Here is a 115070-nt window from a genome sequence, read left to right as displayed (position 1 = left end):
GTTTGCCGTTCCGGTGGTCGGATCGGCCTGGCGAACTGGACGCCGCAGGGTTTCGTCGGTCAGATGTTCAAGACCCTCGGGCGGCACGTTCCACCACCTGCCGGGGCATTGCCGCCCTCACGCTGGGGAGACGAGGAACAACTGCGGGAACTGTTTGGCAGTGCGATCGGGCAGATGCAGGTCACCCGCCAACACTTCAACTTCCGCTATCGCTCGGCGGCGCATTTCATCGATGTGTTCCGCACCTGGTACGGGCCGGTGCACAAGGCGTTTGCGTCTTTGCAGCCTGAAGCCGCCAATGCGCTGGAGAGCGACCTCACCGCGCTGTTGAATGAAAGCAACATAGGCGGCGGGGCCTCGCTGGTGGTGCCCAGCGAGTACCTTGAGGTGGTGATCATGCGGCGTTGAATGGGCTACCCATCGTGGTCAGAGGCTGCCGCCTAGTTCTTGCACTTGGCCATCACCACCTGGCAAGTCTTGGGCGTCCCCCCCGATCGGCCCGCATAGCGAACGCAGTTGTTCAGCGACTTCTGCCGGGCAATGCTCAACGTATTGCCCCAGGCCAGGCCGCCTTCGCCGGTGCTGGGCAAGGCTTTGGCGAAGCAGTTGGACCCAACGGTCGAGGCCGCATAGCGGGCCTTGCTGGTTTTGCTGGAGCAGCCGGCGCTCAGCCCCAGGCCGAGAATGAGCAGCGTGTTCATTGCCCAGAGCGCCCATGGACGCTCCCCGATTTTGCTCATGCCGATTTCCTTGTCCGAATTGTCCGAATAATGCCGAAGCGCTCAAGGCGGGTGCATCAAGCGCTGCGCTGCATGTTGTCAGGATATTTCATTCAAGCGAAACGGAGAACCATCCGTCACCGGATTACGGGTACACGCAGCGGTTGCCCATGCATCAGCGCAAGGGCAACCGCCAGACGGGGCGATCAGAAGCGGTAGTTGAGGCTGGCTTCCAGGGTGCGCGGTGCGCCTGGGGTGATCAGGTCCACCGAGCCGTGTGCCGAGGCATAGTAGTCGCGGTCGAAGACGTTCTTCAGGCGCAAGGCCGCATCCCACTGCGGCACGCTGTAGAGCAGCGCAGCGTCGAAGGTGGTGTAGCCCGGCATCACCACCACGTTGTCGAGCGCGGTGTAGCGGTCGTCGACATAGTTGGCGCCGGCAGCCACGCGCCATTGCGGGGTGAGGGTGCGGACCAGCCAGACGTTGGCGCTGTTACGCGGCGTGAGCGTTGGGGTCTGGCCTTCGTTGGCCACGCCATTGGTCTTGCTGTTGGACTTGGTGATCTCGGCGTCCAGGTAGGCGTAGCCCGCGTAGATCTGCCATTTGTCCGTGAGCTGCCCGCTGAGGGTGGCTTCGAAGCCATCGGTTCGCTGCTCGCCGGCCAGCACGGTCAGGTTCGGGTTGGCCGGGTCGGCGGTTTTCATGTTGGTGCGTTCGAGGCGGAACACCGCTGCGGTGACCGACAGGCGGTTGTCGAGCAGGTCCCACTTGGCGCCCAACTCGTAGTTGGTGGTTTCTTCGGGCTCCAGGTGCTGGTTGCTCGGGCTGACCGCGAACACTTCGCCCGAGGGCTGGTAGCTGCGGCTGACCGAGACGTAGTAGGACTGCATGGCGTCCGGCTGGAACACCAGGCCGGCGCGCGGGCTCCAGGTCTTGTCGGTGCGGTCGAGGTCGACGTTTTGCACGCGGTCGTCGTCATATTCCTGGCCGAAGATGTCGTAGCGCACACCCACAAGCGCCTTCCACTGGGCATTCAGCTCGATCAGGTCTTGCACGTACAGGCCTGTGGTCTGCTGGGCGTTGGTGCCCTTTGACGAGAGATTGGCGGCGTGGTCCGGCACCGGTACCAGCGCGTCGCGGTACACCGGCACCTGCGCCACGTTGTTCTGGCTCAGCACCCGTTGGTACTTGTCCTGGAAGCCGACTTCGACGCCATACAGCAGGTTGTGCTGCATGCCGGCCAGTTGCGCCTGCTGCTTGAGTTCGGTCTGGTTGAACAGGCCGTACTCGTCGCGCGCCACGTTGCCGCGGTTGAGCTTGACCAGCAACTCGCCGTTGGGCGCGGTGACGAAACGTGTCGGGCTGCTGTCGGCCAGGGTGTTGTTGCGGTCCAGGTCGTAGCGGTAGTAACGGCTGGTATTAGTCAGGGTGAAGTCGTCGTTGATGCGGTAGTCGAGGCTCGCGGTCAGCGAGAATACTTCGCTGCGGGCGTAGTCCTGGTCGGCATCGCCGGAGCCAAAGCGCTTGTCGCGGTCCACATTCACGGGCCGGTTGCCCAGGGCGGGGATGCCGAAGTCGATCAGGCGCTTGTCGTACAGGTAGGTGGCGCCCAGGTTCAGCTCCAGGTCATCGGACAGCCTGAAGTAGGCCGACGGTGCAATGGCCTTGCGGTCGATGTAGCCATCGTCGCGGAAGGTGTCGCTGTCTTCGAAGGCCCCGGTCACACGGTAGGCCTGGTTGCCCTGCGGGTCTGCCCAGCCGGTGTCGAACTGGGTGCGGCGCTTGCCTTCGCTGTCGAAGTTCACGCCCACCTCGCGCTTGGGTGCGAAACCGGGCTTCTTGCTGATGCTGTTGATCAGGCCACCCGACGATCCGCGGCCATAGAGCACGGCAGCGGGGCCTTTGATGACCTCGACGCGCTCGATGTTGGACAGGTCGCGAAAGTACAGGGCGTCGTCACGCACGCCGTCGATGTACATGTCGCCAATGGCACTGAAGCCGCGGATGGTCACTTGGTCGCGCTGGCCGTCGCCGTTGGAAAGGCCGATGCCAGGGACGTTTTTCAGCACGTCTTCCATGGACTGGGCGCCCTGGTCCTTGATCACGCTCTCCGGCACGACGTTGACTGTCTGCGGAATATCGCGAAGGGGCGCATCGATTTTCAGTGCGCTACGGCTGTCACTGGCCTTGTAGCTTTGCTGCTCGTAAGCGCTGGTAACGGCAGTGGCGGGCAGGGCGAGGGTGTTTTGGGTTTCAGCATGAACAGCAGGGACCACCAGAAGGCCCAGCATGGATAGCGATGCCGGGGCAACAGACTTTTTTGCCATTACAGGTGACTCTTTGTTGTTTTGGGTGCGCGAATAGTAATGATTTGTAAATGTAAAGCAAGTGTAAAGAAATCTCATTTGCTAATGCAAGCCACAAGGCGGACGAAATGTGACGCAGGCATGGGCGGGGGAGCAGGACACCTGACAATGGCTATGCTTGTGGGCGCGTGAACATTTCACGCGCCCACCCGGAAACGATCACAGGGAAGCAGGCCTATGAAACCCATTAGTTCTCTCGCTCGCGCTGTCGCACTCGCCTCGCTGGTCTTCGCTGGCAGCTTCACGGCCCAGGCCGCTGATGTGCCGATTGGCAGTGAAGCGCTGGAAAGCCATGTCACCACCCAGGTGCTGGCCATCGATCTGGCCAGCCGCCAGGTCACGGTGCAGGGCGCCAACGACAAGCCTGTGACCTTCCAGTTGACGGAAAAGGCCAAGGCCCTGCCCAACCTCAAGGTCGGCGACACGGTCGACATCTACGTGACCCGCGCCGTGGCCTATGTGCTCAATACCGATGTGGGCGGTGCGCCCAAGGTGAGTGATGAGTCCGGCACCATCCGTGCCACCAAAGACAACCCCAACCCGGGCGGCGAAGCGTTCCGCCAGGTCAGGGTCACGTCGCAGATCAAGAAGATCGACCTGAAGCAGCATGAAGTGAGCCTGCTGCCACCGGAGGGCAAGCTGCAGGTGGTCAAGGTCGAGAACCCCGACCTGCAGGCGCGGATGAAAAACCTCAAGGTTGGCCAGACGGTCGATGCCATCTATACCGAAGTGCTGAGGGTCGAGACGTCACGCTGACGGCGGCCGCTCACCCCTGATTCAGCGGGCCAGGCTGCGTGTGGCCCGTTGCTGGATGCGGCGTGAGGCCTTGCACGCCGGTGGGTAGCGCTCGAACAGGTCGAGCACCCAGTCCGGGCGGGTTTTGCTGGCGTCATTGAGCCAGTTGGCGACCGAGTCCTGGGCGTACTTTTCGGCTTCGGCCAGGTGGGGCACCAGCAACGCTTCGGCGGCCTCCGGCGCCTGCTTGAGGGCCGCTATGTGTTCGCACCAGACGCCGCGTGGGCGCAGGACTTCGATGCAAAATCGGCGAACCAGCGGATCGTCGCTGCTGGCATGCACACCCAGCAGCTCAAGGGCCGAAGGGAGGTCCACGCTCAGCCGTGGGCGCAAGGCGATCCATGCCCACTCGCGGACACCAAAGTGGGTGTCCTTGGCGAAGCGCAATTGGGCCAACAGGGCAGACTGCAGGTCAAGGCCACGCGTGAGGTGAGCCTGTGCGAAGGCCGCCCAGCTACGCACCGTATCTGAAGGGTGGGTATAGCAGCATTCGAAGGCCTGCTGTCGCGTTTGCAGGGGGGCCTGATCCAGCCATTGGCCAAGCGCCAGGCCGATGCCGGCGACTTTTTTCGAAAGCCCCAGGGCTTGTGTTTCTGCGGCTGTTTGCATCAGGCATGCGCCCAGTGCGGTCGGCAGTTGTTGGGCGACGGCCGTTGCGAGGGTGAGTGAGTTGACCGCCAGGCATTCAGCAAGGTTGCGGGTCGGCAACAGGCCGTGGTCCAGCTGGGTCTTGCGTTCTTCGCTCATCGAATGTGTTCCATCACAAAGGGGAAAGGCGTGCTGCGTCCGACAGCCTGTGGACGCGCAAGGCGAGCATCCTAGCTCAACGGATGGGGTCTGGGGTTGCCCAGTGTCAGCGGCCAGTGTCCAGCCATGCATCGCGCGAATAGTCCGCGTGCATATTTTCGATTTCCATCGTGTAGGCAAATGTATCGATCATGGCCAACGTCACTATTCAGTTGAGGCCGGCCATGTTCAGCAAAGCCCTGTTTTTCGTTGTTCTCCCCGTTGCCATGGCCCTGCTCGCCGGTGCGCTGCTGCCTTTTCAGGCCGCAGGCAACGCCGCTGTCGGCCGGGCCATGGGGCATTGGTTGTGGGGGGCATTCACTTCGCTGGCAGTGAGCTCGGTGGTGGTGATTGCCGCGCTGTTGATCCTCAGGGTACCCGCGCCAGACATGGGCAAGGCGCTTCAGGGGCCTTGGTGGCTGTGGGCTGGCGGCGTACTGGGCGCCTTGTATGTTGCTGGCGCGGCGGCGCTTACGCCGAAACTGGGCGCTGCGGGTTTTCTTGCATTGGTGGTGGCAGGGCAGATCGTGACGGCGGTAGCCGCTGATCATTTCGGATTGATGGGGTTGGCAGGCAAGCCGATCAGCCTGGCCAAGCTGGCTGGGGTGGTGCTGATTCTGTGCGGGGTGTTTTTGGTGCAGGGCAACTGGGCGACGAGCGCTGCGGCCAAGCCGACTGTGCTCAATCAGTCAGAAGGCTGACCAAGTGGCTGGCTGCATGCCCACACGGCTTCGCGCAGCCAGCGGTGCCCAGGGTCGCTGTCCTTGCGGCTATGCCAGGCTTGTTGATAGGCAAAGGAGGGAATGGCCAGTGGCGGTTCAAACTGTCGCAACGCCTTGTGCTGCTGCAATGAGCCTACCGCGCGGCTGGCCACGGTGAGAATCAGGTCGGTGCCGGCAAGCACCTCGACCGCCGCGCTCCAGTGCGGCAATGCCAGGGCAATTCGCCGGTGCAGGCCGTGGGCAGCCAGTACGCGTTCGATTTCATCGTGGGCATCCGGGCGCATGGCCATCAATACATGGGGGCGAGCCAGCCAGTCGGCCAATGCCAGGCCCCCGGAGGTGGGCAGTACCTGGCGGTCGGCGACGCTGATGAAGCTTTCCTGGAACAGTGCTTGGGCGGTGATGTCCTGCGGCAGTTCGGGGAATATGCCCAGGGCCAGGTCGAGCTCGCCGTCGAGCAGTTGAGCCAACATGGTTTCGCGGCTGGCCTGGCTGATCGCCAGATCCACGCCTGGGGCCACCTGGCGCACGTGGCGGACCAAGGGTGGAAGGATGATGCGCGAGGAATAGTCGGACAACGACAAGCGGAAACGGCGCTGCGCCTTGGCAGGATCGAACAGCGGGGCGGCCAGCAGGGCATTGAGGCTGCCCAAGGCATCTTGCAGCGGCTTGGCCAGTGACTGCGCCCGCGCGGTCAGGGCCATGCGGCCGTTCTGGCGGATCAGCAAGGGGTCGTCGAAGTGCCTGCGCAACTGCGCCAGTGCGTGGCTCACTGCCGGCTGGCTGCGATGCAGGCGAAGGGCGGCGCGAGTGACGTGCTTCTCGCTCAACAGCGCGTGCAGGGCCAGGAGCAGGTTGAGGTCGATCTTGCGCAGTTCATCCATGGGGCGAATAGTCGAGGCTGGCTGGGAGGGCATTGATCAGCCTAACAGATCTCCCGGCCCTGCTGCGGGCGCGATGCGATAGGCAGGCATTGCTGCACGCTTTGCAGAAATCATCTGCAATGCCCCTTATTGTTCAACTTATCCTGCCTAATTAGCCTGTATCGAACCCCTCAACCTTGCAGGAATCGATCATGGCCAGCCGCATCATACTCAACGCCACCGGCACTGCCGACGTCATGCACGTGCAACATACACAACCACAAGCTCCAGGGCCCGGCCAGGTCTGGCTGGAGCAGACCGCCATGGGCGTCAACCCACTGGATGTGCTGCAGCGCAAGGGCGGGGCGCCCCTGGCATTGCCATCTGGCCTGGGGCTTGAAGGCGCCGGGCGGGTGAGCGCGGTGGGTGAAGGGGTGGACAATGTCCGCGTGGGAGATCGGGTGGCGTATGCGATGGGCCCGGTAGGCGGTTATGCCAGCGGGCGGTTGTTCCCTGCCGAGCGCCTGGTCAAACTGCCGGGCTTGCTGGGTGAGGAAGCCGCAGCAGCCGTGTTGTTCAAGGGCATCACCGCGCAGTACCTGCTAAAGAGCACCTACGCCGTGGGGCCGGGCACCCAGGTGTTGCTGTACGGCGCGGGCGGGGCACTGGGGCAGCTCATGGCGTCCTGGGCCAGGCACCTGGGGGCGACGGTGATCGGCGTGGTTTCGCGACCGCAGAGCGTGGAACGGGCGCGGGCGGCGGGCTGCCATCACGTGCTGGTCTTTGACGCCGCCACCTTGGCCCGCCAGGTGCGCGAGCTGGCTCAGGGCGAGGGCGTGGACGTGGTGTACGACTGTGTCGGCAAGGTGTCTCTGGAGGCGTCGTTGGACAGCCTGCGCCCGCGCGGCTTGCTGGTGTCGTTCGGTGGAACCTCCGGCGCGCCGGCGGCCATTGGAGTAGCAACGCTCAATGCCAAGGGCTCGCTGTACCTGACACGGCCGTCGCTGGCAGCACACACGCGTACCGTCGCGGAGTACCAGCAGCGCGCTGGCGACGTGCTGGCGGCGGTCGCCGAGGGTATCATCCAGCCTCGGGTTTGGCGCCGCTACCCGTTGGCCGAAGCGGCCAGGGCTCACACAGACCTGGAGCAGGGGTTGTCGGAAGGGGCGTTGATCCTGACCGCCTGACTTCCCTACTTTCTGCCGAGCCTTGCCATGGATGCCTTCGACAGCCGCCGCGCCGATGAACTTGCCACGTTGCTGGCCTTGCACGAACAGGGGTCGTTCGCGGCTGCCGGACGGCAGTTGGAGCGCCATCCCACGGTGCTGTCCAAGCGCCTGAGTGCATTGGAGGCACGCCTTGGCATCCGTCTGGTGGAGCGCAGCACGCGGCAGCTGCGCTTCACTGATGAGGGCGAGCGCCTGGTGGCGCGTGTTCGCGAGGCCAGCCGGCTGATTGCCGAAGCCGAACAGGAGGCCACTGAAGGTGCGGTAACCGTAAGAGGGCGCCTGCGCCTGGCCTTGCCGGCCGCCATGGGGCGGCGTTGGTTGAGTGGCATGCTGGCGGATTTCGTGCTGGCTTATCCGCAGGTGACGGTAGAGGCCGAGTACGCCGACCGCTTCGTTGACCTGATCGGCGAAGGCTTCGATGCGGCCATCCGCATCGGCGAGCTGGCCGACAACCGCCTGGTGGCCAAAAGGCTGTGCGACCACCTGCGTATTCTTTGTGCATCGCCCGACTACCTCGCCCGGCACGGCACGCCGCTACAGCCCGAGCAGCTGGCCGGGCACAACTGCCTGGGTTTCAGTGGTTTGCGATCGTTTCCCGAATGGCGCCTGACCCGGCAAGCGCAGCAAGTCAGCGTCAAGGTCGGTGGTTCGTTGCGTAGTAATGACAATGAAGCCTTGCTCGAAGCTGCCCGTCGGGGCGTTGGCATCCTTGCGGGGGGCGACTGGCTGATGGGCGACGACCTGGCCAGTGGACGCCTGGTGCGCGTGCTGCCGCAATGGCAGCTCGATGTGGCGGCGGGGATCTACCTGGTACGCCCGACAGCACGGCTGAACACGGCTGCAATGGGGGTTTTCAGGGCGTGGGTGGATGAGCGATTCAGTACGGGAGCGCCCTGGCGGCACCAGGGCGAGCGTATTTAGGATTGGCTTTAATATCTACCTGCAATTTATTGAAAAACAACGATAAAAATTAATTTTAGCTCATTGATTTATTGCTAATGTTTAGTGATAGATATGTCGTTTAACATTTTGATAAATATAGATTTATCGTCTGGCAACGGCATGCTGCACGCATTGCTCATAGTAGGTCTGCTTGATCGCGGCTGGCTTCAATCGCGAACGGCTGTTGTAGGTCTGCTCGGTAATGCCAAAAGCAGTCATGCGCATCCAAGGTTTGGCGAACCTGCGCGTCTGTAGCTTGTTGCGCGTGGCATACAGGGTCACACCGGATAGCTTGGCCTGCTGAGCCTCTGCAGCGATTTGCGCGCCCCAGCCGCAGGTATGGCGATCGTTCTGGCTCAGCGCCTTGGCTTGGGCGCTGAAGGCGGCCGTGGCCAGCAGGCAGCCAGCCATCGTTGCTAGAAGTACTCGCATGTTGCTGTCCTAAGCATCTGAAGGAGAAGGGAGTTTGCCTTCGCTTCAAGCCGCTGGGGGCCAGCAATTTGCCGTCAGACCGTGGCCATGCGCAGCGGCCTTGTGGCGGGAGCGCGCAAGCTGGCCCAGGCCAGGGCCGCCACCCAGATCACCGACACGCCGTAGTTCAGGCGCTGGTACAGGCCGAACAGATGGCCACTTTGAGCGGCCTGCCCCATCAACGCGACCGTCACGATCGCCAGCACCACACACGCCAGGGAGAACAGCGCCAACGTCCGCGAGTCGGCAACCCGGTTGCCCAGCCACGCCCACAAGGCAGTGGCCAGGGTCAACGAAAGAAACATCAGCAGGCCCGAGAGGTTGTGCAACTGCTGGGAAAACGAGGGTTCTACAGGTGCACAGCCCTGGTCGCAGGGGAACCAGCCAGTGCCCAGGCTGCCCAAGCCATGCAGCAGCACCAGCGCGGCGCTGGCCCGTGCCAGGGCAGACCCCTGCCAGCGACGGGCCAAGCCTCAGGCAAACAGGGCGAACAGCGCGGCCAAGGGGAAGTTGTTGACCCATGGCGACCAGCGCCCGGTCGGTGCACCCACGGCGCCGAGTTGGCTCATGGCCTGTTGCAGGTGGTTAAAGCCTGGGTAGGCCTGGCCAGTCAGCCAGACGCCGGCCAACAGCCAGACGGGGATCAGCAGGCCACAGGCCAGCAGAAGACGGTCGAGGGGTTTCATGCTGCCGTTTCCTTCCATGGATAAGTAAGCGCAAAGGCGCACAGTACAGCCTTGCACAGGGCGTAGGCCAGCGCGTGAGCGACGTTTTTTGTGGGGTGAGTGGCGCAGACACAACGTGAAATACCGCATTGGGTGTATGTGATCGTACAACTGCTTGCGCTATCATGGGCGCTGTCTTTCAAGGTGAAATACAGGGCATGACAGAGCAGCAGGTACAGGCAAGGACCCGGCGCAAGCCGCGCAGTCTGGCCCAAGAGTTGGTCACGGTGCTGACCGAGCGCATTCGCAGCGGCCAGCTCAAGCGCGGCGACAAGCTGCCGACCGAATCACAGATCATGGCCGAAGAGGGCGTCAGCCGCACGGTGGTGCGTGAGGCCATCTCGCGGCTGCAGGCTGCAGGCCAGGTCGAGACCCGGCATGGCATCGGCACGTTCGTGCTGGATGCACCGGCCACGGGCGGTTTCCGTATCGACCCGGCGACCGTGGTGACCCTGCGCGAAGTGCTGGCGGTACTGGAGTTGCGTATTGCCCTGGAAATCGAGTCGGCGGGGCTGGCGGCGCAACGGCGCAGTGACGAACAGCTGGTCGGCATGCGTGCAGCGCTGGACGAGCTCAACGAAGGCGCGGCCCATGCGACCGATGCCGTGTCGGCGGATTTCCAGTTCCACCTGCGCATCGCCCAGGCCAGCGGCAACCACTACTTTGCCGACATCATCAACCACCTGGGGACCAGCATCATCCCGCGTACCCGGCTCAATTCGGCGCGCCTGGCCCATGATGACCAGGCGCACTACATGAGCCGGTTGATGCATGAGCACGAGGCCATCTATGAAGCGATTGCCCGTCGTGACAGCGAAGGGGCGAAGATGGCCATGCGCATGCACCTGAGCAACAGCCGCGAGCGGCTGCGCCAGGCGCATGAAGAAGCCGAGGCGCAGGGGGGCTGAGGCCTCTGGCGCCTGGGCTGGCCTCTTCGCGGGTACAGACAAACGAAAAAGCCCCGCCATGTGCGGGGCTTTTTCCATTCTAAAGACGATCAGATCGCCCCTTCACTCCACTGCCCATTCACCAGGCGCCGCAGCCCCAGCGGGTTGCCATCGCGCAGCGCCTCGGGCAGCAACGCCTGCGGGTAATTCTGGTAGCACACCGGGCGCAGGAAGCGGTCGATGGCCAAGGTGCCGACCGACGTGCCGCGCGCATCAGAGGTTGCCGGGTACGGCCCGCCGTGAACCATCGCATCGCACACCTCGACGCCAGTCGGGTAGCCGTTGACCAGAATCCGGCCGACTTTTTCTTCCAGCAGCGGCACCAGCCAGGCGAACGCTTCGAAATCCTCCGGCTCGCCGATCAGGGTTGCGGTCAGTTGGCCGCGCAGGCCGAGCAGTGCGGCGCGCAGTTGTTCGTTGTCCTGAGCTTCGACGGCCACAGTGGTCGGGCCAAATACTTCTTCTTGCAGCAGCGGGGCGGCGTCAACCAGCAGGCGGGCGTCAGCCTTGAACAGCTGGGCGCGGGCCTGGTTGCCTTCCTGTACCTGGCCGGCCAGGTGCTCGATGCCGGCATGGGCGTGCAAGTGTTCCAACCCCGCGACGTAGCTGCGCAGGCCGCCGGCGTTGAGCAGGGTTTGACCGGCCTGTTGGTCGAGGTGCTGGCCGAGGTCGGCGAGCAGCTGGTTGAAGTGTGCTGATTGCAGGCCGATGACCAGGCCAGGGTTGGTGCAGAACTGGCCGGCACCCAGGCACACCGAGCCCGCCAGTTCGCGGGCGATGGCGTCGCCACGCTTGGCCAGGGCGCCTGGCAAGATGATCACCGGGTTGATGCTGGACATCTCGGCGAACACCGGAATTGGCTGCGGGCGCTCGGCGGCCATGCGGCACAGGGCATCGCCACCCTTGAGCGAGCCGGTAAAGCCGACCGCCTGGATCGCCGGGTGCTTGACCAGCCATTCGCCGACACCGCCACCAAAGACCATGTTGAACACGCCCTTGGGCATGCCGGTGCGCTCGGCGGCGCGCTGGATGGCACACCCGACCAGGTCGGCAGTGGCCATGTGGCCGCTGTGCGCCTTGAACACCACGGGGCAACCTGCGGCCAGGGCGGCGGCGGTGTCGCCACCGGCAGTCGAGAAGGCCAGTGGGAAGTTGCTGGCACCGAACACGGCGACCGGGCCTACGCCAATGCGCATCTGGCGCAGGTCGACGCGAGGCAGCGGTTGGCGATCCGGCAGGGCCAGGTCGATGCGTGCACCGAGGTAGTCACCGCGGCGCAGGACGTGCGCGAACAGGCGCATCTGGCCACTGGTACGCCCGCGCTCGCCTTGGATACGCGCCATAGGCAGTGCGGTTTCGCGGCAGACGATGGCGACGAAGGCGTCGTCCAGTTCATCCAGCTCGGCGGCGATGGCATCAAGGAACTCGGCGCGGCGCGCCGGGGCCAGTTGGCGGAACTCGACGAAGGCCGCAGCGGCTGCCTGGGCCGCCTGGTCCACCTCGGTCTCGGTGGCTTGGGCAAAGCTGTAGGGCAGGGCCTCGCCAGTGGTGGCGTCCAGGCTCTGCAAGCGTCGCGAGCCAGCGGCGCTGCGCTGGCCGGCGATGAAGTTGTGGCCGAGGATCTCAGGCATGGGGTGCTCCTTTGATGAAATGAAAGGCTGAAGGACGGCACGGTACGTGTGGGAGCGGGCTTGCCCGCGAACACCGGCAAAGCCGGTGCCATGCATTGCGTTGGCTGCTTCGCGGGCCAGCCCGCTCCCACAGCGTCCACGCCAAACCGCTACATCAGGTGATTGGCGCCGGGTTGAACAGGGTGATGTCGTTGTGCAGCCTGTGCTGTTCGGCCCAGGTCTGTTTGCGGCCGCTGGCCACGTCCAGGTAGTAGTGGAACAGCTCCCAACCCAGTTCCTCGATGCTTGCGCGGCCTGTGGCGATGCGCCCTGCATCGATGTCGATAAGGTCAGGCCAGCGCTGGGCCAGCTCGGTGCGGGTGCACACCTTGACCACCGGCGCCATGGCCAGGCCGTAGGGGGTGCCGCGGCCGGTGGTGAAGACATGCAGGTTCATGCCGGCGGCCAGTTGCAAGGTGCCGCAGACAAAGTCGCTGGCCGGGGTGGCGCAGAAGATCAGGCCTTTACGTGCAACCCGCTCGCCTGGGCCGAGCACGCCCTGAATAGCGCCGCTGCCGGACTTCACGATCGAGCCCAAGGACTTTTCGACGATGTTGGACAGGCCGCCTTTCTTGTTGCCCGGCGTGGTGTTGGCGCTGCGGTCGGCCGCACCTTGTTGCAGGTAGCGGTCGTACCAGTCCATCTCACGCACCAGCGCCTCGGCCACGTCCTGGTTCTCGGCGCGGGAGGTCAGCATGTAGATGGCGTCACGCACCTCGGTCACTTCCGAGAACAGCACGGTTGCGCCGGCGCGCACCAGCAGGTCAGAGGCATAGCCCAGCGCCGGGTTGGCGGTGATGCCAGAGAATGCATCGCTGCCGCCACACTGCATACCCAGGATCAGCTCGCTGGCGGGCACCGTTTCGCGACGGCGCTGGTCGAGCTTCTTCAAGCGGGTCTCAGCCAGGGCCATGATCTGCTCGATCATTTCGCCGAAGCCCAGGCTGGCATCCTGCAGGCGGTACAGCCACGGGTCGCTGAGGTCCACCGACGGGTCGTTGTCATGCATCACCTGGCCGGCCTGCAGTTTTTCGCAGCCCAGGCTGATGACCAGCGCTTCGCCCCCAAGGTTAGGGTTGCGCGCCAGGTTGCGCACGGTGCGGATCGGGATGTACGCATCGCGGGCGTTGATCGCCACGCCGCAGCCGTAACTGTGGGTGATGGCGACCACGTCATCGACGTTGGGGTAATGGGGCAGCAGCTCTTGGCGAATGCGCTTGACCGCATGCTCCAGCACGCCGGTCACGCATTGCACGGTGGTGGTGATGCCAAGGATGTTGCGGGTGCCGACGGTGCCGTCGGCATTGCGGTAGCCCTCGAAGGTAAAGCCGTCGAGCGGCGGCAGGGCGTCGGGGATGGCATCGCAGCGCGGCAGGCTGTCCAGCGCCGGGGCTTCAGGCATGGCCAGCTGGCTTTCCTGGACCCAGCTGCCCTGGCGCAAGTCTTCCAGGGCGTAACCGATGATCTGCCCATAGCGGCGCACGGGCTCGCCTTTGGCGATCAGCACGGTGGCGACCTTGTGGCTCTGCGGCACGCCTTCGACCAGGGTCAGGCCATCGGCGAAGCGGGCGCCTTCGCCCAGGCCGCCGTCGTTGACCACCACCACGACATTGTCGTCGTCGTGCAGGCGGACGTAGCGGGGCGAGTCGGAGTGTTCGATCAACTGCATGTTCGGGGCCCTTCTTGTGATTGCTCAGGCTTTTTACATCTGCCCGCGCTCGGCAGGTGCCGGCGCGGGCGTGTTCACTCAGTGTCGGGCGCTGGCCAAGTCGCCATTGGCGGCGACGTCGGCTTCAGCCTTTGGGGCTTCATGCAGCTCGATGCGCTTGATCGGGCCGACGATCACCAGGTAGCTGAACACCGCGACCAGGGCGTTGGCACCCACATACACCAGGGCCCATTTGAACGAGCCAGTGGCGCTGATGATGTAGCCGATGACGATGGGCGTGGTGATCGACGCGATGTTGCCGAAGGTGTTGAACAGGCCGCCCGAGAGGCCGGCTATCTGCTTGGGCGAGGTGTCGGCGACCACGGCCCAGCCCAGGGCGCCAATGCCCTTGCCGAAGAAGGCCAGGGTCATGAAGCCGACCACCATCCACTCCGCATCGACGTAGTTGCAGAAGACCATGGTGGTCGACAGCAACAGGCCGCAGACAATCGGCAGCTTGCGCGAGAAGGTCAGCGAGTTGCCACGGCGCAGCAGCCAATCCGACAGCACCCCGCCCAGCACGCCGCCGATGAAGCCGCAAATGGCCGGCAGCGAGGCGATGATGCCGGCCTTGAGGATGGTCATCTCACGCTCCTGCACCAGGTACACCGGGAACCAGGTCAGGAAGAAGTAGGTGATGGCGTTGATGCAGTACTGGCCCAGGTAAACGCCCAGCAGCATGCGGCTGGTCAGCAACTGCTTGATGTAGCCCCATTTCGGGCCGTCGCTGCCGCGTTTCTGGTCCATGTCCACCAGGCCGCCGTTTTGCTCGATGTGTTCAAGCTCGCTTTGGCTGATGCGTGGGTGCTGCTTGGGGTTGTGAATGGTCTTCATCCACACGTAGGAGAACAGGATGCCGAGGCCGCCCATCACCACGAATACGTGTTCCCAGCCGAAGCTGAACACAATCCAGCCCATGATCGGGGCGAACAGTGCGGTGGCGAAGTACTGTGCCGAGTTGAAGATGGCCGACGCCGTGCCGCGTTCTGCGGTGGGGAACCAGGCCGCGACGATACGGGCGTTGCCCGGGAACGACGGGGCTTCGGCGAAACCGACCAGAAAGCGCAGGGTGAACAACGTGACCACTGCCCACGCCACCGGAAGGCCACCGACAAACCCTTGCAGCAGGGTGAACAGCGACCAGGTAAAGATGCTGAAGGCGTAGACATTCTTGGAGCCGAAACGGTCGAGCAGCCAGCCACCAGGTATCTGGCCAGCCACGTAAGCCCATCCAAAGGCGGAGAAGATATAACCGAGGGTGACGGCGTCAATGCCGAGGTCTTTCTGCAGGCTGGAGCCTGCGATTGCAATGGTGGCGCGGTCGGCATAGTTGATCGTGGTCACCAGAAACAGCATGAACAGGATCAGGTAGCGCACATGCGTCTTTTTAGTCGCTTGCATGCTGGTAATACTCCCACTAGTTATTTTTGTACGGGCTCACGCGTTGTAGCCGGAGTGGGGGCTTCCCACTCCGGGTGCGGCAGGGGCAGGCCGCAGGGGCTCGCTTATTGCGGACCCATCTTGTCCATCAGGGCTGCGAGCATTTCGTATTCTTCAGCGGTCAGGTCGGTCAGCGGCGTGCGCACCGGGCCGGCGTCGTACCCGGCGAGCTTGGCGCCGGCCTTGACGATGCTGACCGCGTAACCGGCCTTGCGGTTACGGATGTCCAGGTACGGCAGGAAGAAATCGTCGATCAGCTTGCCCACGGTGGCGTGGTCCTCGCGGGCAATCGCGTGGTAGAAGTCCATCGCGGTCTTCGGCACAAAGTTGAACACGGCGGAGGAGTAGACCGGCACGCCCAGGGCCTTGTAGGCCGCAGCATACACCTCAGCGGTCGGCAGACCACCCAGGTAGCTGAAACGATCGCCCAGACGGCGACGGATCGACACCATCAGCTCGATGTCACCCAGGCCGTCCTTGTAGCCGATCAGGTTCGGGCAGCGCTCGGCGAGCTTTTCCAGCAGGTCGGCATTCAACCGGCAGACGTTACGGTTGTAGACCACCACACCAATCTTCACCGATTTGCACACGGCCTCGACGTGGGCGGCGACGCCTTCCTGGCTGGCTTCGGTCAGGTAGTGGGGCAGCAGCAGCAGGCCCTTGGCACCCAGGCGCTCGGCTTCTTGCGCGTATTCGATGGCCTGGCGGGTCGAGCCACCGACACCGGCGAGGATCGGCACCGAGGTGGCGCAGGTATCGACAGCGGTCTTGATCACCTGGCTGTACTCGCTGGCAGCCAGGGAGAAGAACTCACCGGTCCCCCCGGCGGCGAACAGGGCGCTGGCGCCGTAGGGGGCGAGCCATTCCAGACGCTTGATGTAGCCCGCCTGGTTGAAATCACCCTGGGCGTTGAAGTCGGTGACTGGGAAAGACAGCAGGCCGTGGGAGAGGATGGATTTCAGTTCTTGTGGATTCATTGTTATGGGCATCCTGTGGCGCTTGGGTGAGGGTGTGTAGAAGCGATAGAGGTAAGTTATCGTACAACATGTGCGATGACTAGTCCCTCTTTGCATTTTTTTCCCTGGCGGTGGATGGGCGGTGCGCCGGCCTCTTCGCGGGCAAGCCCGCTCCCACAGGATTTGCTGGGCCTTGGAACCCTGTGGGAGCGGGCTTGCCCCGCGAAGAGGCCGGATGAGGCTACGGCCGATCACGCATGAACCCTGACAGCCAGGTTCCTAGCAATCAGTCATCGTATCTCTAGAGGGGAAGGGAAAAAACGATCGCGGAGACAGGCACAAGCCCGCCGCCCGCATCCACGGGAAGAGTTCTGGGACCAGCAGAGGGTGACCGGGGAAGCGGGGGCGGCCTTGCGCCGCCCCGCGATCAAAGCTAACGAAGCTTTGTGTCAGGCAGCTTGATGGTGCTTGACTTGGGCCTTGCGAACCTGGGCGCGGCAAGCGTCGCCGAAGGCCTGGAAGATCTTGATCGAATCAGGGTTTTTCGCGGCTTGCCACTCCGGGTGCCACTGCACCGCGAACAGGAAGGGCGAAATGCTCGGGGCATGGATTGCCTCGACCAGGCCGTCTTCGGCGAGGGCGATTGGCTCGAGGCCTTTACCCAGGTTGCGCAGGCCTTGGCCATGCAGCGAGTTCACACGGATCTCGTCGCAGCCCAGGGTGTCGCGCAGCCAGCTGCCCGGCTTGATCTTCACGCCATGCACCTGAGCGTACTGCACCTCGACCGGGTCTTCGGGGTTTTCCCGGTGGTCGTTGAAGCCGGGCTCGGCGTACACCTTCTGGTAGATGTCGCCACCCAGGGCTACGTTGATTTCCTGCATGCCACGGCAGATGCCGAAGATCGGCAGGCCACGCTTGATGGCCGCCTTGACCAGCGGGATGTCGAACAGGTCGCGTGCCTTGTCCTGGCCTTTGCCTGGGGTTTCGTTTTCCTGGCCATACAGGGCCGGGTCGATGTTGCTGCCGGCACCGGTCAGGTAGACGCCGTCGGCCATGTCCAGATAGGTCTCGAGGTCTTCGGTGCCACAGCAGGTGGGTACCAGGACCGGGACGCAATCGGCGAATTCGACCAGCGGAGTGATGTATTTGTGGGTCATGACCTGATAGTCATGGCCTTTGCGCTCTTGGCTGCCCATGGTCATCAGGACGACGGGTTTGCGCAGGGAGGGTTTCTTGTTGCCAATGTTGCTGTTGGACATATGTCACCTTGGGACAGGTTCGACCTGTCGTTGTTGTGCAGGCGCACGGCCGGGGCCTTGAGTACGACCTGAAGCCCCGAGCACTGCCGGCTCGTCAGAGGCGACGATTCCGGTCGGGACTTGTTGATAGCTTGCCAGAGCCGTTCGATATGTCAAACGACTGGTAGAGGCTTTGGAGCGGGGAATGCGCCGAATTCAGGGGGGTTAAACCGGTGCAGGCCTGTAGCGGCAAGGGTTTGGCAGGGGGTGAGGTCAATTATATTTAACGACGCAGTTGGTTCATTGCAGCGGTGCAATGAAAGGGCCTGGACTGGCCTCTTCGCGGGCAAACCCGCGAAGAAGCAGTACAGGCCAGCAAGTGCTTCAGTGCAGAATCTGCGCCAGGAACCCTTTGGCCCGCTCTGTCTTGGGCTGATTGAAGAACACCTGCGGCGGGCTGTCCTCGATGATCTGCCCGCCCTCAAGAAACAGCACCCGCTCGGCTACCTGCCGGGCAAAGCCCATTTCATGGGTGACACACAGCATCGTCATGCCCGTACCAGCCAGTTGCACCAGCACATCCAGCACCTCGGCAACCATCTCCGGGTCCAGTGCCGAGGTCGGCTCATCGAACAGCATGATGCGCGGCTTCATGCACAGGGCGCGGGCAATGGCCACGCGCTGTTGCTGGCCGCCGGAAAGCTGGCTGGGGTATTTGTGCGCCTGGCATTCGATACCGACCTTGCACAGGTACATCCGCGCCCGCTCTTCGGCGTCCTTGCGCGACAGGCCGCGCACGCTGGTGGGCGCCAGCAGGCAGTTGTCGAGCACGCTCATGTGCGGGAACAGGTTGAAGTGTTGGAACACCATACCGATCTCGCTGCGGATCTGGCTGGCCTGACGCGTGGTGGCGGCCAGGTCGGTGCCATCCACCTTGACGCTGCCTTGTTCGGCCACTTCCAGGCGGTTGATGCAGCGGATCAGGGTCGACTTGCCCGAACCGGAGGGGCCGCACAGCACGATGCGCTCGCCTTCGCGCACCTGCAGGTTGATGTCGCGCAACACATGGTACGCACCATAGTGCTTGTTCAGGCCCTCGATGCGGATCAGCACGGGGCGTGGGTCGGGTTCTGGTGCGAGGCTGGCAAGGCTCAAAGGGGCGGTCATATTGTTGTTCTCCGCAGGGTTCAGTCGAAACGGGTCGCGCTGTAGGGCGCAGGATCGGTAAAGGGGTGCTCGCCGGTCAGCAGCTCTGCCAGCAGCCGGCCACTGACCGGGCCAAGGGTGAGGCCATGGTGGGCGTGCCCGAAGTTGAACCACAGGCCTGGGTGCCGAGGGGCAGGGCCAATCACCGGGCGCATGTCCGGCAGGCACGGGCGACGGCCAAGCCAAGGGGTGTCGTCGAGGCGTTCGCCGAGCGCCGGGAACAAGCGCCGGGCCAAGGCCTCGCAGCGGCGCAGCTGGATTTCGTTGCCTGGCGCGTCGCTGGCAGCAAACTCGATGCCGGTGGTCAGGCGCACGCCTCGGGCCATGGGCGCCAGCACGTAGCCGCCTTGGGTATCGCAGACCGAGTGTTCAAGTTGCGCACCGTCACGGGTGGTGTAGTGCATGTGGTAGCCGCGCTTGATTGCCAGCGGGATCTGGTAGCCAAGGCCTTCGTAGAGGTCCGCCGACTGTGGGCCGAGGCAAGCGACCACTTCGTCTGCGGTGATGGCGCCGCGCTGGCTGTCGACCTGCCATTGCCCTTGGACCTGGCGTAGGCTGCGCGCATCGCCATGCAGGAACTGCCCGCCACGCTGGACGAACAGCGCGGCATAGCCGCGGGTGAGGCCGCCGGGGTTGTTCACGGTCTTCGGGTCGAGCCAATGAATGCCGCCGACCACGGTGCTGTCCAACTGATGCTCGCGGGCCTGCAATTGCCCGCATTCGAGAATCTCGTATTGCAGCCCGTAGCGGCTCAGGCCTTTGACCTCGTCCTTGGCCTGTTTGAACAGGGCCGGGTCGCGGAACACCTCGATCCAGCCCTTGGCCTGTACCAGCCCTTCAAGGCCGGCGGCCTCGATCAGGGCGTCATGTTCCTCGACGCAGCGCTGTACCAGCGGCAGCATGTCGGCGGCGGCACCCGCCAGGCGCCCCGGCGCCGACTGGCGCCAGTAGCGCCACAGCCAGGGTGCGGCCTTGGGCAAGTGCAACAGGCTGTAGCGCACATCTGGCTGGCGGTTCAGGCCGTAACGCAGCAGCGCACCCGCTTGCCGTGGGAAGGCATACGGGATGACGCTGGAGCGCTCGATCAGCCCGGCGTTGCCATGGCTGGTACCGCTGCCGGGTTCATCGCGGTCGATCAGAATCACCTGGCGCCCACGCGCCTGCAGGTGCAGCGCGGTGCTGACGCCGACAATGCCGGCGCCGAGGACGAGAGTCTGGCAATGCATGGAACGTATCCTTCGGTCAGTTCAGGTGGCGGCCCAGGCGGGCTTCCAGGTGTTTCAGGAGGCGCCGCACCAGCTCGACGATCACCAGGTAAAGCACGGCGGCCCACAGGTAGATCTGGAAGTCGAAACTGCGCGAGAACGCCAGTTTGGTCACGCCCATCAGGTCGTAGATGGTCACCAGCGAAGCAATGGCGCTGGCCTTGATCATCAGGATCAGTTCATTGCCCAGTGGGCCGATGGCCACCAGCAATGACTGCGGCAGGATCACCTTGAAGAAGGTGGTCGTACGGCTCAGGTTCAGCGCCCGCGCTGCCTCGTACTGCCCAGGCGCGACCGCCATCAGGCTGCCGCGGAAAATCTCGGCCTGATAGGCGGCGGTGTTCAGGGTGAATGCCAGCAACGTGCAGAACCACGCTTCGCGGAAGAACCACCACAGGCCGACGTCCTGCCAAAAACCTTTCAACGAGCCGAGGCCGTAATAAAGCAGGAACAACTGGGCCAGCAGCGGCGAGCCGCGGAAGAAGTACACATACCCGGCTGAAATGCGCTGCAGCACTTGGCTGCGCGACAAGCGTGCCAGCGCCAGCAACAGGCCGAGCACGGCACCGAGGGTAAAGGAGATTGCCACCAGTTTGGCCGTCACCAGCAGGCCATCGACGAAGCGTGGGCCGTAGCGTTCCAGCAGGTCGGGGTCGAGGACTACCGCCAGCCATTGTTCGAAGTTCATGCCCGGGCTCCTTGCAGGTGACGGCTGCTACGCCGCTCGATGAAGGCAAAGACCCGGCCCGAGACCGCCGAGAACAGCAGGTAGCCCAGGCAGGCAACGCCATAGAAGAACATCGGTTCCTTGGTCACGCTGACTGCCAGATTGGTTTGGCGCATCAGATCGACCAGCGAGATGGTCGACACCAGCGAGGTGTCCTTGAGCAACGACAGCCAGTTGTTGGACAGGCCAGGCAGCGCGATGCGTGTCAGTTGTGGCAGCACCACCTTGAAGAAGCCTGTGCGTTTGCTCAGGCCCAGCGCCGTGCACGCTTCAAGCTGCCCTTTGGGCAGGGTCTTGAACGCCGCCAGCCAGATTTCGCTGGAGAACGCGGCAAACACCAGGCTGAACGCGATCATGGCGGCGAGGAACGTGTTGATCAGGAACTCGCCTTGGTAACCCATGGCGGCCAGCACTTTCTGCGCCGCGATCTGGCAGCCGTAATAGATGATCAGCAAGGTCAGCAGTTCGGGCAGGCCGCGGAACACGGTAGAAAAGGTCGTGGCCCAGGCCCGTGGCAGGCGTTTGCGCGAGCGCGCCGCAAGTGCCACGACCAAGCCCAGCGGCAGGCCGATGGGTAGGCAGGCGAGGGCCAGCGAAACGGTGACCAGGGCGCCGGCCAGCAACGCTTGGCCCCAGCCTCCGCTGGCGAAGGACAGCAAGGACAATTGATCGAGCATGACAAACCCCTAAGGTGGGCAACGGGTTCTCTTTGTAGGAGCGGCCTTGTGTCGCGAAAGGGCTGCGGAGCAGCCCCAGGGTGTATGCCGCGGCACAGATTGCAGGGGGCCGCTTTGTGGCCCTTTCGCGACGCAAGGCCGCTCCTACAGATCAGTTGTAGATATCGAAAGCGAAGTACTTGCTGGCGATCTTCTGGTAGGTACCGTTGGCAACGATCTGTTGCAGCGCGGTATTCAGGCGCTGGCGCAGCGCTTCGTCGTCCTTGCGCACGGCAATGGCCGCGTCGGCCTTGGTGTCGGCGACGTCGCCGAGGATCTTGCAGCAGTCCTGGCCGTTCTTGTTCATCCACTCGTGCAGGGGGAACTTGTCGGCGATCACACCGTCCAGGCGGCCCGCAGCCAGGTCGGCGTTGGCCTCGTCCATGGTCGGGTACAGTTTCACGTCGGCACCCGCTTTGCCGTAAACGTCTTCGGCATAGATGGCCTGGGTCGACGAGGACTGGGCGCCAACGGTGTAGCCGACGAAGTTGTTCTGGGCGTCGCTGATCTTGCTGTCCTTGGCCACGGCCACGGTCAGCGGAGTGCGGTAGTAATGGTCGGTGAAGGCGATTTTCTTGCGGCGCTCTTCGGTGTCGATCATTGATGCGACCACCGCGTCATACTTGCGTGCCATCAGGGCCGGGATGATGCCTTCCCAATCCTGGGCCACCAGCGTGCACTCGACTTTCATCTGTTCGCACAAGGCGTGGGTAATGTCGATGTCGAAGCCGTGCAGCTGGTTATTGGCGTCGACATAGTTGAAGGGCGGGTAGGCGCCCTCGGTGGCGAAGCGCAGGGTTTCGGCACTGGCGGCGCCCGTCAGCAGCAGGGCACACGCACCCACCATAGCCATGGTCTTGTTCATCTCGCACCTCTTGCACTCTTGCTATTGTTGTTTTGCCGACGGCCACGAGGTGTAGCCGACGAATTCGTTATGTAGAGCGGCAGTCGCTTCCAAGCGTTTTTCAACATCCGGCCCGAGCTTCTTGCAGACCTCGTTGACCATCAGGTGCACCCACGACAGCATGGTCGCGGTGGATTCCCAGAACAGATTGAACTCGGTGGGGATGCGGAACACCTCGTCGGCGTTGGCATCGGCCCAGTCACAGAAGGTGTCGGTCACCAGGGTGACCGCAATGCCAGCCTCGCGCGCCTTCTGGCACAGCTGCAGGGCGTGGCGTGAATAGCGGCGGGCCTCGAACACCACCAGGGCGCTGTCTGCGGCGCGGCCCAGCAGCACGTCACCGAAATGCCCGGCGCTGATGTCGACCAGCTGTACGCCATCGCGCAGGTATTGCAGCAGGTGGCTCATGCACATGGCGACGCCGCGTTCGGTCTGAAAGCCGGCGACAAATACCCGCGGTTTGCTCGCCAGGCGTTGCGCCGCGCGGTGCCATGGCTCGCTCTGGCGGTACTCGTGCACACGTACCAGGGCGGCGATTTCCAGCTCCAGGCTGCCGGCGTTGTCGCGGGCATCATGATTCTGGCGGTAGTCTTGCAAGCGGTCACCCACCAGCCATGGGCCATCGCCCAGGTCGCTCTGCAGGTCTTGCTTGAGCGCCTTGAGGTGGGCATAACCTAACGAGCGGCAGAAACGGCCGACACTGGATTCGCTGACGCCGAGCTTGGCGGCAATGCTGGCCGAGGTCTGGAAGGGCAGTTCATGCAGGTTGGCGAGCATGTAGCTGGCGATCGTGCGGCCTGAGGCGGCAGCCCCTTGCAGGCTGTTTTCCAGGCGTTGCTTGATCAGTTGGCTCATGCTGTCTCTCCGGGGGTGAGGCTTGCGATAGAAAATGAATGTTTTCTGTCATCAAGTCAATATTTGACAGATAGCTGTCACATGCAGGAAAGTTTTTGTCGTTGCAACGCTGTAGCCATTCCAATTCCAACAAGGAGCTTCAGATGTCCGCACCTTCCACCGGCACCGTCGTGCGCGTGCCTTTTACCGAGCTGCAGAACCTGTTGCAGGCGATCTTCCAGCGTCATGGCTGCAGTGCAACCGTGGCCCAGGTACTGGCCCACAACTGCGCCAGTGCCCAGCGCGATGGCGCTCACAGCCATGGCGTGTTCCGTATGCCGGGCTATGTCTCGACCCTGGCCAGTGGCTGGGTCGATGGCCAAGCCAGGCCGAAGGTCAGCGATGTGGCGGCTGGCTATGTAGGCGTCGATGCAGCGGGCGGTTTTGCTCAGCCGGCGCTGGCAGCGGCCCGTGAGCTGTTGGTGGCCAAGGCACGCAACGCTGGCATTGCTGTGCTGGCGATTCACAACTCGCACCACTTCGCGGCACTGTGGCCGGATGTAGAGCCGTTCGCCGAAGAGGGCCTGGTGGCCCTGAGCGTGGTCAACAGCATGACCTGCGTGGTGCCGCACGGTGCACGCAAACCCTTGTTCGGCACCAACCCCATTGCCTTTGCAGCGCCCTGCGCCGAACACGACCCGATCGTCTTCGACATGGCTACCAGCGCCATGGCCCATGGTGACGTGCAGATCGCCGCACGGGCCGGCCAACAGCTACCTGAGGGTATGGGCGTGGATGCCGCAGGCCAGCCCACCACCGACCCCAAGGCGATCCTGGAAGGCGGCGCCTTGCTGCCGTTTGGCGGGCACAAGGGCTCGGCGTTGTCGATGATGGTGGAGCTGCTAGCGGCGGCCCTGACGGGTGGGCATTTCTCTTGGGAGTTCGATTGGTCCGGGCATCCTGGGGCCAAGACCCCCTGGACGGGGCAATTGATCATCGTCATCGACCCGAGCAAGGCCGAAGGCGAGCGGTTTGCCCAGCGCAGCCGCGAGCTGGTCGAGCAAATGCAGGCAGTGGGCTTGACGCGGATGCCAGGGGAGCGGCGTTACCGCGAGCGTGAGGTGGCCGAGGAGGAGGGCGTGGCACTGACCGAGCAGGAGTTGCAGGGCCTGAACGCACTGCTGGGCTGAACCCGCCCGTTGCTGCAGATCGGCAGCTGTGCACGCTTGCATAGACAACCTGCACAATAGGTGATGTTCCTCCACCGCGACTCCGGGTATCCTCAGGGCAGCCATTCCGAACTGTCCTGATCCAAGGAGCTGCACGCTGTGTTCAAACATGTCGATGCCTATGCCGGCGACCCGATTCTCTCGCTGATGGAAACCTTCAAGGCCGATCCCCGTGCCGACAAGGTCAACTTGAGTATCGGCCTGTACTACGATGAAGCCGGCGTGGTGCCACAACTGGCGGCGGTGGATGCCGTCGAGAAACGCATCGCAGGCGTTGCTCACGAAGCGTCGCTGTACCTGCCGATGGAAGGCCTGGCCAGCTACCGCCAGGCCATCCAGGCGCTGCTGTTCGGTGCCGATCACCCGGCCGTGACCGGCGGGCGCGTGGCCACCGTGCAGACCGTAGGGGGTTCTGGCGCACTGAAAGTCGGTGCCGACTTCCTCAAGCGTTATTTCCCGCAGTCTGAAGTCTGGGTCAGCAACCCGACCTGGGACAACCACCGTGCCATCTTCGAAGGTGCCGGGTTCAAGGTGAACACCTACCCGTACTTCGACCCGGTCAGCCGTGGCGTCGACTTCGATGGCATGTTGGCAACCCTGCAGACCCTGCCGGCCAACAGCGTCGTGCTGCTGCACCCGTGCTGCCACAACCCGACCGGCGCCGACCTGGACCAGAACCAGTGGCAGCAGGTGGTGGAAGTGGTCAAGTCGCGTCAGCTGATCCCGTTCCTCGACATCGCCTACCAGGGCTTTGGTGAGGGCCTGGTGGAAGATGCCTACGCCATCCGCGAAATGGCCCGTGCCGGCGTACCGTGCCTGGTCAGCAACTCGTTCTCGAAAATCTTCTCGCTGTACGGCGAGCGGGTAGGGGGCCTGTCGGTGGTCTGCGACGATGACGCCACCGCGCAGAGCGTGCTCGGCCAGCTCAAGGCTACCGTACGCCGCAACTACTCCAGCCCACCCAACTTCGGTGCCCAGCTGGTCGCTGGCGTGCTGGGCGATGCGGCGCTCAATGCCCAGTGGGCGGCAGAAGTCGAAGTGATGCGTAAACGTATCCTGGACATGCGTCAGGCGTTGGTCGATGCCTTGGCCGTGCTGATACCTGGTCAGGACTTCCAGTTCTTCCTGCGTCAGCGCGGCATGTTCAGCTACACCGGTTTCAGCGTCGAGCAGGTGCGTCGCCTGCGCGACGAGTTCGGTGTGTACCTGATCGACAGTGGTCGGGTGTGCATGTCCGGCCTGCGTCCGGCCAACCTGCAACAGGTTGCCGAGGCGTTCGCCGCCGTTCAGAAGTGATGTGACAAGGGGGCCGCTTCGCGCCCCATTCGCGGGGCAAGCCCGCTCCCACAGGCGCAGCATAGGGCCTGTGGGGGCGGGCTTGCCCCGCGAATGCGGGTGACGCGGCCCCTTGGTTTCACCAAGTTGTCATGACAAGTGCAACCGTCCCTCGGACGGGGCTTCGCAACCGCCCAATTTCAGTGCACAATCGCGCCCCTCTTTTTGGTTGGGGAGCGCGAAGCGTCTGTTTCGCCATTCCCAGCCCTGTTGCAGTCTTGCGAGTGGAGCTACACCCGGAATGAATGAGCAGGCCCCAAGCGTCGAACGGCGCTATGAAGAATCGACCCCGGCAGCCTTGGGCAGCTGGGCACGTCAAGACACCACCTGGATGCTGGGCCTGTTCGGCACCGCCATCGGCGCAGGTACTTTATTCCTGCCCATCAATGCTGGCCTCGGTGGCTTCTGGCCGCTGATCATCCTGGCCGTGCTGGCCTTCCCGATGACCTACTTCGCCCACCGCGGCCTGACCCGTTTCGTCCTCTCCGGGCGCAAGGGCGGGGACATCACCGAAGTGGTCGAGGAGCATTTCGGCATCACCGCCGGTGCACTGATCACCGTGCTGTACTTCTTCGCCATTTTCCCGATCCTGCTTATCTATAGCGTGGCGCTGACCAACACCGTCACCAGCTTCATGGAGCACCAGCTGCACATGACGCCGCCACCACGGGCGCTCCTGTCGTTCGTGCTGATCCTGGGCCTGCTGGCCATCGTGCGGTGCGGTGAACAGGCCACGGTCAAGGTCATGAGCCTGCTGGTCTACCCGTTCATCGTTGCCCTGGCGCTGCTGGGCCTGTACCTGGTGCCGCACTGGACTGGCGGTATTCTTGACAGCGCCACGCAACTGCCGTCGGGCTCGGCCTTCCTGCACACCGTGTGGCTGGCGATTCCTGTGATGGTGTTCTCGTTCAACCACTCGCCGATCATCTCGGCGTTCGCCGTCGACCAGAAGCGCCGTTACGGCGAGCATGCCGATGAGCGCAGCGGCCAGATCCTCGCCCGCGCCCACCTGCTGATGGTGGCTATGGTGCTGTTCTTCGTCTTCAGCTGCGTGCTGACCCTCAGCAGCGCTCAGCTGGCTGAAGCCAAGGCGCAGAACCTGTCGATCCTGTCGTACCTGGCCAACCACTTCAGCAACCCGACCATCGAGTTTGCTGCGCCGCTGATTGCCTTCATCGCCATCGCCAAGTCGTTCCTGGGCCACTACATTGGTGCCAGCGAAGGCTTGAAAGGCATCATTGCCAAGACTGGCGCGCGTCCGGGTGCCAAGGCTCTGGACCGAGTGGTCGCTGCACTGATGCTGGTGGTCTGCTGGATCGTCGCCACCCTCAACCCGAGCATTCTGGGCATGATCGAATCGCTGGGCGGCCCGATCATCGCCGTGCTGCTGTTCCTGATGCCGATGTATGCCATTCGCCGCGTGCCTTCGATGCGCAAGTACAGCGGGGCGATGTCCAACGTGTTCGTGGTCGCGGTTGGCGTGGTTGCGCTGACGTCGGTGGTTTACGGCTTGCTGAGCTAATCAAAGCCCGGTAACAAGCAATGCCCAGGTCGCGTGTTGCGATCTGGGCATTTTTTTGTCCACAAAAATTGTCTGGCAATAGAACAATTTTAGCTTCACCCATAGGCACCCGGCCGCCTTCATGCTTAACTCAGTGTCCTTTTCAAACCCCGCATAAGGAATTCGTCCATGGCTCAAGTGACTCTCAAAGGCAACCCGGTTCAGGTCAAGGGCAACCTGCCGCAGGCCGGTGCTCAGGCCCCAGCCTTCTCGCTGGTGGGTGAAGGCCTGGCCGACAAGTCGCTGCAGGACTACGCCGGCAAGCGCAAGGTGCTGAACATCTTCCCGAGCGTCGACACCCCAACCTGCGCCACCTCGGTGCGCAAGTTCAATGCCCAGGCCAACGATGTGGCCAACACCGTGGTGCTGTGCATTTCCGCCGACCTGCCGTTCGCCCAGGCGCGCTTCTGCGGTGCCGAAGGCCTGGAGAACGTGAAGAACCTGTCGACCCTGCGTGGCGCCGAGTTCCTCGAGAACTACGGTGTTGCCATCGCCGACGGCCCGCTGGCTGGCCTGGCTGCCCGTGCAGTGGTGGTGCTGGACGAAAATGACAAGGTGCTGCACAGCGAGCTGGTCGGTGAGATCGCTGAAGAGCCGAACTACGAGGCAGCGCTGGCTGTTCTGAAGTAACGGCTGGTCGGGCAGGTGAGTTCACCTGTGCCGACCCTTTCGTGGGGCAAGCCCGCTCCCACAGGTTCACTACCCGCCTGAAGCATTGTGGCGAAACCTGTGGGGGCAGGCCCCGCGAAAGGGTCGGCACTGCTCAAGGAACTCTTCTGCCCTCAACCGCTCCAAGCAACACCCTGTAACGGCCCGGAACGATTTCCGGGCCGTTTTCGTTTAAAGTTCAGCATTTTGGCAACGTCAGCCAAAGGTAAACCTCTGGTAAAGGGCCTTTGCTAAAACGATGCCAGTGCTTATCGTTCAACCCTTCCCACGTCGTTATTCCGAACAAGGTTCGTTCAACCCATGCAAGCGTCCAATTCCCGTTCCCCTCGTCGCTGGCTCGTCGGCCTGCTGATCCTGCTGCTGGTGGCCTTGCTGGCCTGGTGGCTGTGGCCCGCATCGCCTGCTCACAAAGAGGCCAGCAACGGGCGCATGGGCAAGGGCGGGCGCCCAGGGTTCGGCGCCTCCAGCGACCCGGTGCCGGTGCGTGTCGAGCCGGTACGGGTTGGCGATTTTCCGCTGTATTACAAAGCCCTGGGCACGGTCACCGCAACCAACACCGTCAATGTGCGCAGCCGGGTGGCCGGTGAGCTGGTCAAGATCCACTTCAAGGAAGGCCAGCAGGTCAAGGCCGGCGACCTGCTCGCCGAGATCGACCCGCGCAGCTACCGCATTGCCCTGCAGCAAGCCGAAGGGACCCTGGCGCAGAACCAGGCACAGCTGAAGAACGCCCAGGTAGACGTGGCGCGCTATAGAGGCCTGTACGCCGAAGACAGCATCGCCAAACAGACCCTCGACACCGCCGAAGCCCAGGTCGCGCAGTTCCAGGGCTTGGTCAAGACCAACCAGGCGCAGGTCAACGATGCGCGCCTGAACCTCGATTTCACCCAGATCCGTGCGCCGATCAATGGCCGGCTAGGCCTGCGTCAGCTCGACCTGGGCAACCTGGTGGCCGCCAACGACACCACCGCGCTGGTGGTCATCACCCAGACTGAGCCGATCAACGTGGCATTCACCCTGCCGGAAACCGAACTGAGCACGGTGCTGGAACGTTACCGCAGCGGCGCCAGCCTGCCGGTCGAGGCCTGGGATCGCAGCGACAGCAAGCTGCAGTCCAGCGGGGTACTGGGCAGTATCGACAACCAGATCGACACCACCACCGGCACCCTCAAGTTCAAGGGCCGTTTCGAGAACAAGGACCTGGCCCTGTTCCCCAACCAGTTCGTCAATGTGCGCCTGCTGGCCGATACCCTCAAACAGGTGGTAATGGCCCCCGCAGCGGCCATCCAGTTTGGCAACGACGGCACGTTTGCCTATGTGATCAACGCCCAGAACACCGTCAATGTGCGCAAGCTCAAGGTTGGCGCCAGCGATGGCGAGAACAGCGTGATCCTCGAAGGCCTGGCCGCCGGCGAACGCCTGGTGCTGGAAGGCACCGACCGTCTGCGCGAAGGTACCAAGGTGGACGTGGTCGAAGACAGCTCGCAGGTGCCAACCACCCCGGGCCAGCACCTGCAGGGCCAGGACGCCAAGGGCTCCGCCCAAGCCGGTGAAGCAGGCAAGGCGGGCGCATGAACCTCTCGCGCCTGTTTATCCTGCGCCCGGTCGCTACCACGCTGAGCATGCTGGCCATCGTACTGGCCGGCCTGATTGCCTATAAGCTGCTGCCGGTGTCGGCCCTGCCTCAGGTCGATTACCCGACCATCCGGGTCATGACCTTGTACCCCGGTGCCAGCCCGCAAGTCATGACCAGTGCGGTCACCGCCCCGCTGGAACGCCAGTTCGGGCAGATGCCGGGGCTGACCCAGATGGCCTCGACCAGCTCCGGCGGTGCGTCGGTGCTGACCTTGCGCTTCAGCCTCGACATGAACATGGATGTTGCCGAGCAACAGGTGCAGGCAGCGATCAACGCGGCCAGCAACCTGCTGCCCAGCGACTTGCCGGCGCCACCGGTCTATAACAAGGTCAACCCGGCCGACACGCCGGTGCTGACCCTGGCCATCTCCTCCAAGACCATGCCGCTGCCCAAGCTCAACGACCTGGTCGACACCCGTGTGGCACAAAAACTCGCCCAGATCAGTGGCGTGGGCATGGTCAGTATCGCCGGCGGCCAGCGCCAGGCGGTACGCATCAAGGTCAACGTCGATGCCTTGGCGGCCAATGGCCTCAACCTCGATGACGTGCGCACGCTGATTGGTGCGTCCAACGTCAACCAGCCCAAGGGCAACTTCGATGGCCCGACCCGGGTGTCGATGCTCGATGCCAATGACCAACTGCGTTCCCCCGCGGAATACGCCAACCTGATCCTCGCTTACAACAACGGTGCACCGCTGCGCCTGAAAGATGTGGCCGAGATCGTCGATGGCGCCGAAAACGAGCGCCTTGCCGCCTGGGCCAACGAAAACCAGGCCGTGTTGCTGAATATTCAGCGCCAGCCCGGTGCCAACGTCATCGAAGTGGTCGATCGGATCAAGGAGCTGCTGCCCTCGATCACCGACAACCTGCCGGCCGGCCTTGACGTGTCGGTGCTGACCGACCGTACCCAGACCATCCGCGCCGCCGTCAAGGACGTGCAGCACGAACTGCTGATCGCCATCGTTCTGGTGGTCATGGTCACCTTCGTGTTCCTGCGCCGCTTCAGCGCCACGCTCATCCCGTCGATTGCCGTACCGCTGTCGTTGATCGGTACCTTTGGCGTGATGTACCTGGCCGGTTTCTCGGTCAACAACCTGACCCTGATGGCCTTGACCATTGCCACCGGTTTTGTGGTGGACGACGCCATCGTCATGCTGGAGAACATCTCGCGGCACATCGAAGAAGGCGAAACGCCCATGCAGGCCGCGCTCAAGGGCGCCCGGCAGATCGGCTTCACCCTCATTTCGCTGACCTTCTCGCTGATCGCGGTACTGATCCCGCTGCTGTTCATGGCTGATGTGGTCGGCCGCCTGTTCCGGGAGTTCGCCATCACGCTGGCGGTGGCGATCCTGATTTCCCTGGTCGTGTCGCTGACCCTCACCCCCATGATGTGCGCACGACTGCTCAAGCGTGAGCCAAAGGAAGAAGAGCAGAGCCGTTTCTACCGCGCCAGTGGTGCCTGGATCGACTGGCTCATCGCGCACTACGGCCGTGGCCTGCAGTGGGTGCTCAAGCACCAGCCGCTGACCCTGCTGGTGGCGGTAGCAAGCCTCGCGCTGACCGTGGTCCTGTACATGGCCGTGCCCAAGGGCTTCTTCCCGGTGCAGGACACCGGCGTCATCCAGGGTATTTCCGAGGCTCCCCAGTCCACCTCGTTCGCCGCCATGAGCGAACGCCAGCAGTCCCTGAGTAAAGTGATTCTGCAAGACCCGGCGGTGCAGAGCCTGTCGTCCTACATCGGCGTGGATGGCGACAACGCCACGCTCAACAGCGGGCGCTTGCTGATCAACCTCAAGCCGCACGGCGAGCGGGATGTGACGGCCGGCGAGGTCATCAGCCGCCTGCAGCCGCAGCTCGACAAGCTGGTGGGCATCCGCCTGTTCATGCAGCCGGTCCAGGACCTGAGTATCGAGGACCGGGTCAGCCGCACCCAGTACCAGTTCAGCCTGTCGTCGCCTGACGCCGACCTGCTGGCGCAGTGGAGCGGCAAGCTGGTGCAGGCGCTGCAGCAGCGCGCGGAGCTTGCCGATGTGGCCAGCGACCTGCAGGACAAGGGCCTGCAGGTGTACCTGGTGATTGACCGCGACATGGCCAGCCGCCTGGGCATCACGGTTTCGCAGATCACCAACGCCTTGTACGACGCCTTCGGCCAGCGGCAGATCTCGACCATTTACACCCAGGCCAGCCAGTACCGCGTGGTCCTGCAGTCGCAAGCCGCCTCCAGCATCGGCCCGCAGGCCTTGGAGTCGATCCACGTCAAGGCCACCGATGGCGGCCAGGTGCGGCTGTCGGCGCTGGCGCGTATCGAGCAGCGCCAGACGCAGTTGGCGATCTCGCACATCGGCCAGTTCCCGGCGGTGATGATGTCGTTCAACCTGGCCCATGGCGCATCGCTGGGCGAGGCGGTCCAGGTGATCGAGCAGGTGCAGCAGGAAATCGGCATGCCGATTGGCGTGCAAACCCGCTTCCAGGGCGCGGCAGAAGCCTTCCAGGCCTCGCTGTCGAGCACCTTGCTGCTGATTCTCGCCGCCGTGGTGACCATGTACATCGTGCTCGGCGTGCTCTACGAGAGCTACATCCACCCGGTGACCATTCTCTCGACCCTGCCCTCGGCGGCGGTCGGTGCGTTGCTGGCGTTGCTTATCAGTGGCAACGACCTGGGGATGATCGCCATCATCGGCATCATTCTGCTGATCGGCATCGTCAAGAAGAACGCGATCATGATGATCGACTTCGCCTTGGAGGCCGAGCGCAATCAGGGCATGAGCCCGCAGGACGCCATCTACCAGGCCGCATTGCTGCGTTTCCGGCCGATTTTGATGACGACGTTGGCCGCGCTGTTCGGCGCCGTGCCATTGATGCTCGCTACCGGTTCCGGCGCCGAGCTGCGCCAGCCGCTGGGCCTGGTGATGGTGGGCGGGCTGCTGGTCAGCCAGGTGCTGACGCTGTTCACCACGCCGGTCATCTACTTGTACTTCGACCGCCTGGCGCGCCGCTGGCGCCCGGCCACTGACGCCAAGCAGGCCGAGGCATGAACCTGTCCGGACCGTTTATTCGTCGCCCGGTGGCGACGATGCTGCTGAGCCTGGCGATCATGCTGCTTGGCGGGGTCAGCTTCGGCCTGTTGCCGGTTGCGCCGCTGCCGCAGATGGACTTCCCGGTCATCGTCGTACAGGCCAACCTGTCTGGCGCCAGCCCTGAGGTGATGGCGGCCACGGTGGCCACGCCTTTGGAACGCAAGCTGGGCAGCATCGCGGGGGTCACCACGCTGACCAGCAGCTCCAACCAGGGCTCTACGCGGGTGATCATCGGCTTTGAGATGGGGCGTGACATCGACGGTGCGGCGCGTGAGGTGCAGGCGGCGATCAACGCCACCCGTAACCTGCTGCCCAGCGGCATGCGCAGCATGCCGACGTACAAGAAGATCAACCCGTCGCAGGCACCGATCATGGTGCTGTCGCTGACCTCGGATGTGCTGCAGAAGGGCCAGCTGTACGATTTGGCCGACACCATCCTGTCCCAGAGCCTGGCTCAGGTGTCCGGGGTAGGGGAGGTGCAGATCGGCGGCAGTTCGCTGCCGGCGGTACGTATCTCGGTGGAGCCGCAGTTGCTCAACCAGTACGGCCTGTCCTTGGACGAGGTGCGTACCGCCGTGTCCAACGCCAACCAGCGCCGGCCCATGGGGTTTGTCGAGGATGCCGAGCGTAACTGGGAGGTACGAGCCAACGACCAGCTGGAATCGGCAAAAGACTACGAGCCGGTGGTGATCCGCCAGCAGAACGGCACCATCCTGCGCCTGTCTGACGTCGCGACCATCACCGACAGCGTCGAGAACCGCTACAACAGTGGCTTCTTCAACGACCAGAGCGCGGTGTTGCTGGTGGTCAACCGCCAGACCGGCGCCAACATCATCGAGACGGTCGACCAGATCAAGTCGCAGTTGCCGGCGTTGCAGTCGTTGTTGCCAGCCAGCGTGCAATTGAACGTGGCCATGGACCGCTCGCTGGTGATCAAGGCCACCCTCAAGGAGGCCGAGCACACGCTGCTGATCGCGGTAGGGCTGGTGATTCTGGTGGTCTACCTGTTCCTCGGTAGCCTGCGTGCCTCGTTGATCCCGAGCCTGGCAGTGCCGGTATCGCTGGTGGGCACGTTCGCGGTCATGTATTTGTGCGGTTTCTCCCTTAACAACCTGTCGCTGATGGCGCTGATCCTGGCCACGGGCCTGGTGGTGGACGACGCCATCGTGGTGCTGGAGAACATCTCCCGGCACATCGAGGACGGCCAGCCGCCGATGCGTGCGGCGTTCCTTGGTGCCAAGGAGGTGGGCTTCACGCTGTTGTCGATGAACGTTTCGTTGGTGGCGGTGTTCGTCTCCATCCTGTTCATGGGGGGCATCGTACGTAGCCTGTTCCAGGAGTTTTCCATCACCCTGGCGGCTGCAATCATCGTCTCGCTGGTGGTCTCGCTGACCCTCACGCCGATGCTCTGTGCCCGTTGGCTGAAACCGCACCAGGCCGAACAGAACCGCCTGCAGCGCTGGAGCGACAAGGTTCATCAGCGCATGGTCAACGGCTATGACCGTAGCCTCGGCTGGGTGCTACGCCACAAACGCCTGACCTTGCTGAGCCTGCTGGCTACCATCGGTATCAACATCGCGTTGTATGTGGTGGTGCCCAAGACGCTGATGCCGCAGCAGGACACCGGCCAGTTGCTGGGCTTTATCCGTGGCGATGATGGCCTGTCGTTCAGCGTGATGCAGCCGAAGATGGAAACCTATCGCCGCGCCTTGCTGGCCGACCCTGCGGTACAGAGTGTTGCTGGCTTCATCGGTGGCAACAGTGGCACCAACAATGCGATGGTGATTGTGCGCCTGAAGCCGATCAGCGAGCGCAAGATGGATGCCCAGAAGGTGATCGAGCGCATGCGCAAAGAGATGCCCAAGGTGCCCGGCGGGCGGCTGTTCCTGATGGCCGACCAAGACCTGCAACTGGGGGGCGGCGGGCGTGATCAGACGTCGTCGCAGTACCTCTATACCTTGCAGAGCGGCGACCTGGCGGCCCTTCGCGAGTGGTTCCCGAAAGTGGTCGCGGCGGTGCGCGCATTGCCCGAACTGACCGCCATCGACGCCCGTGACGGCGCTGGGACCCCGCAGGTGACCCTGGTGGTCGACCGTGATCAGGCCAAGCGCCTGGGCATCGACATGGACATGGTCACCACGGTGCTCAACAACGCCTACAGCCAGCGGCAGATATCGACCATCTACGACAGCCTCAACCAATACCAGGTGGTGCTGGAGATCAACCCGAAATACGCCTGGGACCCCAGTACCCTGGAACAGGTGCAGGTGATCACCGCGGATGGCGCCCGGGTGCCGTTGTCGACCATCGCCCATTACGAGAACAGCCTGGCCAATGACCGGGTCAGCCACGAGGGCCAGTTCGCCTCCGAAGACATTGCTTTCGACGTTGCCGAAGGCTACAGCCCCGACCAGGCCATGGCCGCGGTGGAGCGGGCGGTGGCCAAGCTTGGCCTGCCCGAGGAAGTCATCGCCCGGCTCGGCGGCACCGCCGACGCCTTCGCCAAGACCCAGGAAGGCCAGCCCTTGATGATTCTCGGCGCACTGGTGCTGGTGTACCTGGTGTTGGGCATTCTTTATGAAAGCTACATTCACCCGCTGACCATTCTTTCGACACTGCCCTCGGCTGGCGTCGGTGCCTTGCTGGCGCTTTACGTCACCGGTGGCGAGTTCAGCCTGATCTCGCTGCTAGGCCTGTTCCTGCTGATTGGCGTGGTGAAGAAGAACGCGATCCTGATGATCGACCTGGCGCTGCAGCTGGAGCGCCACCAGGGCCTTTCGCCGGAGGAGTCGATCCGCCGCGCCTGCCTGCTGCGCCTGCGGCCGATCCTGATGACCACCCTGGCGGCCATCCTCGGCGCCTTGCCGCTGCTGGTGAGCCGCGCCGAGGGCGCGGAAATGCGCCAGCCCTTGGGCTTGACCATCATTGGCGGCCTGGTCTTCAGCCAGATCCTCACCCTTTATACGACGCCGGTGGTCTACCTGTACCTCGACCGCTTGCGTCACCGTTTCAACCGTTGGCGCGGCGTGCGCACCGACGCCGCTCTGGAAACCCCGCTATGAACTTTGCCCAGACACCCCTTCACCGTGCCCTGCAGTCATTGACCCTGGGGCGTGGCTCGCGTCTGCTCGGCGCCAGTCTGTGCGTGGCGCTGCTCAGCGCCTGTAGCCTGAGCCCGGACTACCATCGCCCCGAGCTGAGCACCCCGGCGCAGTACAAGCAGGCCGAGGGCTGGACCCAGGCCAAACCGTCGGACGCCATCGCCCGAGGCGCCTGGTGGGAAGTCTATGGCGATGCCGGGCTCAATGCGCTGGTCGAAGAGCTTAACCGCAGCAACCAGACTGTTGCGCAGTCTGAAGCCCAGTACCGCCAGGCCCAGGCGCTGGTGCGCAGCAGCCGCGCCGCGCTGTTTCCAAGCCTGGACCTGAGCGCCAGCAAGAACCGCTCGGCGCAGGGCACCGGCAGCTCAAGCTCCAGCCTGTCGAACAACAGCAGCGGCATTCGCAACACCTACAACACCCAGCTCGGCGTCAGTTGGGAGATCGACCTGTGGGGCAAGTTGCGTGAAACCATGAACGCCAACGAAGCCAGTGCACAAGCCAGTTTTGCCGACCTTGCCTCGATCCGCCTGAGCCAGCAGTCGGAGCTGGTGCAGAACTACCTGCAACTGCGTGTGATCGATGAGCAGAAGCGCCTGCTGGAGGCGACCGTGGCCACCTACGAACGCTCGCTGCGCATGACCGAAAACCAGTACCGGGCCGGTGTTTCCGGCCCGGATGCGGTGGCCCAGGCGCGGACCCAGCTTAAAAGCACCCAGGCGGACCTGATTGACCTGATCTGGCAGCGCGCGCAGTTCGAGAATGCCATTGCCGTGTTGCTCGGCAAGGCCCCGGCGGACTTTGCCCTTGCCGACAGCAAGACCATTCCAGCACTGCCGCAAATTCCACTGACGCTGCCCTCGCAACTGCTCGAACGCCGCCCGGACATCGCTTCGGCCGAGCGCAACGTGATGGCTGCCAACGCCAATATCGGCGTATCGCGCGCGGCCTACTTCCCCGACCTGAGCCTGAGCCTGAGTGGGGGCTATTCCAGCAGCAGCTTCAGCAACTGGATCGAACTGCCGAACCGTTACTGGTCGGTAGGGCCTTCGCTGGCCATGACCTTGTTCGATGCGGGCAAGCGCAGCGCCGAGGTGGACCGTACCGTGGCCGTCTATGACCAGACCGTGGCGCAGTACCGCCAGACGGTGCTCGATGGCTTCAAGGAGGTGGAAAACTTCCTGGTGCAGTTGAAGGTTTATGGCGATGAAGCGGTGGTGCGCCAGGAGGCGCTGGACGCGGCGCGTGAGTCGCTGCGCCTGACAGAAAACCAATACCGCGCGGGGTTGATCGGTTACCTGGATGTGGTGAACGTGCAGACCACCGCGCTGAGTAACGAGCGCAGCGTGCTGAACCTGTTGCAGGGGCGTTTGGTGGCCAGTGTGCAACTGATCGCTGCGCTGGGCGGTGGTTGGGATGCCGAGCAGGCGTTTGCCGAACAGGAGTGATGGCCTAGGGGGCCGCTGTGCGGCCCATCGCAGGCAAGCCAGCTCCTACAGGTAGCGCGCTGACCTTCCGGTTTGCGCAATACCTGTGGGAGCGGGCTTGCCCCGCGAAAAGGCCCTCACAGTAAGCGCCGTTCTACCCATTCTTGGATCCATTCCCATTCGCAAAAACCCCGTGCGTTTCGCCAAAGCTTGAGTACAATCGTCAACTTTTTCCGGGCCCCCTGGCCCGTCGCTGGAACTCCCAATGCTGACCGGTAGCTACTCCTCTTCGCTGGTGTTGATTTCGCTGTGCGTGGCGATCCTGGCGTCCTATACCGCCCTGGACCTGACCGGCCGTATCGCTACGGCCAAGGGCAGGGCTGTGAACCTGTGGATGGGGGGCGGCGCGCTGGCCATGGGGATCGGCGTGTGGTCGATGCATTTCATCGGCATGCTCGCGTTCAGCCTGCCCATCGACCTGGGCTACGACCTTGGGCTGACCGCTTTTTCGCTGTTGATCGCCGTGCTGTCGTCAGGCTTTGCCTTGTGGCTGGTGAGCCAGCCGAGCCTGCCTTGGCTGCAACTGGGCTTTGGTGCATTGATCATGGGCGCGGGCATCAGTTGCATGCACTACACCGGCATGGCCGCGCTGCACATGCTGCCAGGCATCGACTATGACCCTACGCTGTTCGGCGCTTCGCTGATGATCGCCGTGGGCGCCTCGGCGGCGGCGCTGTGGATCGCGTTCCGCTTGCGCAAGCACACCCCTTATGTGCGGCAGATCCGCGGCCTGGCCGCAGTGGTGATGGGGGTTGCCATCGTCGGCATGCACTACACCGGCATGGCGGCTGCCAATTTCCCCGAGGGCAGCTTCTGCGGGGCGCTGGCCGGTGGGCTGCGAGGCGACGGGCTGGTCTACCTGGTGCTGATTACCACCTTGGCCGTACTGGCGGTGGCCCTGCTGACCTCGGTGCTGGACGCCCGCCTCGAAGCGCGCACGGCAGAGCTTGCCCGGTCGCTGACCCTGGCCAACCAGGAACTCACCCAACTGGCCCTGCACGACACACTCACTGACCTGCCCAACCGCACCCTGCTGGCCGACCGCATCGAGCAAGCCATCGCCAAGGTGGCGGAGCAGGGTGGTTGCTTTGCGCTGATGTTCATCGACCTGGATGGCTTCAAACCGGTCAACGATGCCTTTGGGCATCATGTTGGCGATTTGCTGCTTAAAGCGGTGGCGGCGCGCCTGCGCGGTCACTTGCACAGCCAGGACACGCTAGCGCGCATTGGTGGCGACGAGTTCGTATTGCTGGTGGAGCTGCAAGAGCCGAACGATGCCATGGACGTGGCGGTCAAACAGGTCAACCTGGTGTCGCGGCCGTTCCGCGTTGCCGAGCATGACCTGCAGCTTACGGCCAGCCTGGGCATCGTCTTGTACCCCGGCAACGGCCAGGATCAGCACGAGTTGCTGCGCAATGCCGACGCCGCGATGTACCACGCCAAGAGCGCCGGTAAAAACGGCTACAGCTTCTTCGACGTGTCGATGAACAGCAACGCCCGGCAGCAACTGCAGTTGCTGCAGGACCTGCGCCAGGCCCTGGAGCAGCGCCAGTTCCGCCTGCATTACCAACCCAAGTTCGATGCCCAGGCCTGCCAGCCGATTGGCGCCGAAGCGCTGCTGCGCTGGGAGCACCCGCAGCAAGGCCTGCTGCTGCCTGACCGATTCATTGGCCTGGCGGAAAAAACCGGCCTGATCATTCCCATCGGCGAATGGGTAATGGACGAAGCTTGCCGGCAGATGCGCCAGTGGCTGGACCAGGGGCACCAGGGTTGGCGCATGGCGGTCAACCTTTCGGCCATCCAGTTCTGCCATGCAGGTTTGGTCGAGAGCGTGGCCCGGGCCCTTCGCGAGAACGGCCTGCCGGCCAACTGCCTGACCCTGGAGATCACCGAAACCACCGCCATGCATGATGCCGATGCCAGCCTGACGGTGCTGCAACGCTTGTCCGACATGGGTGTGGACTTGTCCATCGATGATTTCGGCACTGGTTACTCCAGCCTCATGTACCTCAAGCGGCTGCCGGCCAACGAGCTGAAGATCGACCGGGGTTTTGTGCGTGATCTGGAGCAGGACAGCGACGATGCCGCGATTGTCTCGGCGATTGTTGCGCTGGGCCAGGCACTGGGGTTGCGAATCGTTGCCGAAGGCGTGGAGACGGACAAGCAGCAGGACTTCTTGACCCGCCTGGGGTGCGATTCGTTGCAAGGTTATCTGCTGGGGCAGCCGGTGCCGGCCGAGCAGTTCATGGGCAAGTTGCAGGCGTTGCGGCAGGCGCCGGACGTGGCTGTCTAGCCCGCGTCACGCAGAGCGAAGACGGGTACCAAGGCGTCCATCTCGGCCTCGACCGCTTCAATGATGCGCTCGACATCCGCCGCGGCCATGATGGCAGCGCAGGGGATACCGGCAATGGCCAGCAGGGTTTCCCCGGTGGCGCGGTCGAACAGCCGCGCGATCATGCTGCGCGGCGCATCCATGCTGGCCTCGAAGCCCAGCGGGTGGAAATGCCAGCGCATCACCTGGCAGGCGTTCGGGAACGTCATTTTGTTCATGCCAGCCTCCTTGTCCGTACCTGGACGCGGTGAGCGGGTGGCCGCCTGCACGGCCGCCGGGAATGTAACCATAGCACCTGCCACGCCACTGCCCAGGGTGGGAATACGACTGATTCGTGGGTGTTTGACTCAGGTCACACGGTGGTCATTACCGCGATCTGGGGGCGGCTCGCCAGGCAAACGTTTTCGTTGCGCGATGTCGGCGGCAAACCCGGAAATTCTGCTGGTTTCCACGACATTCGATGCAATGGGTTTTCGGACGAGCGGTGCGTATTACCCCAGCAGCCCTGCAGCGATGTTGATGGTGAACCCCAAGATTGCGGTGTTGAATACGAAACCTACCAACGAATGCGCCAGCACCACCCGGCGCAACCCGCGCCCTGCAACACCTACATCGGACGTCTGCACCGCCACGCTGAGGGTGAACGAGAAGTAGTGGAAGTCCCAGTAATCCGGGTTGCGCTCGCCATCGGCAAAGCGCAGTGGGGGTTCATGGTTCCGGCCGGTATAGAACAAGCGCGCGTAGTGCAGGCTGAAGATACAGCCGATCAACAGCCAGGAGCCGGCCACGGTCAACCCGGTGTACAGGTAGTGCAGGGCCAGGGCGCCGCCTTGCAGGCCACGGCTGGAGACCAGTTGCAGGGTGACTGCGGCCAGGCTGGCGATGGCCGCGATGCACACGGTAAGCAAGACCAGGCCGGCGTTCTCATCCTCGACCTGGGCAACCTTGCGGACTTTGTCCGGCTTGGCGTGCCAGGTCAGCCACAGGACCAGCAGCAGGTAGAGCCAGACGCCGAGGTTCCACCCGACCAGAATGTGCTGGACCGTGTCACCGGCAGGGATTAGCCAGGCGCCGATGATACCGACCAGGGTGGCGAACGTGAGGCGAGGGTGGGTGCGTGTCAGTCGGTGGAAAGCCATGGGTCCTCGCTAGCTGAAGGGGGTGCCCTTTACTCTAGACGGTCATGCACCACATACCCGCTCCCACAGAGTGCGCGGTGCGCTCATTGGCGATGCTCTCCTGTTCTTTGATGTCGCCCATCGCGCGGCATTGCAACTCTCAGTACACTGCGTGCTCCAACACCAACATCCGTTGAACTCGAGGTTTCTGCATGACGCTCAGTCCTTTGGCAGGCAAGCCGGCTCCGGCCAGCGTGCTGGTCGATATTCCCCGACTGCTCACCGCCTACTACACCGGCCGCCCCGATGCGGGCGTGGTGGCCCAGCGGGTGGCTTTCGGCACCTCGGGGCACCGAGGCACCTCGCTTGAGTTGAGTTTCAACGAGTACCACGTACTGGCCATTACCCAAGCCATCTGCCTGTACCGCCAGGAGAAGGGCATCGATGGCCCACTGTTCATCGGTGCTGACACCCATGCGCTATCGGCACCGGCCACGGCCAGCGCCCTGGAAGTGCTGGCGGCCAATGGCGTGCAGGTGATGCTGTCCAAAGACGATGAGTACACGCCGACCCCGGCGGTGTCCCACGCCATCCTCTGCTACAACCGTGGCCGTGAGCAGGGCCTGGCCGACGGTATCGTCATCACGCCGTCGCACAACCCGCCGCAAAGCGGTGGCTTCAAGTACAACCCGCCCAATGGCGGCCCGGCCGACAGCGACGTGACCAAGTGGGTCGAAGCCAAGGCCAACGAACTGCTGGCCGCGAACCTGGCCGGCGTCAAACGCATGGACCATGCCCAGGCCTTGCAGGCTGCCACCACCCACCGCCACGACTACGTGAGCCATTACGTGGCAGACCTCGGCAATGTCATCGACTTCGATGTGATTCGCAGCGCCAACCTGCGCCTGGGCGTCGACCCGCTGGGTGGTGCTGGGGTGCACTACTGGTCGGCGATTGCCGAGCATTACAAGATCAACCTGGAAGTGGTCAACACCGAGGTTGACCCGACCTTCCGCTTCATGACCGTCGACTGGGACGGCCAGATCCGCATGGACCCGTCCTCGCCCTATGCCATGCAGGGCCTCATTGGCCTGCGCGAGCGCTTTGACGTGGCATTTGCCTGCGACCCGGACCACGACCGCCACGGCATCGTCACCCCGGATGGCTTGCTGCAGCCGAACAACTACCTGGCCGTGGCCATCGACTACCTGTACCGCCATCGTCCGCAATGGCGCAGCGACGCGGCGGTGGGCAAGACCGTTGTTTCCAGCGGCTTGATCGACCGTGTCACCGAGCGCCTGGGCCGTGAACTGTTCGAGGTACCGGTGGGCTTCAAGTTCTTCGCCCAGGGCCTGTTCGACGGCTCGCTAGGCTTTGGTGGCGAGGAGAGCGCGGGGGCTTCGTTCCTGCGGCGCGACGGCTCGGTCTGGGCGACTGACAAAGACGGGCTGATCCCTGCCTTGCTGGCCGCCGAGATGACTGCGCGCACGGGCCGTAACCCGAGCCAGGCCTATGCTGACCTGACCGCAGTACTGGGCAAGCCGTTCGCCACCCGTGTCGAGGCCAAGGCCGATGCCCGGCAGAAGGCGTTGTTGAGCAAGCTGGCACCTGAGCAGGTCAAATCGACTGAGCTTGCCGGCGAGCCGATCGTGCAGATCCTCAGCCATGCACCAGGCAACGGCCAGGCGATTGGCGGGTTGAAAGTAATGACCGCCAACGGCTGGTTTGCCGCACGGCCGTCGGGCACCGAGGACATCTACAAGATCTACGCCGAAAGCTTCATCGACGAGGCGCACCTGCAGCGCCTGGTGCAGGAAGCACAGGTGTTGGTGGACTCGGCCATCGCCTGATTCCCAACAGCGCGCGTTGCCTCAAGCTGCTGGCAACGCGAACCCCGCGATCCCCCGCCCAAGCTTCAGTGCCTGCGCATGCAGCACCTGCATCAGGTGCAATGCCGAGTGCGACGGTGGCTCGAAGCGCGAATAGACGAAGCTGATATCAAAGTGGATTTCTTCGGCCAGTGGCACCACCGCCAAACCGCTGTCTTGCGCCACGAACTCGTCGATCAGGGTAATGCCCATGCCTTGTTTGACCAGGGCCACGGCTTCGTTGGCATTGGTGAACGACAACAGCGATTGCAGGTGCAGGCCGCGCCGGTGGATGTGGTCGGCCAGCAGTTTGCCGAACGGCATGTCGGGCCTGAACAGCAGCAAGTCATGGCCTTGCAGTTGTTCAAGCGCCAGTGATGGCCGTTGCGCCAGGGCATGCTCCGGTGGCATCACCACCACCATGCGCCCCCGCATGAACGCCTGCGAGTGCAGGTGATCGTGGATCACCGGCAAGGCGGCAATCGACAGGTCGACCTTCTTCGACAGGATCTGGTTCGGCATTTCACCCATCAGCGAGGTCTGCCACTCGATGTTCAGCGAGGGCGATTCGCGCTTGAGCTGGGCCAGCGCAATCGGGATGACCACGGTCGACAGCGAAGCACTGCATGAGATGCGCAGGTTGCGATGGCCGCCACTGCCCAGTGACAGCGCACATTCATTGACCTCCAACGCCGCCTGGTACACCCGCTCGACTTCGCGAAACAGAATCTGCGCCTCCAGGGTCGGCACCAGGCGGTTGTTGATGCGCTCGAACAAGCGGTACGCCAGCCGCACCTCGATGTACTGGATCAACTTGCTCACCGCCGGCTGCGACACGTAGAGCATCTTGGCCGCCGCGCTGATCGAGCCCGTCAGCATCACCGCCCTGAACACTTCCATATGGCGCAGTTTGAACACCAGCGCGCGGGATTCTGGGCCTTCATCGTCGAGGGGCATGGGTATTACCTTTGGTTATGGTCTTCGCCATCTGGGTATGAGCGCAAAAGCCGGGCACGCAGTATCTTGAAACCAGCCAAGTCGCCTCTGCGGCGCACAATAACAAGATCTGCACGCAAGCGCAGCGGCGCTTGACGGGAGTGTTGCGTGAACATCTTTGACGAACCCAAGATCGATTGCCATAACCATCTGTTTGACCCTGCACGCTTTCCCTATCACCCCGATGCGCCTTACGCACCCTGCGGGCAAGAGGTCGCGACGCTGGAGCAGTTTAACCGGGTAATGGACGCCTACGGCGTGCAGCATGCCTTGCTGGTGGGGCCCAACAGCGGCTACCACACCGACAATCGCTGCCTGTTGCACGCCCTTGCTGCGGGGCAGGGGCGTTTCAAGGGGGTGGCGGTGGTCGAGCGTGACATCACCCTCGATGCGCTGGCCGCACTGCAGGCGCAAGGGGTGGTAGGCGTTGCGTTCAACCCGGCGCTGTACGGGGTGGCGAGCCTTGAAGCGGTCGATGGGGTGTTCGGCAAGCTCGCCGAGCTTGGCCTGTTTGCCCAGATTCAAGTGTGCGAAGACCAGTTGCTGGCGCTGCGCGGGCTGCTCGAACGCACCTCGGCACGCTTGTTGATTGACCACTGCGGCCGGCCGGAGGTGAGCGCCGGTATTCAACAACCGGGTTTCCAGGCCTTGCTGCGGTTAGCGGGGAGTGGCCGGGCGAGCGTCAAGCTTTCTGGCATGCAGAAGTTTGCTTCGGCCGATGCGCTGCAGGCGCAAAGCAGTGCCTACGTCCATGCCCTGATTGAGGCCTTTGGCCCGGATGCCTGTGTGTGGGGCTCCGATTGGCCGTTCATTCGTCAGCGCTCGCGGGTGGACTACGGGCCACTGCTGAAACTGGCCGAGCGCCTGATGCCCGATGCGCAACTGCGCCGCCAGGTCATGTGGGACACGCCACGACGTCTGTTTGGGTTCGCCTAGCGCACCCCTTTGCCATTCCAATAACAAGAGCGCAACCGTCATGAACACTGAGCAGAACATCGGCTTGGGGGTGTTCGACACGCCCGCACGTCTGCAACAACGTACCCGTACACGTTTCATGATCCTGGCGCTGATATCCGGCGGCACGATGATCAACTACCTCGACCGCAGTGTGATGGGCATCGCGGCGCCCAGCATCAGCGCTGACCTGGGCCTGAATGCGGCGATGATGGGGGTGATTTTCTCGGCGTTTTCCTGGACCTACGCGGCCGCGCAGATCCCCGGTGGCATCCTCATAGACCGGCTGGGCACCAAGTTCACCTATTGGCTGGCCTTGACGCTGTGGTCGCTGTTCACAGGCTTGCAAGGGCTGGCCCAGGGCTTTCTGTCGCTGTTGGGCATGCGTTTTCTGGTGGGGGTGACCGAGGCACCGTGCTTCCCCACCAACAGCCGCGTGGTGGCGACCTGGTTCCCGCAGAGCGAGCGGGCCAGAGCAACCGGCATCTACACCTTCGCCGAGTACACAGGGCTGGCGTTTCTCACGCCACTGCTGTTCTGGGTGCTGCATGCGTACGGCTGGCGTTTTCTGCTGATGGCGGTTGGGCTGATGGGTATCCTTTATGGCCTGGTCTGGTGGCGCAAGTACCATGAGCCGCACCAGTCCACCACGGCGAACCAGGCCGAGCTCGACTACATCGCAGCGGGCGGTGGGGTGGTCGATGGTGGCCAGAAAGCCACGGTGTTTCGCTGGTCGCAGATTCCGGCATTGCTCAAGCACCGCAACATGCTGGGTATCTGCCTGGGCCAGTTTGCCTGCAACTCGACTAACGTGTTCTTCCTGACCTGGTTCCCGACATACCTGGTGACCGAGCGGCACATGCCGTGGTTGAAGGTTGGCTGGGTCGCGGTGCTGCCCTTCATCGCCGCCTCACTGGGGACCCTGGTCGGTGGCTGGCTGTCCGATGCCTTGCTGCGCCGAGGCTACTCGCTGAACGTGGCGCGCAAGCTGCCAGTCATTGCCGGCCTGCTCACGGCCTCGGTCATTGTGCTGGCCAACTACGTCGAATCCGACGCGCTGGTGATCACCATTCTCTGCATCGCCTACTTCGCCCAAGGCATGTCGGCGCTGGCCTGGATGATTGTCTCCGATATCGCGCCGAAGGGGCTGCTGGGCTTGAGTGGCGGCCTGTTCAACCTGTTCGCCAACGCGGCGGGCATCGTCACCCCGCTGACCATCGGCATCATCGTTTCGATGACCGGCTCGTTTGTCTGGGCCCTGGCCTTCGTGTCGTCGATCACCGTCCTTGGTGCCCTGTGTTACGTGTTCATGGTGAGCGACCTGCGTCGCCTGCCAGACGTTCCCTCTCTCGAAAATGGAGCAAAGCAATGAGCCAATACCTGCAAGGGCAGACCGCAATCGTCACCGGTGGCATGCGTGGCATCGGCCTGGGGATTGCGCAACGTCTGCACGCCGCAGGCGCCCAGGTGGTGATCTGGGACCTCGCGGTCGATGGCTGGGACGCAGCTGAAAACGGCTTTGAGCCTGTGCTGCGTCAGTCTGTCGATGTCGCGTCACTGGCCTCGGTAGAAGGGGCGTTCGCTGAAGTGCTGGCGCACGTCGGGCAGGTCGAGATACTGGTCAACAACGCCGGTATCAATGGCCCAGTGGTGCCCGCATGGGAATACCCGCCTGAGGCCTGGGACAAGGTCATCGCCATTGACCTGAACGGCGTGTTCTATTGCTGCCGTACCGCCATCCCGCACATGCGTGAACGCGGCTATGGGCGCATCGTCAATGTCGCCTCGATGGCGGGCAAGGATGGCGTGCAGTACATCTCGGCGTACTCGGCGGCCAAGGCGGGTGTGATTGCGTTCACCAAGGCTGCGGCCAAAGAACTGGCGCAGGATGGCGTGCTGCTCAACTGCGTGGCGCCGGCCATGGTCGAAACGCCGCTGATGGCCGAGATGACCGCGGAGCATATCGCCGCGAGCAAAGCCAAGATCCCCATGGGGCGGTTCTTGAAGGTGGAAGAAATCGCCAACATGGTGAGCTGGATCGCCGGGCCCGAGTGCAGTTTTACCACGGGCTTTGTGTTTGACCTCAGCGGCGGGAGGGCGACCTATTGAGAGGCCTGGGCGCCGCTCACCTGACGCCGGCCTCCCGCGCAACCCACGCCTGGCTGAGCGGGATGCCGGTGGGTCAAGCCTGATCCGGCACCACGGCGATCACATCGATCTCCATCAACCACTCGGCCTGGGCAAGCCCCGCCACCACCAGCCCGGTGGAAATCGGGAACACGCCTTTGAGCCACTTGCCGACTTCCTTGTACACCGGCTCGCGGAAGCGTGGGTCGGTGATGTAGGTGGTGGTCTTGACGATGTGCGACAGGTCCGAGCCGGCCTCCTCAAGCAGTTGCTTGACGTTTTTCATCGCTTGTTCGGCCTGTGCCTGTGGGTCACCCAGGCCCACCAGGCGCCCCTCGAAGTCGGTACCCACCTGGCCGCGTACGTAGATGGTGTTGCCGGCACGCACCGCCTGGCACAGGTCGTTGTCCAGGGTCTGGTTGGGGTAGGTGACCTTGGTGTTGAACATGCGGATACGGGTATGGGTAGGCATCAGTGGGCTCCGAGGGTGCTGACGTTGCTGATCAAGGGTTGTTGTTGCTCATCCGCTGCGCGTTGTTCGCTGTCGCGGTAGGCCAGGTAGGTCCGTTGCGTGGCGATGTGGCCGGCGACGTGCTTGGCGTCGTGCCACACGCCCCAGATGAACGACGAGCCACGGCGCGACAGCCAGGGCAGGCCGAGGAAGTACACGCCCGGCTCGCGGGCAACGCCGCGCTGGTGTTGTGGCTTGCCGTTGGCGTCGAAGGTGTCGACCTGCAACCAGCTGAAGTCCACGCCATAGCCGGTGGCCCAAATGATGGTGCTGACGCCGGCGTTGGCCAGGTCGAGTTCATGCAGCGGGTTGCTCAGGCACTCAGGGTCGGGCAGTTGCTGACGCGCCTCAGGTTCCTCAGGCAGGTCCAGGCCGTTACGTTCGATGTAAGCGTCGGCGGCATCGAGCAGGGCCAGGTAGTTTTCGTCGCCACGGCGGATGTTGTCCGCCAGGTTGTCCTGGAAACGGGCAATGCCATCGGCGAACGACTGGGTCAGGCCAACCAGGGTCATGCCTTGCTGGGCGAGGGCGCGGAAGTCCACGGTGTGGCCGCCGCGTGCGCCGCTGACGGCGATGGTCACGTGCTCGCGGCCCGGCTTGGCGATTTCGGCGTCCCACTCGCCCAATACCCCCAGCCACCAGCAGAAGTCGCGGTTGCGGTAGGCCCGTGGGGGGCGGTCATGGGCGCCAACCGAGAGGTACACCTGGCGCCCGGCGCGCATCAGTTCTTCGGCGATCTGCACGCCCGAGGAGCCTGCGCCCACCACCAGCACTGCCCCTTCGGGCAACTGCTCGGGGTTGTAGTAGGCGGCGGAGTGGATCTGGTGCAGGCGCGCGTCTTTTGGCGCAATGGCCGGGATCACCGGGCGCTGGAACGGGCCGGTGGCAGCGACTACGCGGTTGGCGCGGATCACGCCCTCGTTGGTTTCGATGGTGAAGCCGGGGCGGTCGCTGTTGCGCACCACTTTCTTCACTTCGATGCCGGTGCGCACCGGCAGGTTGTACTTGCGTACGTACTGTTCGAAGTAGTCGGCAACCTGGTCCTTACCCGCGAAGGCATCGGCGTCGAGGTTGAATTCGAGGCCGGGGAAGCGGTCGTGCCAGACTGGGCCATTGGCAACCAGCGAGTCCCAGCGGCCTGTGCGCCAGGCTTCGGCGATGCGGTTGCGCTCCAGTACCAGGTGGGGTACGCCGAGCTTGTTCAGGTGTTCGCTCATGGCCACGCCGGCTTGGCCGGCGCCGACGACGAGGGTGTCGATTTCGAGGTTGTTCAAAGTCATGTCCGAGCCCTTTTCCAGGCGGTTTTTGTGAGGTCGGTTTGGAGGACCGCCGTTGCCTGGGGCCAGACTAGGGATGCGGCGCAAATGGCGAAAATAGTATTTAGCTGGGGCTTGCCGATAAAACGGCGAAGGCCCTGATTCGCAAGGCCTGCAGCGGTGTTTAGGCGGTTTTTTCAGGTCGATCGCGGCGGTGTGAGAGGCCTTAGTTTTTTCCTGTTCAAACCCTCGGAAAAAGGTCGTTTCGCGGGCTGGACCCTTCCCCCCAGAATGCCGTGCATTGGACAGAACAACAGGAGCCATCACATGACGTTTTCCATCATCGGTCGTTGCCAGGAAACCGGCCAGGTCGGTATCGCCATCAGTTCGTCGAGCATTGCAGTTGGGGCACGCTGCCCCTGGGTACGGGCGGGAGTGGGGGCGGTCGCTACCCAGAACATCACCTTGCCGGCGCTGGGGCCGCAGTTGCTCGATGCTCTGGAGCAGGGGCAGTTGCCACCGGCTGCCGCGCTGGACCGGGTGCTCAACGCCAACGGCTGGAGCGAGTACCGCCAGGTCACCGTGATCGACAGCCATGGCCAGGTTGCGTTGTTCACCGGCAAGCAGGCGCTTGGGGTACATGATGCCGTGGCCGGCGAGCAGTGCGCTGCCGCGGGTAATTTGCTGTCGTCCAAGCAGGTGATCGAGGCCATGGTGCACGCCTTTGAACAGGCCGGGGGGCATTTGGCCGACCGCCTGCTGGCGGCCATGCACGCGGCCATGACGGCAGGCGGTGAGGCAGGCCCGGTGCATTCCGCCGCGTTGAAGATTGCGGGCGAACTGACCTGGCCACTGGTGGACCTGCGCGTTGACTGGGCCGATGAAGACCCGATCGGTCAGCTGGACAGCCTGTGGCAAGCCTATCGCCCGCAGATGCAGGACTACGTGACCCGCGCCCTTGACCCCACGGCTGCACCGAGCTACGGAGTGCCGGGTAATGAGTGAGCTCACCAGCCGCGCGCTGCTTGCCCGGCTGATCGGCTTTGCCACGGTCAGCCGCGATTCCAACCTGGCGCTGATCAGCTTCATCCGTGACTATCTGGCGGACCTTGGGGTGGACTGCGAGTTGTTCCACAATGCCGAGGGCACCAAGGCCAACCTGTTTGCCACCCTCGGCCCGCAGGACGTTGGCGGTGTGGTGCTGTCGGGGCACACCGACGTGGTGCCGGTGGACGGCCAGGCGTGGACGGTCGAGCCGTTTGCCTTGAGCGAGCGAGATGGGCGCCTGTATGGGCGTGGTACTGCGGACATGAAGGGCTTTATCGCTTCGGTACTGGCGGCGGTCCCGGCGTTTCTTGCTCGCCCGCTTCGTATCCCACTGCACCTGGCGTTCTCCTATGACGAAGAAGTCGGCTGTCTGGGGGTGCGTTCGATGCTCGCGGCGCTTGAACAGCGCCCGCACAAACCACGGCTGTGCCTGATCGGCGAGCCGACCGAGCTCAAACCGGTATTGGGGCACAAGGGCAAACTGGCGATGCGTTGCCAGGTGCATGGCGCGGCGTGTCACTCGGCCTATGCGCCTTATGGGGTGAATGCCATCGAATACGCGGCGCGATTGATCGGCAAGCTGGGCGAGATCGGTGATGGGTTGGCGCGGCCTGAGCACCATGACGAGCGTTTCGATCCGCCGTTTTCCACGGTACAGACCGGCGTAATCAAAGGTGGCAGGGCGCTGAACATCGTGCCCGAGGAATGCGAGTTCGACTTCGAGGTGCGCGCCTTGCCAGGGTTCGACGCTCAGGGGGTGGCTGACCAATTGCAGGGTTACGCCGAGGCCGAGTTGCTGCCGCGCATGCGTGCCGTCGACCAGGATGCCGATATTCGCCTTCAGCCGCTGAGTGCGTATCCGGGGCTGGCCACGCCGGCTGACAGCGAGGCGGCGCGGTTGGTCGCGTTGCTCAGTGGATCAGAGGCGTTCGGTACGGTCGCCTTCGGCACCGAAGGCGGCCTGTTCGACCAGGCCGGTATCCCGACGGTGGTCTGCGGGCCGGGGAGCATGGAGCAGGGGCACAAGCCGGACGAGTTTGTCAGTGTCGAGCAGTTGCAGGGGTGTGATGCGATGCTGATGCGGTTGGTGGCTTACCTGCAGCAGGGCTGAACCGCAGGCTCACGCCGTGCCCGCTCCTACAAGGAGCGGGCAATGCCGCAATGAATCAGAACGTCGCCTTGACCTGCAAACCGACGACCAACGCATTGTCGATAGCTTTACCCGAAAACGCTCCCGGCTCGATGATGTACTGCACATCCGGGCGCAGGTTTAGCCATGGCGTGGCTTGGTAGCCGTAGCTCAGCTCGATCAACTGTTCGCCGCTGTCGATGTCCGGGAACTGCTGCCCTGCATTGAACGCGGCGTCTTCCAGTACATCGCGGCTGCGCGGATTAGGCACGGCGCGGCCATAGCCCAGGGCCACGGTATCGCGCGGGCGGCCTTCGAACGGCTTGTACAGCACCACCCCGGCGCCATACCACTTGGTGAACGGTGAAGCGGCCTTGCTCGATGCCGAATATTGGCCAAAGGCATGCAGGCTGCGCCCTGGCGAGCTCGGGTCGTTCCACACGGCCTGGTCGATCAGCAGGTAATGGCCGCCGCGACCGGACACTTCCTCGTCGCTACCGATGCGCTTCACATCAGAGCTGTCGTAGTAGTAGCCCAGCTTGTACTCGCCTGGCAGCTCACCCTGCAGTTTGTAAACCAGCTCAACCGGGACCACGGTGCCCGTGGTGTGCTTGGGCCCCAGGTGCCAGGCGCGGCTGGAGTTGCCGTTGCTTTGCGGGTCGACGTTGAACGCCGCCACACGCAGTTGCCAGGACGGCGACAGGTCGTATTTCACCCGCACTCCCAGGTGGGCGTTGGGGTAGTTGGTCCAGCCGCTGCCGCCGGACATGTTCAGCGGGTGGCCGCAAAAACCGGCGTTCATGAAGTTGCACAGAATGCCACTGTCGAGGCCGCCGAGGTCGTTGCCCATGGCCATGTAGCCGAGCTTGACGTTGAGGGCCGGGGTGAACAGGGTGCGTTCGTAGCTCAGTTCGGTCAGGCGGGTGTACAGGCCACCGAAGTTTTCCTGAATCGGCAGGCGGTTGCCGACCAGGTCTTCCGACGCGCTGTTGCCGCGACGGTCGTTGATGGTCAGCTGAACCTTGCCGCCGTTTTCCAGGCCGTACAGTTTCGACAGGTCGAACTGCACGCCAAGCTTGAGGTTTTGCGAGTAGCGGGCCGAACGGTGCAGGCCACCGTGGGCGTTGTAGGCCGTTTCACCGCTGTAGTCACCGGTGAACTTGACGCCGTCCTCCTCCAGTTGCTGGCGCAGGCCGCCCCAGTCACCGGTCATGGTGCTGCGGGTCATGAGGTCGCCGTCGGCGAGGGCGGTGGTGCTGGCCAGGGCCAATAGCAGGGCAGTGGGTGTGTAGCGCATTGCGAGGGCTTTCCTGGGAAATCTGGGTGTTGTTGAGGGCCTCTTCGCGGGCAAGCCCGCTCCCACAGGCGTTGCAGCATCTTGGGCTGCAAGCGGAACCTGTGGGAGCGGGCTTGCCCGCGAAAGGAACGACTCGATTTAAGGCAGGGCGTAAGAAATCACGTAGTCGCCACGGTCAGTCGACTGACGGGCGCCACCGGCGGTAATGACCACATACTGCTTGCCGGTTTTCGGCGAAACGTAAGTCATCGGGCCACCTTGGCTGCCTACTGGCAGACGGGCCTTCCAGACTTCATTACCATTGCTGCTGTCGTAAGCGCGCAGGTAGAAGTCCTGGGTGCCGGCGATGAACACCAGGCCGCCTTGGGTGGACAGCGTGCCGCCCAGGGTTGGCAGGCCGATCTTGATCGGCAGGTGCATGCGGATACCCAGTGGGCCGGTGTCCTCGACGGTGCCGACCGGTACCTGCCAGGCGATCTGGCGGGTTTTCATGTCGACGGCGGTCAGGGTGCCGAACGGCGGTGCCTGGCAGGGAATGCCGGCGACCGACAGGAAGCGGTTCTTGTTCACCGCATACGGCGTGCCCTTGAGGGGCACGGCACCCATGCCGGTGTTCAACGCTTCGCCACCGGCAGCGGTCTGGCCTTTGTTCTGCGACGGGATCATCTGGATCCACAGGCCCAGACGCATGTCGTTGACGAAGATGAAGCCGTGCACCGGATCGGTGGAAATGCTGCCCCAGTTCATGCCACCCAGCGAGCCCGGGAAGCTCAGCGACAGGTCGGTGCCTGGCGCGGTGTACAGGCCGTCGTAGCGCATTTTCTTGAAGTCGATGCGGCACAGCAGCTGGTCATACGGGGTCGCGCCCCACATGTCCGATTCGGTCAGGGTCTGCGCGCCAATCTGCGGCATGCCGACCGATTTTGGCTGGGTCGGGGAGTACGGCTCATTGGGGATGTTGCTCGGTTTTACCGGTACTTCATCGACCTGGGTCAGCGGTTTGCCGGTTGCTCGGTCAAGCACGTAGATCTGCCCGGCCTTGGTGCCGATCACCACCGCAGGTACGGTCTTGCCGTCGTCCTTGGTGAAGTCGATCAGGCTCGGCTGCATCGGCAGGTCGAAGTCCCAGAGGTCGTTGTGGACCGTCTGGTAGACCCATTTCTGGTTGCCGGTAGTGGCGTCCAGGGCCAATACCGAAGCGCCGTAGGTGTGGTCCAGCTTGTTGCGCTCTACGCCATAGATGTCGGTGGACGACGAGCCCATCGGCAGGAACACGGTGTTCATTGCCGGGTCGTAGGACATCGGTGCCCAGCTGTTCGGCGTGCTGCGTACATAGCTGCTGCCGTCGGCCGGGGCGTTGCGGTCTTCCGGGTTGCCTGGGTCGAAGGCCCAGCGCATGGCCCCGGTGATGACGTCGAAGCCACGAATCACGCCGCCAGGCATGTCGGTCTGGACGTTATCGGCAACGCGACCGCCAACCACCACGGTGGTACCGGCCATCAGCGGCGCGGACGACAGTTGGTAGAAGGAGTCCGGTACGTCACCCAGGCCGGCCATGAGGTTGACCTGGCCGTTGTTGCCAAAGCCCTGGCAGAACTCACCGGTGTCGGCGTCAACCGCGATCAGGCGGCCGTCGATGGTGTTGGTCAGCAAGCGGCGTTGGCAGTTGGCACCGGCCGCGACAGTGGCCACGGAGATGGGCGAACTGTTCGGCTGGGTGGGTTGGGCCAGCGGCGCGGTGGCGTCGAAGTAGGCCATGCCGCGGCAGCGCTGCCAGACCTTGGACTGGGCGTTGATCTGGTTCTTCCACAGCTCTTTGCCGGTGTCGGCGTCGAGTGCGATCAGGTTGTTGTGTGGGGTGCAGATGAACACCTTGTTGCCAACCTGCAGCGGGGTCAGTTGGTCCTCGGCGCCGTTGCCGTCGCTGATGGCGACGTCACCGGTGTGGTAGGTCCAGGCCACCTTGAGCTTGTTGACGTTGTCACGGTTGATCTGGTCGAGCGCGGCGAAGCGGCTGCCACCTTCGGTGTTGCCGTAGTGGGCCCAGTCCTTCTGCGCTTTGCCCGCTTCGACCGGGGTCATGCCTGGGCCTTTGCCCGTGGGCGCGACACTGGGGTGAGCGACGAACATGTTGCCTGCGGCAATCACCAGTGCCACCGCCATCACACCCGCGATGCCGTAGGCGCCGCGCCCGGCAGTGCCGCCGTTGGCACGTACCAGCATGGGGTAGACCAGCGCCACCACCATGCCGATCGCGCCGAACATGAACACGCGGGAGAACAGCGGCCAGAACACCAGGCCCGTGTCGATCAATGCCCAGATCGCGGTACCGATCAGGAACACGGCATACAACCAGGCACCGACGACCTTGCGACGAGCAATGAGGATACCGGCGATGGCCATGGCCAGGCCGCCGATCAGGAAGTACCAGGAACCGCCGAGGCCGGCCAACTTGATACCGCCAGCGGCCAGGAGCAGGCCGAGCAGGGCGACGATAACGCCCAGGCCGACCAGAATGAGGGTTGTGGCGCCAGAGGCGCGTGGTGTTTCTTTCATGCCAGGGATCTCAGCAGGTGGAATGTGCGCAGTTTAAGCCCTTAGCAAGCTAATTAACAAGTTAGTACAAAGTGTTGTGGGGCTGATTGTCGCAGGGCTGAACTTGCCAAGGTGTAGCGAAAAGTCTAGATCGAGCGCTGAAAATTGCAGTAAACAAGGTGTTCATGCCGGATATGCAATCAGTGCTCATACTTTGGTCGGGGCGTCTGCAGCGACTCAGCTGCTGGTTGAGTAGAGCCAGCCTCACTCAGGCCACGGGCTGGCGCTGCTGTAGAACACCGCGAGCCAGACCGTCGCTGTCCCGGGGGCGGTCCATTCCACCCGATGGCGGTAACGCGCTGGGATGTCGAGGCAATCGCCAGGCTCCAGCAGCCGGGTATGGTTTTCATGCTCGAAGCGCAGGCCTGCTGCCCCGCTTAACAGCACGATCCATTCCCCTTCGGCCTGGTCGTACCAGTATCCTGGCGGGCTCGACTGGCCGCTCGAAACAATGCGCTCTATCCGCACGCCGGGGCGGCTGAGCAGCTCGTCGACGCGCTCGGCAGCGGTCGGGTCGCAGGACGGGAGAGGGTTCAGCACGTTGAAGGGAGCCATGGGCAATCTCGTTCAAAGGGACGAGCTTCCACTATGGACGTGAATGCGGGGCTGCGCGCTTCTTGACCATCCCTGCAGATTGTAGGACCGTTCCGATTTTTCAAAGACGGAAGAAAAATGGACAAACTCCTGGCCATGAAGATGTTCGCAGCGACCGTCGATGCTCAGGGGTTTTCCGCGGCGGCGCGCAAGCTGGGGGTGGCGACGTCGTCAGTGACACGCCTGGTTGATGCCCTGGAGACCGAGCTTGGCGCCACCTTGCTGAACCGCTCGACCCGCCAGGTCAGCCTGACCGAAGCGGGCGCCCGCTACTACGCGCGTGCCCGGAGCATCTTCGAAGCGCTGGATGAAGCTGACGCCAGTGTCGCGGACCGGGGCGAGGAGCCTGTCGGTGTGCTGCGCCTGTGCCTGCCGGTGGAGTTCGGTCGGCGGGTGATCGCGCCCCACCTGGGGGCGTTTTTGGCGAAGCACCCGGCGCTGGAGCTGGACATCGACCTGAGCGACCGCCTGGATGACTTGCTCGATGGCCGTTACGACCTGTCGATCCGGCTGGGCGACCCGGCGCCAAACGACGAACTGGTATGCCGCCAACTGGGCCGTTTCGAACGTTGGCTGGTGGCCAGCCCCGGTTACCTGGCCGGGCGCGAAACGTTGGAGCACCCGCAACAGTTGCTCGAACACGCGTGCCTGCGTTTTCGTTACGGGCAAAAAGCGCGCCCCTGGCGCCTATCGCGGGCGCGACAGGTGCTGGAGCTGGACGTGAGCGGGCCGCTTCGCAGCGCCAATGCCGACCTGTTGCGTGAAGCCGCGCTGGCGGGTAGCGGTATTGCCCTGCTGGCCGACTGGTTGGTGCGCGAGGATGTGGCCGACGGCACGCTGCAGCGCGTGTTCGGTGACTGGCAGATCAGCCCCGGCACCGCCAATGACCGGATCAATGCGCTGTACCTGCCCAATCATCGCGGCTCGCGTCGGGTGACGGCGTTCATCGCATTCTGTGAAGGCTTGTTGGCCATTTAAAGCCAGCGTTGCGCTGGGTGCAAAGCGCCGTTGCGCGCCGGCCGGATTCTCGCCTGCGGTATGCCTGGGTAAGGTGTGCGGCATATTCCGTCCCTTGTCGAGGAACATCGCATGAACCCCTCCCTAGCCGCAGACCAGCCCTCGGCCATCGGCCTGAGCCGGGCCCTGGTGACCCTGCTGGCGTTTTGCTGCGGCGCCATCGTCGCCAATATCTACTATGCCCAGCCTATCGTCGGGCTCATTGCCCCGGATCTGGGGCTTTCCACCGAGCGTGCCAGCCTGATCGTCTCGCTGACCCAGCTTGGTTATGCCTTGGGGCTGCTGTTGTTGGTGCCGCTGGCCGACCTGCTGGAAAACCGCCGGCTGATGATCGCCACCGCAGTACTGGCCTGCGTCAGCCTGTTGTTGGCAGGCACCAGCGGCAGTGGCCAGGGCCAGCTGTTTCTGGGCTATGCGCTGCTGATCGGGTTCAGTTCGGTCGCGGTGCAGATGCTTATCCCGCTGGCGGCGCACTTGGCGCCCGAGCAGCAGCGTGGCCGTGTGGTCGGCAACATCATGGGCGGCCTGCTGCTGGGCATTCTGCTGGCGCGGCCGTTATCGAGCCTGGTGGCTGATCACTTTGGTTGGCGAACCGTGTTCGTCGGTGCGGCGGGCGTGATGCTGGCGATCATTCTGTTACTGGCCCTGACCCTGCCGCGCCGGGTGCCAGAGCACAAGGCCAGCTATGGCGCGCTGATGATGTCGTTGATCGCGCTGCTGCGCCGGTATCCGCTGCTGCGTCAGCGCTCGCTGTACCAGGCATTGATGTTCGCAGCATTCAGCCTGTACTGGACTGCGGTGCCACTGGCCCTGGCAGGGGCGCACGGCCTGTCGCAGAGCCAGATTGCGCTGTTTGCCCTGGTCGGTGCAGTGGGGGCCGTGGCCGCGCCCATGGCCGGCCGCCTGGCTGATGCCGGGCATGCCCGTGCAGGGTCTCAGGTGGCCTTGCTGCTGGCGCCCGTAGCGCTGCTGTTCGGGCTGACGACGCCAGGCTTCAGTGTGATCGGCCTTGGGTTGACGGGGGTGCTGCTGGACTTCGCGGTGCAGATGAACATGGTGATCGGCCAGCGTGAAGTCTATGCGCTGGACCCGGCCAGCCGCGGGCGGCTGAACGCGGTGTACATGACTAGCATCTTCCTGGGAGGGGCGTTGGGTTCGGCGGTGGCCAGTGCGCTGTTTGCCCAGTTTGGCTGGCACGGTGTGGCGTTGGTAGGCGCCGGGTTGCCTGGGCTGGCGCTTTTGGTGTTCGTCATGCAGGGGCGGCGCAGCTGACCTGAGTCAGCGCCCCAGCGGCAATGCCACGCCAATCACTGCAAACAGGCTCCCGCAGCAACGATTGAAGCCTTTGCCACCCTTGGCCAGCCATGGTCGGATGCGAAACGCCAGCCGTGCCAGCAGGTATTCGACCAGGAACTCTACGCTGGCAAAGGTGGCCGCCATCACCACGAACTGCATCGGCAGCCCACGCTGAGGGTCGAGGAACTGCGGCAGGAACGCACCATAGAACAACAGCACCTTGGGGTTGGCCATCGCCGACAGCAGGCCCTGGCGGAACAGGCTCGCATTGGTCAGGCGCAGGGTCCGCTCCGTTACTTCCAGATGCAGTGCCGGGCTGCGCCACAGCTGGATACCCAGCCAGACCAGGTAAGCGCCGCCCACCCATTTGAGTACGCCAAGCACCGACGCAGAGGTTTGCAGCAGGGCACTGAGGCCGAACATCGCCAGGGCAATCAACGCACTGAAGCCAACGACTCCGCCAACGATGGTGAACAGGGTGCGGCGCGCGCCATACAGCGCGCCGTGGGTCAGCGCCAGCAAGCTGTTGGGGCCTGGGGTGAGCGACAGGCCGATGCTGGCCAGCAGATAGATGAGCCAGGTGTCGAGTGCCATGGGATATACCTTGTTGATTCGCAGTGCGCCAGTCTAGGCCACGACGCTGTTTTTAAAGGGTAATATCTGGACATCTGATGGTTTGAACTGGATGTCCTGAGATGCCCCCTGATATCCGCCTGCTGATCCTGCCGCTGCCGGAATTCGCCTTGCTGCCGTTTGGGGCGTTTCTCGACAAGCTGCGTTTCAGCGCCGATGACGAAGACTACAGCCGACAGCGCTATTGCAGCTGGACCTTGGCAGGGCTGACCCTCGACCCGGTGCCCGCCAGCAGTGGCGCCGTGGTGCAGGTTGAGGCCATCGCCGAACAGCTCGATATGTCCCAGTACGACTACCTGGTGCTGTTCGGTGGTCGCAATGCCATGGCAACCGCTGAACTGGCACCGCGCTACAAGGGGGTGCTGAAACGGGCTGCCAAGGCTGGCGTCAAGCTGGTGGGTGTCGATAATGCTGCGTTTCTGCTGGCGGCCTGTGGCCTGTTGGACGGGCACGACGTGGTGGTTCACTGGCGGCATGAAGCCGAGTTCCGTGCGTCTTTTCCTCATCTGAAGGTGCTGCGCGATCAGCTCTACTGCATTCAGGGCGGTCGCATAACCTGCGCTGGCGGGACGGCGGCCATCGACCTGGCGGTAGAGCTGTTGTCGCGCGCCTGTGGGCGAGCCCGGGCACTCAAGGGCCTGGCCGACATGCTGGTGGATGAAACACGCGACAGCCGCCATGCCTTGCGCTCGCTGGAGCCGGGGGCAGGGCAGGGGCGGCAGGTTCAGCGCGCGCTCGCGCTGATGCGCCATCACCTGGGCTCACCGTTGTCGGTTGAACACCTTGCGGCAGAGCTTTGCATCAGCCGACGGCAGCTTGATCGTCAGTTCCAGGCCAGCCAGGGTATGAGCGCCAAGGCCTGGTGGCTGGAGATGCGGTTGCAGCAGGCGCGCTGGCGATTGCTCAATTCCAGCCACAGCCTGGCGCAGATTGCCGATGAAGTGGGGTTGGGCGATGCCAGCCACCTGGGCAAGTGCGTGCGGCGGCGGTTCGGCTGTACGGCACTGCAACTGCGCAGCGGGGCGGTTGTCGCCTGAGCCGGCCACATTACCCGCTCAGGCTGTTCAGGCACTCACTGCGGTGTGCCGAACAACGCCGTCCAGTAGATCCCAGCATCACTCTTGGGGTCTACGGCATAGGCCGCCCCCAGCTCGCGAAAATCAGGGTTCATCAGCGTGGCGCAATGCCCTGGGCTGGCCAGCCAGCCGTCGATCACCTTGTGCGCGGTGTCGCGGCCGGCAGCGATGTTCTCGCCGATCTGCTGATACATGTAGCCGGCCAGCTCGGCGCGATCCCCGGGGGTACGGCTGTCTCGGTCGATGTGGTCGAAAAAGTTCTGGTTGGCCATGGCCCGTGTGTGGCCGGCGGCCACCCCTGCCAGGGTGGTATTCCAGCTCAGCGCCGGCGCGGCAGCGAATGGTTGGCCACCGCATTGGCGCGGCACCGTGCGTGCGGCATTGATCTCCTGCAGCACCTTCTGCCCCTCGGCCTGCCAGTCACCCAGGCGGCCACTGATCAGCGGGCGGGCGAGGACGATGCGCCAATCGCGACCTTCCTGGCTGACGCCGATATCGACGAACTGCGGGTCGAGCACCACCTGGCAGAAGCTCTCCTCGATGGCATGCATGGCTGCGCGCGCATCACGCGGGCCCGACAGGCTGATCGCCTGCACGTTGACCATCGGGTAGGCCGCGCGGGTCATGGCCTGTTGCAAGTCGCGAGTGCCCTCGGGCGACAGCGCCAGGCGTGTGTCGCTGTTCAGCGGCGGCAGCTCCAGCGACGCCTCGCCACCACAGGGCTGGGCCTTGCTGCGGTAGACATTGATCGAATCGATCAGCTGCGCCTCTTCGCCGGTGACGGCCCAGGCCCCGGTCGAGACGACCAGGCCCAGCGACAAGGCGGCAACGGATGACAGGACGCGCATGTGAATCTCCCTATGACTGGCACCGTCGTGGTAAGCGCTGCTCATCCTACACAAGCCCAGGGTTTTTGGCCCGGTATCGTGCAAAGCAATGAAAACGCCGGCAATCGTTGCAGGCGGCAAAAGAGGGAGTAGACCACTGGGCGTGCAAAAAGTGCGACTACTTGGTAATCATTCGTAACTTCGGCGAGTGATGCACGCACGCTTTTGGCCGCGAGTGTCAGCGGGCCAGTGCCTGATTAGGCTTGTAGAACAGAAAATGCGTGGTCTCGGCCGTCTTGCGGTAGGCCTTGGCCCAATCCGGGCGCACATGGCGGTCGTGGAAATACAGCGCCCCACCGGTGGGGTCCTTGAGCTGCTGGTTGAGCGCCTTGCGCGCGATCTCCTTGGCGATGTCGTAACGCTGCGCTTCCTCGACCTGGTCGGAGCGCCCGTCACACCACCAGGAAAACTGGCAGGCCTTGGTTTCCACGCCCTGCTTGACGACGCCACAGATGGTGTCCGGGAAACCGTCGTGGCCCAGGCGGTTGAGCACGACGCTGGCCACTGCGGTCATGTCCTTGGCGTCGGCGCCCTTGGCTTCCCAGTAGATGGTGCGGGCCAGGCAGGTGATGCTGTCGTCCAGCGGCGACGTGCCTGCCGGGTCAACCGCTTTTACCTCGCCTGGGGTGATGGTCTCGGCCTTCTTCGGTGGTGGGGCGTCCTCGACCACTTTTTCTTCAAGGACTTCGGCCTTGTCCTCGGCGACGGCGGCCTTGGCCGGGTCAGCTGCGTGCAATGGGCCTGCAAGCAGGGCTGTGGTCAAACCGATCACCATCCACGAGAGGCGCATGGCCGGGCTTCCGCACTGTGAGTTGAATCACAGTCTAGCCAAGCGTAAGCATTAGCACCAAAGGAAGGGTCGCGGCGGCGGCCACGGTCTGCAGGGCGATGATGGTGGCCATCAGCGGTGCGTTGCCGCCCATTTGCCTGGCCATCACATAGGACGAGGAAGCGGTGGGCAGCGCCTGAAACAGCACGGCTACTACCGCTGCCTGGCCACCTAGGCCGAGTACACGGCATAGCCCCCAGGTAGTCAGTGGCATGACCAGGAACTTGAAGGCAGAGGCCGCCATCAACGGACGCACCTGTTGGCCGACCCTGGCGCCACCCAGGGCCGCGCCCACGCACAGCAGGCCCAGGGGCAGGGCCGCCTGGCCCAGGGCTTTGACGGTAGGTTCAAGCCCTGCGGGTAAGCCAAGCCCTGTGGCCCGCAGCAACAGGCCGCCGGCACAGCCTACGATCAGCGGGTTGGCGAAGATCGCTCGCAGTACCGTGGCCGGTGAGCTGTGGCGTGCACTGAAACGGGCGAACACCAGTACGCAAAGCAGGTTGACCAAAGGCACGATGGCGGCATTGGCAACGGCCGCCAGCGCGATGCCGGCACTGCCATAGATACCTGCGGCCAGCGTGGCGCCGATGTAGTTATTGAAGCGTACGCCACCTTGGAAGACCGACGTGAAATCGGCGCCATCATGGTTGACCGCGCCCTGGTAGAGCACCAGCAGCAGCGCGCCGAGCAGGGTCGAGAGCATCAGCACACCAACCATGCCCAGCACCGGTACGCCGTCGAGGTTGGCGGTGGCCAGGCCGTGCAGAAACAGCGACGGCAGCAGCACGTAATAGCTCAGGCGCTCGGCCCCGGGCCAGAAGGTTTCGGCAAGAAAGCCGCGCACGCGCAGAAAGGTGCCCAGGGCGATCAGCAGGATGATCGGTAACAGTGTGGTCAGCAGCAGGTGGAGCATGGTCGGCCTTCCGTAGTCGGATACCGCTACAGCCTACGTGGGTGGTTAGATTTGTAAAAACGTTGTTTTCTTCACCGACCGTTGAGAATAAATGCATGGTCTGCTCGGGCTCAGGCTTCCAGTGCCGTTTTCAGCACCGCGCTCAGGTGGCGCCGCTGACTTTTCTCATGTTCAAGCAACACCACCCGGCGCGTCAGCTGCGGCTCGCCAAACGGCAGGCAGGTTGCTGCCGGCAAACGCTGCAAGTCCGCGTCTGCCATGGGGATGATCGCCACCCCCAGGCCCATGACCGCCATGCTTGCCAGGGCTTCCTGGCTGTCCAGCTCCATCTGCTCGCTCACTTGCAAGTGTTGGCGGCGCAGCTCCTGTTCGATCTGCCGCCCGGCCCAGGCGCGTTTGTCGAAGCGCAGAAAGGGTTGGCTGGCCAGCAGCTCTGCCACGCTCTGGCCCGCTAGCTCCGGGCTGGCGATCGCCCAGAAGCGGTCAGCGAACAGGGGCGTGAAGACCAGGTTCTGCGGGTAGGGGCTGACCGGTTCGGTGGTGATCGCCGCGTCGAGTTCGCCGTCTTCGACACGCCGTGCCAATTCCGCCGACATGCCCGAAGCGACGCTGATGTGTAGCTGCGGATGGTGGGTCTTGATCCACAACAGGGCCTTGGGCAAGCGCCGGGCCAGCACGGTATGTATCGCACCCAGGCGCAATCTGCCACGCAGGCTCGGGCCACTGGCCAAGGCATCGGCCAGTTCGTCATAGGCCCCCAGGATGCTTTCGGCGCGGGCGACTGCCAATTGCCCGGCCTCGGTCAGCACGACTTGCCGCCGGCTGCGATCGAACAGGGTGACCTGCAGCTCGTCTTCGAGGGTCTTGATGTGCAGGCTCACCGCCGAAGGGGTGAGGCTGAGCAGGTCGGCGGCACGGGCGAAGGTGCCGTGGCGGGCGATGGTGACCAAGGTGCGCAGGGCTTTAAGGGACACGCGAAAAGGCTCCAAGGCTGAGCGGGCAGTAGCGCATTGTCAGCGCCGGCCCTGTTGCCGGCAAGCGCACATGTAGCGCACTCAGCGCCCCGTGCGCCCATAGGCCTGGCTGATGCGATCAATCACCATGGCCAGCGCCACGATCGCCAACCCCGCTTCAACGCCCTGGCCCACATTCAAGGTCTGGATGCCCGCCAAGACATCCTCTCCCAGCCCTCGCGCGCCGATCATCGAGGCCACCACCACCATCGACAACGCCATCATCACAGACTGGTTAAGGCCGGCCATGATGCTTGGCAGGGCCAGTGGCAAGGCGATGCGCCGCAGCCGTTGCCAGCGGCTGGCGCCCAGGCCATGGGCTGCCTGCAGCAACGATGGGTCGATCTGCCGCAAGCCCAGCTCGGTCAGCCGCACCAGCGGCGGCAAGGCGTAGATCAGGGTGGCGAACACCGCCGGTACCTTGCCCAGGCCGAACAGCATGAGCACCGGGATCAGGTAGACGAATGCTGGGAGTGTCTGCATCACGTCCAGCACCGGCATCAACAGCCGCCTGGCCAGCGGGCGCGAGGCCAGCAGGATGCCCAACGGCACCCCGACCAGCACGCACAGGCCGGTGCTGACCAGTACCAGGGCCAGGGTTTGCAGCAGCTTGTCCCACAGCCCGAGCATGCCGATCAAGGCCAGTAGTGCAACCATCGTCACGCTGCGCAGCACGCTGCGGCTGGCATGCCAGGCGAGCAGCCCGACCAGCAGCAACAGCGCCCACCAAGGCAGCAGGCGCAGCAGGTTTTCCAGGCCTACCAGCAGTTGCAGCAGCTGGTCCGAGACGTTGCGCAGGTGGTCGCCGTAGTTCAGCACCAGCCAGTCGACCAACTGGTTGACGCGCTCAGCGAAGGAAAATTGCAGGGCTTCGGGAAAGCCGCCGCTCATAGGCTGCTCTCGACCTTGGCCGCTACCTCTGCGGGCAACCAGGCCTTCCACACATCAGGGTTGTCACGCAGGAAGGTGAGGGCAGCCTCGCTGGGGGGTGTGCGCTGTTCGCTCATTTCGGCGAGGGCGCGGTTGAGGCGATCAATCGGCAGGTCGACTTTCTCGAACACTGCCACCACGTCCGGGTAGCCCTCGCGGAACGCCTTGGAGACACCAATCGACAATTTGGCTGGCAGTGACTGGCTACCTTGCGGGTTGGGGTTGCTGGCATCGGTCAGGGAGGCCCAGGCCTGGGCATTGAAGGGCGGCTCTTCTAGGCGTATGAGTTTGTAGCGCCCCATCAGCGGGGTCGGGTTCCAGTAATAGAACAACACCGGTTGGCCGCGGCGGATGGCAGAACTGATCTCGGCGTCCAATGCCGCGCCAGAACCACTGCGAAAGTTGGTGTAGCTATCGCTCAGTCCGTAGGCCTTGAGTTTCTGGCTGTTGACCGTCTCGGAGGTCCAGCCACTGGGGCTGTTGAGAAAGCGCCCTTTGTCAGGAGATTCAGGGTCGCGGAACACCTGCGGATAGCGCTTGAGGTCTTCGACACTGCGCAGGTCCGGTGCCAGGGCCTTGAGGTTACGCGAAGGGTCGCCCTGGATCACGTAAGCCGGCACCCACCAGCCTTCTTCGGCGTGCTTGACCGTATCGCCAAGGGCGAACACCTGCCCGGCCTGTTCGGCCTTGATCCACGCGGGGCTGCGCCCGGCCCATTCCTCGGCGATCACCTGCAGGTCGTTGCGTGCCAACGCCACTTCCATGCTCACGGTGCTGCCAGGCAAGGTGTCGGTGGGGTAGCCGTAACCGCGCTCGACGATCAGCCGCAGTATTTCGGTGGTCAGCGCACCGCTTTCCCAGCCAATTGCGCCAAAGTGAATGGGCGCGCGCTGCTCTGCCGAGGCGGCGCTGTCGGTGCTGGTCAAGCCAACTGCGAGCACCAGGCCGGCCAGCAAGGTTGAGATTTTCTTCATCGGGGCCTTCTCGGTAGCCGCTGTGTGAGTGCCGGCAAGTGTAGACGACCGCTCTGCAGCCCCTGCTGGGCCAGCCAGGGAAGGTGCTCTCTCTGCGTCTTGAGGTTTGCGCTTGCAAGAGTGCGCCTTGCCATTTCGGCAAGCGCATTCTGCCCACTACGCGAGGCATCCCTGATGAGCCTGGATCTGGATTTCGTCTATTACCGCAACTTCCGTTTCGATGGAAAACTTCACGTTCGTTGCATCGGTGCAGACCTGCACAAGGTCGATCACATTCGTTACGAACTCGAGCGCGACGGGCCAGGCGGCCCGGTATCGTTCCAAGGCGTTTCAGTTCAGTCACAAGTGCGCAGTGGCCGCGTAAGGGATCACGGATGCCCGGCCTTGCTAGTAGCCGAAGAGGCTGCGGGGGTTTACGCCATTCGGCCCAGAGTCGTGCTGCTGGATAAACATGCGCGGGCCATGAACCGGCCTGTTGGCGCTGCCGGGTTCATCGACATGCCCCCTTTGTTGCTGGATATCAAGGCAGAGGAGCTAAACAGAAGCCTGCTCGACAAGGTACCGTTGCCGTCAGCAGCTGGGCGCCGCAAGCGGGACGTGGAGCAAAGGGGAAGCGCACCCACGCCACATGATCCGGTGTCGCGATTATTTCCGACATTAGCCCCAGGTACCTCATACCCAACATTGCTTATTGCGTTCAGTGCCGGTGGCTTCGAGCGCTTGCTTGCGGATCTGGAGCCTGACTCGGGGTCGGTGCTGGTTCGCTATTGGCCGAACCTCAAGGCAGTGATTGCACCTCACCCAGTGCTCAACCCCCAGGAACAGGCGGACGACAGGCTCGGGGCCTTGCGCGATTACGGCTATCTGGAGCAACCCGCGAGCATGCTTAATGACACGTACGTTGCATTGCTCAAGACCCTGGCAGCGCTGGAGTATGTGGAATCCATGCACTTCCAGCAGACATGCTCCCCACCCAATCCCGTGCTGCTAGGTGTGGCGGCGGTGTTGGCGGCCTTGTTGACCGGTGCAGCGGTGGCCGGCAGCAAGGCTTTTGAAAATGCTCAGCCGACGCCCGACTTCGAGCCCAGACAAACCTACCTCGACGAACCCGGCCCCAGGTGGCAAGGCTTGAACATTCGCAAGGCCTGGGCGGGGCAGGTGACCGGCAAGGGTGCACGCATCCACTTCACTGACGGCGGATTATTCCCAGAGCATGAAGACCTGCGTGACAACCCCCGCCTGAAGATCGTCTCGCTCAAGCCAAACCACGACCCCAAACATGGCACCGCGTCGGTGGGGGTCATGCTGGCGACGCGCAATGGCATCGGGGCCACCGGCATCAGTCACGACAGCGAGTTGTACCTGTACAACAACCGCTCGATGGATGCCCAAGGCAACTATCAAGTGCTCAAAGACCTCCTGCTCACGGTAGAGCCTGGGGACATCGTCGGCGTCAATCGCCAGACTGCGCACCTGGAGGTGCTGAGTACGATGCTGCCATCCTTGCACGACAAGGCCTGGTGGATCGTCATGCAGGAACTGACCCAGCGTGGCGCGGTGGTGGTCAACGCAGCTGCCAATGGCAGCAGCAAGACGTCTGAGCAACAGGGGACCCAGGCGAACCAGGGTGTTGACCTGGGCCACTGGCCGTACTTCGACGACCATGGTGACGCTGGCGTCATTCTGATTGGTGCATGCCAGTCGTTCGATGGCAAACCGCACGTTTACTCCAATGCCAAGTACCGTTATCGCATGCTCAATGCCTGGGGCGACAGTGTGGTGACCCTGTCCAGAGGCGACCTGCAAGACCTGCCCGGTGACAACAGGGATTACTCGCAGAACTACGCCGGTACCTCAAGCGCGACCCCTATGGTGACGGGGGCATTGAGCCTGATCCAGTCCTATGCCATGGAGCAGCATCACATTTACCTCAACGGTAATCAGATGCACCTGCTGGTCATGGCGTCTGGCTATCGCGATGCTACGTTGCCAGGCTCCGAGGTACTGCCGATGGGGGGCAGGCCCAACGTGGAGGCTGCCTTGAGGCTGCTTGACCGGATCCTCGGTGGTGGCAGGTTCGAAGCCTGAGCAGAGGCCGGCAAGCACCGGCCTCAATAGCCTTAGACGCGGAACTGATCCATCAGCGCCTGTTGCTGATTGGCCAGGCTGTTGAGCGACTGGCTGACCCGTGCCGATTCGTTGGCTTGCCCCGACAGCGATTCGGTGACATCGCGGATCGTCGCGACGTTGCTGTTGATTTCCTCGGCCACCGCGCTTTGCTCCTCGGCGGCCGAGGCGATCTGCAGGTTCATGTCGGTAATCACCGTCACCGCCTGGCCGATGCGCTGCAGCGCAGTGACGGCCTGGCCGACCTGCTCCACGCCGCCCTGGGCCTGGCGGTGGCTGTTGTCCATGGCGCCGACCACTTCGCGGGTACCGGCCTGCAACGCTTCGATCACCTGGCGGGTCTCTTCCACCGACTCCTGGGTGCGCCGGGCGAGGTTGCGCACTTCGTCGGCGACCACGGCAAAGCCACGCCCGGCTTCACCGGCGCGGGCGGCTTCGATCGCGGCGTTGAGTGCCAAGAGGTTGGTCTGTTCGGCGATCGAGCGGATCACTTCCAGCACCGAGCCGATCTTCTCGCTGTTCTGCGCCAGGCCTTCGACTTCGGCCATGGCGTTGTTCATGTCGGCGGCCAGGGCGTCGATGCTGTGGGTGGTGCGGTCGATCACGGCCAAGCCTTCACGGGTGGCCTGGTCGGCCTCTCGGGCCGCCTGCGCGGCCTGGGCGGCGCTGCGGGCAACGTCCTGGGCGGTGGCGCTCATCTCGTGGGAGGCGGTGGCAACCTGGTCGACCTGACGGTACTGCTGCTCCATGCCGGCGCTGGTTTCGCTCGCGATCGCCGAGGACTGGTCGGCGGTGCCACGGGCGGCCTGCACCGAACGTTTGACCTCGGCAATGGTGGGTTGCAGCTTGTCGAGGAAACGGTTGAACCAGCCGGCCAGTTCGCCCAACTCGTCCTGCTTCTGGTAGGTCAGACGGCGGGTCAGGTCACCCTCGCCACTGGCGATGTCCTTGAGCATTGCCGCCACGCCCAGTATCGGCCGGGTGACACCACGCGCCATCAGCCACACCAGCAGCAGGCCAGCGATAGCGGCGGCCAGGCCCAGGCCCAGTTCCAGCAAGGTGCCGCTGGTGTTCAGGGCATCGAGTTCCTGTTTCAGCGTTTCGGCAGGCCCGGTCAGGGCGTTTTCCGGCACATCCAGCAACACGCCCCAGGGTTGGGCGCCGGGGATCGGTTCGAAGGCGGCAAGCACCTTGAGGCGCTGCTGGTCGTGGAGGATGCTCAGCTTGCCCTCGGCCAGTTTGCGTACCAGTTCGGCGCCCTTGGCGGTGTCCACCTGGTCAAAGCGCTGGGCCAGCTTGCCGGCATCGGCGCTGTAACCGGCCAGCAGCCCCACAGGGCTGAGAATGCCGACAGTGGTACGGCCTTCGTAGAGGCTGCGGCTGGCGTTCTGGGTCAAGGCCTGCAGGCTGTTGAGGTTGATGTCGATGGACAGCGTAGCGATCACCTTGCCGTTGACGGCCAAGGGGAAAACGATGCTGGTCATCAGCACGCGCTGGCCATCGATGTCATAGAAGTAGGGCTCCACCACGCAGACCTTGCCCGTGCTGCGTGGGCATACCCACCAGGTATTGGCCGGCTGGCCGCTGGGGCCGATTTCGGTGTTGGCCATGTCATGTTCGGGCAGGGCCATGGCGGTTAGTTCGCCGGCGCGGGGCTGCGACCAGTACAGCGCGAAACGCCCGGTTTCGTTGCTGCCCAGCTCCGGCTTGGCGGTGAACAGGCTGTCCTTGTTGTCCAGGGCATTGGGTTCGAACACCAGCGACAAGCCGAGCAGGTCAGGGTTGGCCTGCAGCGCGGCACGCACCTGGCGGGTCATGTCCTCGCGCAGGTCGTAGGCGTCGAGAAAGCGCTTTTCTGCCTGCTCGCGCAGGAACAGCACCTGGCGGGCGAAGCCGGCGCCGTATTGGTAGGCATCCATGAACTGACGGCGAATGTTTAACGCCTGTACTTCACCTTGCGACTCGATGCGCCCCTGGGCCGCGTCGGTGAGCATCTGCATGCTGCTTGCCTTGACCAGGTCCGAACTGTGGTCCATGCGGTACAGCGAAAGGCCGACGAGCAGGGTGACGATGCCGGCCAGGCAGAGACCGGCGAGCAGGGTGATCTTCCACTGGATGGAAAGTTGTCGCAAAGGCATGGGGCGAATCCCTTGTAATAGTTCTGGCTGTCGACTGTGTCGGCCATCACGTATTTTTCTTTATTCAAACGTTCAATTTAAATTCTGGGCGTGCTGGGTAATGCGCCGCGACATGGCGCTTTTGACATCTGCGGCCCACTACTGCAGAGTTCGCGCTTTTTTCTGTCCTAATGAGGTAAGCCAACCATGAATGCAGTGATCGCCGCGGTCGGCATCATGCTGATACTCAGCCTGTCGCGGGTACACGTGGTCATCGCCCTGATCATTGGCGCCCTGGTCGGCGGCCTGGTCGGTGGGCTGGGCATCGAAGGTACGCTCAAGGCCTTCAATGGCGGGCTGGGCGGCGGGGCCACGGTGGCGTTGTCGTATGCGTTGCTGGGGGCGTTTGCCGTGGCCATCGCCAAGTCTGGGCTGGCGCACGCCTTGGCCGATCGCGCCTTGGCCATGATCGATCGCCAGGGCCATGCCAATGGCGGCAAGGTCAAATGGATGATGATCGGCCTGATGCTGGTGGTGGCGGTGTCGTCGCAGAACATCCTGCCCATTCACATCGCGTTCATTCCGTTGCTGGTGCCGCCCCTGTTATATGTGCTCACGCGTTTGCGCATCGACCGTCGGCTGATCGCCTGCGTGATCACCTTTGGCCTGATCACGCCGTACATGTTCCTGCCGGTGGGCTTTGGCAACATCTTCCTCAACGAGATCCTGCTGGCCAACGTCGCCCGTGCCGGGGTCGATGTGAGCGGCGTCAATGTCACCCATGCCATGGCCATTCCGGCCGCAGGCATGCTTGCCGGCCTGTTGTTGGCGGTGTTCTTCAGCTACCGCAAGAAGCGCGACTACGACCTGGCGCGGATCGAGCAGGTCGAGCAGGTCAGCGTGCAATACAACCCGTTGACCCTGATGGTCGCGGGCCTTGCGATTGCTGCGGCATTCATCGTCCAGCTGTTGCTGGACTCGATGATCATCGGCGCCATGGTCGGGTTCCTGATCTTCTCGTTGTCGGGCATCGTGCGCTGGAAAGACACCGACGACCTGTTCACCGAAGGCATGAAGATGATGGCCATGATCGGCTTCATCATGATTGCCGCGTCCGGTTTTGCCGATGTGATGAAGGCCACGGGCGAGGTCAAGAGCCTGGTCGAGGCTTCGGCGCAGTGGATCGACCACAGCAAGGGTGTCGGCGCTTTGCTGATGCTGCTGGTCGGCTTGCTGGTGACCATGGGGATCGGTTCGTCGTTCTCCACCGTACCGATCCTGGCCGCGATCTTCGTGCCGCTGTGCGTGCAGCTGGGCTTCGATCCCCTGGCCACGGTGTGCATCGTCGGCACTGCAGGGGCGCTGGGGGATGCGGGTTCGCCAGCATCGGACTCGACCTTGGGGCCAACCTCAGGCCTGAACGTGGATGGCCAGCACCACCATATCTGGGACACCGTGGTCCCGACCTTCATCCACTACAACCTGCCGCTGCTGGCGTTCGGCTGGTTGGCGGCGATGACGCTGTAAGGCGTCAGCCCTTGTCGGGTGGCGGCGAGATCCTGTTGAGGACGGTGCTGCCGTCCTTGCTGCGGGTCAGGTAGACCGGCAGCACCTTGGGCAGGTTGTTGACCAGGCGCCCGACTTCACGGGTGTTGTAGATGCCGCTGATGCGGATCCGGCCGGTGCTGGCATCGGCCAGTAGCAGCGGGGCGTCGAGGTAGCGGTTGATCACCGGCAGGGCCTGCTCCAGGCTCAGGTTGTCGAGCACCAGCTTGCCACTGCGCCAGGCCAGGGTGTTGCTGTAATCGTCGCTCTGCGCCAGTTGCGGCTCGAAATCACCCTTGTGATAGCTGGCCTGCATCCCTGGGCCGAGGCGATAGCCGCCAGCGCTGCCGTCGCTGGTGACCAGCACCGAACCTTCCACCAGCGTGACCTTGACCTGATCCTGATACTTCCAGACGTTGAACTGGGTGCCGGTTACCCGGGTCTGGCCGCGGCCTGCGTGGACGATAAACGGGTGGGCGCTGTCGTGCCGTACCTTGAAAAACGCCTCGCCGCGCTTGAGGGTGACCTGGCGTTGGTCTTTGTAATTCAGATAGGTCAGCTCGGTGTTGAGGTTGAGCTGCACCGTGCTGCCGTCGCTCAGCTCCACCGTTTGCATCCGGTCGCTGGCTTCGAAGTGTTGATAATGGTTGGGCAGCCAACCTTGTTCCCAGCCCACCCAGCCTGCCAAAGGCAATACAGCCAGGGCGATGGCTGCAGCGGAGGCCAATGGGCGCCAATGGCGTACGCGCGTGGTTTGTTGCGCGGGCGGGTTGAAATCGATCACGGTCGCGTTGCGCGGCAGCAGGTCGGCGGTCTGCCAGATCTCCAGCATCGCGTGGTATTCCTCGGCGTGCCGTGGGTCAGCCGCCAGCCAGCGGGCAAATGCCTCGCGTTCTGCCGCCGTGCAATCTTCGGCGTGCAGGCGCATGCACCAATGCGCGGCGGCGTCGGTAATGGCATCGTCTGGGCTGGGATTGAGGCGGTCGTGGTTCATTGCGGCTCCGGGTTTTGCGCATTCTACCCTTGCAAGAGGGTTCCCGAGAACCGAGGTAATGGCGAATGACTATCAGTTGTGCCGGTTTTTCGTCGGATTTGCAATGGAATTTCAGCGTTTGAGAACCCCTCGCGGGCAATGTCTGGGGGCGCTGTGCACCCCCAGGGCCGTTCAGAATTGTTCCGTGGTCATCCCATAGAGGCTCGCGCTGCCTGCACGGATGCTGGCATCCAGGCCCAGGCTGCGTGGCAGCACACGCTGGAAGAAGAACTCGGCACAGGCCAGCTTCGCGCCATGGAAGGTGGGGTCCTCTTCATGCTTGGCCTGCGCCACGCCTGCCATGCGCGCCCACATGTAGGCATAGGCGGTAAGGCCAAACAGGTGCAGGTATTCCACCGCCACGCTGCTGACCAGGTTGGCGTCTTCACGTGCCCGTGCCCGCAACCACGCGCTGGTCGCCTCCAGGCGTGCAACGCTGGCTTGCAGCGCTTCGCGATGCAGTGGCGCGGCAACGCTGAAGGCCCGCACCTCGGCGGTGAAGCTGGCCAAGGCCTGGCCACCGTCGGCCAGTACCTTGCGCCCGAGCAGGTCGAGGGCCTGGATACCGTTGGTGCCTTCGTAGATCTGCGCGATGCGTACGTCGCGCACACGCTGCTCCTGGCCCCATTCGCGGATGTAACCATGGCCACCATATACCTGCTGGCCAAGTACGCAGCTTTCCAGGCCGTTGTCGGTGAAAAAGGCCTTGGCCACGGGCGTGAGCAGCGCCACCAGGCGTTGGGCATGTTCACGCTCGCCAATATCCTCGGCATAGCGGGCCAGGTCCAGTTGTTGCCCCACGTAGGCGGCGAATGCCCGGCCACCCTCGGTGAGTGTGCGCATGGTCAGCAGCATGCGCCGCACATCGCCATGCTCGATGATCGGGTCGGCCATCTTGTCCTTCGCCTGTGGGCCAGTAGCGGCGCGGCTCTGCAGGCGTTCGTTGGCGTAGCGTGCGGCGCTCTGGTACGACGCTTCGGCGCAGCCAATGCCCTGGATGCCGATGGACAACCGCTCGTAGTTCATCATGGTGAACATGGCCGCCAGGCCCTTGTTCGCGTCGCCCACCAGGTGGCCGATGGCGCCATCGAAGTTCATCACGCAGGTGGCCGACGCCTTGATGCCCATCTTGTGCTCGATCGACCCGCATTGCGCAGCGTTGCGCTCACCCAGGCTGCCATCGGCATTGACCCGGTACTTGGGCACCAGGAACAGCGAGATACCTTTGGCGCCCGCCGGTGCATCCGGCAATTTGGCCAGTACCAGGTGGACAATGTTCTCGGTCAGGTCCTGCTCGCCGCCGGTGATGAAGATCTTGCTGCCACTGATGCGGTAACTGCCGTCGGCCTGGGGTTCTGCACGGGTGCGGATCAACCCCAGGTCAGTGCCGGCGTGGGGTTCGGTCAGGCACATGGTGCCGGCCCAGCGGCCTTCATAGAGCGGGGGCAGGTAGGTGGCCTTGAGGGTTTCGCTGGCGTGGGCGTCGATGGCCAGGCAACTGCCGGCACTCAAGGCCGAATACAGGCTGAAACTGCAGTCGGCGGCATAGAGCATTTCTTCGAACAGCACACCCAGCATTTTCGGCATGCCCATGCCGCCATGTTCTGGATTGCCCCCCAAACCGACCCAACCGCCTTCCCGGTAGGTGCGCCAGGCGTCGCGGAAACCATCCGGGGTGGTGACCTGGCCGGCCTCGAAGTGCACACCTTGCTCGTCACCGTTGCGGCTGAGCGGGGCGATCAGCTGGGCGGTGACTTTGGCCGCTTCTTCGAGAATGGCGTCGGCGGTGTCGGCGTCGATGCGCTCGGTCAGGGCCGGAAGGCGTGCCCACAGGGCAGGGGCATTGAAAACGTCATGCAGGACGAAGCGCATGTCGCGCAGGGGGGCGATATAGTCGGTCATCAGGGGCTCGGTTAGGGCGCAAATAGAAGGCTGTGCTGGCCTCAGCACCGGTTTGCCGGCGATGAGGCCACTGAATCATCAGAGGGCTTTTGCCCGGTCACGCAGCAGGTATTTCTGGATCTTGCCGGTGGAGGTTTTCGGCAGTTCGCCGAAAATCACGGTCTTGGGCACTTTGAAACCAGCCAGGTGATCACGGCACCAGCTGGTGATGTCGGCCTCGCGGGTGTCTTCCCGGCCTGGCTTGAGAGCAACGAAGGCGCAGGGCGTTTCGCCCCATTTTTCGTCGGGGCGTGCCACCACGGCCGCCTCCAGAACGGCGGGGTGCTTGTAGAGGGCGTCCTCGACTTCGATGGTGGAAATGTTCTCGCCACCGGAGATGATGATGTCCTTCAGCCGGTCCTTGATTTCGACATAGCCATCGGCATGCCATACCGCCAGGTCGCCGGTGTGGAACCAGCCACCGCGGAAGGCTTCGGCCGTGGCTTCAGGGTTTTTCAGGTAGCCCTTCATCACCGTGTTGCCGCGCATGAAGATCTCGCCCAGGGTGTTGCCGTCGCGCGGCACCGGGGCGAGGGTTTGCGGGTCGGCGACCATCAGGCCGTCGAGGGTCGGGTAACGTACGCCTTGGCGGGACTTGATGCGTGCGCGCTCTTCAAGCGGCAGCGCGTCCCATTCCTCATGCCAGGCGCATACCGTCACCGGGCCGTAAACCTCGGTCAGGCCGTAGGTGTGGGTCACCTGAATGCCCATTTCTTCCACCGCGCCGATCACCTTGGCCGGTGGCGCGGCGCCTGCGACCATCGCCTGCACCGGGTGCTCGATGGCGGCCTTGGCGGCTTCAGGCATGTTGACCAAAGCGTTGAGCACGATGGGCGCGCCGCACAGGTGGGTGACCCGGTGTTCGCGGATCAGGGTGAGGATCTTCTGCGGATCGACCCGGCGCAGGAACACGTGGGTGCCCGCCAGGGCGGTGATCGTCCAGGGGTAGCACCAGCCGTTGCAGTGGAACATCGGCAAGGTCCACAGGTACACCGGGCGGTGGCCCATGGCCCAGGTCATCTGGTTGCCCAGCGCGTTGAGGTACGCGCCGCGATGGTGATAGACCACGCCCTTGGGGTTGCCGGTGGTGCCGGAGGTGTAATTGAGCGAGATGGCCTGCCATTCGTCATCGGGCCACTCCCAGGCATATTCCGGGTCGCCCTCGGCCAGCAAGGCTTCATAGTCAAGCTCGCTGACCGCACGGCCTTCGCCGTATTCCGGGTCATCGACATCGACTACCAGTGGCGGGTGTTCGAGCAAGCCCAGGGCGGCTTCGATCACCGGGTGGAACTCGCGGTCGGTGATCAGCACCTTGGCCTCGCCGTGTTGCAGCATGAAGGCAATGGCCTCGGCGTCCAGGCGAACGTTGAGGGTGTTGAGCACCGCGCCGGTCATGGGCACGCCGAAGTGCGCTTCGAGCATGGCCGGGGTGTTGGGCAGCATGACCGCTACCGTGTCGCCACGGCCAATACCGCGCCCCACCAAGGCGCTGGCCAGGCGCCGGCAGCGCTGGTAGGTTTCTTGCCAGTTGCGGCGGATGGCACCGTGGATAACAGCCGGATAGTTGCCGTACACGGCAGCGGTGCGTTCGATGAAACTCAGCGGGGTGAGGGCGACATGGTTGACGGCAGCGGGCATCAGGCCCTGGGCATAGATCGACATGCGGTAATCCTGTAGGGGAGGCAGGCGCAGCCTGTGCGCTTGGCCCCCGATGGCTGATTGTTAGCTCTGTTCAGGGTGTGGGAAGGCGTGCGGTTGGCCGCTTTTCCCCTGTCGCAGTTTTACGCGAGTCGCTATGGTAGATGGAATATCGACTATAGCAATATAGTAAAACTACTATAACAACGAGTCGCATAACGTGGACAAGACCGTGTCTCCCTTGCTCGCCAAAGACCCGCAGCCCAGCCTGCTGTTGGCCGCCGATGCCAAGCCGCTGGCCACCAATCCGGCCTTGCAGGCCTTGATGCAGGAAGGCCCGGCGCTGGCGTGCTGGCTACCGGCCAACTGCGCGGCACTGGTGCGCGCCTGTTTGCGACAGCACCGGGCAATTGCCGATGTGGAAGTGCAGGTTGGCGAGCGCATCGTGCTGTGGACGTTCATCCCCGACGACCAGGGCCAGCAGGTGCTTGGCCGCTGCCGTGACGCCAGCGCCGAGCGCCAGGGTGCGCGTGAAGCCAGCCGTGCCCGGCGCCTTTACCGGCTGATCATCGAGAACACCACCGACCTGATCTCCCGGCACAGCCCCGATGGCCGCTTTCTCGACGCCTCACCGGCGGCGTTCCGCCTGTTGGGCCTGTGGCCCGAGCAGCTGCGGGGCATGGCCGTACGAACCCTGCTGCATCCGCGCGAGCGCCGCCAGGTGCTGGCCCAGGCTGCCGCCGCGCTGGACCAGGACGGCTACCACACCATGACCTGCCGGGTGCGCCAGGCAGCGGGTGGCTACCGCTGGTTCGAGATTGCCAGCCGCGCCATCCGCGAAACCTACACGGGGGCGGTGGTGGAGATCGTCAGTGTTTCCCGGGATATCACCTTGCGCATCGAGGCCCAGGAGAGCCTGGCCCACAGTGCCCGGCTTGTCACCCTGGGCGAGCTGGCATCAGGCATCGCCCACGAGATCAACCAGCCATTGGCGGCGGTGGTCAACTATGCCAATGCCAGCCAACGTTACCTGCAGGCCCTGGAGCGCGACCCGCAGGCACGCGAACGGGTCGGGCAAGGGTTGCAACGCATCACCGAACAGGCAACGCACGCCGCGCAGGTGATCCGTCGGCTGCGTGTGTTCCTGCGTAAAGGGCCGCGCCGCTTACAGGCGTTGGACATGCTTGACGTGGCCAATGAAGCCACACGCTTGTGTGCCTGGGAGGCGGCGCGCGACCAGGTCAGCATCGAGTTGCGCATGAGTGCGCAATTGCCGGCGGTGTATGCCGACCGGGTGTTGCTGGAGCAGGTGCTGCTGAACCTGCTGCGCAACGCCATCGATGCCAATCGCGAGCAACATGGCGAAGGCCCGTCACGTATCCTGCTGAGCGCGGTGCGCGAGGGTGATGGGGTGCTGGTCGAGGTCACCGACCAAGGGCCGGGCGTGGCGGCCGAGCGTCTGGATGAAATTTTTACCCCGTTCACCACCAGCAAGGCCGACGGCCTGGGGCTGGGCTTGAGCATGAGCCGCAGCCTTATCGAAGGTTTTGGTGGCAGTTTGTGGGCGCGTGCGGGCGAGCATGGCGGTTTGGTACTGTGCTGCCGCCTGGCGGTGAGCAGGGGATAAGGGGAGGTCGGGGTGCAAGCGAAAGTGTATGTGGTTGATGACGACCAGGGCATGCGTGATTCCACCGTCTGGCTATTGCAGTCGGTGGGGCTGGAAGCGCTGTCGTTCGCCAGTGGGCAGGCGTTTTTGGACGCCTGCATGGATGACGGGCCGGCCTGTGTGCTGCTGGATGTACGCATGCCGGGGCTGGGTGGGCTGGCAGTGCAGCAGTTGATGAGGGAGCGGGGCCTGGAACTGCCGGTGATCTTTGTCAGTGGCCATGCCGATGTGCCTATCGTGGTGCGGGCATTCAAGGCCGGCGCCAGTGACTTTATCGAAAAGCCCTACAGCGATCAGCTGCTGCTCGACAGTGTTCAGGCGGCCCTGGAGCGCGCCGGCCGCGCGCGTCAGGGCAACCAGGCATTGGCCCAGGTACAAGCGCGCATCGATGGCTTGACGCCGCGGGAGCGCGATGTGTTCGTGCCGTTGGCCCAAGGCCTGAGCAACCGCGAGATCGCCGAGCGGCTCGGGGTGAGCGTGAAGACCGTGGACCTGTACCGGGGACGGGTGATGAAACGCCTGCAAGCTGGAAGCCTTGCGGAACTGGTGGGTATGGCGATCGCCTGCGGCGCGGTGCAGGCGTTGATGTAGGCGCGACACAAGGCCGCTCCTACAAGGATCCGGGCAATGCAAAATCATGAAATTTTGCATAGCACCCTAATCAAAGCTTTGACATTCACTGCCTAGGCAGTAATATTTTTAAACAATTACCTGGGCAGACTCCATGGCGCATTTTTCTCCAGAGAACTTTCAGACCTGTGCCATCGGCATGCTGCTGGGCCGCGCGGCGATCCTCAAGGACCGCATTCTTGACTGGCACCTTGAATCTGAGGGTGTCACCGCCGCGCAGTTCAAGGTGTTGATCATCGTCACCCAGTACCAGGTGGACACCCCGGCCGAGCTGTGCCGCTACCTGGGCCTGGACAGCGGTTCGATGACCCGCATGCTCGACCGCCTCGAACAGAAGGGCCTGATCCTGCGCAACCGCTGTGCCGATGATCGCCGCCAGGTGCGCCTGGCCCTGACCACCGATGGCCAGCGTCTGGCGGACCGGCTGCCCGAGATCGGCGCGGCGGCGATGAACGAATTGTGCGGCGCGCTGCAACCTGAAGAGCTCAAGACGCTTGAAAGTTTGTTGGCCAAGGTGCTGCTCAGCGCTGGCGACCCCTTGACGATCCGCCGCTTCGGCGATCGTTGATCCCTGTTACGCATTATTCAAGGTATTGTCATGGCCACTCCCACAGACACCACAACCACCACCGACGCGCCCGAGCCGTCGCGCAAACGCAAGGCCTGGCTACTCGGCTTGCTCCTGCTGCTGATACTGGGCGGCGTTGGCGCCTGGGCGTGGTATTCCCTGGTCGGGCGTTGGCACGAGAGCACTGATGACGCCTACGTCAATGGCAACGTGGTGGAGATCACACCGCTAGTGACCGGCACGGTCACCAGCATTGGTGCCGATGATGGCGACCTGGTCCATGCCGGCCAGGTGCTGCTGCAGTTCGACCCGTCCGACAGCGAGGTGGCACTGCAGTCCGCCGAAGCCAAGCTGGCGCGCACGGTGCGCCAGGTGCGTGGCCTGTACAGTAACGTCGATGCGCTCAAGGCCCAGTTGCAGACGCGCCAGGCCGAGTTGCAGAAAGCCCAGGACAACTACAGCCGGCGCAAGGTGCTGGCTGACAGCGGGGCGATTGCAGCGGAAGAAATCTCCCATGCCCGCGACGACCTGAGCGTCGCCCAGAGCGCCCTCACCAACGCCCGCCAGCAACTCAACACCAGCAACGCACTGATCGACGACACCGTGGTCTCTTCGCATCCTGAAGTCATGGCCGCCGCCGCCGACCTGCGTCAGGCCTACCTCGACAACGCCCGCACCACCCTGGTGGCGCCGGTTACCGGCTATGTCGCCAAACGCACCGTACAACTGGGCCAGCGCCTGCAGCCAGGCACCGCGACCATGGCGGTGATCCCCCTGGACCAGGTGTGGATCGATGCCAACTTCAAGGAAACCCAGCTGCGCGACATGCGCATTGGCCAGCCGGTGGAGATCAGTGCCGACCTGTACGGCAGCGAGGTCAAGTACAGCGGCACGGTAGACAGCCTCGGAGCGGGTACTGGCAGTGCCTTCGCCCTGTTGCCGGCGCAGAATGCCACCGGCAACTGGATCAAGATCGTGCAGCGGGTGCCGGTGCGTATTCACCTGAGCCCTGACCAGCTCAAGGACCATCCGCTGCGTATCGGCCTGTCCACGCTGGTCGAAGTCGACCTGCACGACCAGAGCGGCCCGACCCTGGCCCAGCAACCTGCGCAAAAGGCCAGCTACACCACTCAGGTGTATGACCGCCAACTGGTCGAAGCCGATAACCTGATTGCTCGGCTGATTCACGACAACAGCGCAGCTGGCAAGACGGCGCAGCGATGAGCAACCAGGCCGCCGCCCAATTCACACCGCCGAGCCTGCTGCTGACCACCATTGGCCTGTCGTTGGCGACGTTCATGCAGGTGCTCGATACCACCATCGCCAACGTGGCGTTGCCGACCATCTCCGGCAACCTTGGGGTGAGCTACGAGCAGGGCACCTGGGTGATCACGTCGTTTGCGGTGAGTAACGCCATTGCCTTGCCGTTGACGGGCTGGCTGAGTCGGCGTTTCGGTGAGGTGAAGTTGTTCATCTGAGCCACCTTGCTGTTCGTGCTGGCGTCGTTCCTGTGCGGTATCGCCCAGTCGATGCCGGAGCTGGTCGGCTTTCGTGTGTTGCAGGGTGTGGTGGCCGGGCCGTTGTACCCGATGACCCAGACCCTGCTGATTGCTGTGTATCCACCGGCCAAGCGGGGGATGGCCCTGGCGCTTTTGGCGATGGTCACGGTGGTGGCGCCGATTGCCGGGCCGATACTGGGGGGCTGGATTACCGACAGTTACAGCTGGCCGTGGATTTTTTTCATCAACATACCCATCGGCCTGTTCGCCGCGGCTGTTGTACGCCAACAGATGCGCACGCGACCGGTGGTGACCAGCCGTCAGCCGATGGACTACATCGGCCTGTTGACGCTGATTGTCGGTGTTGGGGCATTGCAGGTGGTGCTCGACAAGGGCAATGACCTGGACTGGTTCGAGTCGTCGTTCATTATCATGGGCAGCCTGATCTCGGTGGTGTTCCTGGCGGTTTTCGTGATCTGGGAGCTGACCGACCGGCATCCGGTGGTCAATCTGCGGTTGTTCGTGCACCGCAATTTCCGGGTTGGCACCATTGTGTTGGTCGGTGGCTATGCGGGGTTCTTTGGTATCAACCTGATCCTGCCGCAATGGTTGCAGACGCAGATGGGCTATACGGCGACCTGGGCTGGGTTGGCGGTGGCGCCAATTGGCTTGTTGCCGGTGATCATGTCGCCCTTCGTTGGCAAGTACGCGCACCGCTTCGATTTGCGGGTGTTGGCGGGGTTGGCGTTTTTGGCGATCGGGGCCAGTTGTTTCATGCGGGCTGGGTTTACCAGTGAGGTGGACTTCCAGCATGTGGCGTTGGTGCAGTTGTTCATGGGGATTGGTGTGGCGCTGTTCTTCATGCCGACGTTGAGCATCCTGCTTTCGGACTTGCCGCCGCATCAGATTGCCGATGGCTCGGGGCTGGCGACGTTCTTGCGTACGTTGGGGGGGAGTTTTGCGGCTTCGTTGACGACCTGGATCTGGATTCGGCGGGCTGATCAGCATCATGCGTACCTTAGTGAGAATATCAGCCAGTTTGATCCGGCTACTCGGCATACGCTGGAGCAGCTTGGGGGGGCGAGTTCGCAGAGTTATGCGCAGCTGGAGCAGATTCTGAATGCGCAGGCTTACATGATGTCGACGGTGGACTATTTCATGATGATGACTTGGGTGTTTGCGGGGTTGATTCTGTTGGTGTGGTTTGCGCGGCCGCCGTTTACGGCCAAGGCCGGGCCGGCGTCAGCGGGGCATTGATCTGCTTTTGATCTTGCTTTTGCTTTTGCTTTTGATCTTGCTTTTGATCTTCTGCGACTTCAGGAGGCCGAGTGGAGGTGACTGGAGGGCCAGGTGCGCAGCACCCTTCGGCGTAGCCGAAGGCGCGAGATGTAGGTTTGCGGAGCAAACCGTAGGCCGCGCGGGCCCGGAAGACGCCGGAGCGAGGGGACCCCGAAGCGTAGCGTAGGGGCCGTATGATGGAGCAAGCGGTTTTTGGTTACTTTTTTCCAAGAAAAAAAGTGACCCGCCGTAAGGGCGGAAAGGTGAGTGTGCGCCGCTATCGTAAATGAATGTCTACGCGGTGTGTCCGCCCATAGTTGTGCTTTGTGCTTTGTGCTCCAACCGCTGGTATTGAGATCTGGCAAAGTCCATTTGCTATGGCGACGCTTAATCACCTTTCCGCTCTTACAGCGGGTCACTTTTTGGCAAACGCCCCAAAAAGTAACCAAAAAGGTCTGCGCTCCATCATACGGCCCCTACGCTGCGCTTCGGGGTCCCCTCGCTCCGGCGTCTTACGGGCCCGCGCGGCCTACGGTTTGCTCCGCAAACCTACATCTCGCGCCTTCGGCTACGCCGAAGGGTGCTGCGCACCTGGCCCTACAGACGCCTACGCTCGGCCTCCTGAGTCGCTGAAGATCAAAAGCCAGATCAAGATCAAGATCAAAAGCCAGATCAAGATCAAGGTCAAAAGCCAGATCAAGAGCCAGATCAAGAACACGGGGGATAGCACGCTTCGAAGTATGGGGTGGCATTCCCATCCGGTGGCATTTCCCCTATTGTCGAAACTCCATTTTCAACAGCATTGGCAGACCCATGGAGAAAGTCATCGTCATTACCGGCGCCAGCCGAGGTATCGGCGCCGCGACAGCCCTGCTGGCAGCCCAGCAAGGTTATCGCATCTGCATCAATTACCACGCTGACGACCAGGCCGCCGAAGGCATCCTCAACCAAGTCCGCGCGCTGGGCGCCGAAGCCATCGCCGTGCGCGCCGACGCCAGTGTCGAGGATGAAATCATCCAACTGTTCCATCGCGTCGATCAAGAACTCGGCCCCGTCACTGCACTGGTCAACAACGCCGGCACCATCGGCCAGCAGAGCCGCGTTGAGGACATGTCCGAGTTTCGCCTGCTCAAGGTGATGAAGACCAACGTCGTCGGCCCCATGCTCTGCGCCAAACATGCCCTGCGGCGCATGGCTCGTCGACATGGCGGGCAGGGTGGGGCCATCGTCAACGTCTCATCAGTGGCCGCCCGCCTGGGCTCACCTAACGAGTATGTCGACTACGCCGCCTCGAAGGGCGCGCTAGGCACCTTCACCCTTGGCTTGGCCAAGGAAGTGGCGGGTGAGGGCGTGCGGGTCAATGGCGTGCGCCCCGGCTATATACACACCGGCTTCCATGCGCTTTCCGGTGACCCCGACCGCGTCGCCAAGCTCGAACCCGGGCTGCCAATGGGCCGCGGTGGTCGGCCGGAAGAAGTCGCCGAGGCCATTCTTTGGCTGCTCTCGGACAAGGCGTCCTATTCCACCGGCAGCTTCGTCGATCTGGGCGGCGGGCGCTGATCAGGCCCGTTGTTCATCCAGCATTTCGCGTACCCGCTCGGCCAATGCATCGAGTTCGAACGGCTTGGTCAATACCGCAGTACCTTGCAACAACTGGCCATCACTGAGTGCCGCGCTCTCGTCGTAGCCGGTGATAAACAACACCTTGAGCTCGGGGTACAGCTCGCGGCAGCGTTCGGCCACCTGGCGGCCGTTAAGACCACCCGGCAGGCCGATATCGCTGAGCAGCAAGTCCGGTCGCTCGCTGCCCTGCAGATGGGCAAGGGCAGCCGGACCGTCCTCGAACGCCTCAACCTGATAACCCAACTCTTCCAGCACTTCGCACACCACCAGACGCAGGGCCGTCTGGTCCTCGACCAGCAAAATGCGTGCAGCCGTGTTGGCTTTTTCGGGTAGCCTGCTCTTGGGCCTGGGCGCAACCTCGACGGGGTGTTCGTGGTGCCGGGGGAGATACAACTCGATGCGCGTACCTGTGCCGAGTACCGAGAGCACACGCAGTTGCCCACCCGACTGGCGCACGAAGCCATAGGTCATCGACAACCCCAGGCCGGTACCCTGGCCCAAAGGCTTGGTGGTGAAGAACGGGTCGAGCACGCGCTCCGCCACTTCTGATGACATGCCACGGCCGTTATCGACGATGCTGAGCCGCACATATTCGCCCGACGGCAGCTCAAAAGGCCGGGCCAGATCGCTGTCCAGCACTATGTTTTCGCCGTAGATATCGATTGTCCCGCCTGCTGGCAGGGCATCGCGGGCATTGATGCAGACGTTGAGCAGGGCGCTTTCCAGTTGCGGAGGGTCGATGAACGTTGGCCACAGCTGCGCATCGAAGTGACTGTTCAACGCGATTGACGGGCCGATGCTGCGACGCACGAGCTCTTCCATGCCGGCCACCAGGGTGGATACCTGTGTGGCGCGTGGTTGCAAGGTTTGCTGGCGCGAGAAGGCCAACAGCCGATGCACCAGCGAAGAGGCCCGCTGCGCCGAGCTGCTGGAAAGCTCAAGCAAAGGCGCCAGGGCGTCGAAACGCGACTGCTCCAGGTGTTGCTGCATCAGCTCCTGGGCACCTAGGATGCCACCCAGCAAATTATTGAAATCGTGAGCGATACCGCCACTCAACTGGCCCACGGCTTCCATTTTCTGGGCCTGGCGCAATGCGTCTTCTACCTTGGCCAGGCGTTGTTGCTCTTGAACCCGTTCACTGATGTCGTAGGCGAACAGATAGGCACCTTGCAGTTCACCGTCATGGTCGCGCAAAGCATTGAAGCGCAGCTCGTAATGGCGCAAATCGCATGCCCGGCCAAAGGCGGCAACCTCGATAAATTGCTCACCTGCCAGCGCCCGGTGCCACATGGGCAGGATCAGTGCCTGGTCCTGGACACTGTCTCCCATCAACGCCGGCATAAGGTAGCCGATCTCTGGCGTATTGCCATACAGCCGGTTGAAGTCGTGCTTGGCCTGGCGATTGACAGCCAGCCAGCGCAAGTCTTTGTCGATCACATGCACGTTGACCACACTGTGATCGACCAGCTCGGCAAACAGCCGGCGCTCCGACAGCGCGGCAGCGACTCGCTGTTCGAGCTCTTCATTCAGGCGTTGCAGGGCAACTTCTGCCCGACGGCGCTCGGTGACATCCTTGAACAGGACCGCGACCTGGCGTCTTTCGGCCGGCTCGACGCGAAAGGTGGTGACGGAAAGGATGTGTCCGGTGGCAACCAGCTCCTGTTCGAACTGCAGAGGCTCGCCCGTGCGCAGTACCTCACCGTAGCGGGCGACCCAGCCGTCGGCTTCGTCGGGGACCATCTCGCGCAACTTTTGCCCGACCACGTTGGGGATGCCGGCGTGTTTGGCATAAGCTGCGTTGGCCACGACATGCACATAGTCACTCAGCGGGCCGTGCGGGCCATCGAAAAATTCGATGATGCAGAAACCTTCGTCCATGGTATCGAACAGCGACCGGTAGAGGTTCTGATCGTATGCCTGGTCGTTGGCCAGCCGCGACTCCAGCAGAGCATTGCGTTGCTGCAGTTCTTTTACTTGTTGGCGCAGGGAAAGCAGGTCGCTGGAAGGCATGCAGACGTCCGACGAAATGGAATGGCCAGACTTTAACGTGTTCACCCCGAAGGCGAAAACCCGCTTAACGCAAATGCGCAGTCACGCCCAGCAGGCGGTCGATGCGCTCACTCAGTGCCTTCAGCTCGAACGGCTTGGACAGCACCTCAGTGTGGCTCGCTAGCCAGCTTCTGGCCATGTTGCTGGTGATGTCGTAGCCGGTGATCAGTATCACGGGCGCTTCATTGGCAAGGCTTCGGTAGGCGTCTGCGAGTTGGTGCCCATCGATGCCTCCGGGCAGCCCGACGTCAGTGATCAGCAAGTCAGGCAATGGGCCCTCACGCAACGTCTTGAGTGCGCTACGGCCATCCTCGAAAGCCTGTACATCGTGGCCCAGTTCCGTCAGCACGTCGCCGAGCACCAGGCGCATGGTCGCTTGATCCTCTACCAGCATGATCCGATAAGGCCTGTGTTGCGGCCTTCCGACAGCCTCTTCGGGCGCAGCGCACAGGCCAGGGGGCGGGCTGTTCTCGTCCCGAGGCAAATACAGGTGAACGGTGGTGCCTTGGCCCAGTACGCTGTCGATGCGCAACTGCCCGCCGGACTGGCACACAAAGCCATAGACCATGGACAGCCCAAGGCCAGTGCCTTGGCCCATCGGCTTGGTTGTGAAGAACGGATCAACTGCTCGCTGCAGCACGTCCTTGCACATGCCCATGCCGGTATCGTCCACACGAATGTGCAGAAATTGCCCCGGCGGCAGGTCCAGGCGGCTGGCCTGGTCCTCGTCGAGCTCGGCATTTTCACAGCCAATGCGCAGGGCGCCACCCAGGGGCATGGCGTCACGGGCATTGATGCACAGGTTCAGCAGGGCATTTTCCAGCTGTTGTGGATCGATGCGGATCGACCATTGATCTGCCGATGTCAGGTCGTGAAAGTCGATGTGCGAATCGATCGAGCTGCGGATCAGGTCGTTCATTTCGGCCACCAGCAGTTGCACATCGACCGGTTGCGGAAGCAGTGTCTGCTGGCGCGAAAAAGCCAGCAGGCGCTGTACCAGTGAGGCCGCCCGCAAAGCGTTGAGCTTGCCGACTTCGAGCATCCTTGCCGTGTCGCGATAGCGTTGCTGGCCCAGGCGTTGTTCGGCCAGCTCCAGTGCGCCAAGGATGCTGCCCAGCAGGTTGTTGAAATCATGGGCAATGCCGCCGGTCAATTGGCCGACCGCTTCCATTTTCTGCGATTGGCGCAGTGCCTCTTCGGCTTGGTGCAGACGTTCCTGCTCGGCAATGCGTTCGGTAATGTCATAGGCAAACAGGTAGCCGCCCTGGATGCGCTGCCGCGCATCAAGCAGTGGGTGGTAGCGGATCTCGTAATGACGCAGGGCCTCAGGTGGCCCCAGGGCGATGGTATCGATGAATGCTTCGCCGGCCAGCAGGCGCGGCCATACCGGGGCCAACCGGCTCATGATGTCCGGTTGATTGGCAAGAAACTGTGGGATGTAATCGCCGATCTGCGGCACAAAACCGCGCAAACGCCGAAAAGTTTCGCGGGCCGTGCGATTGATTGCCAACAAGCGCATTTTTCGGTCGGCAGCAAACACGTTGGCCAGGCTGTTATCGACCAGTTCACCGAGCAGTTTGTTGTTGGCCTGCGCGATGTCCTCGCGCTGGGTCAGCAAGGCTTCCAGCTCCGCGACGCGTGCCAGCAACTGTTCGTAGGAAAGTTCAGTGGCTGGCTGCATGGTGTCGATCCAGTTAAAGGACCGAGCAACTATAGTCGCGCCGCAGGGCAAGCGCTATCAGAACGAGCGAATGATCCGCCCCAGGGTTTCCATGGCGCGTTCGGCACCGTCGTGCCAGGGGCTGCCGTAGTTCAGGCGGATACAATTGCCGAAGCGTCGGGTCGGCGAGAAGATCGGCCCCGGCGCGATACTGATGCCTTGGGCCAAGGCCATGTGGAACAGTTTGAGTGCATCCATCTGCTCTGGCAGTTCGAGCCACAGGAAATAGCCGCCGGAGGGTTGGCTGACCCGCGTCTGTACCGGGAAGTACCGGGAAATAGCGGCGAGCATGTTGGCTTGCTGACCTTCCAGGGCATAGCGTAGCTTGCGCAGGTGGCGGTCATATCCCCCGTGCTGCAGGTAGTCGGCGATAGCTGCCTGGGCGGGCATCGATGCGCACAGCGAGGTCATCAGCTTGAGGCGTTCGATCTTCTGCGCGAAACGCCCGGCGGCCACCCAACCAATCCGGTAACCGGGCGCCAGGCTCTTGGCGAACGAACCGCAGTGCATCACCAGGCCTTGCGTGTCGAAGGCCTTGGCTGGCTTGGGCGCTTGTTGCGCGTAATACAGTTCGGCGTAGACGTCGTCTTCGATCAGCGGCACCTCATGGCGTGCCAGCAGTTCGACCAGCGCCTGCTTCTTGGCTTCTGGCATGCTGGCGCCCACCGGGTTCTGGAAGTTGGTCATGCACCACACAGCCTTGATCGGGTGCTTTTCCAGGGTTTGCGCCAGCACGTTCAGGTCCATGCCCTCACGCGGGTGAACGGGGATTTCCACGGCTTTGAGTTTGAGCCGCTCCAGTACTTGCAGGCAGGCATAGAAGGCCGGTGCCTCGATCGCCACCAGGTCGCCGGGCTCGGTGACGGCCTGCAGGCACAGGTTCAGCGCTTCGAGCGCGCCATTGGTGATCAACAGCTCTTCCATCGGCAGCATCAGCCCGCCGACCATGTAGCGCAGGGCAATCTGCCGGCGCAGTTGTGGGTTGCCGGGTGACAGGTCGGTGACCACCATGCGTGGGTCCATCGCGCGGCTGGCGCTGGCCAGCGAGCGAGCCAAACGCTGCAGCGGGAACAGCTCGGGGCTTGGGAACGCCGAGCCGAACGGTACGGTGTTGGGGTCCTTGATCGAGTCGAGGATGGAAAAGACCAGGGCGCTGACGTCGACATCGGTGGATTCGCTGACCGGCTGCAAGGCCTGTGGTTCACTGAACTGGCGCGGCGCATGGGCGTTGACGAAATACCCCGAGCGCGGCCGCGCGCGGATCAGCCCACGGCGCTCAAGCAGGTAATAGGCCTGAAACACCGTGGATGGGCTGACCCCGTGGGTCTGGCTGGCATAGCGCACCGACGGTACCCGCTGCCCAGGGCCCAGCACACCGGAGCGGATCAGTTCGGCAATGTCGTCGGCGAATCGTTCGTAGCGTTTCATTCTGGCCTTCTGTCGAAGCCTGGCAGGCAAGGTGGAAAACAGTGTAAGGGATCAGCGGTTCATCGGTGCGACGAAGCGGCTTTGGGCAACGCTGCGCACGGCAGGATCGTCACTGTCCTGCACCTCGAAACTTAACGTTTGCGAGCTGCTGCTCGGGCGTTCTGCGAGCATCGCCACCGACACAGGCAATTCGCTCATCTCGCCGGCCGGGATGATGAACTCGGTCTTGCCCTGCAGGGTGAACCCGTCAGCGTCCAGCAGGCGCAGGTGATAGCGTTGGGTGCTTTCGGTCTTGTTGATGACCTTGAGCAGGTAAATGTTCTCGATCTGGCCCTGGGCGTTCTCGCGGAACAGGCCACGGTCCTTGATCACGTCCAGCGACACCATCGGGCGCAAATGCAAGGCAACCACCAACGCGCCGATCATCACCACCAGTGCGGCGGCATAGCCCAACAGGCGCGGGCGCAACCAATGGGTGCTGCCGCCTTGCAGGCTGTGTTCGGACTTGTAACCGATCAGCCCACGGGCGTAACCCATTTTGTCCATGACCCCGTCGCAGGCATCGATGCAGGCCGCGCAGCCGATACAGGCCATCTGCAGGCCATCGCGGATGTCGATGCCGGTGGGGCAGACCTGCACACACATCGTGCAGTCGATGCAGTCGCCCAGGCCTTGAGCGTGGGCGTCACTGCCTTTTTTACGCGGGCCACGGGTTTCGCCACGGCGCGGGTCGTAGGCGACCGCCAGGGTGTCTTTGTCGAACATCACGCTCTGAAAGCGAGCGTAGGGGCACATGTGCAGGCAAACCGCGTCACGCAGCAAGCCGGCATTGATGTAGGTGGCGGCGGTGAAAAACAATACCCAGAACAACGCGACCCCACCCAGCTGCAAGGTGAACAGCTCTGCGGCCAGGGGCCGTATCGGGGTGAAGTAGCCGACGAAGGTCAGCCCGGTGAGCACGCCGATGGCCAGCCACAGGCTGTGCTTGAGTGCACGGCGGGCCAGCTTTTCCAGGCTCCAGGGGGCCGCAGCAAGCTTGATACGTTGATTGCGGTCGCCTTCACTGATTTTTTCGCACCACATGAACAGCCAGGTCCAGGTGCTTTGCGGGCAACTGTAACCGCACCACACGCGGCCGGCGTACACGGTAATGGCAAACAGGCCGAAGGCGCAGATGATCAACAGCGCCGACAGCAGGATGAAGTCCTGCGGCCAGAAGGTCGCGCCGAAGATGTGGAACTTGCTGCTGCTCAAATCCCACAGCACGGCCTGTCGACCGTTCCAGTCAAGCCAGGCGGTGCCGAAAAACAGGGCGAACAAAACCCCCGCAAAACCGATACGCAAATTGCGGTACAGCCCCGTGAAGCTGCGGGTATGGATGCCGCTGTCAACGTGGCGTTTGGCGGCTGTGAGGGTGGGCGCGGCGATCTCGGTAAAGGGGATTCTATCGTTCATGGCTCGGTGCTCATCAGGCCTCGATCAGGCATGAGCACTATGGCCCCCGAGCTGATATCAGCACAGGCTCAGGTTTGGCGATAAAAACCGTATCAGATGGCCGGCTAAACCGCTCGAAGCCTTAGATTACCGAGCCTGGCACACTGCTCTTCAGATGCCTGCGGCTATCCACCGCACCCACCACGGTCAAGGCATCAGCCTCTGCTTCGGTGATGGGCACCCGTTGCCCGGCGAGCAATGCCACCGACATGCGCAGCTGTTCGTCGGTGATGATTTCAATGGTGGAGCCATCGCCTTCGAGGTGCACGTTGTCGCCGATGAGCGTGCAACGGCGGGTGCTTTCGTCGATTTCAACTGGCATGGGAACGTCCTCCTGGTGGTGGTTACAGGTGTGACCTCGGCACCGGGCAGGTTGCTTCATCGTTCCGCTGGGCGGGCTGTATCGCACTTGCCAGCGCGCCACGAGTCAACCCTGACAGAGCACCCTGAACAGGAGCAGCACGATGAACCCTTGGTGGCACCCCATTTGGCAAACCATCCAGGCCGAGTTCGCCGACCTCGGCGACGAGCGTGAGGTCACCCAGGTACTGGTCCGCCTGCTGATGGCGGCATTGCTCGGCGCGGTGCTGGGTTTCGAGCGCGAGAGCAAAGGCAAGTCTGCCGGCGTGCGTACCCACATGCTGGTATCGCTGGGCGCTGCACTGTTCGTACTGGCCCCGAGCATGGCCGGCGCCGACGAGCAGGCGTTGAGCCGGGTGATCCAGGGGATTGTTGCCGGTATCGGCTTTCTGGGCGCGGGCACCATTCTTAAAGGGAACGGCCAGGACACCAGCCATGTGAAAGGGCTGACCACCGCCGCTGGGCTGTGGATGACCGCCGCGATTGGCACGGCCGCTGGCATGGGGCGTGAAGCCACCGCATTGATCAGCACAGTGCTGGCACTGTTGGTGCTGGGCATGATGCCTTTGCTGGTGGAAAAGGTTGAAAAGCAGGATGAGGAGAAGCAGAGCGAGGAGGAGGGCAGGAAGCACTGAGGGGAGCCGAAGCTCCCCTCAAAGCGTTGTTGCCTGCTCTTTTTTTATTATTGAGACTGGCCTTTTGTTGTTTTTGTCAGCCTGTCTTTGTGTTGCAAGCGACCTCATGCGGGGTCAAGAGCAAACGTATTTTTTTGAGCGCTGACCTGCCTTCATCATGACTGATCCGGTGCTGACTGCCGCTACCTGAAGGTAGTTTTATTGTTCTGTGTCAGACCGCGGGGCGTACCCCTGAAAAGCGTGTCTACTCCAAAAAAATCTGCTTGCTACGCCTCTGCCGTGTTGTTCTTGTTATGTCAGAGCCGTTACCTGTTGTTTTTATTGGGTGTCACATTTTTATTGTTCTTGTACCAGAGATATAGCATGGGCCGTGCCAACTTTTTAAAAGCCTTTAAAATCAAGCACTTAGCTATTTTGGTGCAAATCGCCTGACCTGAAATTTTGTCGATTTGTTTCCCTGTTACCCGATTTTTTGCTGCAAAACGTGGGGGAGGTAACACTCCACCCACACTCATGTGACACCCGTGTGACTATTGTGCGCTGCGTGCCCGCGCCACCCGCGAGCCGTTGGCGCGGCCAAGCACGCCGCTGATGCGCTGCCCGGCAGCGATCAGGCGGTCCAGGTCGATGCCCGTGTTGATGCCCAGCCCCTGCAGCAGGTACAGCACGTCCTCGGTGGCGATATTGCCGGTGGCGCCTTTGGCATAAGGGCAGCCCCCCAGCCCGGCCACCGAGCTGTCAAACACGCTGATGCCCTCAAGCAGGCTGGCGTAGACATTGGCCAGGGCTTGGCCATAGGTGTCGTGGAAGTGCCCGGCCAACTGCTCGCGGGGCACCTGGCCCGAGACCACGTCGAACAGCCGACGGGTATCCCCCGCAGTGCCGGTACCGATGGTGTCACCCAGCGATACCTCGTAGCAGCCCATGTCATGCAGGGCGCGGGCAACAGGCGCGACCTGTTCGGCGCTGACCTTGCCTTCATAGGGGCAGCCCAGCACGCACGAGACATAGCCACGCACGCGCACGCCGTTGCTGCGCGCTGCTTCCATAATCGGCTCGAAGCGTTTGAGGCTGTCGCTGATCGAGCAGTTGATGTTGCGTTGCGAGAACGCCTCGGACGCTGCGGCGAACACCGCCACCTCCTTCACCCCTGCAGCCAGCGCATCTTCGAAGCCGCGCAGGTTCGGCGCCAGGGCGGCATAGGTCACCCCTGGGCGCTGCACAATGCCTGCGAACACGTCGGCGGAACCGGCCATCTGCGGTACCCACTTGGGCGAGACGAAACTGCCGACTTCGATATAGGCCAGGCCCGCCTCGGTGAGGTCGTTCACCAGGCGTACCTTGTCGGCGACGCTGATGGGTTGGGCTTCGTTCTGCAGGCCGTCGCGTGGGCCTACTTCGACCAGGCGGACTTCTTTGGGCAAGGGCATGGCGGGTTTCCTGTGGCGGATCAACGGTTGTCTTTATTGTTCAAGGTCGCGGCCAGGGCCTGTTCACAGCGTTCCTGGGCGGTGTCGAGCTCGAGCTGCATCTGGTGGATGTCGAGCATCTGCTGCTCCAGCTGGGCCCGGCGCTCGGCGATTTTCACCAGCATGCTGTTGAGCTGCTTGAGATTGCCGCTGGTGGGGTCGTACAGCTCGATCAGTTCACGGCATTCGGCGAGGGAGAAACCAATGCGCTTGCCGCGCAGGATGAGTTTGAGGCTGACCTTGTCACGGGCTGAATAGATGCGTTCCAGGCCGCGCCGCTCGGGGCTCAGCAAGCCCTGTTCCTCGTAGAAGCGGATGGCGCGGGTGGTGATGTCCAACTCGCGGGACAGGTCGGAGATGCTGTAGGTCTGCAGGCTCATGCTGGGGCTCGGCGTAGGGTATGGGGCTATCCTGAATGCAGGTTGACGTATACGTCAAGCAGGGGCGTTATTCAGGCACGGCCAAGCGGCGATAACCATTGGGCGTCTGCCCCGTCAGGCGCTTGAAGAACCGCGCAAAGTAGGTCGGGTCGGTGAACCCCAGGCTATCCGACAACTGCCCGATTCTCATGCGCGTATAGAGCAAGTTGCGCCGCGCCTCCAGCAGCAGCCGCTGGTGCACCACCTGCAAAGCGGTCTGGCCACTCAACGCCCTGCACAGCTGGTTGAGCTGCAGGCTCGAAACATTCAGGCGTGCAGCAAAATCCTCCACCGACAGGTGCTCGCGGTAGTGCCCCTCGACCAGGCGCAGGTATTGCCCGAGCAGCTGCCGGTCACGTTCGTCACGGTTGCGTGGTGCCTGCCCCAGTTGCTGCTGGCGGCTGATCCAGACCATCAGCGCTGTGACCAACGCCTGCAGCATCGTCGCCCGGGCCGGGGCGTTACCCTGGTACTCCTGCTGCAACGTGTCGATCAGGCTGCGCAAGCGCTGGCGGTCCTTGCCCAGCGCATAGCACGCCGGCGCGGCAAGCATACCCAGCGGCGCGCCCAGTTGCTGCTCCAGGCCGGCCACCAGCGCCGTGCCGAAGGTCAGCACATGCCCCTGGATGTCGGCACTGAAGCGAAAGCCGTGCACGGTCAATGGCGGTACCACCTGGATGGCGGCCTGGCTGATCGCGCTGCGTACCCCTTCGATTTCCACTTCGGCCTGGCCACGCTGCACATACAACAGCTGGAACAGCTCCGCGTGCTGGTGCGGCTTGATTTCCCAGTGATGCAGACGGCTGCGTGCCGGGATCGACTCGCAGTGCAGCAGGTCGGTGCCGGGCCATGCCTGGTTTTCGCCATACAGCTGGAACAACGGAATGCCGGGGAGGGTGGATTTCATGTGGGCTATGCCTGTCCGTTAATCGAACGTTTTTTGTAAAAGTGCAGGTTTTGCACGGAATAGCACACTTAAACGGCTGCCAATGCCCGTAAAAATGCAAGTGCAAACCCTAACAGCAGATGCCAGGCCACTGCCAGTCCAGGCCGGTATCGCCCGACTAGAGACAACAACAATGAAAACTCAGGTTGCAATCATCGGTGCAGGTCCGTCCGGCCTGCTGCTCGGCCAGTTGCTGCACAAGGCGGGTATCGAGACCGTCATTGTCGAGCGCCAGACCCCCGAATACGTGCTCGGGCGCATCCGTGCCGGTGTACTTGAGCAAGGCACTGTCGACCTGCTGCGTGAAGCCGGTGTGGCAGCGCGGATGGACCGTGAAGGCCTGGTGCACGAAGGCGTCGAACTGCTCGTCGGCGGGCGCCGCCAGCGTCTGGACCTCAAGGCCCTGACCGGTGGCAAGACGGTGATGGTCTATGGCCAGACCGAGGTGACCCGTGACTTGATGCAAGCGCGTGAAGCCAGTGGTGCACCGATCATTTACGCGGCGAGCAATGTCAAACCGCACGCGCTCAAAGGCGAGCGACCGTACCTGACGTTCGAGAAGGACGGGCAGGTTCACCGCCTGGAGTGTGACTACATTGCCGGGTGCGACGGTTTTCACGGCGTCTCTCGGCAGAGCATCCCCGAGGGCGTGCTCAAGCAATACGAGCGGGTCTATCCGTTTGGCTGGCTGGGCTTGTTGTCAGATACCCCGCCGGTCAATCACGAACTGATCTACGCCCACCACACGCGAGGTTTCGCGCTGTGCAGCCAACGCTCGCAGACGCGCAGCCGCTACTACCTGCAAGTGCCGCTGGACGATCAGGTCGAAGCGTGGTCCGACGAGCGTTTCTGGGGCGAGCTCAAGGCCCGCCTGCCCGAGGATGTGGCGGCGAGCCTGGTAACTGGCCCGGCGCTGGAAAAAAGCATTGCCCCGCTGCGCAGCCTGGTAGTCGAACCGATGCAGTACGGGAATCTGTTTTTGGTCGGTGATGCCGCCCATATCGTTCCGCCCACCGGTGCCAAGGGCCTCAACCTGGCGGCCTCGGATGTCAATTACTTGTACCGGATCCTGGTCAAGGTCTACCACGAAGGCCGTACCGACCTGCTGCAGCAATACTCGCCGCTGGCCCTGCGCCGGGTCTGGAAAGGCGAACGCTTCAGCTGGTTCATGACCCAGTTGCTGCATGACTTTGGCGCGCACAAGGATGCCTGGGACCAGAAGATGCAGGAGGCAGACCGCGAGTACTTCCTGTCGTCGCAGGCGGGGTTGGTGAATATTGCCGAGAACTATGTGGGGCTGCCGTTTGAGGAGGTGGCGTAGGGAAAGCTGCCCCAAGGCTTGCACTCGACTTGGGGCATGACAGACTGTGGCCTGCTGAACAGGAAAGGCAGGAAGCAAGCTGATGAGATTTTCCGGGCAACTGATAACCGCCCTGTGCCTAGCCACTACCACTGGCTGGGCCTGGGCCGACCAGGTGCTGCCCGCACCCCCCGAACTGCAGTCCGGCTACCGCAGCGGCCTGCAACCCGTGCACGCCAGTCGGCACATGGCGGCGGCGGCCAACCCGCTGGCCAGCGAAGCGGGGCGTGCGATGCTGCGCGCCGGGGGCAGTGCCATCGATGCGGCGATCGCCATGCAGATGGTGCTTACCCTGGTCGAGCCGCAGTCCAGCGGCATTGGTGGCGGGGCCTTCATACTGTATTGGGACGGCAACCGGGTGCAGGCATTCGACGGCCGTGAGGCGGCGCCTGCAACGGTCACGGAATCGCTGTTCCTACAAGCCGACGGCACCCCGATGCCTTTCAGGGAGGCACAGATCGGTGGGCGTGCGGTAGGCGTTCCCGGCGTGCTGCGGGCGCTGAAACTGGCACATGAGCAGCATGGCAAGCTGCCGTGGCGGGCCCTGTTCGCGCCCGCGATCACGCTTGCGCAAAAGGGCTTTCCGGTCTCCGAGCGGCTGCACACCTTGCTGGCAGCTGACCCTTATGTCGCAAGCTCCCCCGCCATGGCCCGGTACTTCCTGGGTGATAACGGCAAGCCGCTGCCGGTCGGCACGATGCTGCGTAACCCCGAGCTTGCACAGACGCTGGAGCGCATCGCGGCGCAGGGGCCAGACGCGTTCTATACCGGTGAGGTGGCCGAGGCGATTGTCGCCAAGGTGCAGGCGCATGCCAATGCCGGGCAACTGTCGCTGCAGGACTTGCGCCAGTACCGGGCGCAGGTGCGCGAACCCGTGTGCGGCCCGTACAAAGCCTGGCGGATCTGTGGCATGCCGCCGCCTTCTTCGGGCGGGGTGGCCATACTGCAGACCTTGGGCATCCTCGACGCGCTGCAAGGCACTTCGCCGCAGTATGACCTCGCCGCATTGCCACCAAAGGTGACGTCAACGCTCGCCGGCCTGGAACCTGCGCCGCTGGCGGTCCACCTGATCGCAGAAGCCGAACGCCTGGCCTACGCCGACCGTGCCCAGTACCTCGCCGACAGCGACTATGTACCGGTGCCGGTCAAGGCCCTGACCAGCCCTGCTTACCTCGCCGATCGCGCCGCGCTGATCGGTAATTACAGCATGAAGCGCGCCCGCCCAGGCACCCCGCAGGGCGCCGACCTGGCCATGGCCCCCGACCGTTCGCCGCTGCGTATCTCCACTTCGCATCTTTCTGCCGTGGACGACAGCGGCCAGGCCTTGGCAATGACCACGTCGGTCGAAGCGGCGTTCGGCGCGCACCTGATGGTCAAGGGCTTTCTGCTGAACAACCACCTGACCGATTTCTCGTTTCTGCCGCAGGAGCAGGGTAAACCTGTGGCGAATCGGGTCGAGCCGGGCAAGCGGCCATTGTCGGCCATGGCGCCGACCTTGGTATTTTCTCGCGCCTCGGGGGAGCTGGTGGCCAGCCTCGGCTCCCCCGGAGGCTCGCAAATCATCGGCTACGTGAATAAAGCCCTGGTCGGCTTGCTGGACTGGCAACTCGACCCGCAACAAGCCAGCAACCTGCCCAATTTTGGCAGCCGCAATGCCGGTACCGAAGTGGAAGCGCAACTGACCAGCCCGGCGCTGATCCGGCAACTGGCGGCGTGGGGCCATGAGGTGACGCCCATGACCATGACCAGCGGCATGCAGATCATCCAGCGCACTGCCGTCGGCTGGTCAGGCGGCGCCGATCCACGGCGTGAAGGCGAGGCGCTCGGCGATTGAGTGCGCGCGTTGCGGGGCGTGAGGTGGCGTGATAGAACGCTATCTTGCCATTCAGAAGTTGAATACCAAGATGTCTATCAGCGTGAAATCGAATAGAGCCCTGTTCGACCTCGACCTGCTGCGCGCTATTGTCGTGGTGGCCGATTGCGGCAGTTTCACCACTGCGGCCGCACGCCTGCACTCGACCCAGTCCACCATCAGCCAAAAGGTGCGCCGGCTCGAAGAAATGGTCGGCCACCGTTTACTGGTGCGCGGCAACCGTGATGTGCTGCCGACCGACGCCGGGCAGACCTTGCTCGGTTATGCCCGCCATATGCTGGCCTTGAACGACCAGATGCTCGAAGCGCTGGCAGGGGCGATGGTCGGTGTCACCGTGCGCCTGGGCGTGCCCGAAGACTTCGTCGGCGGGCGCACTACCAATGCCCTGTCGGCGTTCAGCCGGCTGCACCCGCAGGTCAAACTGGAGGTGACCAGCGGGCTGTGCCGCGACCTCAGCCAGGCCTATGACAATGGTGAACTTGACCTGGTGCTGCTGAAACAGCGGCGCAACAGCCGCGAGGGGGTGGCCTGCTGGCCAGAGCGTCTGCAATGGATAGACAGTGCGCGCATGCCGTCCTTCGAACTTGACCCGATTCCGTTGGTGACTTTCCCGCCACGCGGGTTGTACCGAGACGACATGATCACCGCCATCGAAGGCATGGGCCGGCGTTGGCGTATCAGCTTCACCAGCTCCAGCCTCAGCGGCATCCAGGCTGCGGTAGCCGATGGCATGGGCATCAGCCTGCTGCCGCCTCGGGCGGCAACGCGCGAACACCGGGTACTGGGGGGTGAACAAGGGCTGCCCGAGGTCGACAGCTACGAGATCGTCATCGTGCATCGGCCCACGGCGGATGTGATGGTCAAGGCATTGGCCGAGGTCATGACGCAGTTGCTGGCGGGGGGTGGGATCTGACACCCGTGGTGCCAGGGAAGTGTTTCAGTCTGTGGCCGAATGGAATACCTGACAGGCTGTGCAGTCCTACCTGTTATCTGGGTATGACATCCCTCTTCCCCACGCTATGGAGAAACACATGAAAGCAGCGCTATTCGTCGCAATACTGGCCAGCGCCGGCCTTGCCCAGGCCGCCCAGACGGTGGAACTCAAGCTGGCAGGCCCCGACGGCGCAGGCAAGTCGATAGGGACCATCAGCATCGAGCAGAGCAAATACGGCGCCTTGCTGACCCCTGATCTGAAGGACCTGCCGCCTGGCGTGCACGGTTTCCACCTGCACCAGAATGCGTCTTGCGCACCCACCGAGGAAAACGGCAAAGCTGTGCCTGCCGGTGCGGCGGGTGGCCACTGGGACCCGGACGCGACCCAGGCGCACAAAGGCCCCTTTGATGACAGCGGCCACCGTGGCGACTTGCCAGCCTTGTACGTCGGTGCCGATGGCAAGGCCACCTACCCGGTACTCGCGCCACGCCTCAAGGCCTCGGACTTCAAAGGCCATGCGCTGATGGTGCATGCCGGTGGTGACAATCACAGCGACCATCCCGAAAAACTGGGCGGTGGCGGTGCCCGTGTGGCATGTGGGGTCGTGCAGTAACACGTAGACCACACATCACTTACTGATTTGGCGGGGTCTTGCGGGAGGTTGCCCAGCTTCTTGGGGTTGCGCTGCCACACAGAGAACAATGGTCATTGTGGGAGCGGGCTTGCCCCGCGAATTAAGCCACGCGGAGCATGGCACCGGCTTCGCCGGGGGTCGCGGGCATGCCCGCTCCCACAGGTTTGCTGCTAAATCAAAGCGTTAACTTTTCTTCTATGGGATTGCCCAGCTTCTTGGGGTTGCGCTGCCACACAGAGAACAATGGTCATTGTGGGAGCGGGCTTGCCCCGCGAATGAGACCGCGCGGAGCATGGCACCGGCTTCGCCGGTGTTCGCAGGGCAAGCCCGCTCCCACAGGTTTGCTGCTAAATCAAAGCGTTAACTTTTCTTCTATGGGATTGCCCAGCTTCTTGGGGTTGCGCTGCCACACAGAGAACAATGGTCACTGTGGCAGCGGGCTTGCCCCGCGAATGAGGCCACGCGGAGCTTGGCACCGGCTTCGCCGGTGTTCGCGGGCAAGCCCGCTCCCACAGGTTTGCTGCTAAATCAAAGCGTTAACTTTTCTTCTATGGGATTGCCCAGCTTCTTGGGGTTGCGCTGCCACACAGAGAACAATGGTCATTGTGGGAGCGGGCTTGCCCCGCGAATGAAGCCACGCGGAGCATGGCACCGGCTTCGCCGGTGTTCGCGGGGCAAGCCCGCTCCCACAGGTTTGCTGCTAAATCAAAGCGTTAACTTTTCTTCTATGGGATTGCCCAGCTTCTTGGGGTTGCGCTGCCACACAGAGAACAATGGTCATTGTGGGAGCGGGCTTGCCCCGCGAATGAGACCGCGCGGAGCATGGCACCGGCTTCGCCGGTGTTCGCAGGGCAAGCCCGCTCCCACAGGTTTGCTGCTAAATCAAAGCGTTAACTTTTCTTCTATGGGATTGCCCAGCTTCTTGGGGTTGCGCTGCCACACAGAGAACAATGGTCACTGTGGCAGCGGGCTTGCCCCGCGAATGAGGCCACGCGGAGCATGGCACCGGCTTCGCCGGTGTTCGCGGGGCAAGCCCGCTCCCACAGGTTTGCTGCTAAATCAAAGCGTTAACTTTTCTTCTATGGGATTGCCCCGCCTCTTGGGGTTGCGCTGTCACGCAGAGAACAGGGGTCATTGTGGGAGCGGGCTTGCCCCGCGAATGAGGCCACGCGGAGCATGGCACCGGCTTCGCCGGTGTTCGCGGGGCAAGCTCCCACAGGTTCGGTTGATCTTCTGCAAGTTACGTTGAATCAATTGACCGAAAGCGCCCTCGGGCTTCGTGGTGACAGGTGAATCCCCGCGATCATGCAGCGCACCGAGCCACCTGCCATTTCAATGGTCGGCACATCCAGCGGTACCAGCCGCGCCGAACGCTCGATGCGTTGACGCTGTTCACCTGTAAGGCTGTCGAACGCTTTTCGCGAGAGCGCGAGGATTCGGCCGTCCAGGCCAGAAAGCTCGATGGCGTTGCCGGCAAACTGGCTGATCTGCTGGTTGCTCAGGTCGATGACGTCACGGCCCGATTCGATCAGCCGCATACGCACCTCCTGCGCGCGGGCGGGGTTGGTGAACGTGTCGAACCCCACCAGCGCAAACTCGGTTGCCACGCACATCAGCACGTTGGTGTGATAGATCGGCGTGCCTTGCTCGTCTGCCGTGTCGAACACCATGGGCTCGAAATTGAAGTGCGTGCTGAAACGCTCGAGGGCGATTGGGTCGGCGCGGTTGGAACGCGCGGTATAGGCGACCCTGGACAGGTGGTCGAATACCATCGCGCCAGTACCCTCAAGAAACAGCTCGTCCTGTTCCAGGCCGGAATAGTCGATCACATCCTGCACGCGGTACTCGTGTTTGAGCATCTCGATGACATCCGCACGCCGCTCGCGCCGGCGATTGCGCGAGTACATCGAGTAGATCGCGATGTGGCCTCCGGGGTGAGTGGAGAACCAGTTGTTCGGGAACACCGAATCCGGTGTGTTCTGCTCGCCGAAGTCATCGAACAGGTGAACCCGTACACCTTCCGCTTCGAGCCTTCCTGCCGCCTGCGTGACCTCGTCGCGGGCGACCTCGGCCAGGTGCTGTGCGCCGATGTCGGGGTGGGTGCTCTGGAACGAGTTATCTGCCGCTGTTTCCGGGTTGGGGGTGAAGGCATGCGGCCTGACCATTACCACTGCCGCAGGTGCCTGAATCGAACGCGTTGGAAATGCCATCTGAAATACCGAGAGTGAGAAGGTTATGCAACGCGTCGGATACGGCTTTTTGCAGCGCGGCCGCGGGTATGGCTGAACAGGTCCTTCGGGTCTTCGTCAACCCAAGGCACCAGGTCGATCTTCGAACCCATGCCGCGCTTTTCGGCTTCCTGTAGTACGTACCGTAGTACGGTATAGTCTTCGAGCGCGAAGCCCACCGAGTCGAACACCGTTACCTGGCTGTCGCTTTGACGGCCTTCGATTTCGCCACGCAGTACACGCCAGAGGTCCACGACCGGGAAGTCGGCGGGCAACTGCTGGATGTCACCTTCGATACGGGTTTGCGGTTCGTACTCGACAAACACGCGCGCTTTGCGCAGTACGTCGGCATGCAGTTCGGTCTTGCCTGGGCAGTCGCCACCCACGGCGTTCAAGTGCATACCAGGTTCGAGCATGTCGGGGGTGATGATGGTTGCGTAGGCTTTGTCAGCGGTCACGGTGGTGATGATGTCGACACCTTTGACTGCCTCTGCCACGGAGTTGGCTTTGCGAATGGTAAGGCCGCTGTATTCCTTGAGGTTGGCGATCAGTTTGGCGGTGGCCAGCGGGTCGGTGTCGAAGGCGACGATTTCTTCGATGCCCAGGTGCTTGTGGAAGGCCAGCGCCTGGAATTCGCTTTGCGCGCCATTGCCGATCAGCGCCATTTTTTTCGCGTTCGGCCGAGCCAGTGCCTGCGCAGCCATCAATGACGTTGCGGCAGTGCGCAGGGCGGTGGCGATGGTCAGTTCCGACAACAGCACCGGGTAGCCCGTTGCCACATCGGCCAACACGCCAAAGGCCATGACCGTATGCAGGTCTTTCGCGGTATTGGCCGGGTGCCCGTTGACGTATTTGAACGCATAGCGATGCGTGTCCGCGACGGGCATCAATTCGATGACACCCACTTCCGAATGGCTGGCAACACGTGCCGACTTATCAAAGTCCTGCCAGCGTTTAAAGTCTTCACGTAGGGCCGCGGCCAGTTCGCCAATGAAGGGGGCTACGCCAATGTCCTGCACCAAATCGGACATCGTTGGAACATCAATGAAATACGTCATGCTCTTGCACCTTATGTGTGCGTTCTCACCTCAGTCCGTGCAGGGTGAACGCTTAAGATTGTTGAGGGGTTGCCAGCACGAAGAGTGTGATGAAAGGTTGAGTCAAATTGAAGAGAGCAGGTTGCCAGTTTCGTCAACTTTCTAGACAATCTGCCACCCCAGAATAACAATCTGATAATTTGGCAGGCACCATGGACACTGTAGATCGGGAACTGATCGCGCTGCTGCGTGACAATGCGCGCACCCCCATCCTTACCCTCGCGAAGAAGCTGAAGGTCGCCAGGGCAACGGTGCAGAACCGCATCACCAAGCTTGAAGAACAAGGGGTGATCATCGGCTACACGATTCGCCTCAGGTCAGATGCCCTGGAGCAGGGCGTACGGGCGATCACCAGCATCGGCATCAGCGGCCATCATGCTGCGGAGGTCAAGCACGCGCTGCGCGGGCATCCCAACGTAGTGGCCATCCACACCACCAATGGCCGCTGGGACTTGATGGCCGAGCTGCGTGCCGACACCCTCGAGGCTTTCGACCGGGCGTTGAACACCATTCGCTCGATACCGCACATCGAAAACACCGAGACCAGCATTTTGCTCTCCACCTACAAGATGTGATCGCCGCGATAGGCCAATTGCTCATGGCCGTAGCGCAAACTGTCACCGGGGTCTTCCAGTGTGCAACAAATCCCAATGCGTGTGCGCACTCTGTAGCGTTCCGATTGACCACACCGACTGGCAAAATGAAACAGCGTTAGCGCCCGGTTTTATCACGTTTAAACACTGTTTTGCCGGGCATGCCCCGTTCAGTCGGCGTGCGCGTGTAGTGGCTTTCAATGATTAATTAAGCCTGATGAGAAGTTTCATCGGGGCGTGCTTTCCCGTCTGCGTTAATACCCATGCCTCCCGCACTTGTCATTACATAAAGTGTGCACTTACGTGCCAATTAAAGGGCGAAGTGAAGGGGCTGTGGTTTCACAGAAAAAGAATAAGAGGTCAACTATGCATCAAACGTGCAACTCGCAAGACGCGGCTCCAGAGGCTAGCCGTACCCTGAAGCGACGGCTAGAGAACAGGCACATTCAGCTCATCTCGATCAGTGGCGCGATCGGCACAGGGCTGTTCATGGGGTCGGGCAAGATCATTGCGCTTTCCGGCACCTCGATCATCCTGGTGTACGCCATCATCGGCTTTTTCGTGTTCTGCATCATGCGTGCAATGGGTGAGATGCTGCTCGCCAACCTGAACATGGAATCGTTCGCCGACCTGGTGCACAACTACCTGGGGCCGCGTGCCGGTTTCATCCTCAGCTGGTCATACTGGCTCAGTTGGGTGGTGGCGGCGGTGGGCGATGTGGTGGTGGTGGCAGGCTTCTTCCAGTACTGGTACCCCGATGTGCCCACCTGGCTACCGGCATTCGCAACGATGTTCCTGCTGCTGGGGCTGAACATGCTGGCCGTGAAGGCGTTCGGTGAAGTCGAGTTCTGGTTCGGGCTGATCAAGATCGTTGCGATCGTGTTGCTGGTGGTGACGGGGCTGGTGATGGTTGCCACGTCCTACACGTCGCCAGCCGGTGTCACGGCGTCCTTCAGTCACCTGGTGGCCCCCGGAGTGGTCATGCCCCACGGCATTCTCGGCTTCCTGGCCGGGTTCCAGATCGCGATTTTCTCGTTCGTGGGCACCGAACTGATTGGTACTGCGGCAGCCGAGGCAAAGGACCCTGAAAAGACCCTGCCCAAGGCGATCAACACCATCCCGGTACGCATCCTGCTGTTCTACATCTGTTCGCTGGTGTGCATCATCAGCGTGGTCTCGTGGGCTAACGTGCCTGCCAATCGCAGCCCGTTCGTCGAGCTGTTCTTGCTGGGCGGCCTGCCGGCTGCTGCCGGTATCATCAATTTTGTCGTGCTCACTTCTGCAGCCTCGTCCGCGAATAGCGGCGTGTACTCCGGGTCGCGGATGCTCTATGGCCTGTCTCACCAGCAGCAGGCACCGACAGCGTTCGGGCGCCTGTCCGGGTCGGGTACGCCGGTCAGGGCGCTGATGTTTTCGGGGGTGTGCATGGCAATTGCGTTGACGCTGCTGTTCGTGATCCCGGAGGTCATGACGGTCTTTACGCTGGTGTCGACCATTTCTGCGGTGATGATCATTGTCACCTGGTCGCTGATCCTGATGTCCTACTTCGCCTACCGTCGCCAGAACCCCAAGGCGCATGAGCAATCCAGGTTCAAGCTCCCGGGGGGCAGGGTGACGGCGGCGCTGGCGCAGTTGTTCCTGATTTTCGTGCTGTGCCTGTTGACCTTGGAGCCTGACACACGGACCGCGCTGTATGTGATGCCGCTGTGGTACATCGGCTTGTTGCTTGCCTACCGGCGCCGGGTGAAGGTGCGCGCACGGCCGCTGACAGCCACGGTTTCCTGAATACGTTGAGCCCTCGACGCAGCCTGGCCGTGGGGGAGTACGCCACGGCCTTTGCTGTTTTCAGCTGGCTCGCAACCAGTCCACCAAGCCCAGTATTGTCGGGGTAGTACTGCGGCCATGGGGCACGACCAGGTAGTAGGCCTCCCGTGGCCTGACCACCAGATCGGTCAGGCGCACCAGCTCGCCGGACGCCAGCAGGTGGTCGATCATCCGCCCCCACCCCAGTGCAATGCCGTGCCCATGCAGTGCTGCCTGCACGGTGTCGGTGTACAGGTGGCAGCGCAGGCTGTAGCGAAGCTTGGGCGGGTGCCCGCCGACCTCGCGGAACCAGGTAGGCCAGGTCATCCAGCCTTCGGTAGTGGCATCGGCGTCAAGCAGCTCGGCGCCATACAACGCTTCCAGCGATTCTGGCGGGCTGTTGCGGGTAAGCCAGTCCGGTGAACACACTGGGAATATCTCTTCTTCGAACAGTTGCACGGCACTGCCGTCTTCCCAGCGGCCATTGCCATAGCGCACCAGCAGATCGACATCGTGATTGCGCAGGTCGCCCATGAACATCTGCGTGGCCAGACGCAGGCGCACCTGGGGCAGGGCGGTGCGCAAGGTGCTCAAGCGGGGCATGACCCGCAGCTGGGAAAAAGTCGCAGTGGTGCTCAGCACCAACTCCTGTTCGTTGCCACCCTCGCTGAGGCGGTCAAAGACCGAGGCGATCTTTTGCAGCGAGTCGGAAATCACCGCGTACAGTGCCTGACCCTCGCTGGTCAGGCGCACGCCCCGGTGCAGGCGCTGAAACAGCTGGCTGCCGAGGGTTTCTTCAAGCTGTTTGACCTGCTTGCTCACCGCCGCCTGGGTCACGCCCAGTTCCTGGGCGGCCTGGGTGAAGCTGTTATGCCGGGCGACTGCCTCGAATTCGAGCAATGCCGTCATCGACGGGATGATGCGCCGGTAGCCTTTGTGCGTGTTGCCGTTTTCTTGTGTTTTCATGCGACGTCCTGGCAAGGCGCGACGCGCTGGTCCGCACCGCGCGCAGACAGTGGCAGAAAAACCGCCAAGGCGGTAGTCGCCTGTGCTCCCATCGGCGAGGCTGGCCTCAGCGCTGACGCTCGGCCACTGCCCGCAGCGTGCGTAACGTCACCACCGGGGCATCGACCACGAACCGGTTGGCCAGCCACCCCGGTACATCCCCGGCAGGGTCTGCCTTGAGTTGGTAAGTGACCTCGGTCTTGCGCTCACCCAGCGGTTTCATCGCCCACTCGCCGGTGAGGTGCCGCACGCGGATCAGCCCAGCCACCTCAGGGATTTTGCCGGGGTCGGCGCTCAGGTGGCGCAACAGGGTGCCATCGTCGCGCAACTCCGTGGTGACCTTGACCACGATATCGCGCGGCATTGTCGGCCACGGCAGGTTGGTGGTCAGGTAGACCCAGGTGCTGTCGCCGTCGACCTCCAGCAGGCGCATCTCAGCGCAGGCATACAGCCATTTGCAGGCCACCCGCAGGTTTTCCTGCAGGTCTGTCAGCGTGCGTACGCTGGCCTTGATGGTGCTGACACCGCGAAACTGCTGGTAGGGCGAATCGCCAGCGCCGCTCAGGTAGACACGGATGCCTTCCCTGTCGTAGGCCAGGCTCCAGTCGTCGGCAGCCTGAACGGCGCCGGACAACGCCAGCAACAAAGCGGCAAGCAGGCGGTAGCGGTTCATGATGAATACCGCACAGGGCAGGGGTGTTCAGTATGAGCGGCAAATAGAAAGCCCGCCAGGGTGGCGGGCTTCGGTCCAACAGCCTGAGCTTGGGTGAACGCTTAGCGCTGTGGGTTGAGCGTCAGGTGCACGTGGCGGTTGACGTCTTTGTACAGCAGGTAGCTGAAGTTGCCTGGGCCACCGGCGTAGCAGGCTTGCGGGCAGAAGGCGCGCAGCCACATGAAGTCACCGGCTTCGACCTCGACCCAGTCCTGGTTCAGGCGGTACACCGCCTTGCCTTCCAGCACATACAGGCCGTGTTCCATGACGTGGGTTTCAGCGAACGGAATCACGCCGCCCGGCTGGAAGGTCACGATGTTGACGTGCATGTCGTGGCGCATGTCGGCCATGTCGACGAAGCGGGTGGTTTTCCAGCGGCCTTCGGTGCCGGGCATTTCGATGACCGTGGCGTTGTCACGGTGGGTGACGAAGGACTCTGGCAGGTCCAGGCCTTCAACCTTCTGGTAGTGCTTGCGCAGCCAGTGGAAGGTGACATTCGACTGGCTGCGGTTGCGCAGGCTCCACTCGGCGCCCGGGGCAATGAAGGCGTAGCCGCCCTGGGCCAGGGTGTGCTGCTTGCCTTCCAAGGTGATGTCGAGCTCACCCTCGACCACGAACACCACGGCTTCGGCGTTGACGTCCAGTTCTGGGCGCTCGCTGCCGCCTTCCGGAGCCACTTCGACGATGTATTGCGAGAAGGTCTCGGCAAAGCCGGTCAGTGGGCGGGCGATGACCCACATGCGCATCTTGTCCCAGAACGGCAGGTGGCTGGTGACGATGTCACGCATCACGCCCTTGGGGATGACGGCATAGGCTTCGGTGAACATGGCACGGTCAGTCAGCAGCTCGGTTTGAGCCGGGTGCCCACCGTGGGGGGCGAAGTAGGAATGATTCGACATGGACGATCTCGACTTGTTGTTCTCTCCCCGTGCCGTGAACCGCACCGGCCGGTGCGGCGCAGGGGATGTGCCGACAGAATAGGGTCGAGCGCGTGGCATCTACAAATTAAATGTTGGAATACCCGGTATTTGCTTGCTGAATGCGAACCTGGCGCCCTGCATGCTGCTCGGGCAGGCGGTCGCCCTGGCCGAACAGCTTGTGGCGCAGGGTGCCGTCCTGGTAGTGCAGGGGGTAGCGGCCGCGCCGTTGCAGCTCAGGCACCAGCAGCTCGACCACATTGGCCAGGTCATCGGGTTGTACCGCGTAGGTGAGGTTGAAACCGTCGATGCCGGTCTCATCCAGCCACGCTTCCAACTGATCGGCGATGTCACTGGCAGCGCCCACCAGGACCGGGCCGCGCCCGCCCAGGCCGACGAATTCAGCCGCTTCGCGCACCGTCCAGCGGCGGTTGGGGTCGGCGGCGGTGAAGGCGGCGAGGGCCGTGCGGCCGGCATCGTTTTCGACATACTCGATCAGTGCATCGGGGTCGAGGCCAGCGAAGTCGATGCCGGTCCAGCCCGACAGCAGGGCCAGGGCAGCGTCCAGGTCAACATAGCCACGGTACTCGGCGAAGCGGGCTTCGGCCTCTTCACGCGTGGGGGCGACGATCAACAGTGCCTGGGCGTAGATCAGCACGTCGTCGCGGCCACGCCCGGCAACCTCGCTGGCCTGGCGAATGCCGTCGGCATAACGGCGCAGCACCGTGGTCGTCGGCCCGCTGATGAACACGCACTCGGCATGCCGCGCGGCAAACTGTTGGCCGCGTGCCGAAGCACCCGCCTGGAACAGCACCGGTGTGCGTTGTGGCGAGGGCTGGCACAGGTGCGTGCCGGGCACCTGGAAGTGCTCGCCGACGTGGCCGATCGGGTGGACCCGGGACGGTTCGATGTAACGGCCGCTGTCACGCTCCAGCACCACTGCGTCATCGTCCCAGCTTTTTTCCCACAGCTTGTACAGCACTTCGAGGTATTCCTCGGCCAGGTCGTAGCGCTGGTCGTGGCCCAATTGGCGAGCCAGGCCCAGGTTGCGTGCGGCGCTGTCCAGGTAACCGGTGACGATGTTCCAGCCCACCCGGCCATTGCTCAGGTGGTCGAGCGTGGACATGCGCCGGGCAAAGGGGTAGGGGTGCTCGTAGGTCAGTGAGAAGGTCACGCCAAAGCCCAGGTGCTCGGTGACCCCGGCCATGGCCGGGACCAGCAGCAGAGGGTCGTTGACTGGCACTTGCACGCCCCCGCGCAGCGCCGCTTCGGGGCCGCCTTGATAGACGTCATAGATGCCCAGCACATCGGCGATGAACAGTGCGTCGAACAGGCCGCGCTCAAGCAGGCGGGCCAGGTCGGTCCAGTAGTCCAGGCGGTTGAAGGCCACGCTGGTGTTACGCGGGTGGCGCCACAGCCCGGGGGACTGGTGGCTGGCAGCGTTCATGCTGAAGGCGTTGAAGCGGATGGGGCGGGGCATGGCGGTCAGTCTCCGGTCACGGCAGCACGGAAGCCGGGTAGACCGCATCGGCTACCTGCAACTTGTGCGGAATCAGGCCCAGGCCCTGGAAGGTGTCGGCCAGCTTCTGCTGTTCGGCGACGATCTGCGGGGTGATGGCCACGGCGTTGTAGTTGCGTCGCTCGCTGGCCACTTCCAGCACGTCGGCTTTGATCCCCAGCTGTGGCGCCAGCAGCGCGGCGACTTCGGCAGGCTTGGCGTTGGCCCATTGGCTGACCTTGCCCAATTCGGCGAAGAAGGTCTTGAGCAGCGCGCGGTGCTGGTCGGCAAAGGGCGCGGTGGACAGGTAGAACGTGCGGTTGTTGGACAGGCCGCTGCCGTCGCGCAGGTTCTTCAGCCCTGGCTGGCTTTCTGCCGCGGCGAGGAAGGGGTCCCACAGGGTCGAGGCTTGGACGCTGCCCGATTGCAGGGCTGCGACGGCGTCGGCGGCGTTATTGACGTAGGCCGGGGTGATGTCCTGGTAGCTCAGGCCGGCTTGTTCCAGCGCGACGGCCAACAGGTACTGGGCGTTCCAGCCACGGCCTGTCGCTACCCGCTTGCCTTTGAGGTCTTGCACGCCTGTGAGGTGGTCCTGCTCACGTACCACGAGGCCGATACCACGGGGGTAGGGCTGCTCGGCGGCCAGATAGACCACCGGTTTGCCGGCGGCCTGGGCAAATACCGAGGGGGCGTCGGCGGCGTGGCCAAGGTCGATGGCGCCGGTGCTCAGCGCTTCGAGCAATTGCGGGCCTGCGGCGAACTCGTGCCAGCTGACGGTCACCCCTTGTGAGGCAAGGGCCTTTTCCAGGGCACCGCTGCCTTTGAGGATATTGATGCTGTTGAACTTCTGGTAGCCGATACGCAAGGTCTTGGCGTCTTCGGCCAGGGCATTGGACCACGGCAACAGGGCGCTGGCGACACTGGCCAACAGGCCGCCGATCAGCAGGCGACGCAGGGGAGAGAAGGCACGGGCGGGCATGGGGAGTGCTCCTTGAATGGGCTGACAATCAGTGCGCCCAGACTAAGGAGGTGGCGTTTGGCTTTCAATTTTTTAATTCCATTTAGTTAGAATGTTTAGTTATTTTTATATCCTTTTTGTAATTTTGCGTGAGCCTGCCGCTGTACAACAAGGCACTTTGCCATGACCTTTTTTTCACATCTCTTTGTTAGGATCGCTGGCATTCTCGAGGAGCCCTTTTTCATGCCGCACATCCTGCGCAAGCGCAGCACCCGCATCGCCCTGACCGCCACTGCCAGCCTGCTGGCTGCCACGCTTGGTTTCTTCGCCTGGCAGAGTTTTTACCCTGTCCAGGCTGCCAGCGGCTGGGACGTCAAGGTGTTGCACCGCGACGTGACCAAGGCTGCCTCGTTGTTGCCGCAAGCCGACGGCAGCCTGCTGGTCAGCCGCGAACTGGACGACGGCAAGGGCAGCATCCTCAAGATTACCGCCCAGGGCGACCGGGTCGTCGTGATCGACAACCTGTCCAAGCCAGACGGCATGGTCGCAGCCCAAGGCGGCTGGGTATTCAGCCAGGAAGGTGGCCTTGCGCCGGTCAGCCTGTCTCGCAATGGGCAGGTGACCCGGCTGTTCGACGGCGAGAGCGTGCAAGGGCTGTGGAACGATGACGATTACCTCTATGCCATCGAAGACCGCAAGGGCAATGGCCGTTTGATGCGCTATGACTGGCACAGCGGCCAGCTCGACGTGCTGCGCTCTGGGCTCACCGAAACCGAGGGCCTGACCCGCTGCACCGATGGGCGCCTGCTGTATACCGAGAAAGCCAACGGCAAGGTCCGCGCGTTGTCCGAAGACGGCCAGGACCCGGTGGTGGTCGATGGCCTGCGCAACCCAACCTTCCTGTTCTGTGACCAGCGCGGCTTGTGGATCAGCGAAGACAACACGCACCGCGCCCGCCTGCTGCGCATTGACGCCGACGGCTCGCGCCACACCGTGCTGTCGTTTCTCAAGGCGCCCCAGGCAATCGTCGCGGATGGCAAAGGCGGTTACTTGCTGGCCGAAGGCGGGCGTAACCGCGTGCTGCACCTGACGCCACCGGTCGAACGCAGCACGGCTCAGCGCGACTGAGGGCTCAGCTCGGCAGGCGCGCTTTGCGGCCAGGCAGCAGGCCCAGTACCAGCAGGCAGCCGACCAGCACCACCACGCCACCGGCAAGCTGTAGCAAGCTCAGGGCTTCGCCGAGGAACAGCGCGCCGACCAGCACCGCGACCAGCGTCACGACGAACTCCACACTGATCGCGCGGGTCGCGCCGATGCGTGCCACCAGGCCGAAGTACAGCACGTACGTGGTGGCGCTCATGACCGCGCCGCTGATCAGCAGATAAAGCCAGTCGCTGGCCTGGGGCACACTGGGCACGGGTACTACTAGCAACAGTGGCAGGGTCATCAGGCCCCCGGCCAGGAACGCGCCCCCGGTCACCGTCCACGGGTCCTGGCCACGCAGGTGCAGGCTGGCGTAGTTGCTGCCGAACGCGGCGCTCAAGGCACCGAACAGCGACGCGATACAGCCGTGGATGAAGACGTCGTTGACCGGTTGGGCCGGAAACCCCACCAGCATGGCGATGCCGACGAAGCCCAGGAGCAGGCCGATGAGGCCTTGCAGGGTGATCTTCTCAAGCCCCCAGAGACGGCCGATGATCATCGAGAACAGCGGGATGGTGGCCACGAAGATCGCCGCCATCGCCGTACCGATCCGTGGGGTGGCGTAGGTCATGCCGATCAACTGCCCGGCCACGGTGGTAGCGCCGATCACCAGCAGCGGTTTCAACAGCGGGCGCAGGCGCAGGGTGCGGCCGCACAAGGCCGCCAGAATCGCCAGGGTACCGCCGGCAATCAGCGACCGCAGGCTGACCGCACCGACCCAGCCGAAGGCGTGCACCACCTTGAGCAGGACCAGAAAGGAAAACCCCCAGGCAATGGCCAGAAACATATAGGCGGCAAGGTCACGCGGTTGCATGGGGCAGGGTCCGTCCAAGGCAGAGGGACGCAGGCTAGCGGGTTGAGGGGCGTGGCTTCAAGTGCAGTCTGCCGTTTGCCTGTAATAGCCCTTGGAGGCTACCCGACCAACAGCGCGCTTCCCTGCATGGCCGCGCTCACGGATAATCCCCTTATTCCAATAAACAGCCTGTGAGTGGGTATGAGTGATTCCGTAGTCAGCCTCGGTCAGCCTGAGATCGAAGGGGTGCGCAAGTCGCGCAAGAACAACCCCGAGAAAACGCGCGAGGACATCCTTCAGGCCGCCATCAACGAGTTCGTCCAGCAAGGCCTGGCCGGCGCGCGCGTCGATGCCATCGCCGAGCGCACCGCCACCTCCAAGCGCATGATCTACTACTACTTCGGCAGCAAGGAGCAGCTGTACGTCGAGTGCCTGGTCAAGCTCTACGGTGATATCCGCAAGACCGAGCAGAGCCTGGACCTGGAGTCGCTGCCGGCTGAGCAGGCGATCCGCCGCCTGGTGGAGTTCACCTTCGATCACCACGACTGCAATGTCGATTTCGTGCGCATCATTTGCACCGAGAACATCCACTATGGCGAGTACGTCAAGCAGTCGCCGGTGATTCGCGAGATGAGCAGCCTGGTGCTCGAAGCCCTTGGCAGCACCCTGCGTCGGGGCGAGCAGGAAGGCGTGTTCCGTTCGGGTATCGAGGTTATCGACCTGCACATGCTGATGAGCTCGTTCTGCTTCTACCGGGTTTCGAACCGGCACACCTTCGGCGAGATCTTCCAGATCGACCTTGCCGACGAGGCGATCAAGCAGCGCCACAAGAGCATGATCTGTGACGCTGTCATCCGCTACATCCGCGCCTGATCGGCGTTATTCGCCCAGCCGTTGTTCGCGCGACGGCGGGTAGCCGAAGTACGCCGCATAGCATTTGCTGAAGTGCGACACCGAAACGAATCCGCAGGCCACTGCCACTTCCATCACCGACAGGTCGGAGTACTGCAGCAGCCGGCGGCTTTTGGTGATGCGCAACTCCATGTAGTAGCGCCGTGGCGAGGTGCCCAGCTGGGCCTGGAACAGGCGGTCGATCTGCCGGCGCGAGCGCCCGCTGTAGGCGGCCAGTTGGTCGAGGCTGAGGGTTTCCTCAAGGTTGTTCTCCATCAGCTCGACGATGGTGCGCATATGCAGGCTCATGGACTTTTTCGCCCCCGGCCCGACCTGGCGATATCGCGCACCCGAGAACGACAGGATTTCTTCGACGCCTTCGGCCAGGCCATCACCGTAGAGCCTGCGAACCAGGCCGAGCATCAGCTCCATGGCGCCATTGGGGCTGGCGGCGCTGAGGCGGTCGCGGTCGAGGGTGAAGCTGGCGGGGGTGATGCGCGTTTGCGGGCTGCGCTCTGACAGGCTGGCGCGTTGCTCAGGGTGGATGCTGCAGCCGTAGTCATCGAGCACCCCGGCGCGGCCTAAGAACCAGGCGCCGTTCCACAACCCGCCCAGGGCCATGCCGTGGGCGGCGCAGTCGCCCAGCAACCGGTCGAGCTCAGGATATTTGAGCGGGGTGCGCAGGCCGCCACAGACAATCAGCAGGTCAAGGTCCTTCAGTTCGCTGGCGGCAAGTTCGGTGGCCACCAACTCCAGGCCCAGGTCGCTCAGCACCCGGTCACCGTCCAGCGACAGTGGGGTGAACTGGAAGCTGTCGGCGCGCAGCAGGTTGGCCGTGACCAACACATCCATGGCCACGGTGAAGCTGGCCATGGAGAAGTGTTCGAGCAAAACGAAGTCGACCCGATAGGGCGCCTGGGCATTTCCGGTGGTGGACTTGAGCCGCAGCATGTTGCTGGTGCTGGTCTTCTTGCTGAACTGACGTGGGGTGGGCACTCTGGACTCCGCTTCCTGGCTGGCCAGGGGAGTGTGGCGGGTGGCAGGGGGAAAGACAATCTCCGGGGTGGCTGTGTCGTATTGCAGGTCGTGTTCAGGCAATTGGCCCAAGGGGTGGCATGCCTTCTTGCCAAATCAATGTGAACCCTCGCCACCAGGCATGACCAAACCCATTACATGCCAAATGGGAGAGCGCTCATGGAAATCGGAACGATCTGGATCATCATCGCGGCCTTTGTGATCCTGCTGGAAATCTGGGCCATCTGGCACATCATCGGCAGTGACCGGCGCGCCGAGCGCAAGATGCTGTGGATCGTATTCGTGGTCTACGCGCCGTTTCCGGGCTTGCTGTTCTGGGCCTGGCGCGGGCCGCGAGCAGTGAAAGGCAGGGCGGTATTGCAAGAAAAGTGATGGCCAGCGCATCAGGCGCGGGGGCGCCTGATGCGGTCACCGTCAACGCTTAAGGCACAATGCTGAAGTGGATGGCCTGGCCCAGGCCATCGACCATCAGGCTACCGTGAAACTTCACCCTCGACACCACACGCAGGCTCTTGAGCTCTTCGTGTATGCGGTCGCGAATCTGCTTTTCGGCTTCATCGACACGGGCTGCCGTGGTGCCGTGATACAGGTGGAGCACGCCTAGCAGGGTGGTTTCGATATGGTCCACGGTGTCCCAGCCGATTTTGCGCAGGTGCAGCCGAGCGCGAGCGGCCTCGTCCTCATCGTCGTCATGCCGAGGGTTGATGGTGTAGGCAAGTTGAAAATGATGCTTGGTCATTGTTGCTTTCCTTGTTGCGGGCAGGCCTCCGTGCCGGGTTTTGCACTCTAGCGGCAGGCACACGCCGCTGAACACATACGCGTGGTTCAACACGCCGACAGCATCATGTGAAAAGTCCTACGGCATGCTTGACCTCAGGTTAACTAAAGGTCTGATACTCGGCCGCTCTATTCTCTGCGCGAGCATTCACCGTGACCCGTCCAGCACCCTTTCAGTTGTCCAACCCTGCGGGCTTGTATGACCCCAGTGGCAATGCCTATTCCCACGTCGCCGAAGTGCACGCCGGCAGCCGGCTACTGTACATCGCCGGCCAAGGCGGTGAGGACGCCAGCGGGCAGTTGTCACCCGTATTCGCCGAGCAGGCCCGTCAGGCCCTGGCCAATCTTGATACGGCCCTGGCGTCCAAAGGCGCACACCTGGGCCAGGTGTTCAAGCTGACCTTGCTGATCGTCGATCACTGCGAAACGCGCCTGCAGCAATGGGTGGCCGAGGCCGACAGGGCTTGGGGCCCACACATGAAACCGACCTGCACACTGATACCGGTACCCCGGCTGGCACTGGACGGCATGCTGGTGGAGGTTGAGGCAGTGGCCGCGCTGTAGCGGCGGTGACTCGGTGGTGACTCGGTGGTGGCGCCGACGAAACACTCTGTTGTATATCGGTATCCGCATGGCCGCTATAACAACAATGACCTTCTCAGAGGTGACCACACCATGAGCACCGGTACCACCACGCTTTCCGACCGCAAGGCCAGCGCTTGGCGCTGGCCCGCTCTTTTCAGCTTGGTGGCCTTTGCTGCCAATTCGGTGTTCTGCCGGCTGGCACTGATGGACGGGGCCATCGACCCGGCATCGTTCACGGTGGTGCGCCTGGCCAGTGGCGCCGTCTTCCTGTTGCTGCTGTTACATCTGCGCAAGCCTGCGCTTGCCATGGGGGGCAGCTGGAGAGGCGGCTTGGCGCTGTTCCTGTACGCGTTCCTGTTTTCTGCGGCGTACCTGCAGTTGGGGGCTGGCGCGGGTGCGTTGCTGTTGTTTGGCGCCGTGCAGATCACCATGTTCGGTTTTGCCGGGTACAAAGGTGAGCGCATCACCACACGGATGTTGCTGGGCATGCTGATCGCCTTCGCCGGCCTGTTGGTGCTGTTGTTGCCCGGTGCCGAGGCGCCACCCTTGACCAGCGCCTTGTTGATGGCCGCCTCGGGCGTGGCGTGGGGCGTGTACTCGCTGCTGGGTAAAGGCTCACCCAGGCCGCTGGCGGATACCGCCGGCAATTTTGCCCGCAGCCTGCCGTGCCTGGTGCTGCTGGTGCCCGTACTGTGGGTGGGGGGTGGCGCGCATGTGACAGCGCTGGGTTTGCTGTATGCGCTGGGCTCTGGCGTGCTGGCCTCGGGGGCGGGTTATGCCGTGTGGTACGGCGTGGTCAGGCAGGTCAGCGCACAACAGGCGGCGACGATGCAGCTCAGCGTGCCTGTGCTTGCCGCACTGGGCGGGGTCTGCTTGATTGGTGAGCCGCTGTCGTTGCGCTTGCTGGTGGCGTGTGTCGTGGTACTCGGCGGCATCGCATTGGCGCTGGTATCGCGGCGTTAGTTAAAAGAAGCTGCGCTGGGCCATGCTGCGTGGGGTGCCTAGCGTGAAGTCGAAGTCGGTTACCACAGGCAGGTTGTCGGCACGCTGGATCACCCGGCGTTGCAGCTCGTAGTCGTCCAGGGACAGGCCACGGCGCTGCAACGCTTCCAGTTGCAGCTGGCGGGTTTCTTCTGCGGTGTAGGGGCGCAGTTCGGGGTGGCTGGCGCAGCCGGTCAACAGGGCGATGGCGCTTGTGGTCAAGGCAGCGAGCGAGAGGCGGGCCAGGGTGTTCATCGAGTAGCTCCGGAATGCGAGTGATTCGCCAGGTTCGAATCAAT

Annotated in this window: 96 protein-coding genes and 4 pseudogenes (1 of these 100 running past the window's edge); 44 read left to right on the top strand and 56 right to left on the bottom strand. The window is 63.1% G+C overall.

Annotated features, from left to right (window positions below; all coding sequences use genetic code 11):
- Positions 1 to 408, top strand: the 3' portion of a protein-coding gene (locus OGV19_RS12305; RefSeq protein WP_264313624.1) for a class I SAM-dependent methyltransferase. Its footprint begins 405 nt before the window's first position; 408 of the gene's 813 nt are visible here — the last part of the coding sequence; its start codon lies beyond the left edge, outside the window; its stop codon occupies positions 406 to 408.
- 32 nt (positions 409 to 440) lie between these two features.
- Here the strand turns inward: OGV19_RS12305 and OGV19_RS12300 are convergent, their stop codons facing one another.
- Both OGV19_RS12300 and OGV19_RS12295 read right to left on the bottom strand, forming a co-directional pair.
- Entirely contained in the window at positions 441 to 740 is a 300-nt protein-coding gene (locus tag OGV19_RS12300) for a hypothetical protein (protein ID WP_264313623.1), read from the bottom strand.
- Between the two features lie 185 nt (positions 741 to 925).
- Positions 926 to 3046: a TonB-dependent receptor gene (locus OGV19_RS12295; protein WP_264313622.1), complete on the bottom strand. Its 2121-nt coding sequence runs from the start codon at positions 3044 to 3046 to the stop codon at positions 926 to 928.
- 216 nt (positions 3047 to 3262) lie between these two features.
- Between OGV19_RS12295 and OGV19_RS12290 the strand changes: the two genes are divergently transcribed.
- Positions 3263 to 3841: a hypothetical protein gene (locus OGV19_RS12290; RefSeq protein ID WP_264313621.1), complete on the top strand. Its 579-nt coding sequence runs from the start codon at positions 3263 to 3265 to the stop codon at positions 3839 to 3841.
- A 21-nt stretch (positions 3842 to 3862) separates the two neighbouring features.
- Here OGV19_RS12290 and OGV19_RS12285 read toward each other — a convergent pair whose 3' ends face one another.
- Positions 3863 to 4627: a hypothetical protein gene (locus tag OGV19_RS12285; protein ID WP_264313620.1), complete on the bottom strand. Its 765-nt coding sequence runs from the start codon at positions 4625 to 4627 to the stop codon at positions 3863 to 3865.
- A gap of 224 nt (positions 4628 to 4851) precedes the next feature.
- Between OGV19_RS12285 and OGV19_RS12280 the strand changes: the two genes are divergently transcribed.
- Complete coding sequence (locus tag OGV19_RS12280; RefSeq protein ID WP_264313619.1) at positions 4852 to 5367, top strand: DMT family transporter; 516 nt, start codon at positions 4852 to 4854, stop codon at positions 5365 to 5367.
- Here the strand turns inward: OGV19_RS12280 and OGV19_RS12275 are convergent.
- Positions 5352 to 6272 (bottom strand): LysR family transcriptional regulator, encoded by a 921-nt coding sequence (locus tag OGV19_RS12275; RefSeq protein WP_264313934.1) that lies wholly within the window; start codon positions 6270 to 6272, stop codon positions 5352 to 5354. The two genes, OGV19_RS12280 and OGV19_RS12275, sit on opposite strands and share 16 nt — an antisense overlap.
- A 191-nt stretch (positions 6273 to 6463) precedes the next feature.
- Between OGV19_RS12275 and OGV19_RS12270 the strand changes: the two genes are divergently transcribed.
- Positions 6464 to 7438, top strand: a complete 975-nt coding sequence (locus tag OGV19_RS12270; RefSeq protein WP_264313618.1) for a quinone oxidoreductase family protein — start codon at positions 6464 to 6466, stop codon at positions 7436 to 7438.
- Positions 7439 to 7465: 27 nt separating this feature from the next.
- On the top strand, positions 7466 to 8401 hold the full coding sequence (locus OGV19_RS12265; RefSeq protein ID WP_264313617.1) for a LysR family transcriptional regulator: 936 nt from the start codon (positions 7466 to 7468) through the stop codon (positions 8399 to 8401).
- Between the two features lie 123 nt (positions 8402 to 8524).
- Here OGV19_RS12265 and OGV19_RS12260 read toward each other — a convergent pair whose 3' ends face one another.
- Both OGV19_RS12260 and OGV19_RS12255 read right to left on the bottom strand, forming a co-directional pair.
- Complete coding sequence (locus OGV19_RS12260; protein ID WP_264313616.1) at positions 8525 to 8854, bottom strand: hypothetical protein; 330 nt, start codon at positions 8852 to 8854, stop codon at positions 8525 to 8527.
- Between the two features lie 74 nt (positions 8855 to 8928).
- Positions 8929 to 9579 (bottom strand): annotated as a pseudogene (locus tag OGV19_RS12255) (DUF998 domain-containing protein).
- Positions 9580 to 9776: 197 nt separating this feature from the next.
- Here OGV19_RS12255 and OGV19_RS12250 point away from each other — a divergent pair.
- On the top strand, positions 9777 to 10526 hold the full coding sequence (locus tag OGV19_RS12250) for a FadR/GntR family transcriptional regulator (protein WP_264313615.1): 750 nt from the start codon (positions 9777 to 9779) through the stop codon (positions 10524 to 10526).
- 89 nt (positions 10527 to 10615) lie between these two features.
- Here OGV19_RS12250 and OGV19_RS12245 read toward each other — a convergent pair whose 3' ends face one another.
- The 11 genes from OGV19_RS12245 to OGV19_RS12195 all read right to left on the bottom strand — a co-directional run bounded on the left by OGV19_RS12245 (position 10616) and on the right by OGV19_RS12195 (position 23250).
- Positions 10616 to 12196 (bottom strand): aldehyde dehydrogenase (NADP(+)), encoded by a 1581-nt coding sequence (locus tag OGV19_RS12245; protein ID WP_264313614.1) that lies wholly within the window; start codon positions 12194 to 12196, stop codon positions 10616 to 10618.
- A 154-nt stretch (positions 12197 to 12350) separates the two neighbouring features.
- Positions 12351 to 13904: a galactarate dehydratase gene (gene garD / locus OGV19_RS12240; RefSeq protein WP_264313613.1), complete on the bottom strand. Its 1554-nt coding sequence runs from the start codon at positions 13902 to 13904 to the stop codon at positions 12351 to 12353.
- Between the two features lie 78 nt (positions 13905 to 13982).
- Positions 13983 to 15344: an MFS transporter gene (locus OGV19_RS12235; protein ID WP_264313612.1), complete on the bottom strand. Its 1362-nt coding sequence runs from the start codon at positions 15342 to 15344 to the stop codon at positions 13983 to 13985.
- Positions 15345 to 15448: 104 nt separating this feature from the next.
- Complete coding sequence (gene kdgD / locus OGV19_RS12230; RefSeq protein WP_264313611.1) at positions 15449 to 16360, bottom strand: 5-dehydro-4-deoxyglucarate dehydratase; 912 nt, start codon at positions 16358 to 16360, stop codon at positions 15449 to 15451.
- Between the two features lie 428 nt (positions 16361 to 16788).
- On the bottom strand, positions 16789 to 17598 hold the full coding sequence (locus OGV19_RS12225) for a gamma-glutamyl-gamma-aminobutyrate hydrolase family protein (RefSeq protein WP_264313610.1): 810 nt from the start codon (positions 17596 to 17598) through the stop codon (positions 16789 to 16791).
- Positions 17599 to 17961: 363 nt separating this feature from the next.
- On the bottom strand, positions 17962 to 18744 hold the full coding sequence (locus OGV19_RS12220; protein ID WP_319026067.1) for an amino acid ABC transporter ATP-binding protein: 783 nt from the start codon (positions 18742 to 18744) through the stop codon (positions 17962 to 17964).
- Between the two features lie 20 nt (positions 18745 to 18764).
- Positions 18765 to 20009 carry an NAD(P)/FAD-dependent oxidoreductase gene (locus OGV19_RS12215; RefSeq protein ID WP_264313609.1) on the bottom strand — a complete coding sequence of 415 codons (1245 nt, stop codon included), beginning with the start codon at positions 20007 to 20009 and terminating at the stop codon, positions 18765 to 18767.
- A 16-nt stretch (positions 20010 to 20025) separates the two neighbouring features.
- Entirely contained in the window at positions 20026 to 20736 is a 711-nt protein-coding gene (locus tag OGV19_RS12210) for an ABC transporter permease (protein WP_264313608.1), read from the bottom strand.
- Positions 20733 to 21452, bottom strand: coding sequence for an ABC transporter permease (locus tag OGV19_RS12205; RefSeq protein ID WP_264313607.1), 720 nt, complete (start codon positions 21450 to 21452; stop codon positions 20733 to 20735). The genes OGV19_RS12210 and OGV19_RS12205 overlap by 4 nt, the downstream gene beginning before the upstream one ends.
- A gap of 151 nt (positions 21453 to 21603) precedes the next feature.
- Positions 21604 to 22356 carry a transporter substrate-binding domain-containing protein gene (locus tag OGV19_RS12200; protein ID WP_264313606.1) on the bottom strand — a complete coding sequence of 251 codons (753 nt, stop codon included), beginning with the start codon at positions 22354 to 22356 and terminating at the stop codon, positions 21604 to 21606.
- 21 nt (positions 22357 to 22377) lie between these two features.
- Entirely contained in the window at positions 22378 to 23250 is an 873-nt protein-coding gene (locus OGV19_RS12195; RefSeq protein WP_264313605.1) for a MurR/RpiR family transcriptional regulator, read from the bottom strand.
- Between the two features lie 143 nt (positions 23251 to 23393).
- Between OGV19_RS12195 and OGV19_RS12190 the strand changes: the two genes are divergently transcribed.
- The 9 genes from OGV19_RS12190 (at position 23394) to OGV19_RS12150 (ending at position 39610) form a co-directional block, all read left to right on the top strand.
- Positions 23394 to 24419 (top strand): Ldh family oxidoreductase, encoded by a 1026-nt coding sequence (locus OGV19_RS12190; protein WP_264313604.1) that lies wholly within the window; start codon positions 23394 to 23396, stop codon positions 24417 to 24419.
- Between the two features lie 138 nt (positions 24420 to 24557).
- Positions 24558 to 25754, top strand: a complete 1197-nt coding sequence (locus tag OGV19_RS12185; protein ID WP_264313603.1) for an amino acid aminotransferase — start codon at positions 24558 to 24560, stop codon at positions 25752 to 25754.
- Between the two features lie 280 nt (positions 25755 to 26034).
- The gene (locus OGV19_RS12180) at positions 26035 to 27315 is read left to right on the top strand and encodes a serine/threonine transporter (protein ID WP_264313602.1); all 1281 of its coding nucleotides are present in this window, start codon (positions 26035 to 26037) and stop codon (positions 27313 to 27315) included.
- 168 nt (positions 27316 to 27483) lie between these two features.
- Positions 27484 to 27984 carry a thiol peroxidase gene (tpx, locus tag OGV19_RS12175; RefSeq protein WP_264313601.1) on the top strand — a complete coding sequence of 167 codons (501 nt, stop codon included), beginning with the start codon at positions 27484 to 27486 and terminating at the stop codon, positions 27982 to 27984.
- Between the two features lie 339 nt (positions 27985 to 28323).
- The gene (locus OGV19_RS12170; RefSeq protein WP_264313600.1) at positions 28324 to 29595 is read left to right on the top strand and encodes an MdtA/MuxA family multidrug efflux RND transporter periplasmic adaptor subunit; all 1272 of its coding nucleotides are present in this window, start codon (positions 28324 to 28326) and stop codon (positions 29593 to 29595) included.
- Positions 29592 to 32690, top strand: coding sequence for an MdtB/MuxB family multidrug efflux RND transporter permease subunit (locus OGV19_RS12165; RefSeq protein ID WP_264313599.1), 3099 nt, complete (start codon positions 29592 to 29594; stop codon positions 32688 to 32690). The genes OGV19_RS12170 and OGV19_RS12165 overlap by 4 nt, the downstream gene beginning before the upstream one ends.
- Positions 32687 to 35794: an efflux RND transporter permease subunit gene (locus tag OGV19_RS12160; protein WP_264313598.1), complete on the top strand. Its 3108-nt coding sequence runs from the start codon at positions 32687 to 32689 to the stop codon at positions 35792 to 35794. The genes OGV19_RS12165 and OGV19_RS12160 overlap by 4 nt, the downstream gene beginning before the upstream one ends.
- Complete coding sequence (locus OGV19_RS12155) at positions 35791 to 37278, top strand: efflux transporter outer membrane subunit (RefSeq protein ID WP_264313597.1); 1488 nt, start codon at positions 35791 to 35793, stop codon at positions 37276 to 37278. The genes OGV19_RS12160 and OGV19_RS12155 overlap by 4 nt, the downstream gene beginning before the upstream one ends.
- Before the next feature lie 244 nt (positions 37279 to 37522).
- The gene (locus OGV19_RS12150; RefSeq protein WP_264313596.1) at positions 37523 to 39610 is read left to right on the top strand and encodes a putative bifunctional diguanylate cyclase/phosphodiesterase; all 2088 of its coding nucleotides are present in this window, start codon (positions 37523 to 37525) and stop codon (positions 39608 to 39610) included.
- On the opposite strand, the gene OGV19_RS12145 is transcribed toward OGV19_RS12150, so the two are convergent.
- Together OGV19_RS12145 and OGV19_RS12140 are read right to left on the bottom strand one after the other, a co-directional pair.
- Positions 39607 to 39867 (bottom strand): DUF1652 domain-containing protein, encoded by a 261-nt coding sequence (locus tag OGV19_RS12145; RefSeq protein WP_264313595.1) that lies wholly within the window; start codon positions 39865 to 39867, stop codon positions 39607 to 39609. The two genes, OGV19_RS12150 and OGV19_RS12145, sit on opposite strands and share 4 nt — an antisense overlap.
- Positions 39868 to 40140: 273 nt before the next feature.
- Positions 40141 to 40788, bottom strand: coding sequence for a DUF1345 domain-containing protein (locus tag OGV19_RS12140; protein WP_264313594.1), 648 nt, complete (start codon positions 40786 to 40788; stop codon positions 40141 to 40143).
- Positions 40789 to 40979: 191 nt separating this feature from the next.
- Between OGV19_RS12140 and pgm the strand changes: the two genes are divergently transcribed.
- The gene (gene pgm, locus OGV19_RS12135; RefSeq protein ID WP_264313593.1) at positions 40980 to 42617 is read left to right on the top strand and encodes a phosphoglucomutase (alpha-D-glucose-1,6-bisphosphate-dependent); all 1638 of its coding nucleotides are present in this window, start codon (positions 40980 to 40982) and stop codon (positions 42615 to 42617) included.
- 21 nt (positions 42618 to 42638) lie between these two features.
- On the opposite strand, the gene OGV19_RS12130 is transcribed toward pgm, so the two are convergent.
- Positions 42639 to 43592, bottom strand: a complete 954-nt coding sequence (locus OGV19_RS12130) for a LysR family transcriptional regulator (RefSeq protein ID WP_264313592.1) — start codon at positions 43590 to 43592, stop codon at positions 42639 to 42641.
- A gap of 147 nt (positions 43593 to 43739) precedes the next feature.
- Between OGV19_RS12130 and OGV19_RS12125 the strand changes: the two genes are divergently transcribed.
- From OGV19_RS12125 to OGV19_RS12115, 3 genes are read left to right on the top strand one after another with little or no spacing between them, the layout of a single operon-like run.
- Entirely contained in the window at positions 43740 to 44567 is an 828-nt protein-coding gene (locus tag OGV19_RS12125; protein WP_264313591.1) for an amidohydrolase family protein, read from the top strand.
- Positions 44568 to 44607: 40 nt separating this feature from the next.
- Positions 44608 to 45957: an MFS transporter gene (locus OGV19_RS12120; RefSeq protein ID WP_264313590.1), complete on the top strand. Its 1350-nt coding sequence runs from the start codon at positions 44608 to 44610 to the stop codon at positions 45955 to 45957.
- Complete coding sequence (locus OGV19_RS12115) at positions 45954 to 46694, top strand: SDR family NAD(P)-dependent oxidoreductase (RefSeq protein ID WP_264313589.1); 741 nt, start codon at positions 45954 to 45956, stop codon at positions 46692 to 46694. Before OGV19_RS12120 ends, OGV19_RS12115 begins: the two co-directional genes overlap by 4 nt.
- A 73-nt stretch (positions 46695 to 46767) precedes the next feature.
- Here the strand turns inward: OGV19_RS12115 and OGV19_RS12110 are convergent, their stop codons facing one another.
- Both OGV19_RS12110 and OGV19_RS12105 read right to left on the bottom strand, forming a co-directional pair.
- Positions 46768 to 47184: a RidA family protein gene (locus OGV19_RS12110; protein WP_264313588.1), complete on the bottom strand. Its 417-nt coding sequence runs from the start codon at positions 47182 to 47184 to the stop codon at positions 46768 to 46770.
- Positions 47184 to 48589: pseudogene (locus tag OGV19_RS12105) on the bottom strand (flavin-containing monooxygenase). The gene OGV19_RS12110 and the pseudogene OGV19_RS12105 overlap by 1 nt, the downstream one beginning before the upstream one ends.
- Positions 48590 to 48806: 217 nt before the next feature.
- Between OGV19_RS12105 and OGV19_RS12100 the strand changes: the two are divergent.
- Together OGV19_RS12100 and argE are read left to right on the top strand one after the other, a co-directional pair.
- Positions 48807 to 49484: a DUF1028 domain-containing protein gene (locus OGV19_RS12100; RefSeq protein ID WP_264313586.1), complete on the top strand. Its 678-nt coding sequence runs from the start codon at positions 48807 to 48809 to the stop codon at positions 49482 to 49484.
- A complete protein-coding gene (argE, locus tag OGV19_RS12095) occupies positions 49477 to 50637 on the top strand; it encodes an acetylornithine deacetylase (RefSeq protein WP_264313585.1) in 1161 nt (386 codons plus the stop codon). The genes OGV19_RS12100 and argE overlap by 8 nt, the downstream gene beginning before the upstream one ends.
- A gap of 55 nt (positions 50638 to 50692) precedes the next feature.
- Here the strand turns inward: argE and OGV19_RS12090 are convergent, their stop codons facing one another.
- From OGV19_RS12090 to OGV19_RS12080, 3 genes are all read right to left on the bottom strand, one after another.
- Positions 50693 to 51952 carry a carbohydrate porin gene (locus OGV19_RS12090; protein ID WP_264313584.1) on the bottom strand — a complete coding sequence of 420 codons (1260 nt, stop codon included), beginning with the start codon at positions 51950 to 51952 and terminating at the stop codon, positions 50693 to 50695.
- Between the two features lie 138 nt (positions 51953 to 52090).
- Entirely contained in the window at positions 52091 to 54508 is a 2418-nt protein-coding gene (locus OGV19_RS12085; protein WP_264313583.1) for a glucose/quinate/shikimate family membrane-bound PQQ-dependent dehydrogenase, read from the bottom strand.
- A 243-nt stretch (positions 54509 to 54751) separates the two neighbouring features.
- Positions 54752 to 55102, bottom strand: a complete 351-nt coding sequence (locus OGV19_RS12080) for a cupin domain-containing protein (protein ID WP_264313582.1) — start codon at positions 55100 to 55102, stop codon at positions 54752 to 54754.
- 117 nt (positions 55103 to 55219) lie between these two features.
- Here OGV19_RS12080 and OGV19_RS12075 point away from each other — a divergent pair, with 117 nt between their 5' ends.
- Positions 55220 to 56119: a LysR family transcriptional regulator gene (locus OGV19_RS12075; protein ID WP_264313581.1), complete on the top strand. Its 900-nt coding sequence runs from the start codon at positions 55220 to 55222 to the stop codon at positions 56117 to 56119.
- 111 nt (positions 56120 to 56230) lie between these two features.
- Positions 56231 to 57430, top strand: coding sequence for an MFS transporter (locus tag OGV19_RS12070; RefSeq protein WP_264313580.1), 1200 nt, complete (start codon positions 56231 to 56233; stop codon positions 57428 to 57430).
- 6 nt (positions 57431 to 57436) lie between these two features.
- Here the strand turns inward: OGV19_RS12070 and OGV19_RS12065 are convergent, their stop codons facing one another.
- Complete coding sequence (locus tag OGV19_RS12065) at positions 57437 to 58048, bottom strand: LysE family translocator (protein WP_264313579.1); 612 nt, start codon at positions 58046 to 58048, stop codon at positions 57437 to 57439.
- A gap of 101 nt (positions 58049 to 58149) precedes the next feature.
- Between OGV19_RS12065 and OGV19_RS12060 the strand changes: the two genes are divergently transcribed.
- On the top strand, positions 58150 to 59124 hold the full coding sequence (locus OGV19_RS12060; RefSeq protein WP_264313578.1) for a GlxA family transcriptional regulator: 975 nt from the start codon (positions 58150 to 58152) through the stop codon (positions 59122 to 59124).
- Between the two features lie 35 nt (positions 59125 to 59159).
- Here the strand turns inward: OGV19_RS12060 and OGV19_RS12055 are convergent, their stop codons facing one another.
- From OGV19_RS12055 to OGV19_RS12030, 6 genes are all read right to left on the bottom strand, one after another.
- Positions 59160 to 60011 (bottom strand): CAP domain-containing protein, encoded by an 852-nt coding sequence (locus OGV19_RS12055; protein WP_264313577.1) that lies wholly within the window; start codon positions 60009 to 60011, stop codon positions 59160 to 59162.
- 217 nt (positions 60012 to 60228) lie between these two features.
- The gene (locus OGV19_RS12050; protein ID WP_264313576.1) at positions 60229 to 60840 is read right to left on the bottom strand and encodes a cell wall hydrolase; all 612 of its coding nucleotides are present in this window, start codon (positions 60838 to 60840) and stop codon (positions 60229 to 60231) included.
- Positions 60841 to 60874: 34 nt separating this feature from the next.
- Positions 60875 to 61792 (bottom strand): AEC family transporter, encoded by a 918-nt coding sequence (locus OGV19_RS12045; protein ID WP_264313575.1) that lies wholly within the window; start codon positions 61790 to 61792, stop codon positions 60875 to 60877.
- Positions 61793 to 61902: 110 nt separating this feature from the next.
- Positions 61903 to 62766, bottom strand: coding sequence for a LysR family transcriptional regulator (locus tag OGV19_RS12040; RefSeq protein ID WP_264313574.1), 864 nt, complete (start codon positions 62764 to 62766; stop codon positions 61903 to 61905).
- Positions 62767 to 62847: 81 nt separating this feature from the next.
- Positions 62848 to 63696 (bottom strand): ABC transporter permease, encoded by an 849-nt coding sequence (locus OGV19_RS12035; protein ID WP_264313573.1) that lies wholly within the window; start codon positions 63694 to 63696, stop codon positions 62848 to 62850.
- Positions 63693 to 64709: an ABC transporter substrate-binding protein gene (locus OGV19_RS12030; protein ID WP_264313572.1), complete on the bottom strand. Its 1017-nt coding sequence runs from the start codon at positions 64707 to 64709 to the stop codon at positions 63693 to 63695. Before OGV19_RS12030 ends, OGV19_RS12035 begins: the two co-directional genes overlap by 4 nt.
- A gap of 174 nt (positions 64710 to 64883) precedes the next feature.
- On the opposite strand from OGV19_RS12030, the gene OGV19_RS12025 reads away from it, so the two are divergent.
- The gene (locus tag OGV19_RS12025; protein ID WP_264313571.1) at positions 64884 to 66797 is read left to right on the top strand and encodes a S8 family serine peptidase; all 1914 of its coding nucleotides are present in this window, start codon (positions 64884 to 64886) and stop codon (positions 66795 to 66797) included.
- A 32-nt stretch (positions 66798 to 66829) separates the two neighbouring features.
- Here OGV19_RS12025 and OGV19_RS27800 read toward each other — a convergent pair whose 3' ends face one another.
- Complete coding sequence (locus OGV19_RS27800) at positions 66830 to 67585, bottom strand: methyl-accepting chemotaxis protein (protein WP_371097434.1); 756 nt, start codon at positions 67583 to 67585, stop codon at positions 66830 to 66832.
- Positions 67586 to 67687: 102 nt separating this feature from the next.
- Positions 67688 to 68653 (bottom strand): annotated as a pseudogene (locus tag OGV19_RS27795) (HAMP domain-containing protein); the annotation flags it as partial.
- A 507-nt stretch (positions 68654 to 69160) separates the two neighbouring features.
- Between OGV19_RS27795 and OGV19_RS12015 the strand changes: the two are divergent.
- Positions 69161 to 70480: a Na+/H+ antiporter family protein gene (locus tag OGV19_RS12015; protein ID WP_264313569.1), complete on the top strand. Its 1320-nt coding sequence runs from the start codon at positions 69161 to 69163 to the stop codon at positions 70478 to 70480.
- 4 nt (positions 70481 to 70484) lie between these two features.
- On the opposite strand, the gene OGV19_RS12010 is transcribed toward OGV19_RS12015, so the two are convergent.
- The 3 genes from OGV19_RS12010 to OGV19_RS12000 all read right to left on the bottom strand — a co-directional run bounded on the left by OGV19_RS12010 (position 70485) and on the right by OGV19_RS12000 (position 75134).
- A complete protein-coding gene (locus OGV19_RS12010; RefSeq protein ID WP_264313568.1) occupies positions 70485 to 71492 on the bottom strand; it encodes a FecR family protein in 1008 nt (335 codons plus the stop codon).
- Between the two features lie 171 nt (positions 71493 to 71663).
- Entirely contained in the window at positions 71664 to 73433 is a 1770-nt protein-coding gene (locus OGV19_RS12005) for an acyl-CoA dehydrogenase C-terminal domain-containing protein (protein WP_264313567.1), read from the bottom strand.
- Between the two features lie 78 nt (positions 73434 to 73511).
- Positions 73512 to 75134 (bottom strand): acyl-CoA synthetase, encoded by a 1623-nt coding sequence (locus OGV19_RS12000; RefSeq protein ID WP_264313566.1) that lies wholly within the window; start codon positions 75132 to 75134, stop codon positions 73512 to 73514.
- 196 nt (positions 75135 to 75330) lie between these two features.
- Between OGV19_RS12000 and OGV19_RS11995 the strand changes: the two genes are divergently transcribed.
- The 6 genes and pseudogenes from OGV19_RS11995 to OGV19_RS11970 all read left to right on the top strand — a co-directional run bounded on the left by OGV19_RS11995 (position 75331) and on the right by OGV19_RS11970 (position 82311).
- Positions 75331 to 76737: a sensor histidine kinase gene (locus OGV19_RS11995; RefSeq protein WP_264313565.1), complete on the top strand. Its 1407-nt coding sequence runs from the start codon at positions 75331 to 75333 to the stop codon at positions 76735 to 76737.
- A gap of 12 nt (positions 76738 to 76749) precedes the next feature.
- A complete protein-coding gene (locus tag OGV19_RS11990; protein WP_264313564.1) occupies positions 76750 to 77367 on the top strand; it encodes a response regulator transcription factor in 618 nt (205 codons plus the stop codon).
- A 133-nt stretch (positions 77368 to 77500) separates the two neighbouring features.
- Positions 77501 to 77974, top strand: coding sequence for a MarR family winged helix-turn-helix transcriptional regulator (locus OGV19_RS11985; protein ID WP_264313563.1), 474 nt, complete (start codon positions 77501 to 77503; stop codon positions 77972 to 77974).
- A 30-nt stretch (positions 77975 to 78004) separates the two neighbouring features.
- Positions 78005 to 79198, top strand: coding sequence for an HlyD family secretion protein (locus OGV19_RS11980; protein ID WP_264313562.1), 1194 nt, complete (start codon positions 78005 to 78007; stop codon positions 79196 to 79198).
- Positions 79195 to 80730, top strand: a pseudogene (locus OGV19_RS11975) (DHA2 family efflux MFS transporter permease subunit). The gene OGV19_RS11980 and the pseudogene OGV19_RS11975 overlap by 4 nt, the downstream one beginning before the upstream one ends.
- Positions 80731 to 81564: 834 nt before the next feature.
- Entirely contained in the window at positions 81565 to 82311 is a 747-nt protein-coding gene (locus OGV19_RS11970; protein ID WP_264313561.1) for an SDR family oxidoreductase, read from the top strand.
- Here the strand turns inward: OGV19_RS11970 and OGV19_RS11965 are convergent, their stop codons facing one another.
- The 5 genes from OGV19_RS11965 to OGV19_RS11945 all read right to left on the bottom strand — a co-directional run bounded on the left by OGV19_RS11965 (position 82312) and on the right by OGV19_RS11945 (position 89387).
- Positions 82312 to 84384 (bottom strand): hybrid sensor histidine kinase/response regulator, encoded by a 2073-nt coding sequence (locus OGV19_RS11965; protein WP_264313560.1) that lies wholly within the window; start codon positions 84382 to 84384, stop codon positions 82312 to 82314. It abuts the gene before it with no gap.
- A 64-nt stretch (positions 84385 to 84448) separates the two neighbouring features.
- A complete protein-coding gene (locus OGV19_RS11960; RefSeq protein WP_264313559.1) occupies positions 84449 to 86104 on the bottom strand; it encodes a PAS domain-containing hybrid sensor histidine kinase/response regulator family protein in 1656 nt (551 codons plus the stop codon).
- Between the two features lie 57 nt (positions 86105 to 86161).
- Positions 86162 to 87571 (bottom strand): GntR family transcriptional regulator MpaR, encoded by a 1410-nt coding sequence (gene mapR, locus OGV19_RS11955; RefSeq protein WP_264313558.1) that lies wholly within the window; start codon positions 87569 to 87571, stop codon positions 86162 to 86164.
- 51 nt (positions 87572 to 87622) lie between these two features.
- Positions 87623 to 89026 carry a cytochrome c oxidase accessory protein CcoG gene (gene ccoG, locus OGV19_RS11950; protein WP_264313557.1) on the bottom strand — a complete coding sequence of 468 codons (1404 nt, stop codon included), beginning with the start codon at positions 89024 to 89026 and terminating at the stop codon, positions 87623 to 87625.
- Between the two features lie 121 nt (positions 89027 to 89147).
- The gene (locus OGV19_RS11945; RefSeq protein ID WP_264313556.1) at positions 89148 to 89387 is read right to left on the bottom strand and encodes a DUF3203 family protein; all 240 of its coding nucleotides are present in this window, start codon (positions 89385 to 89387) and stop codon (positions 89148 to 89150) included.
- Positions 89388 to 89529: 142 nt separating this feature from the next.
- Here OGV19_RS11945 and OGV19_RS11940 point away from each other — a divergent pair, with 142 nt between their 5' ends.
- Positions 89530 to 90060, top strand: coding sequence for an MgtC/SapB family protein (locus OGV19_RS11940; protein ID WP_264313555.1), 531 nt, complete (start codon positions 89530 to 89532; stop codon positions 90058 to 90060).
- A 530-nt stretch (positions 90061 to 90590) separates the two neighbouring features.
- Here the strand turns inward: OGV19_RS11940 and OGV19_RS11935 are convergent.
- From OGV19_RS11935 to OGV19_RS11925, 3 genes are all read right to left on the bottom strand, one after another.
- Entirely contained in the window at positions 90591 to 91490 is a 900-nt protein-coding gene (locus tag OGV19_RS11935; protein WP_264313554.1) for a hydroxymethylglutaryl-CoA lyase, read from the bottom strand.
- A gap of 20 nt (positions 91491 to 91510) precedes the next feature.
- Positions 91511 to 91909 (bottom strand): MerR family transcriptional regulator, encoded by a 399-nt coding sequence (locus OGV19_RS11930; protein ID WP_027593543.1) that lies wholly within the window; start codon positions 91907 to 91909, stop codon positions 91511 to 91513.
- Between the two features lie 67 nt (positions 91910 to 91976).
- On the bottom strand, positions 91977 to 92855 hold the full coding sequence (locus tag OGV19_RS11925) for a helix-turn-helix domain-containing protein (RefSeq protein ID WP_264313553.1): 879 nt from the start codon (positions 92853 to 92855) through the stop codon (positions 91977 to 91979).
- A 172-nt stretch (positions 92856 to 93027) separates the two neighbouring features.
- On the opposite strand from OGV19_RS11925, the gene pobA reads away from it, so the two are divergent.
- From pobA to sodC, 4 genes are all read left to right on the top strand, one after another.
- The gene (gene pobA, locus OGV19_RS11920) at positions 93028 to 94215 is read left to right on the top strand and encodes a 4-hydroxybenzoate 3-monooxygenase (protein WP_264313552.1); all 1188 of its coding nucleotides are present in this window, start codon (positions 93028 to 93030) and stop codon (positions 94213 to 94215) included.
- A gap of 82 nt (positions 94216 to 94297) precedes the next feature.
- A complete protein-coding gene (ggt, locus tag OGV19_RS11915; protein WP_264313551.1) occupies positions 94298 to 96088 on the top strand; it encodes a gamma-glutamyltransferase in 1791 nt (596 codons plus the stop codon).
- A 70-nt stretch (positions 96089 to 96158) separates the two neighbouring features.
- Complete coding sequence (locus OGV19_RS11910; protein ID WP_264313550.1) at positions 96159 to 97040, top strand: LysR substrate-binding domain-containing protein; 882 nt, start codon at positions 96159 to 96161, stop codon at positions 97038 to 97040.
- A gap of 118 nt (positions 97041 to 97158) precedes the next feature.
- A complete protein-coding gene (gene sodC / locus OGV19_RS11905) occupies positions 97159 to 97674 on the top strand; it encodes a superoxide dismutase [Cu-Zn] SodC (RefSeq protein ID WP_319026061.1) in 516 nt (171 codons plus the stop codon).
- Positions 97675 to 98945: 1271 nt separating this feature from the next.
- On the opposite strand, the gene ctlX is transcribed toward sodC, so the two are convergent.
- Positions 98946 to 99905, bottom strand: coding sequence for a citrulline utilization hydrolase CtlX (gene ctlX / locus OGV19_RS11900; RefSeq protein ID WP_413470121.1), 960 nt, complete (start codon positions 99903 to 99905; stop codon positions 98946 to 98948).
- 23 nt (positions 99906 to 99928) lie between these two features.
- Positions 99929 to 100981 carry an ornithine cyclodeaminase gene (locus tag OGV19_RS11895; RefSeq protein WP_264313548.1) on the bottom strand — a complete coding sequence of 351 codons (1053 nt, stop codon included), beginning with the start codon at positions 100979 to 100981 and terminating at the stop codon, positions 99929 to 99931.
- A gap of 191 nt (positions 100982 to 101172) precedes the next feature.
- Here OGV19_RS11895 and OGV19_RS11890 point away from each other — a divergent pair, with 191 nt between their 5' ends.
- Positions 101173 to 101595: an Lrp/AsnC family transcriptional regulator gene (locus OGV19_RS11890; RefSeq protein WP_264313547.1), complete on the top strand. Its 423-nt coding sequence runs from the start codon at positions 101173 to 101175 to the stop codon at positions 101593 to 101595.
- 384 nt (positions 101596 to 101979) lie between these two features.
- Positions 101980 to 103398 (top strand): amino acid permease, encoded by a 1419-nt coding sequence (locus tag OGV19_RS11885; RefSeq protein WP_264313546.1) that lies wholly within the window; start codon positions 101980 to 101982, stop codon positions 103396 to 103398.
- A gap of 60 nt (positions 103399 to 103458) precedes the next feature.
- Here OGV19_RS11885 and OGV19_RS11880 read toward each other — a convergent pair whose 3' ends face one another.
- From OGV19_RS11880 to OGV19_RS11860, 5 genes are all read right to left on the bottom strand, one after another.
- On the bottom strand, positions 103459 to 104382 hold the full coding sequence (locus tag OGV19_RS11880; RefSeq protein ID WP_264313545.1) for a LysR substrate-binding domain-containing protein: 924 nt from the start codon (positions 104380 to 104382) through the stop codon (positions 103459 to 103461).
- Between the two features lie 106 nt (positions 104383 to 104488).
- Complete coding sequence (locus tag OGV19_RS11875) at positions 104489 to 105094, bottom strand: START domain-containing protein (protein WP_264313544.1); 606 nt, start codon at positions 105092 to 105094, stop codon at positions 104489 to 104491.
- Between the two features lie 101 nt (positions 105095 to 105195).
- Positions 105196 to 106032 (bottom strand): bifunctional allantoicase/(S)-ureidoglycine aminohydrolase, encoded by an 837-nt coding sequence (locus OGV19_RS11870; protein WP_264313543.1) that lies wholly within the window; start codon positions 106030 to 106032, stop codon positions 105196 to 105198.
- 106 nt (positions 106033 to 106138) lie between these two features.
- Complete coding sequence (locus tag OGV19_RS11865; RefSeq protein WP_264313542.1) at positions 106139 to 107530, bottom strand: LLM class flavin-dependent oxidoreductase; 1392 nt, start codon at positions 107528 to 107530, stop codon at positions 106139 to 106141.
- A 16-nt stretch (positions 107531 to 107546) separates the two neighbouring features.
- On the bottom strand, positions 107547 to 108527 hold the full coding sequence (locus OGV19_RS11860; RefSeq protein ID WP_264313541.1) for an aliphatic sulfonate ABC transporter substrate-binding protein: 981 nt from the start codon (positions 108525 to 108527) through the stop codon (positions 107547 to 107549).
- A gap of 222 nt (positions 108528 to 108749) precedes the next feature.
- Between OGV19_RS11860 and OGV19_RS11855 the strand changes: the two genes are divergently transcribed.
- Entirely contained in the window at positions 108750 to 109634 is an 885-nt protein-coding gene (locus tag OGV19_RS11855) for an NHL repeat-containing protein (RefSeq protein ID WP_264313540.1), read from the top strand.
- Between the two features lie 4 nt (positions 109635 to 109638).
- Here the strand turns inward: OGV19_RS11855 and OGV19_RS11850 are convergent, their stop codons facing one another.
- Positions 109639 to 110523 carry a DMT family transporter gene (locus OGV19_RS11850; protein WP_264313539.1) on the bottom strand — a complete coding sequence of 295 codons (885 nt, stop codon included), beginning with the start codon at positions 110521 to 110523 and terminating at the stop codon, positions 109639 to 109641.
- Positions 110524 to 110703: 180 nt separating this feature from the next.
- Here OGV19_RS11850 and OGV19_RS11845 point away from each other — a divergent pair, with 180 nt between their 5' ends.
- Positions 110704 to 111375, top strand: a complete 672-nt coding sequence (locus tag OGV19_RS11845) for a TetR/AcrR family transcriptional regulator (protein WP_264313538.1) — start codon at positions 110704 to 110706, stop codon at positions 111373 to 111375.
- A 6-nt stretch (positions 111376 to 111381) separates the two neighbouring features.
- Here OGV19_RS11845 and OGV19_RS11840 read toward each other — a convergent pair whose 3' ends face one another.
- Complete coding sequence (locus tag OGV19_RS11840; RefSeq protein ID WP_264313537.1) at positions 111382 to 112389, bottom strand: GlxA family transcriptional regulator; 1008 nt, start codon at positions 112387 to 112389, stop codon at positions 111382 to 111384.
- 198 nt (positions 112390 to 112587) lie between these two features.
- Between OGV19_RS11840 and OGV19_RS11835 the strand changes: the two genes are divergently transcribed.
- Positions 112588 to 112800 (top strand): PLDc N-terminal domain-containing protein, encoded by a 213-nt coding sequence (locus OGV19_RS11835; RefSeq protein WP_196179610.1) that lies wholly within the window; start codon positions 112588 to 112590, stop codon positions 112798 to 112800.
- A 49-nt stretch (positions 112801 to 112849) separates the two neighbouring features.
- Here OGV19_RS11835 and OGV19_RS11830 read toward each other — a convergent pair whose 3' ends face one another.
- Complete coding sequence (locus tag OGV19_RS11830; protein ID WP_264313536.1) at positions 112850 to 113167, bottom strand: hypothetical protein; 318 nt, start codon at positions 113165 to 113167, stop codon at positions 112850 to 112852.
- 191 nt (positions 113168 to 113358) lie between these two features.
- Here OGV19_RS11830 and OGV19_RS11825 point away from each other — a divergent pair, with 191 nt between their 5' ends.
- Positions 113359 to 113769: a RidA family protein gene (locus OGV19_RS11825; protein ID WP_264313535.1), complete on the top strand. Its 411-nt coding sequence runs from the start codon at positions 113359 to 113361 to the stop codon at positions 113767 to 113769.
- A 111-nt stretch (positions 113770 to 113880) separates the two neighbouring features.
- Entirely contained in the window at positions 113881 to 114753 is an 873-nt protein-coding gene (locus OGV19_RS11820) for a DMT family transporter (protein ID WP_264313534.1), read from the top strand.
- Here the strand turns inward: OGV19_RS11820 and OGV19_RS11815 are convergent, their stop codons facing one another.
- Positions 114754 to 115026 carry a hypothetical protein gene (locus OGV19_RS11815; RefSeq protein WP_264313533.1) on the bottom strand — a complete coding sequence of 91 codons (273 nt, stop codon included), beginning with the start codon at positions 115024 to 115026 and terminating at the stop codon, positions 114754 to 114756.
- Between the last annotated feature and the right edge of the window lie 44 nt (positions 115027 to 115070).

The organism is Pseudomonas putida, assembly GCF_025905425.1.
GTDB classification, from domain to species: Bacteria; Pseudomonadota; Gammaproteobacteria; order Pseudomonadales; family Pseudomonadaceae; genus Aquipseudomonas; species Aquipseudomonas putida_AF.
This window is presented reverse-complemented; position numbering and strand designations above follow the sequence as displayed.

Coding starts and splice junctions, on each gene's coding strand:
- OGV19_RS12300 (WP_264313623.1), bottom strand. CDS start 740: ATGAGCAAAATCGGGGAGCGTCCATGGGCGCTCTGGGCAATGAACACG.
- OGV19_RS12295 (WP_264313622.1), bottom strand. CDS start 3,046: ATGGCAAAAAAGTCTGTTGCCCCGGCATCGCTATCCATGCTGGGCCTT.
- OGV19_RS12290 (WP_264313621.1), top strand. CDS start 3,263: ATGAAACCCATTAGTTCTCTCGCTCGCGCTGTCGCACTCGCCTCGCTG.
- OGV19_RS12285 (WP_264313620.1), bottom strand. CDS start 4,627: ATGAGCGAAGAACGCAAGACCCAGCTGGACCACGGCCTGTTGCCGACC.
- OGV19_RS12280 (WP_264313619.1), top strand. CDS start 4,852: ATGTTCAGCAAAGCCCTGTTTTTCGTTGTTCTCCCCGTTGCCATGGCC.
- OGV19_RS12275 (WP_264313934.1), bottom strand. CDS start 6,272: ATGGATGAACTGCGCAAGATCGACCTCAACCTGCTCCTGGCCCTGCAC.
- OGV19_RS12270 (WP_264313618.1), top strand. CDS start 6,464: ATGGCCAGCCGCATCATACTCAACGCCACCGGCACTGCCGACGTCATG.
- OGV19_RS12265 (WP_264313617.1), top strand. CDS start 7,466: ATGGATGCCTTCGACAGCCGCCGCGCCGATGAACTTGCCACGTTGCTG.
- OGV19_RS12260 (WP_264313616.1), bottom strand. CDS start 8,854: ATGCGAGTACTTCTAGCAACGATGGCTGGCTGCCTGCTGGCCACGGCC.
- OGV19_RS12250 (WP_264313615.1), top strand. CDS start 9,777: ATGACAGAGCAGCAGGTACAGGCAAGGACCCGGCGCAAGCCGCGCAGT.
- OGV19_RS12245 (WP_264313614.1), bottom strand. CDS start 12,196: ATGCCTGAGATCCTCGGCCACAACTTCATCGCCGGCCAGCGCAGCGCC.
- garD (WP_264313613.1), bottom strand. CDS start 13,904: ATGCAGTTGATCGAACACTCCGACTCGCCCCGCTACGTCCGCCTGCAC.
- OGV19_RS12235 (WP_264313612.1), bottom strand. CDS start 15,344: ATGCAAGCGACTAAAAAGACGCATGTGCGCTACCTGATCCTGTTCATG.
- kdgD (WP_264313611.1), bottom strand. CDS start 16,360: ATGAATCCACAAGAACTGAAATCCATCCTCTCCCACGGCCTGCTGTCT.
- OGV19_RS12225 (WP_264313610.1), bottom strand. CDS start 17,598: ATGTCCAACAGCAACATTGGCAACAAGAAACCCTCCCTGCGCAAACCC.
- OGV19_RS12220 (WP_319026067.1), bottom strand. CDS start 18,744: ATGACCGCCCCTTTGAGCCTTGCCAGCCTCGCACCAGAACCCGACCCA.
- OGV19_RS12215 (WP_264313609.1), bottom strand. CDS start 20,009: ATGCATTGCCAGACTCTCGTCCTCGGCGCCGGCATTGTCGGCGTCAGC.
- OGV19_RS12210 (WP_264313608.1), bottom strand. CDS start 20,736: ATGAACTTCGAACAATGGCTGGCGGTAGTCCTCGACCCCGACCTGCTG.
- OGV19_RS12205 (WP_264313607.1), bottom strand. CDS start 21,452: ATGCTCGATCAATTGTCCTTGCTGTCCTTCGCCAGCGGAGGCTGGGGC.
- OGV19_RS12200 (WP_264313606.1), bottom strand. CDS start 22,356: ATGAACAAGACCATGGCTATGGTGGGTGCGTGTGCCCTGCTGCTGACG.
- OGV19_RS12195 (WP_264313605.1), bottom strand. CDS start 23,250: ATGAGCCAACTGATCAAGCAACGCCTGGAAAACAGCCTGCAAGGGGCT.
- OGV19_RS12190 (WP_264313604.1), top strand. CDS start 23,394: ATGTCCGCACCTTCCACCGGCACCGTCGTGCGCGTGCCTTTTACCGAG.
- OGV19_RS12180 (WP_264313602.1), top strand. CDS start 26,035: ATGAATGAGCAGGCCCCAAGCGTCGAACGGCGCTATGAAGAATCGACC.
- tpx (WP_264313601.1), top strand. CDS start 27,484: ATGGCTCAAGTGACTCTCAAAGGCAACCCGGTTCAGGTCAAGGGCAAC.
- OGV19_RS12170 (WP_264313600.1), top strand. CDS start 28,324: ATGCAAGCGTCCAATTCCCGTTCCCCTCGTCGCTGGCTCGTCGGCCTG.
- OGV19_RS12165 (WP_264313599.1), top strand. CDS start 29,592: ATGAACCTCTCGCGCCTGTTTATCCTGCGCCCGGTCGCTACCACGCTG.
- OGV19_RS12160 (WP_264313598.1), top strand. CDS start 32,687: ATGAACCTGTCCGGACCGTTTATTCGTCGCCCGGTGGCGACGATGCTG.
- OGV19_RS12155 (WP_264313597.1), top strand. CDS start 35,791: ATGAACTTTGCCCAGACACCCCTTCACCGTGCCCTGCAGTCATTGACC.
- OGV19_RS12150 (WP_264313596.1), top strand. CDS start 37,523: ATGCTGACCGGTAGCTACTCCTCTTCGCTGGTGTTGATTTCGCTGTGC.
- OGV19_RS12145 (WP_264313595.1), bottom strand. CDS start 39,867: ATGAACAAAATGACGTTCCCGAACGCCTGCCAGGTGATGCGCTGGCAT.
- OGV19_RS12140 (WP_264313594.1), bottom strand. CDS start 40,788: ATGGCTTTCCACCGACTGACACGCACCCACCCTCGCCTCACGTTCGCC.
- pgm (WP_264313593.1), top strand. CDS start 40,980: ATGACGCTCAGTCCTTTGGCAGGCAAGCCGGCTCCGGCCAGCGTGCTG.
- OGV19_RS12130 (WP_264313592.1), bottom strand. CDS start 43,592: ATGCCCCTCGACGATGAAGGCCCAGAATCCCGCGCGCTGGTGTTCAAA.
- OGV19_RS12120 (WP_264313590.1), top strand. CDS start 44,608: ATGAACACTGAGCAGAACATCGGCTTGGGGGTGTTCGACACGCCCGCA.
- OGV19_RS12115 (WP_264313589.1), top strand. CDS start 45,954: ATGAGCCAATACCTGCAAGGGCAGACCGCAATCGTCACCGGTGGCATG.
- OGV19_RS12110 (WP_264313588.1), bottom strand. CDS start 47,184: ATGCCTACCCATACCCGTATCCGCATGTTCAACACCAAGGTCACCTAC.
- OGV19_RS12100 (WP_264313586.1), top strand. CDS start 48,807: ATGACGTTTTCCATCATCGGTCGTTGCCAGGAAACCGGCCAGGTCGGT.
- argE (WP_264313585.1), top strand. CDS start 49,477: ATGAGTGAGCTCACCAGCCGCGCGCTGCTTGCCCGGCTGATCGGCTTT.
- OGV19_RS12090 (WP_264313584.1), bottom strand. CDS start 51,952: ATGCGCTACACACCCACTGCCCTGCTATTGGCCCTGGCCAGCACCACC.
- OGV19_RS12085 (WP_264313583.1), bottom strand. CDS start 54,508: ATGAAAGAAACACCACGCGCCTCTGGCGCCACAACCCTCATTCTGGTC.
- OGV19_RS12080 (WP_264313582.1), bottom strand. CDS start 55,102: ATGGCTCCCTTCAACGTGCTGAACCCTCTCCCGTCCTGCGACCCGACC.
- OGV19_RS12075 (WP_264313581.1), top strand. CDS start 55,220: ATGGACAAACTCCTGGCCATGAAGATGTTCGCAGCGACCGTCGATGCT.
- OGV19_RS12070 (WP_264313580.1), top strand. CDS start 56,231: ATGAACCCCTCCCTAGCCGCAGACCAGCCCTCGGCCATCGGCCTGAGC.
- OGV19_RS12065 (WP_264313579.1), bottom strand. CDS start 58,048: ATGGCACTCGACACCTGGCTCATCTATCTGCTGGCCAGCATCGGCCTG.
- OGV19_RS12060 (WP_264313578.1), top strand. CDS start 58,150: ATGCCCCCTGATATCCGCCTGCTGATCCTGCCGCTGCCGGAATTCGCC.
- OGV19_RS12055 (WP_264313577.1), bottom strand. CDS start 60,011: ATGCGCGTCCTGTCATCCGTTGCCGCCTTGTCGCTGGGCCTGGTCGTC.
- OGV19_RS12050 (WP_264313576.1), bottom strand. CDS start 60,840: ATGCGCCTCTCGTGGATGGTGATCGGTTTGACCACAGCCCTGCTTGCA.
- OGV19_RS12045 (WP_264313575.1), bottom strand. CDS start 61,792: ATGCTCCACCTGCTGCTGACCACACTGTTACCGATCATCCTGCTGATC.
- OGV19_RS12035 (WP_264313573.1), bottom strand. CDS start 63,696: ATGAGCGGCGGCTTTCCCGAAGCCCTGCAATTTTCCTTCGCTGAGCGC.
- OGV19_RS12030 (WP_264313572.1), bottom strand. CDS start 64,709: ATGAAGAAAATCTCAACCTTGCTGGCCGGCCTGGTGCTCGCAGTTGGC.
- OGV19_RS12025 (WP_264313571.1), top strand. CDS start 64,884: ATGAGCCTGGATCTGGATTTCGTCTATTACCGCAACTTCCGTTTCGAT.
- OGV19_RS27800 (WP_371097434.1), bottom strand. CDS start 67,585: ATGGAGCAGCAGTACCGTCAGGTCGACCAGGTTGCCACCGCCTCCCAC.
- OGV19_RS12015 (WP_264313569.1), top strand. CDS start 69,161: ATGAATGCAGTGATCGCCGCGGTCGGCATCATGCTGATACTCAGCCTG.
- OGV19_RS12010 (WP_264313568.1), bottom strand. CDS start 71,492: ATGAACCACGACCGCCTCAATCCCAGCCCAGACGATGCCATTACCGAC.
- OGV19_RS12005 (WP_264313567.1), bottom strand. CDS start 73,433: ATGACCGACTATATCGCCCCCCTGCGCGACATGCGCTTCGTCCTGCAT.
- OGV19_RS12000 (WP_264313566.1), bottom strand. CDS start 75,134: ATGTCGATCTATGCCCAGGGCCTGATGCCCGCTGCCGTCAACCATGTC.
- OGV19_RS11985 (WP_264313563.1), top strand. CDS start 77,501: ATGGCGCATTTTTCTCCAGAGAACTTTCAGACCTGTGCCATCGGCATG.
- OGV19_RS11980 (WP_264313562.1), top strand. CDS start 78,005: ATGGCCACTCCCACAGACACCACAACCACCACCGACGCGCCCGAGCCG.
- OGV19_RS11970 (WP_264313561.1), top strand. CDS start 81,565: ATGGAGAAAGTCATCGTCATTACCGGCGCCAGCCGAGGTATCGGCGCC.
- OGV19_RS11965 (WP_264313560.1), bottom strand. CDS start 84,384: ATGCCTTCCAGCGACCTGCTTTCCCTGCGCCAACAAGTAAAAGAACTG.
- OGV19_RS11960 (WP_264313559.1), bottom strand. CDS start 86,104: ATGCAGCCAGCCACTGAACTTTCCTACGAACAGTTGCTGGCACGCGTC.
- mapR (WP_264313558.1), bottom strand. CDS start 87,571: ATGAAACGCTACGAACGATTCGCCGACGACATTGCCGAACTGATCCGC.
- ccoG (WP_264313557.1), bottom strand. CDS start 89,026: ATGAACGATAGAATCCCCTTTACCGAGATCGCCGCGCCCACCCTCACA.
- OGV19_RS11945 (WP_264313556.1), bottom strand. CDS start 89,387: ATGCCAGTTGAAATCGACGAAAGCACCCGCCGTTGCACGCTCATCGGC.
- OGV19_RS11940 (WP_264313555.1), top strand. CDS start 89,530: ATGAACCCTTGGTGGCACCCCATTTGGCAAACCATCCAGGCCGAGTTC.
- OGV19_RS11935 (WP_264313554.1), bottom strand. CDS start 91,490: ATGCCCTTGCCCAAAGAAGTCCGCCTGGTCGAAGTAGGCCCACGCGAC.
- OGV19_RS11930 (WP_027593543.1), bottom strand. CDS start 91,909: ATGAGCCTGCAGACCTACAGCATCTCCGACCTGTCCCGCGAGTTGGAC.
- OGV19_RS11925 (WP_264313553.1), bottom strand. CDS start 92,855: ATGAAATCCACCCTCCCCGGCATTCCGTTGTTCCAGCTGTATGGCGAA.
- pobA (WP_264313552.1), top strand. CDS start 93,028: ATGAAAACTCAGGTTGCAATCATCGGTGCAGGTCCGTCCGGCCTGCTG.
- ggt (WP_264313551.1), top strand. CDS start 94,298: ATGAGATTTTCCGGGCAACTGATAACCGCCCTGTGCCTAGCCACTACC.
- OGV19_RS11910 (WP_264313550.1), top strand. CDS start 96,159: ATGTCTATCAGCGTGAAATCGAATAGAGCCCTGTTCGACCTCGACCTG.
- sodC (WP_319026061.1), top strand. CDS start 97,159: ATGAAAGCAGCGCTATTCGTCGCAATACTGGCCAGCGCCGGCCTTGCC.
- ctlX (WP_413470121.1), bottom strand. CDS start 99,905: ATGGCATTTCCAACGCGTTCGATTCAGGCACCTGCGGCAGTGGTAATG.
- OGV19_RS11895 (WP_264313548.1), bottom strand. CDS start 100,981: ATGACGTATTTCATTGATGTTCCAACGATGTCCGATTTGGTGCAGGAC.
- OGV19_RS11890 (WP_264313547.1), top strand. CDS start 101,173: ATGGACACTGTAGATCGGGAACTGATCGCGCTGCTGCGTGACAATGCG.
- OGV19_RS11885 (WP_264313546.1), top strand. CDS start 101,980: ATGCATCAAACGTGCAACTCGCAAGACGCGGCTCCAGAGGCTAGCCGT.
- OGV19_RS11880 (WP_264313545.1), bottom strand. CDS start 104,382: ATGAAAACACAAGAAAACGGCAACACGCACAAAGGCTACCGGCGCATC.
- OGV19_RS11875 (WP_264313544.1), bottom strand. CDS start 105,094: ATGAACCGCTACCGCCTGCTTGCCGCTTTGTTGCTGGCGTTGTCCGGC.
- OGV19_RS11870 (WP_264313543.1), bottom strand. CDS start 106,032: ATGTCGAATCATTCCTACTTCGCCCCCCACGGTGGGCACCCGGCTCAA.
- OGV19_RS11865 (WP_264313542.1), bottom strand. CDS start 107,530: ATGCCCCGCCCCATCCGCTTCAACGCCTTCAGCATGAACGCTGCCAGC.
- OGV19_RS11860 (WP_264313541.1), bottom strand. CDS start 108,527: ATGCCCGCCCGTGCCTTCTCTCCCCTGCGTCGCCTGCTGATCGGCGGC.
- OGV19_RS11855 (WP_264313540.1), top strand. CDS start 108,750: ATGCCGCACATCCTGCGCAAGCGCAGCACCCGCATCGCCCTGACCGCC.
- OGV19_RS11850 (WP_264313539.1), bottom strand. CDS start 110,523: ATGCAACCGCGTGACCTTGCCGCCTATATGTTTCTGGCCATTGCCTGG.
- OGV19_RS11845 (WP_264313538.1), top strand. CDS start 110,704: ATGAGTGATTCCGTAGTCAGCCTCGGTCAGCCTGAGATCGAAGGGGTG.
- OGV19_RS11835 (WP_196179610.1), top strand. CDS start 112,588: ATGGAAATCGGAACGATCTGGATCATCATCGCGGCCTTTGTGATCCTG.
- OGV19_RS11830 (WP_264313536.1), bottom strand. CDS start 113,167: ATGACCAAGCATCATTTTCAACTTGCCTACACCATCAACCCTCGGCAT.
- OGV19_RS11820 (WP_264313534.1), top strand. CDS start 113,881: ATGAGCACCGGTACCACCACGCTTTCCGACCGCAAGGCCAGCGCTTGG.
- OGV19_RS11815 (WP_264313533.1), bottom strand. CDS start 115,026: ATGAACACCCTGGCCCGCCTCTCGCTCGCTGCCTTGACCACAAGCGCC.